The 107,696-nt window shown below is 37.2% G+C and carries 89 protein-coding genes, 1 pseudogene and 2 CRISPR repeat arrays (1 of these 92 only partly in view); of the genes and pseudogenes, 16 read left to right on the top strand and 74 right to left on the bottom strand.

The features are described from left to right. The 9 genes and pseudogenes from ACFQ19_RS06390 to cyoE all read right to left on the bottom strand — a co-directional run. Positions 1-184 carry the start of a FadR/GntR family transcriptional regulator gene (locus ACFQ19_RS06390; RefSeq protein ID WP_379591241.1) on the bottom strand. The gene continues 512 nt to the left of window position 1, outside the view, so 184 of the gene's 696 nt are visible here — the first part of the coding sequence; it begins with the start codon at positions 182-184; the stop codon falls past the left edge of the window. A gap of 306 nt (positions 185-490) precedes the next feature. Then, positions 491-2,017, bottom strand: a complete 1,527-nt coding sequence (gene garD / locus ACFQ19_RS06395) for a galactarate dehydratase (protein WP_379591242.1) — start codon at positions 2,015-2,017, stop codon at positions 491-493. A gap of 76 nt (positions 2,018-2,093) precedes the next feature. Then, the gene (locus ACFQ19_RS06400; protein ID WP_379591243.1) at positions 2,094-3,107 is read right to left on the bottom strand and encodes a mannonate dehydratase; all 1,014 of its coding nucleotides are present in this window, start codon (positions 3,105-3,107) and stop codon (positions 2,094-2,096) included. A gap of 18 nt (positions 3,108-3,125) precedes the next feature. Further along, entirely contained in the window at positions 3,126-4,106 is a 981-nt protein-coding gene (locus ACFQ19_RS06405) for a tripartite tricarboxylate transporter substrate binding protein (protein WP_379591244.1), read from the bottom strand. Between the two features lie 19 nt (positions 4,107-4,125). Further along, positions 4,126-5,619, bottom strand: a complete 1,494-nt coding sequence (locus ACFQ19_RS06410; RefSeq protein WP_379591245.1) for a tripartite tricarboxylate transporter permease — start codon at positions 5,617-5,619, stop codon at positions 4,126-4,128. 11 nt (positions 5,620-5,630) lie between these two features. Then, complete coding sequence (locus tag ACFQ19_RS06415) at positions 5,631-6,128, bottom strand: tripartite tricarboxylate transporter TctB family protein (RefSeq protein ID WP_379591246.1); 498 nt, start codon at positions 6,126-6,128, stop codon at positions 5,631-5,633. Positions 6,129-6,395: 267 nt separating this feature from the next. Beyond that, complete coding sequence (locus ACFQ19_RS06420) at positions 6,396-7,343, bottom strand: ribose-phosphate diphosphokinase (protein WP_379591247.1); 948 nt, start codon at positions 7,341-7,343, stop codon at positions 6,396-6,398. 434 nt (positions 7,344-7,777) lie between these two features. Next, positions 7,778-8,945 (bottom strand): annotated as a pseudogene (gene tnpB, locus ACFQ19_RS06425) (IS200/IS605 family element RNA-guided endonuclease TnpB). Between the two features lie 208 nt (positions 8,946-9,153). Beyond that, the gene (gene cyoE / locus ACFQ19_RS06430) at positions 9,154-10,035 is read right to left on the bottom strand and encodes a heme o synthase (protein WP_379591248.1); all 882 of its coding nucleotides are present in this window, start codon (positions 10,033-10,035) and stop codon (positions 9,154-9,156) included. A 128-nt stretch (positions 10,036-10,163) separates the two neighbouring features. Here cyoE and moaC point away from each other — a divergent pair, with 128 nt between their 5' ends. Further along, complete coding sequence (gene moaC, locus ACFQ19_RS06435) at positions 10,164-10,646, top strand: cyclic pyranopterin monophosphate synthase MoaC (protein ID WP_379591249.1); 483 nt, start codon at positions 10,164-10,166, stop codon at positions 10,644-10,646. A 105-nt stretch (positions 10,647-10,751) separates the two neighbouring features. On the opposite strand, the gene modB is transcribed toward moaC, so the two are convergent. The 4 genes from modB to mobA are packed head-to-tail and all read right to left on the bottom strand — an operon-like array spanning position 10,752 to position 13,337. Beyond that, positions 10,752-11,411, bottom strand: a complete 660-nt coding sequence (gene modB / locus ACFQ19_RS06440; RefSeq protein ID WP_379591250.1) for a molybdate ABC transporter permease subunit — start codon at positions 11,409-11,411, stop codon at positions 10,752-10,754. Between the two features lie 9 nt (positions 11,412-11,420). Next, on the bottom strand, positions 11,421-12,191 hold the full coding sequence (gene modA / locus ACFQ19_RS06445) for a molybdate ABC transporter substrate-binding protein (protein WP_379591251.1): 771 nt from the start codon (positions 12,189-12,191) through the stop codon (positions 11,421-11,423). Between the two features lie 14 nt (positions 12,192-12,205). Next, on the bottom strand, positions 12,206-12,724 hold the full coding sequence (locus ACFQ19_RS06450; RefSeq protein ID WP_379591252.1) for a MogA/MoaB family molybdenum cofactor biosynthesis protein: 519 nt from the start codon (positions 12,722-12,724) through the stop codon (positions 12,206-12,208). Positions 12,725-12,737: 13 nt separating this feature from the next. Continuing rightward, a complete protein-coding gene (gene mobA, locus ACFQ19_RS06455) occupies positions 12,738-13,337 on the bottom strand; it encodes a molybdenum cofactor guanylyltransferase (RefSeq protein WP_379591253.1) in 600 nt (199 codons plus the stop codon). A gap of 114 nt (positions 13,338-13,451) precedes the next feature. On the opposite strand from mobA, the gene ACFQ19_RS06460 reads away from it, so the two are divergent. Further along, positions 13,452-14,174 carry a Crp/Fnr family transcriptional regulator gene (locus ACFQ19_RS06460; RefSeq protein ID WP_379591254.1) on the top strand — a complete coding sequence of 241 codons (723 nt, stop codon included), beginning with the start codon at positions 13,452-13,454 and terminating at the stop codon, positions 14,172-14,174. A 19-nt stretch (positions 14,175-14,193) separates the two neighbouring features. Here the strand turns inward: ACFQ19_RS06460 and mobB are convergent, their stop codons facing one another. From mobB to ACFQ19_RS06515, 11 genes are all read right to left on the bottom strand, one after another. Next, positions 14,194-14,685 (bottom strand): molybdopterin-guanine dinucleotide biosynthesis protein B, encoded by a 492-nt coding sequence (gene mobB, locus ACFQ19_RS06465; RefSeq protein WP_379591255.1) that lies wholly within the window; start codon positions 14,683-14,685, stop codon positions 14,194-14,196. Then, positions 14,686-14,919 carry a molybdopterin converting factor subunit 1 gene (gene moaD / locus ACFQ19_RS06470; protein ID WP_379591256.1) on the bottom strand — a complete coding sequence of 78 codons (234 nt, stop codon included), beginning with the start codon at positions 14,917-14,919 and terminating at the stop codon, positions 14,686-14,688. Continuing rightward, on the bottom strand, positions 14,916-15,389 hold the full coding sequence (locus ACFQ19_RS06475; RefSeq protein WP_379591257.1) for a molybdenum cofactor biosynthesis protein MoaE: 474 nt from the start codon (positions 15,387-15,389) through the stop codon (positions 14,916-14,918). Before ACFQ19_RS06475 ends, moaD begins: the two co-directional genes overlap by 4 nt. A 251-nt stretch (positions 15,390-15,640) precedes the next feature. Next, complete coding sequence (locus tag ACFQ19_RS06480) at positions 15,641-16,927, bottom strand: molybdopterin molybdotransferase MoeA (RefSeq protein WP_379591258.1); 1,287 nt, start codon at positions 16,925-16,927, stop codon at positions 15,641-15,643. A gap of 12 nt (positions 16,928-16,939) precedes the next feature. Next, the gene (locus tag ACFQ19_RS06485; protein ID WP_379591259.1) at positions 16,940-17,947 is read right to left on the bottom strand and encodes a MoeB/ThiF family adenylyltransferase; all 1,008 of its coding nucleotides are present in this window, start codon (positions 17,945-17,947) and stop codon (positions 16,940-16,942) included. Between the two features lie 15 nt (positions 17,948-17,962). Further along, positions 17,963-18,973 (bottom strand): GTP 3',8-cyclase MoaA, encoded by a 1,011-nt coding sequence (gene moaA / locus ACFQ19_RS06490; protein ID WP_379591260.1) that lies wholly within the window; start codon positions 18,971-18,973, stop codon positions 17,963-17,965. Between the two features lie 116 nt (positions 18,974-19,089). After that, entirely contained in the window at positions 19,090-20,577 is a 1,488-nt protein-coding gene (locus tag ACFQ19_RS06495) for a tetratricopeptide repeat protein (protein ID WP_379591261.1), read from the bottom strand. A 63-nt stretch (positions 20,578-20,640) separates the two neighbouring features. Further along, complete coding sequence (gene narI, locus ACFQ19_RS06500) at positions 20,641-21,339, bottom strand: respiratory nitrate reductase subunit gamma (RefSeq protein ID WP_379591325.1); 699 nt, start codon at positions 21,337-21,339, stop codon at positions 20,641-20,643. 8 nt (positions 21,340-21,347) lie between these two features. After that, a complete protein-coding gene (gene narJ / locus ACFQ19_RS06505) occupies positions 21,348-21,884 on the bottom strand; it encodes a nitrate reductase molybdenum cofactor assembly chaperone (protein WP_379591262.1) in 537 nt (178 codons plus the stop codon). 60 nt (positions 21,885-21,944) lie between these two features. Next, entirely contained in the window at positions 21,945-23,417 is a 1,473-nt protein-coding gene (gene narH, locus ACFQ19_RS06510; protein WP_379591263.1) for a nitrate reductase subunit beta, read from the bottom strand. Then, positions 23,407-27,090, bottom strand: a complete 3,684-nt coding sequence (locus ACFQ19_RS06515) for a nitrate reductase subunit alpha (RefSeq protein ID WP_379591264.1) — start codon at positions 27,088-27,090, stop codon at positions 23,407-23,409. The genes narH and ACFQ19_RS06515 overlap by 11 nt, the downstream gene beginning before the upstream one ends. A 497-nt stretch (positions 27,091-27,587) precedes the next feature. Between ACFQ19_RS06515 and ACFQ19_RS06520 the strand changes: the two genes are divergently transcribed. Further along, the gene (locus ACFQ19_RS06520) at positions 27,588-29,093 is read left to right on the top strand and encodes a nitrate/nitrite transporter (protein WP_379591265.1); all 1,506 of its coding nucleotides are present in this window, start codon (positions 27,588-27,590) and stop codon (positions 29,091-29,093) included. A 74-nt stretch (positions 29,094-29,167) separates the two neighbouring features. Here the strand turns inward: ACFQ19_RS06520 and ACFQ19_RS06525 are convergent, their stop codons facing one another. From ACFQ19_RS06525 to ACFQ19_RS06545, 5 genes are all read right to left on the bottom strand, one after another. Further along, positions 29,168-30,256 carry an RES family NAD+ phosphorylase gene (locus tag ACFQ19_RS06525; RefSeq protein ID WP_379591266.1) on the bottom strand — a complete coding sequence of 363 codons (1,089 nt, stop codon included), beginning with the start codon at positions 30,254-30,256 and terminating at the stop codon, positions 29,168-29,170. Next, a complete protein-coding gene (locus tag ACFQ19_RS06530) occupies positions 30,253-31,185 on the bottom strand; it encodes a sce7725 family protein (RefSeq protein WP_379591267.1) in 933 nt (310 codons plus the stop codon). Before ACFQ19_RS06530 ends, ACFQ19_RS06525 begins: the two co-directional genes overlap by 4 nt. A 9-nt stretch (positions 31,186-31,194) precedes the next feature. Next, positions 31,195-32,043 (bottom strand): sce7726 family protein, encoded by an 849-nt coding sequence (locus ACFQ19_RS06535; protein WP_379591268.1) that lies wholly within the window; start codon positions 32,041-32,043, stop codon positions 31,195-31,197. Positions 32,044-32,293: 250 nt separating this feature from the next. Continuing rightward, positions 32,294-32,908, bottom strand: a complete 615-nt coding sequence (locus ACFQ19_RS06540; RefSeq protein ID WP_379591269.1) for a hypothetical protein — start codon at positions 32,906-32,908, stop codon at positions 32,294-32,296. A gap of 261 nt (positions 32,909-33,169) precedes the next feature. Beyond that, the gene (locus ACFQ19_RS06545) at positions 33,170-33,412 is read right to left on the bottom strand and encodes a CsbD family protein (protein ID WP_379591270.1); all 243 of its coding nucleotides are present in this window, start codon (positions 33,410-33,412) and stop codon (positions 33,170-33,172) included. Between the two features lie 274 nt (positions 33,413-33,686). On the opposite strand from ACFQ19_RS06545, the gene ACFQ19_RS06550 reads away from it, so the two are divergent. From ACFQ19_RS06550 to ACFQ19_RS06560, 3 genes are all read left to right on the top strand, one after another. Next, positions 33,687-34,214, top strand: coding sequence for an excalibur calcium-binding domain-containing protein (locus tag ACFQ19_RS06550; protein ID WP_379591271.1), 528 nt, complete (start codon positions 33,687-33,689; stop codon positions 34,212-34,214). A gap of 57 nt (positions 34,215-34,271) precedes the next feature. Continuing rightward, a complete protein-coding gene (locus tag ACFQ19_RS06555; RefSeq protein ID WP_379591272.1) occupies positions 34,272-34,901 on the top strand; it encodes a class D sortase in 630 nt (209 codons plus the stop codon). A gap of 392 nt (positions 34,902-35,293) precedes the next feature. Next, on the top strand, positions 35,294-36,817 hold the full coding sequence (locus ACFQ19_RS06560; RefSeq protein WP_379591273.1) for an AbgT family transporter: 1,524 nt from the start codon (positions 35,294-35,296) through the stop codon (positions 36,815-36,817). A 182-nt stretch (positions 36,818-36,999) separates the two neighbouring features. On the opposite strand, the gene ACFQ19_RS06565 is transcribed toward ACFQ19_RS06560, so the two are convergent. The 4 genes from ACFQ19_RS06565 to ACFQ19_RS06580 all read right to left on the bottom strand — a co-directional run bounded on the left by ACFQ19_RS06565 (position 37,000) and on the right by ACFQ19_RS06580 (position 41,103). Next, a complete protein-coding gene (locus ACFQ19_RS06565; protein ID WP_379591274.1) occupies positions 37,000-37,776 on the bottom strand; it encodes an excalibur calcium-binding domain-containing protein in 777 nt (258 codons plus the stop codon). A 333-nt stretch (positions 37,777-38,109) separates the two neighbouring features. Continuing rightward, positions 38,110-39,459: a tripartite tricarboxylate transporter permease gene (locus tag ACFQ19_RS06570; protein ID WP_379591275.1), complete on the bottom strand. Its 1,350-nt coding sequence runs from the start codon at positions 39,457-39,459 to the stop codon at positions 38,110-38,112. Next, positions 39,459-39,704 carry a hypothetical protein gene (locus ACFQ19_RS06575; RefSeq protein ID WP_379591276.1) on the bottom strand — a complete coding sequence of 82 codons (246 nt, stop codon included), beginning with the start codon at positions 39,702-39,704 and terminating at the stop codon, positions 39,459-39,461. Before ACFQ19_RS06575 ends, ACFQ19_RS06570 begins: the two co-directional genes overlap by 1 nt. Before the next feature lie 130 nt (positions 39,705-39,834). Then, positions 39,835-41,103, bottom strand: coding sequence for a hydroxymethylglutaryl-CoA reductase, degradative (locus ACFQ19_RS06580; RefSeq protein ID WP_379591277.1), 1,269 nt, complete (start codon positions 41,101-41,103; stop codon positions 39,835-39,837). 582 nt (positions 41,104-41,685) lie between these two features. On the opposite strand from ACFQ19_RS06580, the gene ACFQ19_RS06585 reads away from it, so the two are divergent. Further along, a complete protein-coding gene (locus ACFQ19_RS06585; protein ID WP_379591278.1) occupies positions 41,686-43,047 on the top strand; it encodes an SGNH/GDSL hydrolase family protein in 1,362 nt (453 codons plus the stop codon). Between the two features lie 287 nt (positions 43,048-43,334). Here ACFQ19_RS06585 and ACFQ19_RS06590 read toward each other — a convergent pair whose 3' ends face one another. The 3 genes from ACFQ19_RS06590 to ACFQ19_RS06600 form a co-directional block, all read right to left on the bottom strand. Continuing rightward, positions 43,335-44,696 (bottom strand): GntP family permease, encoded by a 1,362-nt coding sequence (locus ACFQ19_RS06590; RefSeq protein WP_379591326.1) that lies wholly within the window; start codon positions 44,694-44,696, stop codon positions 43,335-43,337. 242 nt (positions 44,697-44,938) lie between these two features. Beyond that, positions 44,939-46,405 (bottom strand): CoA-acylating methylmalonate-semialdehyde dehydrogenase, encoded by a 1,467-nt coding sequence (locus tag ACFQ19_RS06595; RefSeq protein WP_379591279.1) that lies wholly within the window; start codon positions 46,403-46,405, stop codon positions 44,939-44,941. Between the two features lie 87 nt (positions 46,406-46,492). After that, positions 46,493-47,857, bottom strand: a complete 1,365-nt coding sequence (locus tag ACFQ19_RS06600; protein ID WP_379591280.1) for an aspartate aminotransferase family protein — start codon at positions 47,855-47,857, stop codon at positions 46,493-46,495. Between the two features lie 375 nt (positions 47,858-48,232). Here ACFQ19_RS06600 and ACFQ19_RS06605 point away from each other — a divergent pair, with 375 nt between their 5' ends. Further along, positions 48,233-49,858 carry a PucR family transcriptional regulator gene (locus ACFQ19_RS06605; RefSeq protein ID WP_379591281.1) on the top strand — a complete coding sequence of 542 codons (1,626 nt, stop codon included), beginning with the start codon at positions 48,233-48,235 and terminating at the stop codon, positions 49,856-49,858. A 50-nt stretch (positions 49,859-49,908) separates the two neighbouring features. On the opposite strand, the gene ACFQ19_RS06610 is transcribed toward ACFQ19_RS06605, so the two are convergent. From ACFQ19_RS06610 to ACFQ19_RS06700, 19 genes are all read right to left on the bottom strand, one after another. Beyond that, positions 49,909-51,150 carry a Zn-dependent hydrolase gene (locus ACFQ19_RS06610; protein ID WP_379591327.1) on the bottom strand — a complete coding sequence of 414 codons (1,242 nt, stop codon included), beginning with the start codon at positions 51,148-51,150 and terminating at the stop codon, positions 49,909-49,911. 29 nt (positions 51,151-51,179) lie between these two features. Continuing rightward, on the bottom strand, positions 51,180-51,401 hold the full coding sequence (locus ACFQ19_RS06615; protein WP_379591282.1) for a hypothetical protein: 222 nt from the start codon (positions 51,399-51,401) through the stop codon (positions 51,180-51,182). A 26-nt stretch (positions 51,402-51,427) separates the two neighbouring features. Further along, on the bottom strand, positions 51,428-52,891 hold the full coding sequence (locus ACFQ19_RS06620) for an NCS1 family transporter (RefSeq protein ID WP_379591283.1): 1,464 nt from the start codon (positions 52,889-52,891) through the stop codon (positions 51,428-51,430). A 139-nt stretch (positions 52,892-53,030) separates the two neighbouring features. Further along, positions 53,031-54,302 (bottom strand): NAD-dependent dihydropyrimidine dehydrogenase subunit PreA, encoded by a 1,272-nt coding sequence (gene preA / locus ACFQ19_RS06625; protein ID WP_379591284.1) that lies wholly within the window; start codon positions 54,300-54,302, stop codon positions 53,031-53,033. Positions 54,303-54,320: 18 nt separating this feature from the next. After that, positions 54,321-55,670: an NAD(P)-dependent oxidoreductase gene (locus tag ACFQ19_RS06630; protein WP_379591328.1), complete on the bottom strand. Its 1,350-nt coding sequence runs from the start codon at positions 55,668-55,670 to the stop codon at positions 54,321-54,323. Between the two features lie 625 nt (positions 55,671-56,295). Next, positions 56,296-57,717, bottom strand: coding sequence for a dihydropyrimidinase (hydA, locus tag ACFQ19_RS06635; protein ID WP_379591285.1), 1,422 nt, complete (start codon positions 57,715-57,717; stop codon positions 56,296-56,298). 329 nt (positions 57,718-58,046) lie between these two features. Next, complete coding sequence (locus tag ACFQ19_RS06640; protein ID WP_379591286.1) at positions 58,047-59,243, bottom strand: M20/M25/M40 family metallo-hydrolase; 1,197 nt, start codon at positions 59,241-59,243, stop codon at positions 58,047-58,049. Positions 59,244-59,289: 46 nt separating this feature from the next. Next, positions 59,290-60,348, bottom strand: coding sequence for a C45 family autoproteolytic acyltransferase/hydolase (locus tag ACFQ19_RS06645; RefSeq protein ID WP_379591287.1), 1,059 nt, complete (start codon positions 60,346-60,348; stop codon positions 59,290-59,292). Between the two features lie 81 nt (positions 60,349-60,429). After that, complete coding sequence (locus ACFQ19_RS06650; protein WP_379591288.1) at positions 60,430-61,929, bottom strand: sodium:solute symporter family protein; 1,500 nt, start codon at positions 61,927-61,929, stop codon at positions 60,430-60,432. After that, entirely contained in the window at positions 61,929-62,147 is a 219-nt protein-coding gene (locus tag ACFQ19_RS06655; RefSeq protein WP_379591289.1) for a hypothetical protein, read from the bottom strand. The genes ACFQ19_RS06650 and ACFQ19_RS06655 overlap by 1 nt, the downstream gene beginning before the upstream one ends. Positions 62,148-62,176: 29 nt before the next feature. Next, positions 62,177-62,668, bottom strand: a complete 492-nt coding sequence (locus tag ACFQ19_RS06660; RefSeq protein WP_379591290.1) for a hypothetical protein — start codon at positions 62,666-62,668, stop codon at positions 62,177-62,179. 3 nt (positions 62,669-62,671) lie between these two features. Next, positions 62,672-64,306, bottom strand: a complete 1,635-nt coding sequence (locus ACFQ19_RS06665) for a sodium/proline symporter (RefSeq protein ID WP_379591291.1) — start codon at positions 64,304-64,306, stop codon at positions 62,672-62,674. Positions 64,307-64,334: 28 nt separating this feature from the next. Continuing rightward, complete coding sequence (locus ACFQ19_RS06670) at positions 64,335-64,460, bottom strand: hypothetical protein (RefSeq protein ID WP_379591292.1); 126 nt, start codon at positions 64,458-64,460, stop codon at positions 64,335-64,337. A 488-nt stretch (positions 64,461-64,948) separates the two neighbouring features. Beyond that, positions 64,949-66,391, bottom strand: a complete 1,443-nt coding sequence (locus tag ACFQ19_RS06675) for an aldehyde dehydrogenase family protein (protein WP_379591293.1) — start codon at positions 66,389-66,391, stop codon at positions 64,949-64,951. Positions 66,392-66,453: 62 nt separating this feature from the next. After that, positions 66,454-67,203: an SDR family NAD(P)-dependent oxidoreductase gene (locus ACFQ19_RS06680; RefSeq protein WP_379591294.1), complete on the bottom strand. Its 750-nt coding sequence runs from the start codon at positions 67,201-67,203 to the stop codon at positions 66,454-66,456. 5 nt (positions 67,204-67,208) lie between these two features. Next, a complete protein-coding gene (locus tag ACFQ19_RS06685; protein ID WP_379591295.1) occupies positions 67,209-68,276 on the bottom strand; it encodes a tartrate dehydrogenase in 1,068 nt (355 codons plus the stop codon). A 103-nt stretch (positions 68,277-68,379) separates the two neighbouring features. Beyond that, positions 68,380-69,855 carry an amidase gene (locus ACFQ19_RS06690; RefSeq protein ID WP_379591296.1) on the bottom strand — a complete coding sequence of 492 codons (1,476 nt, stop codon included), beginning with the start codon at positions 69,853-69,855 and terminating at the stop codon, positions 68,380-68,382. Between the two features lie 118 nt (positions 69,856-69,973). Continuing rightward, the gene (gene panF / locus ACFQ19_RS06695; protein ID WP_379591297.1) at positions 69,974-71,443 is read right to left on the bottom strand and encodes a sodium/pantothenate symporter; all 1,470 of its coding nucleotides are present in this window, start codon (positions 71,441-71,443) and stop codon (positions 69,974-69,976) included. Continuing rightward, complete coding sequence (locus ACFQ19_RS06700; RefSeq protein ID WP_379591298.1) at positions 71,440-71,745, bottom strand: YhdT family protein; 306 nt, start codon at positions 71,743-71,745, stop codon at positions 71,440-71,442. The genes panF and ACFQ19_RS06700 overlap by 4 nt, the downstream gene beginning before the upstream one ends. Positions 71,746-72,182: 437 nt before the next feature. Here ACFQ19_RS06700 and ACFQ19_RS06705 point away from each other — a divergent pair, with 437 nt between their 5' ends. Then, positions 72,183-72,875: a FadR/GntR family transcriptional regulator gene (locus ACFQ19_RS06705; RefSeq protein ID WP_379591299.1), complete on the top strand. Its 693-nt coding sequence runs from the start codon at positions 72,183-72,185 to the stop codon at positions 72,873-72,875. A 142-nt stretch (positions 72,876-73,017) separates the two neighbouring features. Here ACFQ19_RS06705 and ACFQ19_RS06710 read toward each other — a convergent pair whose 3' ends face one another. Next, a complete protein-coding gene (locus ACFQ19_RS06710) occupies positions 73,018-74,211 on the bottom strand; it encodes an ROK family protein (protein ID WP_379591300.1) in 1,194 nt (397 codons plus the stop codon). A 295-nt stretch (positions 74,212-74,506) separates the two neighbouring features. Between ACFQ19_RS06710 and xylA the strand changes: the two genes are divergently transcribed. From xylA to ACFQ19_RS06735, 5 genes are all read left to right on the top strand, one after another. Beyond that, positions 74,507-75,832 (top strand): xylose isomerase, encoded by a 1,326-nt coding sequence (xylA, locus tag ACFQ19_RS06715; RefSeq protein ID WP_379591301.1) that lies wholly within the window; start codon positions 74,507-74,509, stop codon positions 75,830-75,832. Between the two features lie 26 nt (positions 75,833-75,858). Then, positions 75,859-77,358 carry a xylulokinase gene (gene xylB / locus ACFQ19_RS06720; protein ID WP_379591302.1) on the top strand — a complete coding sequence of 500 codons (1,500 nt, stop codon included), beginning with the start codon at positions 75,859-75,861 and terminating at the stop codon, positions 77,356-77,358. A gap of 149 nt (positions 77,359-77,507) precedes the next feature. Then, complete coding sequence (locus ACFQ19_RS06725) at positions 77,508-78,932, top strand: MFS transporter (RefSeq protein WP_379591303.1); 1,425 nt, start codon at positions 77,508-77,510, stop codon at positions 78,930-78,932. Between the two features lie 21 nt (positions 78,933-78,953). Next, positions 78,954-80,876, top strand: coding sequence for a right-handed parallel beta-helix repeat-containing protein (locus ACFQ19_RS06730; RefSeq protein ID WP_379591304.1), 1,923 nt, complete (start codon positions 78,954-78,956; stop codon positions 80,874-80,876). Positions 80,877-80,953: 77 nt separating this feature from the next. Then, entirely contained in the window at positions 80,954-81,991 is a 1,038-nt protein-coding gene (locus tag ACFQ19_RS06735) for an aldose epimerase family protein (RefSeq protein ID WP_379591305.1), read from the top strand. 274 nt (positions 81,992-82,265) lie between these two features. Here ACFQ19_RS06735 and ACFQ19_RS06740 read toward each other — a convergent pair whose 3' ends face one another. From ACFQ19_RS06740 to ACFQ19_RS06750, 3 genes are all read right to left on the bottom strand, one after another. Further along, positions 82,266-82,469, bottom strand: coding sequence for a hypothetical protein (locus tag ACFQ19_RS06740; RefSeq protein ID WP_379591306.1), 204 nt, complete (start codon positions 82,467-82,469; stop codon positions 82,266-82,268). 228 nt (positions 82,470-82,697) lie between these two features. Then, positions 82,698-82,922, bottom strand: a complete 225-nt coding sequence (locus ACFQ19_RS06745; RefSeq protein ID WP_379591307.1) for a hypothetical protein — start codon at positions 82,920-82,922, stop codon at positions 82,698-82,700. A gap of 286 nt (positions 82,923-83,208) precedes the next feature. Next, on the bottom strand, positions 83,209-83,364 hold the full coding sequence (locus ACFQ19_RS06750) for a hypothetical protein (protein WP_379591330.1): 156 nt from the start codon (positions 83,362-83,364) through the stop codon (positions 83,209-83,211). On the opposite strand from ACFQ19_RS06750, the gene ACFQ19_RS06755 reads away from it, so the two are divergent. Further along, on the top strand, positions 83,299-84,633 hold the full coding sequence (locus ACFQ19_RS06755; protein ID WP_379591329.1) for a transposase: 1,335 nt from the start codon (positions 83,299-83,301) through the stop codon (positions 84,631-84,633). The two genes, ACFQ19_RS06750 and ACFQ19_RS06755, sit on opposite strands and share 66 nt — an antisense overlap. A gap of 130 nt (positions 84,634-84,763) precedes the next feature. On the opposite strand, the gene ACFQ19_RS06760 is transcribed toward ACFQ19_RS06755, so the two are convergent. The 13 genes from ACFQ19_RS06760 to ACFQ19_RS06820 form a co-directional block, all read right to left on the bottom strand. Continuing rightward, a complete protein-coding gene (locus ACFQ19_RS06760) occupies positions 84,764-86,353 on the bottom strand; it encodes a solute:sodium symporter family transporter (RefSeq protein ID WP_379591308.1) in 1,590 nt (529 codons plus the stop codon). A gap of 264 nt (positions 86,354-86,617) precedes the next feature. After that, entirely contained in the window at positions 86,618-87,505 is an 888-nt protein-coding gene (locus ACFQ19_RS06765) for a fumarylacetoacetate hydrolase family protein (protein ID WP_379591309.1), read from the bottom strand. A 38-nt stretch (positions 87,506-87,543) separates the two neighbouring features. Further along, complete coding sequence (locus tag ACFQ19_RS06770) at positions 87,544-88,386, bottom strand: amidohydrolase family protein (RefSeq protein WP_379591310.1); 843 nt, start codon at positions 88,384-88,386, stop codon at positions 87,544-87,546. A 60-nt stretch (positions 88,387-88,446) separates the two neighbouring features. Continuing rightward, a complete protein-coding gene (locus ACFQ19_RS06775) occupies positions 88,447-90,162 on the bottom strand; it encodes an IlvD/Edd family dehydratase (protein ID WP_379591311.1) in 1,716 nt (571 codons plus the stop codon). A 12-nt stretch (positions 90,163-90,174) separates the two neighbouring features. Next, a complete protein-coding gene (locus tag ACFQ19_RS06780) occupies positions 90,175-91,056 on the bottom strand; it encodes an SMP-30/gluconolactonase/LRE family protein (RefSeq protein ID WP_379591312.1) in 882 nt (293 codons plus the stop codon). A gap of 41 nt (positions 91,057-91,097) precedes the next feature. Further along, on the bottom strand, positions 91,098-91,850 hold the full coding sequence (locus ACFQ19_RS06785) for an SDR family NAD(P)-dependent oxidoreductase (RefSeq protein ID WP_379591313.1): 753 nt from the start codon (positions 91,848-91,850) through the stop codon (positions 91,098-91,100). A gap of 34 nt (positions 91,851-91,884) precedes the next feature. After that, the gene (locus tag ACFQ19_RS06790) at positions 91,885-92,982 is read right to left on the bottom strand and encodes a Gfo/Idh/MocA family protein (protein WP_379591314.1); all 1,098 of its coding nucleotides are present in this window, start codon (positions 92,980-92,982) and stop codon (positions 91,885-91,887) included. Positions 92,983-93,187: 205 nt separating this feature from the next. After that, positions 93,188-94,477, bottom strand: a complete 1,290-nt coding sequence (locus ACFQ19_RS06795; protein ID WP_379591315.1) for an aspartate aminotransferase family protein — start codon at positions 94,475-94,477, stop codon at positions 93,188-93,190. Positions 94,478-94,890: 413 nt separating this feature from the next. After that, complete coding sequence (locus tag ACFQ19_RS06800; protein WP_379591316.1) at positions 94,891-95,640, bottom strand: IclR family transcriptional regulator; 750 nt, start codon at positions 95,638-95,640, stop codon at positions 94,891-94,893. A 637-nt stretch (positions 95,641-96,277) separates the two neighbouring features. After that, positions 96,278-98,266, bottom strand: coding sequence for a transketolase (gene tkt / locus ACFQ19_RS06805; protein ID WP_379591317.1), 1,989 nt, complete (start codon positions 98,264-98,266; stop codon positions 96,278-96,280). Between the two features lie 61 nt (positions 98,267-98,327). After that, on the bottom strand, positions 98,328-99,677 hold the full coding sequence (locus tag ACFQ19_RS06810) for a PTS ascorbate transporter subunit IIC (protein ID WP_379591318.1): 1,350 nt from the start codon (positions 99,675-99,677) through the stop codon (positions 98,328-98,330). A gap of 24 nt (positions 99,678-99,701) precedes the next feature. Then, the gene (locus ACFQ19_RS06815) at positions 99,702-99,983 is read right to left on the bottom strand and encodes a PTS sugar transporter subunit IIB (RefSeq protein ID WP_379591319.1); all 282 of its coding nucleotides are present in this window, start codon (positions 99,981-99,983) and stop codon (positions 99,702-99,704) included. Next, on the bottom strand, positions 99,980-102,022 hold the full coding sequence (locus ACFQ19_RS06820) for a BglG family transcription antiterminator (protein ID WP_379591320.1): 2,043 nt from the start codon (positions 102,020-102,022) through the stop codon (positions 99,980-99,982). Before ACFQ19_RS06820 ends, ACFQ19_RS06815 begins: the two co-directional genes overlap by 4 nt. A 792-nt stretch (positions 102,023-102,814) precedes the next feature. Beyond that, a CRISPR array of direct repeats spans positions 102,815-103,387; the repeat unit is 33 nt; unit sequence GTCGCTCCCTTGATTGGGAGCGTGGATTGAAAT. Between the two features lie 443 nt (positions 103,388-103,830). On the opposite strand from ACFQ19_RS06820, the gene ACFQ19_RS06825 reads away from it, so the two are divergent. Further along, positions 103,831-105,063, top strand: coding sequence for a Fic family protein (locus tag ACFQ19_RS06825; protein ID WP_379591321.1), 1,233 nt, complete (start codon positions 103,831-103,833; stop codon positions 105,061-105,063). Positions 105,064-105,335: 272 nt separating this feature from the next. Further along, a CRISPR array of direct repeats spans positions 105,336-105,706; the repeat unit is 33 nt; unit sequence GTCGCTCCTTGTATTAGGAGCGTGGATTGAAAT. A 294-nt stretch (positions 105,707-106,000) separates the two neighbouring features. Here ACFQ19_RS06825 and ACFQ19_RS06830 read toward each other — a convergent pair. Together ACFQ19_RS06830 and ACFQ19_RS06835 are read right to left on the bottom strand one after the other, a co-directional pair. Next, positions 106,001-106,696 carry a poly-gamma-glutamate hydrolase family protein gene (locus ACFQ19_RS06830; RefSeq protein ID WP_379591322.1) on the bottom strand — a complete coding sequence of 232 codons (696 nt, stop codon included), beginning with the start codon at positions 106,694-106,696 and terminating at the stop codon, positions 106,001-106,003. A gap of 515 nt (positions 106,697-107,211) precedes the next feature. Then, the gene (locus tag ACFQ19_RS06835; protein WP_379591323.1) at positions 107,212-107,376 is read right to left on the bottom strand and encodes a hypothetical protein; all 165 of its coding nucleotides are present in this window, start codon (positions 107,374-107,376) and stop codon (positions 107,212-107,214) included. Positions 107,377-107,696: the final 320 nt, after the last annotated feature.

Genomic DNA, 107,696 nt, shown 5'->3' on the forward strand with positions numbered 1-107,696 from the left:
TAAGTGCTTCTCTTAGTACAGGACGACTTACATCAAAGTCATTCATTAACTTTGTCTCAGGCGGAAGCTTATCTCCCGGATGAAGCCGCCCCTCCATTAACATAGTAATGATATGGTTCAGTACTTGTTGTGATAATGTATTTCTTTGTATTGTTTCTATTTTAAACCCTTCCAATACGCACATTCTCCTTATCTCCAATAAGTAATATGTGAAAATTAATATTACATTCACGTTTGTAATTGTATGACAATTAAATATGATTGTCAATAATGGAAAATTTAAAATAATATAGCATAATATTAATCTTTCTATTATAACTGCTTAATAAAAGATTTTTGTTATCAACTTTATTTAATAGAGTTCCAACTATCTGCAGATATCTTAACTAATTAAATGAGGAGACCTTAATCATAATTATTATAAAAAGAAGGAGTAGAGATGAGACTCTCTCCTTCTTTTTACTGAAAAATATCATGAAATATTCATTACTCACGTAACTGGTGCAGGATTAAATAAGGCTAAATCATTTTGAATACCGCATTTATCTGCACAAGTTGTTTTCGTACCACTAGCCGTAGCAATAATATCATGGAAAATTTCCCATCCTACATCTTCAATGGTTGCTTTTCCTGTAGCGATGGTTCCTGCGTTAATATCGATTAAATCGCTCCATTGTTTTTTTAATTCATTTCTCGTCGAAACCTTTAATACAGGAGCCATTGATAGATTATAAGGTGTTCCTCTTCCAGTTGTAAAAACCTGCAAATGCATACCAGCAGCTAGCTGTAAAGTGCCACAGACAAAATCACTTGCAGGAGTGGCAGCAAAATTCAATCCTTTTTTTCGGACTCTCTCCCCAGGGGACAATACATCTGTAATTGGAGATGTTCCAGATTTAATTACAGAACCGAGAGACTTTTCAACAACATTTGATAATCCACCTTTTTTATTTCCTGGTGAGGGATTTGCTGATCGATCAACATCACCTTTATTTAAATATTTATCATACCAATCCATCTCTCTGACAAGAGTGTCTGTTACTTCACGACTTTCCGCTCTTTGAGTTAACAAATGGACTGCGTCTCTTACCTCAGTTACTTCTGAAAACAAGACCGTTGCACCAGCCTTCACTAGTAAATCTGTAGCGTATCCAACAGCTGGATTTGCCGTAACTCCTGAAAAAGCATCACTTCCTCCACATTGCATGCCAACAACTAATTCAGACAAAGGAAATTCTTCTCTTTCTCTTTGATTTAGCTTTTCTAATCTTTCTTCAGCCATACTCATAATAGATTGAATCATATTTGTAAACCCATTTTGATCTTGAAGCATTACAATATTATCATTATCCTCTCTATTATTTAACCGAGATGGCTGCAACTTTTCACACCCTAAACCGACAACCATAATTTCGCCGCCAAAACTAGGATGTTTCGCCAAATTTTGAATGGTGCGAATAGGAATATTCGCATCTCCAGCATTTATCGCAACACCACAACCATAATTATGATTGATAGCAATAACATCCTCCACATTCGGATATTTTGAGAGCAGTTCTTCTTTAATTTTTTGTACAGCATAGTCCAAAACTCCAACAACACATTGTACACTGGTTGTTATCCCAAGTATATTCTTTATTCCAACTGAACCATCTGCGTTTCTATACCCCAAAAAAGTGTATTCTTCTTCTAAGGGTCCATTCGGTTTTGCTGTCCCATATTCCTTTAGTGTACTCAATTCTGGAGGTATGGGTAAATTCATTACAGCATCTCTTATCCAAGATCCTTTTTCAATTCGATTTTTAGCGTAGCCAATAACTTCTCCATAACGAATAATTTCTCCATCTTTTTCTATATCTTCTAATGCTACTTTATGACCTTGAGGAACCTTATTTTTCAATTCAAGACCACACTTAAAAACAGTACCTTCCTTTAAACCTCCATCATTAACAATAATTGCAGTGTTATCCATTTCTTTTACTTTTATATAAAGTGGTTCCAAATTATTGTCTTGCATTTTCTTACTCCTCTCAGTTCATCTTCATTAAATGGATGATGTAAAATAAACATGTCATCACATTTCATGAAATATTTCATTGACCTGAAAACTCGTTTAATGCCGTAAGTAAAGCTTTAATATATCCAATTGAATAAGCAAAGCCTAGATTCGATGCTTTCCAACCGATATTGGAATTAGCCCATTTTTTATCCTTGTCTGCAACATCACCTGCAAGAATAGGTACATGATCAGGGTTTAAACATCCGTCAAAACCCACCTTCTTTAATTCCAGCAATACTTTAAACATATTTAAATCTCCATCATCCAATAAAGCCTCTTCAAATGCTCCTGCTGTCGGTAAACTGCCCCGTACATTTCTAAAATGCACTAAAAAAATACGGTCTTTCCTGCCAAAATGATTTATTTCATCAATGACTAAAGGAGACCCGCCTTCTTCTGCACGGGTGCCGATACAGTAGACAAAACCTACGTTTTCATTCGGGAAGTCATCAATTATTCTGTGTAAACCTAATCCACCGAATGGAGATTCCGGGTGTGGCGTATCAGATGGATGCATTGCTATATTTACATTACTTTCTTGGGCTGTTGGCACTAATTCACTATACGCCCGTTGAAAAGAACTCCACCATTTTTCCAATTCCTCTAAAGATGGACTTTCTGTTTTGTCTTTCAATAAACCAACGCTCTCTCCTCTAGAGATTGCTCCCCCTCTTTGAATAGCTTGATAAGTCTGTGAACGACCATAAAATACATCACCCTCAAATCGTTGTCTGACGATTTTTATATTCGCCTCTCCAAACACTTTAACGGCGTTAACGGAATTTTCTAATTGTGTTTCACTGCCTTCTTGATTATGCATAAATTCTTCCGTTATATTCGGTAAAGTAACCCTATTAATGTCCATTCCCCATGAACGAATTCTTTTTTGAAGTTTTAATAAACTGTCCAAATCTGGAAAACCTTTCTCCTTCACCCCTGCAAAAGAATTCCCATTTCCAAAATCGATTCTGTCTACCCCTAACTGAGACATTTGCTGTAAATCTAAATCTGTTAACTCTGTAGTATTCACTGTTACTGATATTTTCATAATTACTGCCCCTCTTTTCTATTGATCAGATGCATCATAAACTTCTTGATTATGTTCAGTAATTTCTTGTAACTTTTCAGCTGTTTCTTCAGGATTCAGATAAGCTGGAGTTAACCAATTGTTCTCTACTTCTTCTTGGTAAGATTCATCTTCAACAACATTTTTCAAAGCTTCTGAAAATGTTTCCACAACTTCATCTGGTGTTTCCGGATCAAAAGCCCAATAGAAAACTTTATCTACTGACATATCCACTCCTTGCTCTGCAAACGTTTCTACATCTGGGGCCCCTTCCAAGCGTTCATCAGCAATGATACCTAGGGAAACAAAATCTCCGGACTCTATATATTCTTGTACTAACCCAAGGGACGTTGGCACAATGTCTACCCTTCCTCCCAATAAAGCTGTAATTTTATCGGAAGCACCACCTGCGTCAACTACATTAAATTCGACGCCTGTTTTTTGTTCAAACTCTAGCACTTGCAAATGCGTCATCGCACCAACTTCTGTAGCTACATTCACTTCACCGGGGTTTGCTTCGGCATATTCAATTAGAGACTCTATATCATCAAACGGAGCATCTTTAGAAGCGAGAAATGTATTCGATTGATCGAGAATCCCCACCCCTGCATATTTAAAATCTTCTGAAGTATAATCTGCTAACCCGTAAATATTATTAACTAACATTGCATTATGGTAGGCCAATACAGAATATCCATCAGATTCCTTAGATAATACTTCATTGATACCTGTCGAACCTCCAGAACCTTCTACGTTACTAACAACAATTGACTGATCTAATTCTTGTTCTAAATATTTTGCAGTAATACGCGTATTCAAGTCAGTATCCCCACCTGCTCCAACCGGTACAGTTACCTCAATCGGCTGTGATGGATATTCATCTGCTGCACTTGAACTTTCCCCATCTGAACACGCACTCATAATAACAATAAGAAATACTACAGCCAGACCTTTAATAAAAAAATTCACAGTATCTTTCAAAATAATTCCTCCCTTTTATTTAATTTACTTTCTGATGCTTTTTACTCTTTCTATTACTATATATTTTTGTAGCAACAGAAAAGACAGTTAGAAGTAAAAATCCTGCTGCTATCGGCTGTGTTAAAAAAGGCATAAAATCCCCTTCAGATAACATTAAACCTCTACGTAAATTAGTTTCCAAAATTGGTCCTAAAATAAATCCTAAAACTAGCGGCGTTAACGGCATTTTAGCTTTAATCATAAAGTAACCAATAACCCCAAAGAAAAATAATGCACCTACATCAAATAAACGATTGTTCACACCAAATGCTCCTACAACACACAATGCGAGAATAATAGGTAGTAGAATGGCTTGCGGAATGCTAAGCAACCGAACAAAACCTTTCATACCTAAGAATAAAAATAGAGCCATCAGAATGTTTGCAATAATTAAAGCAGCAAATATTCCATATACGATATCGCCATTATTCTGAATTAACATTGGTCCTGGTTGTACCCCATGTAGGACAAGGCCGCCGAGTAACATAGCTGTAACTGTATCACCCGGAATTCCTAAAGAAATAAGCGGCACTAATGCACCACCAATAGCAGCATTATTTGATGATTCAGAGGCTACAACACCACTAGAAGTTCCTTTACCATATTTTTCAGGATTTTTAGAAAGGTTTTTTGTCGTTGCATATGCAATAATATTCGCTGTACCGCCTCCAATACCAGGTAATATTCCAATTCCCAACCCTATGAATGTCGACCGGAGAAAGTTCCATTTTTGAGCAAAATAATCTTTCATCTTCACTCGATAACTAATTTTATCCAAACGCGTCGATTTATTATCTTTTACTCTCTTTTCAGCATTAATTAATATTTCAGATACTGCAAATAATCCAATTAGTACTGGCAACAAATCGAAACCAGCGTCTAACGAACTAAATCCAAATGTGAATCTTGGAAACGCATCAATTGGTGCTGAACCAACCATTGCAAACGATAAACCGAGTGCCCCTGATAAAACACCTTTAATGATTGAATCGCCGGATAGACTTGAAATGAGTGTCAATGAAAATACAACGATAGCGAAAAATTCAAATGGACCAAATTCTAAAGCAACCCTTCCTAGAGGAGGTGAAATTATAATTAATGCGATAATACTTATTAACCCGCTCAAGCAGGAAGCGACAATTGCAAAGGAAAAAGCTTTTCCTGCTTCTCCTTTTTGAGCCATTGGATATCCATCAAATGTTGTTGCGATGGATGATGGTGTGCCTGGCAATTTCAATAAAATTGCTGGAATTAAACCTCCTGAGACCCCTCCAATGTACAACCCCATCAACAGTGACATTCCTGCTACAGGTTCCATGCCATATGTAATCGGTAAACAAATTGCAATCGCCATCGTAGCTGTGAGTCCCGGTATGGATCCAAATATAAGACCCAAGATTACTCCAACAACAATTAAAAGTATTATTTGAAAAGTAAAAACCGAATTAAAGCCCTCTAATATCATATCAAACATTTTTTAACCCCCTACCCGAAAATTCCCGCTGGAAGCATGACATAGAACACATTACGAAACACGAAATAAATAATGGACGAGGTAATAATAGAAATAACTCCATATAATAGAAGGTTTCTGGTTGTCCATTTTGAGAAAAGCAGCATTTGTATAATAAGATAGGCAGCCGTAGTAATTAAAAAACCTAAAATGGGAATTAGAAATAAATAAACAAATAATAATATTACCGTTAGTATCAAATAAAAATACCCTTTTTTATTATCTGTTTCTTCTTCATCCTTCATAACGGGTGTTTCTTCATCGGTTTCACTTTTCCCTTTGCTAATGAAACCGCTAATAATAACGAAAATACTCATTATTGCAATTAATATCGAAACAATTTTTGGCATAAAATCAGGTCCGACTACGTCATCTGTTAGCGCTTCCATATTTAAGGAACCCATAAACATTGTAATTGAAAGTACCAATAAAATACTTCCTGTAATTAGGTCACCATAGTTTCTTTCCATTCGATGCCCTCCAATCTTTGAATTTCGATTACTTTTCGTAATTGTATGACAAATATATTTATATGTCAATAAAAATTAAAAATTTTTAAAAGATTATTTTTAGATTTTTTTTACCAATTTAATTAAGTAGATAGCATTATTTTTATAAAGTAACTCCCGCTATTAGCAAATATATCCATAAAGAAAGAGCTGTCGTCAAATGCATATCATGCATTTGACGACAGCTCTTTTACCGATACTAATCTAAACCCGCTTCCCCATCAAAAATTAATCAAACAACACACTAACAGAAGCATTATTATGCACTCTTAAAACAGTGTCCGCTAATAACGGTGCAATGGTCAGCGAAGTAATTTTATTTATCTTTTTTTCCTCAGGCAGATAAATGGAATTGGTGATCACTAATTCCTTTATGACAGAGGATTCAATTCTTTCAATTGCCTGTCCAGATAACACAGGATGTGTACAACAAGCATAAATTTCTTCCGCTCCTCTATCAATTAAAGCTTCAGCCGCTGAGGTTAATGTTCCGGCTGTATCAATTAAATCATCAATAATGATGACCTTCTTCCCTGAAACATCACCAATGATATTCATAACTTGTGCGACATTAGGTTCGGGACGCCGCTTATCTATTAGAGCAATAGGCGTATCTAATATGGTCGCCATCTTTCTAGCACGGCCTACCCCACCATTATCCGGTGCAACAACAACAACTTCTTCCGTTGGTAATTTCTTTTTGAAATGCTCCGCTAATACTGGCACTCCCACAAGCTGGTCAACTGGTATATCAAAGAAGCCTTGTATCTGTCGTGCATGGAGATCTAATGTGATTAACCTTGTGGCTCCAGCTCTTTCAATTAAATCAGCAACTAATTTCGCAGTAATCGGCTCCCGGGCACGCGCCTTTCTATCTTGCCGCGCATAACCGTAGTATGGCACGATGACATTAATTGATTTCGCCGAAGCCCTTTTCAAGGTATCAATCATAATTAATAATTCCATTAAATGCTCATTTGCCGGTTCGGAGGTAGATTGGATAACATATACTTCACAGCCTCGAACACTTTCTTCAATATTGATTTGAATTTCACCATCACTAAAGCGCTTTACAGATCTTTCTCCTAAAGGGACATTTAAAATCTCGGATATCTCTTTTGCTAAAGAATAATGCGAATTCAGTGAAAATAACTTTAACTTCGGACCACATTTCATTTCTCTGCCTCCTGAATAACATTTAACCGTTCCATGTTGTCATTATTTTTCTAAAACATACAACCTAGCTGTCCAAATATCTTGATTTTTTAAAAGATACATTAACACATTTTCCTGCAATTCACGCGAACGATTATAATAATAAGATAAATCTATATTAAATCGTTTTCCTTGTACTATCAAGGCTTTTTTAATACGTCTCATACTAATGATTTTAAAACTCGCTATATTTATCGAAGTGTAAATGCACTAGCAAAATCTTCTACAACTATCCTAAATCAATCGTTCTTATATCACTGATCTGCTCCTCAAACGATGCAAGACACATCGTAAAGTATCTGTTCCCCCTACTTGAACAACCCCTACTTATCAACCTTATTGGTTGCTTGAAGTCGGGGATTCCTAAGAACACCAACCCATTGGTCAGTTATGGATTAGGCTAGCCCCGCAGTCCCTGCGGTTAATCGCAATGCTTCTTTGCGGAGATTCCTACTTGCGTTAACATCTCTTTGAAGATGGCATTGACAGGTGTCACAAGTCCACGCTCGCAAAGCAAGATTTTTAACGTTTTGGTGTCCACAATTAGAGCACAACTGACTGGATGGATAGTTTTTAGCAACCGTAACCACCCGTTTTCCATACCATTCCGCTTTATATTCCAACATCGTCCGGAGCGCAGACCAGGACACATCGCTAATTGATTTCGCAAGTTTTTGATTTTTTAACATGTTTTTTTACAGACAAATCTTCTATCCCGATAATATCGTGGTTATTGACTATCTCGGTGGAGATCTTAGTTAACATGTCTTTTCTTTTGTTAGCAATTTTTTCGTGCAGCCGGGCTACTTTTCGTTTTTGTGTCTGCCAATTTGCTGAGCCTGCTTGTCGTCTGGACAAAATTACTTGCGCTTTTTCCAGTTTCTCTTCTAATGTCCGGAAAAATCTTGGATTTTCATACACGGTGCCATCGGAAAGCGTTGCAAAATCTGTTAACCCGACATCGATGCCAACGGAGGAACCAGTCTTTTCATGATGCTCCATTTCGGCTTCAGCTAATATCGAAACAAAGTATTTACCGGCAGGGTTGCGTCTGACTGTCACGTTCATAATACGACCTTCCACTTCCCGACTTTTAGCCATACGAACAAGCCCAAGCTTAGGTAGTTTGATATGTTTATCGAATACGGCAATATTTCCATTGACGTATTTCGTTGTATACGATTGAATAGGATTCTTCTTTGTTTTAAAATGAGATGCACCGTTCTGTTTTTTATAATAACGTGTATAGGAATCGTTCACGTTTTCAACCGCTTTTTGAAGAGCAATGCGATCGACTTCTTTTAGGAAGGGATAGTTTTTCTTTAATTCTCGAACTGCTTTAATCGCCTTATTTTTATTGAAAAATTCGCCCTTCCAATTATTTTGAAGAAGCTGCCCGTTTTGTACCATTTCATTCACCATATACCAGTAACGGTCTTGGTCTTTTTGTTTTCCTGTAAAATAATTGTAGACAAAGCGGGCACAACCCATTGTCTTATGGATGAACAGGATTTGATTTTTGTTCGGATAGATACGAAAACGAAACGTTTTTTTAACATTCATGGCTTCTTAACTCCTTCTGTCCATTATATCAGAAAAAGGACTATTTTGGAGCGTTTGTTCGTTTTGTTATTGAATAATTGAGATGCCAAAAACTTCTTGGCGATAGACGATTCACCTCCCCCTTATCGCTAAGAATATACCTTTCACGCGCTTGAAGAGGGGGGTTCTCGCTTGTTTTGATAAAAAGGAACACCCTTCCCCTCTAAAATCAAACCATCCCCACAAAAATCAGCAACATAAACACAATAACCAAATAATTCACCGAATAAAGGAAATTCCATTGCGCCCATTTCCGCTGATTCTTCATCCAAAATCCAGCCAGCGCTAATACAATCCATCCAACATGAAGAATGGTAGAAATTACAACAAAGAGAGTTCCTAATTGTGCGATTAAAAAGGGCAAAGGAAACAGACAGATAATATACACGAGCATCTGTCTTCTCGTTATATCAAAACCATATACGACAGGAAGCATAGGAACTCCCGCAGCACGATACTCTTCACGTCTTTTTATGGCGATAGCAAATGTATGTGGCACTTGCCAAATAAACAAGAGTAAGGACACTGTCAAAGGAACAATATGAATCGCTGAATTCACAACTGCCCAGCCGATCATCGGGGTGACAGCTCCAGAGATACTTCCGATAAGCGTATTTATCGTATATTTTCTTTTCGACCACATTGTGTATAGAACAACATATGTAAACCAGCCGATGAATGCATAGAAGATAACTTCCAGATTAACAACAAGAAGCAAGATAAAGCCTGACACCGTCGCTCCAAGTCCCGTGATGAATACTTGCCTTTTTGTAAACTTTCCTGTTACTGTCGGACGTTTTTTTGTTCGTTCCATTTTGGAATCAATATCGGTATCATACCAATTATTGATAATTAATGCGCCTGCCATCACGAGGGCAGCTCCAATACAAGCAAGCAGGAATTGAAGCCAATAATCCTGAAATGCAGCATTCGTACTAGCAATAGCCAAGACAAAACCCGTCATTACTGGAAGCACATTGGCGATGAGTACATTCCATTTCATAAGTTGTTTCATATCATCTAAGATATGGGATTGTTTTTTTCTTTGCATGATGAATCATCCTTTTTTGACACGTATTCCGTTATTTCCTTTCCAAATTCTCATAACGATCATATTGAATTTCATCATAGCTTCAGCTAAACTTATTATGAACTCTTAAGAAAAGTCAGGTGACGAACATGACAAATTTCACCCATTTTAACGACGATGGACGGGCAAAAATGGTCGATATTTCAAACAAAAGCGAAACCGCTCGTAAAGCCATTGCAAGATCCAGTGTGCAGATGAACCGGATTGTCTATGAAAATATTACACAGCAAAAGATTAAAAAAGGGGACGTATTATCTGTCGCACAGGTGGCAGGAGTTATGGCTGCCAAACAGACTTCTTCTTTTATACCGATGTGCCACCCGATTCCGATAAGTGGGGTTGATTTATCTTTTGAATGGGTGTATACAGAAAAAGACATGTATGAACTTCTTATCGATGCCGAGGTGAAAACAGTTGGAAATACCGGTGTGGAGATGGAGGCATTAACTGCCGCTTCCGCAACCGCATTAACCGTTTATGATATGTGCAAAGCAGTGGACAAAGGCATGGTTATCGGACAGACATACTTACTTGAAAAAAGCGGCGGTAAAAGCGGTGATTATAAAAGGTAATTCAGGCGGGTATTTTCCCTGTCTGATTCTCTCCTCTCCTATATACGTAGATCAAGAAAACACCCATAGAGCCTGTATGCACAACTCGCAGGCTCTATCCACGTTTTACGTATCTGATTTCATTCGATTAATAAGAAATAGAAGCAGAAAAGAAAAGCCGATGCTGATTAACACGTAATACCAGGCGATTGTCGTTTCTCCTGTTTCGATAGCCAGATAAATTGCTGTTGGAATCGTTTGTGTTTTTCCGGGTATATTGCCGGCAAACATTAAGGTAGCACCAAATTCTCCAAATCCTCTTGTAAATCCAAGCACCGCACTTGTCGTAAGCGAACGATATGACAACGGAAGGATCACTTTTAGAAGTACAGCCCAATCATTCGCACCGTCTACTTTTGCAGCTCCAATAATATTTTTATCCACCGATAAGAATCCGGTTTTGATGGATTGGTAGATAAGCGGGAACGCAACAATCGTCGCTGCAATGATGGCGGCAGTTGATGTGAATAATATGCTTTCACCGGCTATTTCCTCTATCATTTGGCCAATCCAGCTATTGGTACCGAACGTTATAATAAGAAAAAAACCTACGACTGTCGGCGGTAATACCAAGGGCAGGAAAAAGATTGTCTCTATGATTGCTTTCCCCTTTCTATCTTTTCGAATGATCCAAAAAGCAGAAAGGATAGCTAGTAGAAAGGCAATAACAGTTGCGATTGTTGCTACATAAAAAGATAACTGAACGGGGTGCCATGACCACTGCATGTCACTCACCTACTCCACCGGTTGGAAGTCGTATTTTTCAAATACGTCTTCAGCCGTTTTGCTGGATATAAATTGATAAAAAGCATCTTTTGCTTGCAAGACATCTGCGTCCTGCTCTTCATGAGGAATGGAAGCAGCATAATAATGAATCGAAGAATGCAGGTCAGAATCGACGTTTTCAATAACCATTACATCCTTTTCATCGATGACATCACTGGCATATACCATTCCTACATCAGCAGCACCTTCTTTGACGAGCATAAGTACTTGTGTCACATCTTTTGTATATACCAATCGCCCTTGGTCTTCCAGCTCATTCCATAATCCCAATGTTTGCAGTGCTTCTTTGGCATAAGACCCTGCAGGAACAGCTTCTGGCGTACCAACTGCCATCACTTTATCTCCGGTCATAAAATCCTCCATGGATGCAACTTCTCCTTCATTTTTCTGAATAAAAACAAGCTGATTTGCAAGAATTTCCTTCCCTTCATCCACTTTGTCTTTCGCAACTAATTTTTCATAGTCTATGCTGGATGCAGAAAGAAAAATATCAATCGGAGCTCCTTGTTCAATTTGTTTTCGCAATGAACCGGAACCGCCATAATTATAAGAAATATCAATGTGAGGATGCTCCTCTTCAAACATTTCCGTCAACTCTGTTAAACTATCTGTCATACTCGCTGCGGCAGAAATGTTTAATTCTACTTCCTTTGTATTATCTTGAGAACATCCTGCAGCCAGGACAATAAATATAAAAATAAGCATATAATACTTTCTCATATGAAACATCCTTCTTACTTCTGTTTACAGTCTTTATGCATTTCTTGAACCATATGTCCAACTTCCGGCAAAATGATTTTTTCCATTGCTAATGTGACTGCACCTGTTGACCCCGGAATGGAAAAAATAATGCAATGCTTTCGAACGCCGCAAATTGCTCTCGATAAAATACTGGCTGTACCAATATCATACTGAAAACTCAAATGCCGAAATAATTCACCAAAACCAGGAAGCTGTTTTTCAAATAAAGGTTCCATTGCTTCTATCGTGACATCCCGATTAGATATTCCTGTTCCGCCATTGACAATAACGGCGTCTATTTTTCCGCTGTCCGTTGCTTTTTCCACCGTCGTTCGAATGTGTTCTCTCTCGTCTGGAATGATGTCATAAAAAGACAGGTAATGTCCCTGCTCGGTTAATAAACTGATTATTTTCTTCCCGCTTTTATCCGTTTCTTTTGTTCGTGTATCACTAACCGTGATAACCGCACACGCAAGTTGTTTCGCAGCACCTTTTCGATGATCTGTAAGCATCTAAAAATCCCCTTTATTCTTTTTCATTTTCTCCATCAACAATCCACCGCTGATAATCCGCCTGCCGGTTGATATTATAAAAATATCTTTCCTCTTCCATCGGGATATAGACCACATTGATACGTTCCAGTAATTGATGAGCAGACAATACGGTTTGTTGAAGTTGATCAAAGATGACTTCTTTTACGCGGCAATGATAAATAGAAAGGAGCAGTTGAATGTTTCCGGAAACGATAGGTACAATAGCATCGATTCCCTCTTTTTTATAGGTTAATAAGGTTTGGAAAACTGCCGAGTCTATAAATGGCACATCAATGGGCACTGTCACATACCAATCAGCTGAAGCATGCTCCATTCCCGTATATATCCCTGCTAACGGACCCAACCCTTTCACGTCCATGTGATCTGTTATAATAGCAACATTCTCCTCTTCATCACGGAAAGATACTTCCAGTTCTTCATTGGTTACCAGAACAATAGAATCTGCAAAGCTCTTTATAGAGTCCATGGAATAGTGGTAAAAGTATTTCCCTTCCCTTTGCAAAAAAGCTTTAGGACTGCCGAATCTTCTTGATCGTCCCCCTGCCAGCAGGATACCTGCTATGGTTTCCATACGATGCGCCTCCTTTCTTAAACTTCACAAATTCGTAACGGAAAGAAAACCAACATATATATACGAGTGTTAAAATAGAATATAGGATATTTCATCCAAAAGGAGTTGACTGCTATGCAAACGAGCGCATTATTACAATCAAAATCAGGGAGGGAAAATATTTCCCAAGAGCTTCGAGCAGTTTTACATTCCATCGGTACTGTAAAAAGAATGGAAAAACACATGTACCTTTTCCATGAAGGAACAGAGTCGGAACAAATATTTATTATTCAATCAGGTCTGGTCCAAGTTTCTAAATTAACAGCTGACGGGAAAGAAATGATTCTACGTATTTGTAAACACCAAGATATCATTGGCGAACTAACGATTTTCAGTGATGATTCCAGATACATGCTCAGTGCAAAAGCGATTGACAGCGGCGACGTATTAGTTATCCAAAAAGACCAATTAGAAAAAGCATTAATGTCCAATCCGCACCTTACATTCGAATACTTAAAATGGGCAAGCAGCCATATGCGAAAATTTCAATCCAAAATGCGAGACCTATTACTAAATGGAAAGAAAGGTGCATTATATTCCACCATTATCCGTCTTTCTAACAGCTACGGCATCCCTAAAGAGGATGGTATATTAATTGATTTAGTCCTGACCAATCAAGAATTAGCAAAGTTCTGTGCTGCAACCCGTGAAAGTGTGAACCGGATGCTGGTTGATTTAAGAAAACATGATATCATTATCATGGACAAATCCGGCCGAATCTTCATTAAAGATATGGCATACTTGCGGGAACAGATAGGCTGTGAAGACTGCCCAATTGACATATGCAATATCAATTAGAACATACCAGCCGTATGTTTTAATTTTGTAACTGTTCCTCCAGCCACTTATAAATCCGGTTTATCTCAGAAACATGAAAAACTGGAAATGGATAGGAATGTTTTTCAAGGGCTACCTGCGTAATGATAGCTTGCACGTTTTCAACTTGATCTAATAACTCGAGCTCCTCTTCCCTGCTAACAAGCAGCACCTTTGGAAAGGAACAGGATTTGAAACCTTCCATAACGAGCAGATCGATGTGCATCATGCTGTAAATGTAAATCATTTCCTCCACTGTCCAGTTTTCTTTGGACAGCTGGAACACATTTCCTCCCTCAACGCCCGAAATGACAGCTCCTGCCTGACTATGTTTTTCACTATCTGTATCCTTGATTCCCTCTGGCTTACCGCCATGACCATGATGTTTTAAAGACGCTGTACGAATCCCTTTGTTGATTGCATATTCAATGAATTGAGCTGCGATCGTTGTTTTGCCGCTATTTTTATAGCCGACAATTTGAATAATATCCATTTAACCACCACTGACTGGCGGGATAAATGCGACTGTATCGCCAGCTTTCACCATGTCCTCTTCCATTGCATATTCCTCATTTACCGCTGTCATGACGTGATCTATTTCAAATAGTCCATACGCTGTTTTAAGTTGTTCTTTTAACTCTCTGATAGTGACAGAATCACAATCATAAGCCAATTGACTTTTCCCCATCTTTTCCTGTATGTCTGCAAAAAATAATAGACGAATCATTTTTTCACATCCTTTATATCTGGAATTCCAGCCGGATATGGAACCTTTTCTAATTGATCTCCTATCCAGGTCGCGCCATCTTCCCAATGTTCTTTCTTCCAAATAGGCACTATTTGTTTGATTCTTTCTATCGCATATTCATTTGCTTCATATGCCGCTTTTCGATGCGGCGAGGAAACACAGATAACAACAGCGATATCTGAAATATCCAGCCGCCCAATACGATGGGTAATGGCCGCTTTCGTGTCCGGCCATTTTTCTTCCATTTCCAACCCAATTTTTTCAAGCATGCTGACAGCCATCGGTTGATAAGCTTGATACGTTAAATACATGGTCCGTTTCCCAGAGGTCCACTCGCGTACCGTTCCAATAAACGTATTAATCGCTCCCGCTTCTCTGCGTTCCACTTTTTGAATGACTTCCTCTACATTAATCGGCTCGTCTACAATCTCATATAACGAATAACTCATCGCTCCTCGACCCTTTCTGACATTTTCATATCGCTATCTATAAAACGAAACTTCATTCAGTGGGAGTTTGCGACGCACAACTCTTTTCGATGGGGCGTAAGCGCAGCCCCAGCCCCAGTCCCAGGACGTTGCGAACTTAGTCTGCTGCTTTTCACCCACTGAATGATTAGCCTTAGTGATTCAGGGAGTTAGCGTCCGTTATCTCCCGCCTAAATACATTTATTTTCTCTCTTTATTTGGAGGCGGGAGTTTTACGGGCGGTTCTCCGTGATAAACTGCTCCATTGTCATTCCTTCCTGATCTTCTAATAGCATGACAGAGACGTTCCTGCCTGCTTCATATCCGCTTGTCCCTCCTGGAAGCTGAATAAGAATATTGGCTTCCGCTAAGGACGAAACAACATTTGATTTATCCAATCCAACCGGGGTGGCAACGAGCTGTCCATGTTGATACCGAATATGTCCTCTTACAAAACGATCAAATGGATTAGGCTTTAGAAGGTCGGCACCCAGTTTTGCTGTTGCTTTCTGTAAAAATGGCGTACCGCTATGCAAAAATGTACGTATAGCAGGCCGCGTATATAGTTCAAAACCTACAAAACAGGCGGATGGATTCCCGGATAAACCGTATAATAACTTGCCGTCCTTTTCAGCTGCCGTTGTCACACTGCCAGGCCGCATTTTGATTTTATTGAATAAAACATCACATCCTAGTTTGGCATAAATGTCTGGTAAATAGTCATAATCACCGACGGAGACGCCGCCGGTAGTAATCAGCATATCCACCTTATCCAGCGCATTTTTTACCTGGTTATAGCATAGTTCCAAATCATCACTAAACTGCCCAAAGTAAAGCGGTTCCCCGCCTGCGCGAATAATTTGCGATTGAATCATAGAAGCATTGCTATTGCGAATTTTCCCCGGCTCTAAGGGGGCATCTATCTCTAACAATTCACTTCCCGTGGCAATAACGCCAATTTTAGGTTTTTTAGCTACGGGGACGTTTTTATAGCCGAATGTTGCCAGCAATGCTACAATCCCGGGTGTGATATAGTTTCCCTTCCTGGTAAGGAGGCTGCCTTTTTTCGTATCCTCTCCAGTGAAAGAAATATTGTTTCCCACTTGGATATTCCGTTTTACCTGGATATAGTTGCTTCCGTTTTTTTCTATTTCGTTTACCTCTTCCAGCATGACAACAGCGTCACAGCCTTCAGGAATCTGTGCTCCTGTCATAATTCGGACCGCTTCCCCTGCTGCTGCCGGGCGCTCAAACACATTCCCGGCACCAATTTCTCCTGCTACTTCTAATTCTGCCGGGCTGTTACGGGACGCATGACCCGTGTCCACCGCACGTATCGCAAATCCATCATATGGCGAGCGGTCAAATGGCGGAACATGATGGTCAGCGATTAAATTTTCTCCCAGGAAGCGGCCATAACTCGCCTCAATCGGTACGTATTCCACACTTCCTGCTTTAGCAAAGTTCATTACACGCCTGATAGCTTCTGTTACTTTAATCGGTTGTCTTCTTTCTACCACAGTTACTCACCTTCATCCTGCTAACTGATAATATATACTTTTTGCTTTTTCAATAGAATTGGTTCCATGAACCAACGTTCTTCCATCTGGAAAGAAAACCAGACGGTAGGCCTTATATTCAACAGATACTAAAAAATCATTTGCCTTTACCGCCCCAATTCTTTTTAACCGTTCCTTTAATACATGTACATTTTGTTGTTGCGAGGTTCTAATCTGTACTGTATTTCTGCCGCAGAGCACCTCAGATTTGGTGCTGGACGAATCTTGTAATGATGGATAGCTTGGATGCTCCCCGCATGTCGGGCAAGTCCTTTTTTTCGCCCGATCCACTTTCATCGTGTAATAATGATTATTCCATAAATCAAACGTCAAAAGAGATGTACGGAGTGCCTCTTTGTCTTCTACCAGTATTTTCAAGGCTTCGGTCGTTTGATGAGCAACTACCATCTGCACAGCTGGCGAAATGATGCCTGCAGAATCACAGGTTGCACCGTTGATAGGAAGGCTATCAAGTAAACATCTCAGACATGGGGATTCATTTGGAAAAATCGTATAACTCATTCCCGTACTTCCAACACACGATCCAAATATCCATGGTACCGGATTTTTCTGTAATAAATCATTCAGCAGAAAACGGGTATCAAAATTATCCGTCGCATCAATCACCAAATCAATGCCATCTAACAACGGCTTTAAAGAAGTTGCATCAGCATCCATCACTCGGGCTTCTATCTCCACCTCAGAGTTGACTGCTTGCAATCTTGCTTTTGCTGCAACAGCTTTTGGCATTTGCTTGTCTACATCTTCTTCCGTATACAGTTGTTGCCTTTGAAGATTGCTTTCCTCCACGTAGTCTCGATCAACAAGTACTAACCCGCCGATACCTGCACGAGTCAAATTTTCAGCATTTGCTGATCCAAGCGCTCCACATCCAATCATAAGCACACGCTTTTTGGAAAGTTTGCGTTGTCCCTCTTCCCCTATAGGGGTAAATAATGTTTGGCGAGCATATCGATCCATCTTCATCACTTTCCTTTAACCGCCCATATAAGACATTTCCATTTTATTTCTGTTTTTGGCTGATTCTTCCGTTCGCTCATCGGAATAGCGATCGGTTCGCTGGTTCCAGATGTTCACAATGTGCGCTTTTATATCTTCATTCCGCATACCAGAGCGTAACATGTCTCTAAAGTCAAATCCGTTTTCAGCAAATAAGCAGGTATACATTTTTCCGTCTGCCGCTATTCTTGCTCTTGTACACGTGGAACAGAAGGATTCTGATACAGAGGTAATAAATCCGACTTCTGTGTTTGTCCCGCGATACCGGTACCGTTTGGCAACTTCACCAAGATATGCTGGTTCCACAGGCTCCAAATCAAAATACTTGTTCAATTCCTGGAAGATGTGTTTTTTCGTGATAACCTTGCTGAAATCCCAGCCGTTGGATTGACCCACATCCATAAACTCAATATATCGTAATGCTATTCCCTGTTCTTTAAAGTAGGCTGCCATCGGAATGATTTCTTTATCGTTCATTCCTTTTTTCACAACCATATTCACCTTTACTTCCAGACCTGCTTCTTTTGCTTTTGTTATCCCTTTTAATACGCGTTCCGGTTTGACATTACTATCATTTATCGATTGAAATAACGTCTCATCCAATGCATCTAAACTCACGTTGACACGTTGAAGACCGGCTTTTTTTAATTTCTCTGCCATATGACCCAGTAAAGAACCATTTGTCGTTAAACCGATATCTTCTATTCCATCAATTTCTATTAATTTTTGTATTAAATTGGGCAAATCTCTTCTTAAAAGAGGCTCTCCCCCAGTTATTCTTATTTTTCGAACGCCCAAATCTGCAAAAATACGAGCTAAGCGTTCGATTTCTTCAAAGTCTAGTAATTGATCTTTTGGCATAAAGACAAAATCTTTTCCAAAAATTTCTTTCGGCATACAATAGGTACATCGAAAATTACAACGATCAATGACAGAAATACGAAGATCCTTTAACGGGCGGCACAATTTATCAGTTATAACGGACATTTTGGATCCCTCCTTTTATCTATCATAGGCACAGTTTACATGTTTCAATCTGCGCAGGCTGTGAAAAATGTCACTAATCCAAGCTGATTCTATGATTTTTTATAACTTGGGTCTCGTTATGATTTCTTATTTACGAGCTTCACAAATTTATCTTCATAGTGTTGCTTTTTCTTCGGCTGATTATTTCGGTTGTAGAACTCAATCATGCCGGCCAGTGCTTCCTCCAACAGTTCTTGATTACGGGTTTTTTCGAGTTGTTTAAAGCCTTTTTCGTAACATTGATCCGCTTTTGAGATATCCTTTTTTTCTCGGTTTTCGTAACAGTATCCCAGCCGGATGAGGGTCAGACCCTTTTCTTCTTTAACATTTGGTATTTTTTCATAGATGGCCAGTGCTTCCTTGTAAAATTCAAAAGCCTGCTCGATTTGGTCTTGTTCAATATAGTTAAAGGCCATCGCTTGAAGTGTATTTCCATATGCAACGGATTTTTTCCGGTCTTCCTTCTCCAGTCCTTCTAAAAACGCTGTAAAAACCTTTTGTGCTTGGTCATAGCTTTTTTCATCGGAATATATCTTCCCTAATGCATATAGAAATTGCATCCGAATTTTAGGAAATGGATGCGATAAGGTTAATCCTTTTTCTAAATACGTTTTCGCTTGATCTTTTTTCAACGTACGAATTGAGAGTGTTCCAATTTTGGAATAAATATATACAATCATAAAATGATCTTTTTCATAGACTTTCGTTAGCTGGTCCAATGCCTGTTTATAATAATTGATTGCTCTTGGAAAGCTTCCCATATTCTCATCGATTTCAGCGAGCATCAATACAGCTTTGGACATGTCTAATGGAAATGCTTCTGACAGTGCTGTCATTTCTTTAATTGCTTTCGTAATGATTTTTCGTGCTTCTTTTAAATCGATATAAAAGTGTATTTCTCCAATTTTTAATAATTCTCTAGCTTCGGAAAGCTTATCTTTCTCTTTCTTATAAGCACTCCCAAGTCGCTGATGCAGCTCGACGGCATCGCTGTAATTTTCAATCTGAATCAATACATCCGATAATTCATATATGGCAGAAATAGTCACGGGGTGTGTTTCAGACAGAGCCTCTCTATAATAGGTCAGAGCTTTCTCATACTGTTTCACACTATTTTCTATATCACCCTCTTTGAAGGATACTTTTGCTAAATCCCTAAAAATAATCCCATATGTGTACATATTCGGATAATGATTTGCATCTAACATAGCTAATAATTTCGCAAGCTCTATCCTGCCATTGGCTTCTTGTCCGTACTCTATTTCCAAATGTGCATACTCCAAATACGTATCAATAACCTTTTCTACATGCTCTTTCTCCACATGTTTGGAAAGCCGTATAGCCTCGCGAAAATAATTTCCAGCTTTATCATAATTTTTTACTTTACGATAATACTTCCCTAAAATACTTCGAACATAGAATGCTTCTGTTGCGGAACATGCATGCTCCTCCAACTGTTGTTCTAATTCTTGAACCCTTTCTGTCACATCATCGATATTTCCAGCTTTAATCTCTTCCCTTAATGCTTGATAAAAAGAGAAAGCATCATCTATATTCACCATCATTAACACGCACCACCTTTTTTTTTATCTATCAACCTTTAAACCATAGTCAAAAAGAGAGCATACTTATAAGCTCTCTTTGGTTGAATGCGTTGGTACACGCTTTTTATAAATCACATAGCTTCTGCGTAAATAACGAACAGGAAAACTAAAAGCATGGACCAATCTTGTAAATGGCCAAACAACATATAAAGCAAAGGTGCAATAAATGTGTATCTTAAACCAAATAGGAACAGACTGCATCAGCTCCGGTTGTACGTTAAAAATAAATAAGCCTCGTAACCACGGCGCAATCGTTGTCCGATAATCAAAACCTTGGGCATCCACATTGAAAGAAGTAGCGATAAGCCCGGAGAGAAGTGCGATTATAACAAAAATTAAAGCGACCCAGTCACTCGCAGAAGTCGTTGCTTTGATTCGTTTCACGCTGATCCTGCGATAGGTTAATAGAATAATCCCTGCAAATGCTGCAATTCCGGCAGGCACCCCAAAACCGATCGCAATCACATGATACATATGTTCTGTAACTCCCAAGGCATTATAGAAACCGACAGGAACAATCAGCCCGAGCACATGCCCTCCAAACACGAAGAGAAGTCCCCAGTGAAATAACAGCGAACCTATGCGGAGCCGCTTCTTCTCCAAAAACTCACTTGATTTCGTTGTCCAGCCGAATTGATCTTTCTGATAACGGTAAACATGTCCTAAAATAAAAATGGTGATTACAATATAAGGAAATACGCCCCATAATAATAGGTCCATCAGTTTCCCTCCTAAACGGCATCTTCTGCTGCAATGTGCAGTCCATGAGCTTCCATCTGATTGAATAGAGCATCGAATAATAAATAATAAAAATTATGTTGCTCCCTTAATTTCTTCTGGATTTCCGCAATGGTTTTTCCATGCATCTCCAGTAACTCATTGCTTGTTTCTATCGGTACTTGAGCACAAAACTCTAATAAGAGCGGCAAGTAATCCGGTAATTCCCTATCGGTTACTTCAAATCCATGTGCCTCATAATATTTTTTTAGTTTTAATAACTCCAGCCCTCTTTCCCGCTGTTCGCCTAATTTCAAATACGTCACATAAAGATTGGTTACTCTGCCGAAATCAAAGTTGTCAATATAATACGTCACCCACTCATCCAGGGACATGCTTTCCACCTTTTGAATAAAACTCCGCAGATTTTCTGTTACTTCCTCATTGGAAAGACCTTCTATTTCTTCTTTTATTTCTGGTACCATTTCTTTCATTTGCTGATTGGGATAAGCAAAAAGAAAAGAAATCAACTGGTAGATTGAGGGATTCATTGTCTTCACTCCTTATTGAAAGCCGGGATTGGTAACACCGTGTTTACCAATCCCGCTTCTTTATTGCAATACGCCGCAGCTTCCCGGTCCGCCTGCAAAATCCAAACCACATGCACCTTGCTCTGCGTACAGATCTGCGACTTCTTCTTTATGACTTTTAGGGATGACAAAGCGATCATCATATTTCGCAATAGCTAATAAACGATACATTTCTTTGATAGCTTTTTCCGTTAAGCCAAGTTCCGTAATGACATCGCGGTCAAAATCCTTTCCAGTTTGCTCAGCCCGCATATAACTGCGCATCACGGCCATTTTCTTCAGCACTTCTCGTATATGACCGGTATCTCCCGCAGTCAATAAATTAGCCAAATACTCGATTGGAATACGCATATCATCGATTGCCGGGAAAATATCAGCTGTATCTGCTGTGCTCCCTTTTCCTTCAATCATATTCATCACCGGACTAAGCGGCGGTACATACCAAACCATCGGCATCGTTCTATATTCCGGGTGTAATGGTAAGGCAATTTTCCAATCAATAATCATTTTATAAAGCGGTGATTGTTGTGCCGCTTCAATCCAATCCATTGGAATACCATCTTTTTTCGCTTGTTCGATGACTTCCGGATCATTTGGGTCGAGAAAAATATCAAGTTGCGCATGATACAAATCCTTCTCATCTTCCACAGAAGCTGCCTCTAATACACGGTCCACGTCATACAACATGATCCCGATATAACGGATACGTCCCACACAAGTTTCGGAACAAATCGTCGGCTCTCCATTTTCAATTCTTGGATAACACATCGTACACTTTTCTGCTTTATTGGTTTGCCAGTTAAAATACACTTTCTTATACGGGCAAGAAGTCGTACAATGTCTCCAAGCACGGCATGCATTTTGGTCAACCAGCACAATGCCGTCTTCGTCCCGTTTGTACATCGCACCTGATGGGCAAGAAGAGACACACGGCGCATTAATGCAATGTTCACAAATACGCGGCAAATACATCATAAATACTTCTTCAAATTCTGTTTTAATTGATTCTTCCATTTGCACAACGTTTGGGTCGCGCAGACCGGTAATATGGCCTCCTGCCAGGTCATCTTCCCAGTTCGGTCCCCATTCTATATCCATGAATTCACCGGTGATTGCTGATTTCGCCCGGGCAACCGGCTGATGATTTTTTTCCGGACTGTTGGTTAATGTTTCATAATCATAGTTCCACGGTTCATAATAATCATCCATTTCTGGCTGATGCGGGTTATGAAACAGGTTCATCAAACGGTTTGTTTTAGAACCTGATTTTAATCGCAATTCTCCCTTATGCAGTTCCCAGCCACCTTTATATTTTTCCTGGTCTTCCCATTGTTTCGGATAGCCAATACCAGGTTTGGTCTCTACGTTATTAAAGTACATATATTCTGCACCTGGCCGGTTTGTCCATGTATTTTTACAGGTTACACTGCAGGTATGGCATCCAATACATTTATCCAGATTCATCACCATTCCTACTTGCGCTTTAATCCTCAAGCCAGTCCACCTCCTTCATTTTTCGGATGACGACATTTAAGTCCCGCTGGTTTCCAGTTGGTCCGTAATAATTGAATCCGTAGCTTAATTGACCATATCCGCCAATCATATGCGTCGGTTTGACGTGAATGCGTGTCGGACTATTATGCGTCCCGCCGCGATTCTTTGTTAAATTGGTTCCCGGTGTATGAATATGACGATCCTGCGCATGATGCATAAACGCCATGGTTCTTGGAATCCGGTGGGAAACAACGGCTCTCCCTACTACCACACCATTCCGGTTAAAGCATTCAATCCAATCATTATCTTCCACATCCACTTCAGCTGCATCTTCTTTGTTCAGCCAAATCGTCGGCCCTCCGCGGAACAGAGTTAACATTGGCTGCGCGTCAAAGTACATGCTGTGGATAGACCATTTATTATGCGGTGTTAAGAAGTTTAATGTGATTTCTTTGCCTTCGATTTCCGGACGTTTCGACCGGAAAGGCTTTTGATTCAAAATAGGTTTAAATACCGCAAAGGATTCGCCAAATTCCTTCATTGTTTCATGATCCACAAAGTAAGATTGCCGACCCGTAATCGTTCTGAATGGAATCATCCGTTCAATATTCGTTGTAAACGGAGAATACCTTCTTCCACCCTTTTCCGAACCGCTAAATGCCGAGGATGTAATCACCGTCTTTGGCTGTGCATTGATTTGTTCCATCGTAAATAATTCTTCTTCCCGCTCTTCCGCCAAATCTTTCAGTTCAAGACTGGTTTGTTCTTCTAACGCTTCCCATGCTTTGACAGCAATCTTCCCATTTGTCGTGGAAGAAAGCATGAGAATAGCTTCAGCAGCATCCTTGGCATTTGTAATGTCCGGATGACCATCTGCAATCGAATCATTATCCACCGTTCCCAACGTGCGTTTAGCATGTTCATATTCTTCTTCCATAGACCAATTTATCCCTTTTCCGCCATAAGGCTCTTTAGCGATATTTGGTCCGAGCGACGTCATTTTGTGATAAATGTTTTTATAATCCCGTTCGACCACATGAATCTGCGGCATGGTTTTGCCGGGAATCGGTTCACATTCCCCTTTTGACCAATCCTTTATTTCTCCGAATGGTTGGGCCATTTCCGCTTTGGTATCATGATTCAACGGTGTAGCAACAATTTCATTCATCGTATCCATATCGACTTCTTCTGCTAAATTGGATACGCCTTTTGCCAATGCTTTAAAAATATCCCAATCCGATTTTGCTTCCCATGGAGTGGAAATTGCCGGATTAAACGGGTGAACAAATGGATGCATATCAGTGCTGGATAAATCGTATTTTTCGTACCAAGTGGAAGCTGGTAAAATCACGTCTGAATACAATGCCGTTCCTGCCATGCGGAAATCCAGGTTGATCAGAAGGTCTACTTTTCCTTCAGGAGCCTCTTCCCGCCATTTTATTTCTTCCGGACGAAGACTGTCTTCATCTGTATTTAACACTCCATGAGACGCACCAAGTAAATGCTTCAAGAAATATTCATGACCTTTTCCGGAACTGGAGATTAAGTTCGCCCTCCAGACAAATAAATTTCTTGGAAAGTTTATTGGGTTATCTGGATCTTCAATCGCAAATTCCAATTTCCTCTCTTTTAATTGTTCCGCTACATACTTCCCGATTTGTTCCGTTGTTTCATTTCCTGCTTCCAATGCTTCGTTATATAAATCAATACCATTCTTATTAAAAGTCGGGTACGATGGTAACCAGCCTAAGCGCGCTGCCAAAACATTGTAATCCGCCGGATGATCATATCTTGCTTTATCCACCGTTGGACTCGCCAATTCATTGATCGACGTCTCTTCATAACGCCATTGATCCGTTGCAAAATAGAAGAATGAAGTACCATTTTGCAATCTTGCCGGACCGCCCCAGTCTTTTCCTGACTGCATCGTCGTCCATCCCTCTACTGGACGTAATTTTTCCTGGCCGACATAGTGAGCCCAGCCGCCACCATTGACTCCCTGCGCGCCAACCATAAGAACGAGATTGACAACCGCTCTGTAAATCGTATCGGAATGGTACCAATGATTGATTCCCGCTCCCATAATGATCATGGAACGGCCGTTGGTATCAATCGCATTTTGAGCAAACTCACGGGCAACTTTAATTACTAAGTTACGGTCAACACCGGTAATCTGTTCTTGCCAAGCAGGTGAAAACGGCGCAATATCATCATAAGACGCAGCAACTTCTCCGCCCAGTCCGCGATCAATGCCATAGTTAGCAAGCATTAAATCATAAACCGTTGCGATATATTCTGTCTCGCCGTCTATTTCGATTTGCTTCACAGGTACTGTACGAGAGAGCACCTTCTTGGTCTCTGCGTCAAAGTACGGCATATCCACCGTCACAACGTCATCTTCCTTGCCGAGAAAACTTAATACCGGCTCAATTTTTTCATTTGTTCTTTCATCAAATAATTTTAAATTCCATTTACCTTGCTCATCCCAGCGCGATCCCATCGTGCCATGCGGAATAGAGAAATCACCCGTACGGTTGTTATACATCGCCGGTTTCCATTCATTATTCTCCAGTTCCATTCCAAGATCTTTCGCATGTAAAAAGCGATCCGCTGTAAACTTTCCATTTTCCTTTTTCAAACGGACAGAAAACGGAAAATCAGTATATTGTTTCGCATAGTCTTCAAAATAGGGTGTCATGTTTTGAGCATAAAACTCATTCAAAATAACATGTCCCATCGCCATAGCCACGGCACCGTCTGTCCCTTGTTTGACAGATAACCAGTCATCCGAAAACTTCGTAGACTCTGCATAGTCTGGACTGATGGAAATCACCTTTGTCCCCTTATATCTAGCTTCGACTAAAAAGTGTGCGTCTGGCGTACGTGTTAACGGAACATTCGAACCCCAGGTAATAATGTAGCTCGAATTAAACCAGTCCGAACTTTCTGGTACGTCCGTCTGATCCCCCCAAATCTGCGGAGATGCTGGCGGTAAGTCTGCATACCAGTCATAAAAACTCAACATCTGACCGCCAAGAAGGTGCATAAAGCGGCTGCCTGATGCATAACTGACCATGGACATGGCAGGAATAGGAGAAAATCCAACATTTCGATCCGGACCATATTTCATCGCAGTATACAAACAGGATGCAGCAACCAGTTTCGTTACCTCTTCCCAGTCTGCACGAGCCAGTCCGCCTTTCCCTCTTGCTTGTTTATAAGACGTTGACTTTTCTTTATCTTCTACAATACTTTTCCAAGCTTCTAATGGATTATCATGTGTTTGTAATGCTTCTCTCCATAAATCAAGCAACCTTTTTCTGACGTAAGGGTATTTCACACGTAAAGGGCTGTATAGATACCAGGAGAAACTTGCGCCTCTGGGACAACCACGCGGTTCAAATTCCGGCATATCCGGACCCGTAGTCGGATAGTCCAGCGCCTGCCCTTCCCAAGTTACAATGCCGTCTTTAACATAGATGTTCCAGCTGCAAGATCCAGTGCAGTTGACACCATGGGTAGAACGAATAACCTTATCATGCTGCCATCTTTTTCTATAAACATTTTCCCAATCACGATTTCCTTCTTGTAATTGGCTATGATTATTGGAATATTTCTCCTTTGGCTTTAAGTAATTCAATCTTTGCCAAAGTGGAGATGGTTTCTTCGCCATCTAAATCCCTCCTAATGGAATTGCTAATCAATCTGGTGCCTATTAAATCATTTCTCATATCACCTCGTTGTGAAAAAAATCACACGGACGGCAGAAGTCAAAATTTAGTCAAATTTAGATGGTTTGTTATTAGAAATTGAAAAAATACTGGTACGGTTAATGGAAAAAAATCTTAAGATTTAAAAACAAACCTGCATGATGTGATTCCTCTCTTAACCAACGCTTGTTTTCAAAAAGATGACACAAATTATGTGATTTATTTCACTACGTATAGGTTAAAGAAAGATTAAAATTTTCATCGTAATCGCATCAATAAACCAACGCACACTTTATGAAGAACATAAGCACCGCCTCTTTCATCAGAAAAAGGGGATGCTGGATTCGACGTTCCTAAATGATGCAAAAAAAGCTTCGTCGAACGTTCTTACAATGATTGCTTTCTTACACTTGTTACCGTGTAAGCGAAAGAATGACTTCATATTGGAAGGAGATCAAACATGAAAAAACCTGGATTACAATTAACCTTACAAACTTCAAATCTCGTGATCGGCTTTATGGTGTGGGTATTGATTTCATCCCTCATGCCATACATTACAATGGATATTCCATTAACAGGCGGGCAAGCGTCTATCGTTACAGCGATTCCTGTTATTTTAGGATCGTTGCTGCGTATTCCAATCGGTTTTTATGCAGACCGCTTTGGCGCAAGAATGATTTTTCTGATCAGCTTTCTGATTTTACTATTTCCTGTTTTCTACTTGAGCATTGCAGACTCTTTTATGGATTTAGTCATCGGCGGGTTCCTTTTGGGGTTAGGCGGAGCCGTATTCTCTATCGGTGTTACATCGCTTCCGAAATATTATCCGAAAGAAAAACACGGATTTATTAATGGTGTCTACGGTGTTGGTAACGCTGGTACAGCTATTACAACCTTTGGTGCTCCAGTTATCGCACAAGCAATTGGATGGCAAGGAACGATACGCATCTTCCTGATTATCTTACTTTTATTTGCCGCATTTGTATTTATCTTGGGTGACCGTAAAGAAGAAAAAGCGAAGAAATCGATGGCAGAACAAATCAAAGGCGTCTATAAAAATACTACCTTATGGTTTTTAAGCTTATTCTATTTCATTACATTCGGAGCTTTTGTTGCGTTTACCATGTTCCTCCCAAGTTTTTTAGTAGATAACTTTGGATTAGAACCGGTAGATTCCGGCATTCGAACAGCTATCTTTATTGTGCTTGCGACAGGATTAAGACCAATTGGCGGTTTATTGGCGGATAAATTCAATGCCTTTATCATCTTAATGTTTGTATTTATCGGCGTAGCATTCTCAGGTATCTTATTATCCTTTTCACCAGGGATCGAATGGTATACAGTCGGCGCATTAGCCGTTGCCGTAACAGTAGGAATTGGAAATGGTACTGTCTTTAAATTAGTTCCATTATATTTTTCCAACCAAGCAGGTATTGTAAATGGTATTGTTTCTGCCATGGGCGGACTGGGCGGATTCTTCCCGCCATTACTATTAACAGGAGTTGCGAATATCACCGGCCACCATGCGATTGCATTTATGTTAATGTCTGAGTTCGCTATAGTCAGCTTTGTTATTGTGATATTTATGTACTATCAAGACCGTGTAAATACAGAAGGGAAAATTATTGAAGGCGTTGCTGAAGGGATGATGATAACCAATAAAAATAAAGTCATCCAACACGTTAACCCTGCTTTCACAAGAATTACCGGCTATTCCCAAGAAGAAATCGTTGGGCATACACCTAAAAAGATTAGCTCCGGAGAACATAATCAAGGATTTTATGAAGATATGTGGAATTCCATTAACAATAAAGGCTTCTGGCAAGGAGAAATTCGAAACAAGCGAAAAAATGGGGAAATATATAAAGAACTCCTGTCCATTAGTCCAGTTAGAAATAATGTTGGTGACATTATCCAGTATGTTGGGGTGTTTAATGATATCTCGCATATGAAAAACCGGGAATAGGCTTCAAAAGAGGCTGTTACACAATCAGGTAACTGATTATGTAACAGTCTCTTATCTTGTTCACAGTCTCTATTCTATTCATCTAAAGGTTGATATCTATAATCTACTTTATCTACTTCATAAACCAGTGCATTGGTGCATTTAAACAATTTTTCATCAAAGAAAGCTATATTAAATCCTTCCATATGAAGCGTACTCTTATACTTAATCCCTGCATAACGCTGTCCATTTTTGGACTGTAAACTCTTAATAAAATCAGCAATATATTGTGTTGGCAGATATTCTAATGGACTGTCATTTCTTCTAAGAGGCTTCGCTATTTCAATATTAATCTTATTTAAATGTTCTATATTAATAGCCAACTGTAAAACATCAATACCAGAAAATGGACTTATCTTATCTATTTCTGTGAAATCAACTACAGTCACGTCCTCTTCTAAAATAAATTCTCCTACAGTTACATAATCATAAGCAGCTGCCCTAACCTCACTGATAGCTGTTTTATTTTCAGCAGCTAAATACAGATAGTTGATTCCTTCTGGGTTCACCCTCCCAGAAGAAGATTTTCCAGCTGGAGGTGCACCCATCTCAGCTATTGGATAGCCATTTTGATTGGATATACGTGCTCGATATAATTTCTGACCTTTTTCAATATTTATTTCCATATAAGAAAACAACGCTTCTAATGCACTGGTATTAATATATGATTTATGAAAACGATTATTGGTTTTGATTTCTTCCTTGAAAACATCCCAATTATGATCTATTAAAATAGAATAAGCTTTTAATTCGGCACTTTCATTCATTTCTAAAATACCGACAGGAGAATCAAAAAGTTCTGGATCTTCCTCATATTTTTCTTTACATATATCCCGTATCAACAGATAAATCCATTCACTACCGATATTAAAAATATTCCACTTATCTTTTAGGGTATCTTTTAGAAGGCTTAGTTTTTCTTTGGGAAATTCTTTCGGGAGGCTACTTACAGAGGTGTATATGCCCAATAGATGATTAAAATTATCAGTTAGTTCATTATTTTCATTCGTATCATATATAAATGCATTTTTACTTCTACATGTTTCGCAGTCCCCTTTTCTTTTTAAACTTCTGATAATCCCTTTAATTTCAGCATCCTTAAAACACTTCTCACAACAAATCATCGAGTATACTCCTCAAAATATTGATTTACTATTTCAAGATGATGCATAATTGATAGTTTTTTTACCGTCCCTAGTCCAGGATATGTTTCGTTTTCATAGAATTTTTTAAATTCTCGCATTGCAAAAGTATCTACTTCCACTTCTTTTTGCCAAGCCATTAGCTTCTGCAAAGCCTCATAAAATTTTCCGGCGGGATCATTAATATCATCATTGGAATCAGATACAAAATGTTTAATCCGCAATTTTTCTTCTTCATCAAGATAAACGATATGGATGACCACAGCAAACGGCGCAAAACCAGAATCAAAATAATCAGATCCTACAATGGAATAATCGGAAAAACCAATATAACCATCTGATTTATAGTACAAATGGTCCTCTGAATAAAATTCATCTGTAACTTCAGCATAATCTGCATTTCTTTTTTGCTTTTTAAATCTGTCTTCTAATAAAATTTTATCTTCTCTTATATTCCTTCTGAACGCGCTTTCATCAGGAACAAGCGTAAATCTCGGAAGTTCATCGTGAAAAATATCCTTATATTCCTCAATAAAGTCTACTTCATTCACAATCACTAACATATCTTCGTTTCGAATTGTTTCAAAACCAATTAGTTCGTCTTCACTTTTATCGTTTAAAATATGTGAAAAAATAATATTTTCTTGTTCATAAATGTTTTCTAATTCGCTTTTTAGCAAGCCCTCTTCTAGAGATGCCAAAGCTTTTAAATAACTAGCTACTTGAGGATTATGAACCACAGCAAGCTTATGTTCATTTTTTATAAAAACATCAATTGTTTTCTTAAAGGTAGAAGACGGTTTTACCGGTTCAATAATTGGTATAATCTTTGGCCCAATTAAATCATTTTCAACCAGTTCCCTTATCGCAATTAATTCATATTGACGGCCTCTCAAATACGGAAAATACATAACCTAACATCACCCCTGTGTAGTATTTAAAAACTGAAATAGTTTCAAATAGTCGTTCTTCTTGTATTCAGAAATATAAATCAAGAATCTCAACTCATAAGGAACTTTTTTAAATTCTTCTTTTTCAATATTAACCCTTCTTTTCAATTGTTCCAGAAAATATTTATATGCAAGATCAATATTAATCTCCGAAAATAAATGAAAGCATTCCCTATAGTATTTAACTTGGGAAGTTTGCGGCAATTCACCATAATAATTTAACAAAATATGTTCAAATTCTTTCTTTCTTAGGATTTTAAATAATGCGGAATGATCTAAGTTGGCATTATCCTCAATAGGTTCTTTTCTCGTACTTATTGTATTGCGACTTGTTAAAACACAAATCCCTACATTGGAACCTTTTAGTATTTCTTGTAACTTATCATAATTCGATTCACATGTTACAACGCAAACATGATTGAACGCTTTATAATAATCGTTTATTTGACTATTTAGCCTATCAAAAGTATCCAATTCTGTTTTTACTTCATAGACAATAGCTTTTCCATTAATTAAAATAAAATCTGCTTTTGATTTATTAATGGGCAACTCTGATAATACAGTAGTGGTATTTAAACTATGTCTTCCGAGTAACAACTTATTAAGAAGTGTATTTTTATAAAAATATTCATTTCTATACTTCTGCTCCATGTATTTATACAATTTAGATATCAGCTGTCCATTGTCCACCTCATTTACATTGTATAAATATCGATGTACACAAGTATCAAATACTGAAACCTCTTGATTATTAATCAAATCCATAAAAATACTTTGAGTAAACATTCGACTTAAAATACTGTTATTACTCTTATTCATAGTACACACCTTACCTTACTTATTTCTATTTATCATACCATAATATATAGTAATAATTAACTTTAACAACCTTTGGGCATTTAATTTCATAGCACACTTTTAACCCTCCACTTCCAAGACCTTATATTCTTACCTTCTCACCATAATTCAACTCTCTTCCCCTTCCAATTAACAATATCTTCGTTTTAGATTAAGTAGTCTAGTCATTAAGAATATCTATTATTTTTATTTGATTTATGAAAAAATAAAATTAACTGAAAATATACCGATAAAGCGCATCCTTTGTAAATGATCCTTCAATTCCAGGCTTGTTTAAAAAATAAGCCACAATCTCCTCTTGAGAAAGACCGATTTCTTTTAACCCGCTGGAAATCATCGATAAATAGGAACGAGGCGGGGTAGTATACGCATGCGTTCCCATTGTATCAGGAGCTGTAAATGTAAACATCGGTGCTCCTTCCTCTTTTCCCAAGTAAATAACCCTTCCATACCAGCCTTCTGTTAAGTCAGCATAGCCTTTATCTATTATTTCCTGTACATCGACGTTTAAAGAATCCACATTATTTTCCTGCTCCACGACTTCTCCGAATTGCTCATCCGTAATCAGATATTTTCTTGCATATGTCTTTGCATCTTTATGTGGTGAATGTCCAATAAAGGCAACGCCCCCTTTGCCCCATTTGCTTTTCTCCTTCGTAAAATAGAGTGGATAAGGGAGCAGAACTTTCTTTATTTCCTTCGGCGGCGTGGTATCTTTACAGCCTCTTTCCTTTTTCTCCGAACCTTCAGGGATGCCGCCCTCGATATAACAAGAAAAGCGTTTTTTGCTAATATTGGAACCGTAGCTTACATACCATACGTCCATTGGGAAGCCCTCCTTTTACTAACCAGTAAATATTTCTCCTCTTGCTCCTTTTAGCATAATATGAAGTAGCGAATCTTTACAACAACAACGAGCTTCCTAAACTTTCAAATCACAGTAACCCTTTTCTAAAAAGATATAAAATATAAATGAAGGGCAAACTTAAACAAGCCCTTCCCTAAAAACAGGGAAAGGCTTGTTCATTATACTTAGGAATTTTAACTTTATATATTTTACTCGAACTCCATGAAGAGATACATAACCTTATCTATCTCTTTCCTCTCTTTCATTTCGTTCTGTTTGCTCGGTTTGTTCCGTTTGTTCACCAGAATTACTCAGCGTGTCTTTTACTTCGCCTTTTGCATCTTTTGCTGTACCTTTGGCTTTATCCGCTTTTCCTTCTGCTTGTTTTTTCTTGTCGTCTGCTATTTTGCCATAAGCCTCTTTCGCTTCGCCTTTTATTTTATCTCCTGCACCTTTTATTTTATCTTTAAAACCGTCACTCATGTTGTTAACCTCCTAGTGATTTTAAAAATTTATCTTTATATTAATAGATTACCGCTGTGTTATAGATATAAACATCAAATTTTGATACGCTCTTTATATGAATGCCTCTATACTTATTGACGGTACTTTTGTTTCAATACATTAAGATTATTTTACAATAATATTACTATTATGTTATATTCAAAATAACAGTTGCTTTTGGTAAAATATACTATTTATTTAAAAACCTATTGTAACTGTTAAATTATTAAATACATATTGGAGGAGTGAGAAAATGAAAAGAACACGTTTAACGCTCGTTGCTTTTCTTTCAGTTCTGTTAATGTTCGGTACAGCTCAATCTGTTTTTGCTGCGGACAAGAACTGCAGTGATTTTGAGACACAACAAGAGGCTCAGGAACATTACGATGCTGATCCAAGTGATCCGGACGGATTAGATAGAGATAACGACGGAATCGCTTGTGAAAGCCTTCCTGGCGGTGACTCTGCTTCCAGCGACAGCGAAGCATCTGAGCCTGCAGACGAACCAGCAGAATCTGAAGACAACAACACATCAGCAGATGAATCCAGCTCTTCTGAAGATGCTGCAACATCTAATGAAGACACTGCTTCCTCTGATGATGCTGCAACCACAGAAGAAGAAACGACATCTTCTGAGGACACTGCAACTTCCGAAGAAACTACAGCTACTGAGGAAGACGGCGGTGATCTACCAGATACCGCAACAGCACTGCCGCTTGGTATCCTAGGTGGATTAGGCGCTATGATTCTTGGCGGACTTGGCTTACGCAAGCGTCAATAATATACAAGGCAGACGTTTCATTCGTCTGCCTTTCTCTTAAGTAAGGAGGATGGACGAATGATTCGTAAATTATCATTGCTCTTATTTATTGCCGGTTTCCTTCTTGTTGCGTACAATGGCTGGAATTACTTCCAAGCTACCCAATCGGTTCAGGATATACCGGAAACAGAAAATAAGACAGAAGCCGCACCCGTTGACACATCAAAACCGGAAACCTCGGAAAAAGAGACACCGCAAAAAACAGAAGAAACCATTGATCCATCAACGCTCCATCATGATATAGAAGCAGGTTCAGAGGTGGCAACCCTGGATATCCCAGATATGGGGAAACGTTTTACAACCTATTGGGGAGCAGATGAGAGCACGCTGGAGCAAGGTGTCGGCATGTATGTAAGCGAATGGACAACCGTCCCAAACCGTGAAGGGGGCCATACAGTCCTCTCCGGTCATCGTGACACAGTTTTTACCGGACTGGGTGAATTAGGCGAAGGAGATACACTGGAAGTACATTACGACGGAGAAACCTTTGAATATGAAATCACGAAGACATGGATTACCGATCCAGATGATCGATCTGTTATTGTCGAAAAAGACGAGCCTACATTAACGCTGACAACATGCTATCCATTTGATTTTATCGGGGCTGCACCTGAGCGTTACATTGTAGAGGCTACGCTGGTTGAGTAAATGGGCGGGGGTAAAGCCGCCCTTATCTTGTTGCTTCGGATTTGAATTTGCTTATTTCCCACTTTGATAGCACCTGTAAATAAAATAACCATTCCTGCCGAATATAAAAATACCTCTTAATCGTTAATAGCTTTATCAATCATGCATTTTTTAAAGATATTGTACCCTCTTCAATAACGCCTTATCCTTCTATCCTTTTCAACGTGCATACGTATACCTCTTAAAATTCTAAACACTTCACTTTCGCTATTTCCGAATAAAATACTTTAATAAAATTCCCGCTAACCTCCTATTACATAACGTTCTATTCACCTGCCAATTCTCGTTTCTTGCTCAATTCTTATCATTCTGATAGGATTAATTGAAACATACAACTAGAAGGTGATATCGTCATGTCTACGCAAACCGATACCGCAAAAAATACAAGGTTTACGAAGTTTTTAAACGGCATAGAAAAGTTTGGAAATAAACTGCCGGATCCATTCATGCTTTTCGTTGCTTTAGCTGTTATCGTTATTATTGTATCTTGGATTATATCCTTGTTTGATGTTTCTTTTATTCAGCCAGGAGAAAATGAAGAAGTTGCCGTCAAAAGCCTTATTTCTGTAGAAGGCTTTCAATATATGCTCACGTCGATGATCGATAATTTTATTGGATTTGCCCCGCTCGGAATTGTACTGACCATGATGCTCGGGATAGGTCTTGCCAATAAAGTCGGTTTACTGGAAACGTTTATCAAAAATACCATTTTGCAAGCACCGAAAAAGCTGATAACTTATGCTGTCTTTTTCACAGGTATTTTAGGAAACCTTGCTGCTGATGCCGCTTATATTATTGTTCCGCCACTGGCAGCAATGGTGTTTTATAATGTTGGGCGTCATCCATTAGCGGGGCTTGCTGCAGGTTTTGCAGGGGTCGGTTCAGGATTTACAGCGAATATCATTGTAAGCAATACAGATGCTGTACTATCCGGTATCTCCGCAGAAGTAATGGATACAGTAAACACAAATGTGACCGTTACACCGGTGGATAACTGGTTTTTCATGATAGCTTCTGTCATTTTACTCACTGTAACAGGTGTATTCATAACTGAGAAAATTGTAGAACCGCGTCTCGGATCATATCAAGGGGATATGGATAGAACATTTGAACCAACCACACCGCTTGAAAAACGCGCATTACGAAATGCAATAATTGCAGCTGTTACTTACATCGGTCTATTGTTACTTGTGCTCTTTTTACCCAATTCACCGCTGCGAAATGAAAATGGCGAAATGATTCCTTCTCCATTTCTAGACGGTATCGTCCCAATCATTATGTTGTTTTTCATGACAATCGCTGTTGCATTTGGAGTCACAACAGGGAAAATTGAAAATTCCCGTTCTATTGGTACGTTGATGGGCGAGGCAATAAAAGATATGTCCGGTTTCATTGTATTGGTCTTTGCTGCGGCGCAATTTATTTCCTACTTTGAATGGACAAACATCGGAGCATGGCTTGCGGTAAGCGGCGCTTCGTTTTTAGAATCTGTGGGGATAACAGGCATCATCATTGTGATTGCTTTCGTGTTGTTGACAGCACTATTGAATTTGCTTATTTCCAGCGGGGCTGCACAATGGACGATCGAAGCTCCGATTTTCTTAAGAATGTTCTATTTTCTGGATTATCATCCGGCATTTATTCAAGCAGCTTACCGGATTGCCGATTCATCCACGAACATTATCTCCCCGATGAATCCACACTTTGTTATCGTGTTAACCTTTATGAAAGAATACGACCGTAAAGCTGGCATCGGAACACTCATGGCTTTAATGCTGCCATACAGCCTCTTATTCCTTGCCGTATGGATTTTGTTACTATTAGCATTTGTACTGCTTGGAATCCCATTTGGGCCAGGAATTAACGTATATTTGTAAGTATTGTTGAAAAAATTCATAGCTAAACAGCAGTCCCTAACGTTAGGAACTGCTGTTTTTGGGTTAATATGGAGGTATTTTCTCTCACCCAATTCAAATCTCTTTTATATTATCTGTAAACACTAGGATCATCAAAACAACAATATATTTATCACTTCAAGTTGGTTAATGATTATGCCTACTTATGTTTCACACCCAATGCCATCTCCATCACGGTCTAAATGAGACGCATATCCAGGATCTCCTTCATGTACTGGTGCTGCACCAGCTTCTTTTGCTTCGGTACAATTCTTATAATACACACTGGAATCAGATGACGATTCACTTGAACTCGAATCAGACTCTGACCCGTTACTGGTACTCGATTCAGAACCGGAGTCATTTTCGGAGCTTGATTCAGAACTAGATCCAGAACTCGAATCAGAGGAGCTGTTGCTACTTGCAGTGGCAGCATTAGATTCTGCACTCGCAAGATCTGATTCCAAATCACTTATTGTATCATTTAAAGAATCATTCTCTGCAGATAACTCATCCACTTCATCACTCAACGAATCAATTTGCTCATTTTCCTCTTCCAATTCGGCTATCTGCTCTTCATATTCTTCGATGTTACCAGAAGATTTTTCTATTTCTGCTGTTAAATCAGCTACCTCTTCCTCATACTGCTGTTCTAATTCGGCAATTGCTTTTTCATGGTCAGAGTGAGTACTTTCTAATTCATCATGGAGTTCTTCATTTTCTTCCGTTAATGTTTCAACCTTCTCTGCGTTCTCATCTTCCGTTAAAAAGCCTCCTCCTAAAGATGTCAGCACAAGTCCCGTTATCAAAGAACCATAGAAAACCTTTTTATTTAGCACTTTGTCACGTTTCGAACGTCGTTTTTGAACAAAATAAATAATGATATAAACAATGGCAAACAACAAGGCTAAAGACCCCAGGTTCATTATTGCAGTAACCAATATTCTTCTCTCCCCTTTTATACATTGCTGCACCTCACATACATAAGGTACGCTGCTTTGCACTTATGCCCTAATACAATCCCTAAAAAAACCATTCTTTTCATTATGTATCTAAAATATGAGAACGTTCTGTATTTAAGTTAGTTACAAGACAATATATGGCAATTTCTACTAGGATATAAGATTACAATATCATTATCATAGTTAATTATTCCTTAAAAAACAAGGGGAAATTGAAATTTGTTTCTACTATTCCTATATTTTATCTCTTTTATTTCACTTTTAATACATACGAAAAAGAGCAGAGAGAAATTATATCTCTCCACCCTTATTTTAAAACAGCCCCAGAAGCCAGGGCGCAGCATACAAAGCCATAAACATGACACCATAGTTGACGCCGTTTCTAAAAAGCAAACCAGAAACAAGGGCAACCAAAATAGTTCCAAAAATATTTAAAATACTAGCATCCATATATGCAAGCATGACAACAAGGCCCGCAAACAACCCGATCAATGCTTCATGCGGAATGTATTTAAAGACAATCGCACAAATTTGTGTAGAAAATTTGATTGTAACAAAAAAAGTAATGATTAAAGCAATGGCTGCACCAATAATCGTTGCTGTCATAATTTCTCCCATGGAAAGCATGTGATGTATATTATTTTCCGGGGTAAAAACAGGCGGTGCGTTAAAAAGACCTGCTGCTGGTCCAATTGCCATTGGGGATAACGGCAATCCAATGGCAATCAATGGAATCAACGTTCCCGAAATATACGATGCATTCGTGAGGGCGTCCATCGTTGATATTGCCCGGGATGCTCGTTGCACAGGGTCTTTAATATGTCTTGTGATTGCCTCTCCCCAGAAAACCGTCATACCAACAGGCGTAAGAAAAAAAGTGACAGATCCAAGGAAGCTGCCAATTGCTGATGTAACTGATTCACGTCCGGTTAATATTTTAAATGGATTAGGAAATCCTCTTTCCTTTTTTGCTTTTTTCATTTCAATTTGCTTATCACCGAAACGCGGCATTTTTTTGCGGACTTGCTTATTCAATAATTCGAAAAGCGTAAACGCAATCGGACCTATCGTAATTCCTAAAAAGAAAGAAACGAAAACATCTGTCTCCTCCGGAATAATGCCAAGACCCCAATATAAATGACGAAGACCCATAATCAGCATGGCAAATGGTAAAATCATGACAAGTGATAACACTTTATTTCGTGTTAACAATGCAAGAAAAATTGCTCCCAGCGTAAAAATAAGACCGGAATATTCAGCTAACGTGTCTGCAATCGGTAAAATCAAATAGGCAATCAGAAAGCTGACCGGAATGGATATAAGTGTTCCAATCACGGACCCCGATGCCATTTTTCGAATACTCACATCCGGAAGCCCATGCTTTTTTAATACCATAGCATGCTCTACCATCGGAGCAGCCATAACTCCTCCAGGTATACCCGCTACTGCAATAGGAATAGAATCCGTCAGTTTTTTAGCTACGATTGCAGATATGAAAAAGGCCAGAATCACATAAGGAGAAAGTCCAATAAGAGCTAGAGCAATAGTAACAGGCGCCAGTACAGCCGTTTCATCAGTCCCAGGTGCAATCCCAATCAATGTATATAATGCCGCCCCTCCGACACTGGCAAGGACCATCTGCAAAATGATAACTGCATCCATCACTCTTCACCTTCTTCCATCATCGTCAACTGTCTTTTCGGTTTAATGATAATACTAGAGATAATAAAGCCAATCACTCCGCCAGCAAGACCAAAAATAAGCGGTGGAATGTCCCCAAATGCTAGTAAATATCCTCCTAACGCAAAGCCAATACAGAGTGTCATGGAAATAAGCAGATCCTTTATGTTGACATTGTCTTCCCAAATCTCAACATATTTTTCATTTTGCATCTCTTCTTCATTCATTCTTCACCCACCCTCTCCTTTTAAAAATAAGTAACAACCATGTACCATGTTACAAATAATGTGCACTGGCCCAAGCATTTCATAAGCCGTTATCTCTCAATAAGAATAGGAGATTCATAGTTTCAACAGACTATGTCCTTCCTTTATCTTTTTGCAATGATAAGACGATTTGCTTTATTTTATCATAACTGAATTCACCCCGCCTATTAGCTAGTTCCACAACGTTATCCATTTCATCATCCTCTGCACCGGCCATCATGGCCATATTCCTGGCATGTAACTTCATATGTCCTTTTTGTATACCTTCCCCGGCCAGCGCTTTCAGACCAGCAAAGTTCTGAGCAAGCCCTGTTGATGCAACAATTCCTGCCAGTTCTTCTGCCGTTTCAACATCCAGAATTTTTGTAGCCAATTTGGCAACTGGGTTCGATTGTGTTGCACCGCCAACTAATCCCACAGGCATCGGCAATGCAATGGTACCAGTAATTGAATTATCCTCATTCACTTCCCAGTGTGTCAATGATTTATATCTTCCTGTTATTGAAGCATATGCATGTGCGCCAGCTTCTACAGCCCTTGTATCGTTTCCTGTTGCTAATACTACTGCCGAAATCCCATTCATAATACCTTTATTGTGAGTAGCAGCACGATAAGGATCAGCCTGAGCTAATTCATATGCCCGAATGAATTTATTCATTGCCTCCTTATCTCCCGAAAATGGATTTTCAAATACACCTCGCGCACGAACGATGCGTTGATCAGCCAAATTAGACAATATTCGCAGAACGACCTTGCCACCTGTTATATCTTCAATGAGAGGTGCAACAGCTTCAGCCATCGAATTTACAGCATTTGCCCCCATAGCATCTTTTGTATCTACAATTAGATGGGTCACAACCATTTTTTCCGTTGCCCCTTCGATAACATGTACATCCAAATCTTTTGCCCCTCCACCAAGAGAAACAAGCGTAGGATCTTGTTCATTACATTGTTCCAGAATCAATGCCTTGTTTTCATAAATACGTGAAAGAGCCCCATACGGGTCAGTCACCTCAATCGCTTGAATCTGCGCCCGCATCATTGATCCAGAATAAGAAGTAAAAAAACCGTCAAAGCAAAATTTTGCAGCATGGCTGGCAGCCGCGATAACCGAGGCTTCTTCCGTAGCCATCGGAATAAAAACTTCCTTTTCATTCACCTTAAAGTTAACGGCCACACCCAGTGGTACAGGTAAAACCCCAATCACATTTTCCACCATTTGGTTTGCCTGATTTACCGAATAGCCTACCTCCCCTAATAATAACCTTTCTTCTTCATTAGAAAGGTTTAGATGTTTTGAAATAATATCAAGCCTTTCTTTAGGAGACTTTTTATAAAAGCCTGAAATACGGGATGTCATTCAATCTCCTCCTTGCTCAAATTTTTGTTATCGCTTACAAACCAATGGAAAATAACCCGTTTCTTCATGTTTAGTATAGAGAAACGAATCATTCAATTATGTTTCTTTGTGTTCAACTTTGTTGAATACAGTATATAATGAAAATTCAGTTAAGGTCAATATACTTTTTTTTGATTTTGCTCTTTTGTTCGGAAATCCACATTTACTTGTTCTGTTTAAATAGCTGAACAATTATCTAATAAAAAGCGTCCACTTCGTTTAATACAGCATTTTTATTCCGAACCTTTAATAGAGAGTATACCTGTGAATCATTCATATTTTTAGCGAAATCAACGATATTCTTTATAAAATCTATAAAATTTTCACTGCGCAACATTTAAATTCATTTATCTCTATATATCTTATAATATATTAAAAAACCTTAATTATACTCATTTCTGAGTCTCTCGTTATCTGTGATACACTAACAGACAGGTGTTCGATGTATCGGAATGTATTTATATTTGAGAGGGAATCACAAAATCTGATAACAAAATAATAATTAGATGCACTTACGCTTAAAAATACAAGGGAGGAGAGAAAATGAAAAATAAGCTTTTATGGACCTTTATACTTACACTTCTATTCGGTATAATCATATCTCCAAAAACAATGAAAGCACAGCCTGTTGAAGGATTTGATCCCGCTGACGAAATGTATATAAAAGCAGATACAGAACACTACTGGAAAGGACGCTATTCAAATGGCCGGGTCTTTGCTGAATATATCGCAAAAGAATTAGCCGGTGATTATGATAATTTAACCAATTATGCAGTTGGCGGGGCCTTTTCTGGTGATATGTCAAGTACAGAAGAGGAGCATTCTAACTGGTCCTCGTGGTTAAAAGGCTGGGGCGGTGTAGAGCAAACAGAGACTTTTCTTAATGAGATGAATGGAGAGGCTGACCCTGAAGCACTTTATATTATCAGTATCGGCGGAAATGATACATATGCCATTGAAGACTTGGGAATAGAACGCACAGCAGACCTTGCCAGTGATTATTCCCTTGAAATGGTACAAAACCTTGTAGAAGGAGGTGCAAAATATATCTTGTTGCCAAACCGCTTTGAGGATCAACGTAACGATTTAACAGATTTCGATAATTTAAGAAATCAACAGGTCGTCCAAAAAGTGGAAGATTATCTTGCTCTAGACAGCACTCCTGATGATGTAGAGGTCATCTATGGACATAATCAGCAGTTACGTGAAAATATTAATGAGCAGGGTTTTGAAAACTTCGGGTATAAAAGCATGGGCTTCTATCTCGTTTCCGATTGGGTTCCAGCTTATGGTTACGGTTTAGCCTCTGAAGATAACAGTGATATCTTTCCTACCAGTGAAGCAGAAGATATCTACGGAGCCTATGGACAATACTCAACGAACAGTGAATATTATAATCCTGAGGCTGCTGGCTGGGAACCTGATGATTTCTATACTTACGACGAATATCATTTATCCAACAGAAGTCAAAAACACTTAGCAACATACCTTTTAAATTCTGATATCCATACAGATGACGGCGATGGCACCTTCGAACAAGTTTATAATGGAGAAGTCAGCGGTTTTGCTGAAGCAATTGCTGATGGGACAATTCCTTCCGATTATACGACCGTTTATACTTTTGGCGATAGTAGTATTGATACTGGGCGAGGCTTAGAAGTTACTACCGAGTTAGTAGAAAATCGTGGTAAACCAAAAGTATCTTCCTATGTCGTGAAAAATGGTGACAATCTCTGGAATATCGCAAAGGAAAATTATCATGGGGAACAAACCAATGTGCAAATTCTAAAAGAAGTTCAAGCTATGTATCAAGCGAACCAAGAGCAGATCCAAAACCCAGATTTAATATTTCCGGACCAAAAAATTATGTTACCCAAAATGAACAATTCTAAAATACCTAAATGATATTCCAAAAACTTAAGCTTTCGTAAAATTATTTTTGCGAAAGCTTAAGTTTTTCTAATAAACCAAATGCTTGTTCATAATCTAAATATATATTTCTCCATTCATTATTTAGCATTGCATTTTTCTGCTATTACTTTCCTTTTCTCACCTAAAATATTAAAACACTTCTTACTTCAATAGATTCTTTCCATTTTCCCATTTCTCATTTATAAATTTCTCAGATTTATCAGTATTTCCGTAATACAGAAAATATCTTCAAATATATTGCTCTTGCCTTCCACCTACCATCATACAAAAATAACCCATAATAAAAATGTGAAAACAAATGAGACAATGCCCTGCAATAAAGTCCCCATCGATTGTGCTTTGTAAGCTTGAGTCACCGTCATACCACTAAATTCCTTCACAACCCAGAAATAACTATCGTTCACATGAGAAAAGACCATTGCTCCAGAACCAATTGCCATGACAACCAATGCTAGCGGCATAGCGCCTTCAATACCTAATTCCGGTAACAGTGGCGCTACTAAAGTAGATGTAATAACCAAAGCCGCTGTTGATGATCCTTGCGCAGATTTCAAAGCTGCTGCAATGAAGAATGGAATAAATAGGAACATTACTCCCGTAATCAAAGCATTATCACCGAATCCTTGAATATAATCAGCGATTGGAGTAGCACTTATCACGCTGCCGAAAGCCCCACCTGCTCCGGTAATTAATAATATAGGAGCTGATTCTTTCAACCCTATTCCTATCCATTCTGACAATGTCTCTTCATCATATTTCGGTAAAAGTAAAAATGCAAAAAGAACTCCAATCAATAGCGCTACTACTGGAGACCCAAGAAACTGAAAAACGTCAAAAAAAGCTCCACTCCATCCAGCAAATGCAATGACAGAGCTGAACCCTATTAATAATATCGGAACGACAATTGGTGCAAAAGATTTCACAGCTGAAGGCATTTCACCAAATTCTTTTAGAATAGCATCATAATCATAGGCCACTTCTTCATCGTCTTCTCCTTCCACTTTCATCTTCGTACCAACTTTCATTGCCCAAATATAACCGACAATAATTGCTGGAATAGCAATCAACGCTCCAACTAAAATGATCGTACCTAAATACATTTCTGCACCAATGTTCCCTGCTGCAGCAATAGGTCCTGGAGTAGGCGGAACTAACGTATGTGTCGCAAATAACCCCGTTGCTAAAGCAATTGCCATGGATGCAACTGCTACCTTTGCCTTTTTAGCTAAAGCTTTTTTTAATGAAGCTAAAATAACGTAGCCCGAATCGCAAAAAACCGGAATACTTACAATAGCGCCAATTAAACTCATTGCCATCTGTGGACGTTTTTCTCCGATCACTCGCAAAACAATCTCTGCCATCCGCAGAGCAGCTCCGGATTTTTCTAAAATAACACCAATAATCGTACCGAAAACAATAACCAATCCGATACTGCTCATTAATCCACCAAACCCGCCATTTACCGCTTCGACCACTTCAGTTAACGGCAGTCCAGAAATAATTCCAATTCCAAAAGCTGCAATTAAAAGAGAAAGAAACGGATGAAGCTTCAACTTTGCTGTAGCAAAAACAATAAAAATAACACCAGCAACAATTAATAAAATGAGTGCAAGACCTTCCATCATCATTCACCCCATTATTTTGGATTTTTATAGATTTAATTCATACTATGTTTTGTCTTGTTGTTTCATACAGGAATTGCTTTGTTTTTCAATATACTTTTGGGATTGACTGTTGGTACCTTTTAGGCTTTTTTATTTCATCCTTTCTTAGTTACTGTACATAAAGAACGCTTACTGTAACATGAAAACAGCAAGCGTTCTTTATTAAAGCTTATGATTTTAGACTAAACACAAACCCAGTCTTAAACCCACCGTGTCGTAATAACTTTTTTGCGTGTATAAAATTCAACTCCATCTTTTCCATTGGCATGTAAATCACCATAGAAGGAATTTTTCCAGCCGGAAAATGGAAAGAAAGCCATTGGTGCTGGAACTCCAATATTAACTCCCAGCATACCTGCATCAATTGTTTCGCGAAATTGACGTACACTTCCCCCATCTCTAGTGAATAGGCATGAACCGTTTGCAAAAGGAGACTTATTCGTTACATCTATTGCTTCCTCCAGATTTTTGATACGAATAATAGATAATACAGGTGCAAAGATTTCATCCTCCCAAATCTTCATATCTGTTGTAACACTATCAAAAATAGTTGGTCCAACAAAATAACCTTGCTCCTGGGCGTTAACATCCTCACGTCCATCACGCACTAACTTGGCCCCTTCTTTTTCTCCTGTTTCAATATAATCAAGCGTTCGTTCTTTATGCTGCTCACGGATAACAGGGCCAAGGAAGACACCTTCATCAAGACCGTTACCAATTTTAATTTCATTCGCTTTTTGAACAAGTTGATCAATAAATTCGTCAGCTACAGACTCCTCTACAGCTACTACAGATGCTGCCATACAACGTTCACCAGCAGATCCGAATGCTGCGTTTAGAATTTGCGTCGAGGCATTATCTATATTCGCGTCATTTAGTACAATCGAATGGTTTTTAGCACCTGCCAATGCTTGCACACGTTTGAGATTATCTGTACCACGTTTATATACATGTTCTGCAACTGGCTGAGAGCCAACAAAGGAAATCGCCGAAACCTGTTGATGATCGAGTAAACTATTTACCACTTCATGTGATCCGTGTACAATGTTAAATACACCTTTAGGCAGTCCTGCTTCCATCAACAATTCAGCAAGTCGATTAGCTAAAAGCGGCGTGCGCTCAGATGGTTTTAATACAAATGTATTTCCAGTTGCTATTGCCATCGGAAACATCCAACAAGGAACCATCATCGGAAAATTAAATGGTGTAATGCCGCCAACTACCCCAATAGGATAACGATACACACCCGACTCCAATCCCGATGCAATAGAAGAAAGTTGATCTCCCATCATTAAATTAGGTGCACCTGTTGCAAATTCCACATTTTCAATACCTCGCTGTACTTCTCCTTTAGCTTCCTGCAAATTTTTTCCGTTTTCAATTGTAATAAGTTCAGCCAGTTCATCCGAGTGTTCAACTAGTAATTGTTGATATTTAAATAAAATACGCGCACGTTTTGGAACAGCTAATTCTTTCCATTCTTGAAATGCCTCATGTGCCGCTTGTACTGCATAATCTACATCCTCGCTAGATGAAATTGGAACATCTGCGATAATTTCTCCTGTTGCTGGATTATAAACAGACTCTGTCACCTCACTTTTAGGTTCAATCCATTGTCCTCCTACAAAATTTTGAATTTTTTTAAGTTCTACTTTTGATTGTGTCATATTGATTCCTCCTTACAATTTATTCTTAGAGTGATATTTTCATAATAACTCAATATTATTCAATAATTTTACAAATTGAATATAATTTTAAGTTTCATTCTCCTTGAAAACTTTTTTTATTACGGACAGAATGAAATCTAAATCTGCATCTGTACTAGACAATGGCGGACATAGTGTTAATATATTATTATAACCAGCTACGGTATCACCGTTTCTTCCAATAATTAAACCATTGGCCTTACAATCACTTATTATTTTCTTGACCCGTCCGTCGTGTGCTGGTTCTTTTGTCTCTTTATCTTCTACCATTTCTATACCCATTACAAAACCTTGATTCCGGATATCTCCCACATATGGATGCGCTTCCAATTCTTTCAATTCATTTCTCAATCTATCACCTAAAACAGCTGCTCTATTTGTTAAATTATCTCTTTCTATTATTTCAATATTTTTTAATGCTAAAGCACAAGCTGCCGGATTTCCTCCAAACGTATTCACATGACGGAAGTGGCTATTTTCATCATCCGACGAATTAAATGTTTCATATATATCTTTTCGAACAGCCGTAACGGATAAAGGTAAATAAGCACTTGTTAATCCTTTTGCCATCGTAATAATATCAGGCTTTATATCATAATGCATATGCCCAAATGTTCTTCCTGTCCTTCCAAATCCACAAATTACTTCATCAATAATCAGTAAAACACCGTATCGATTGCAAATTTCCTGCACTTTTTCCACATACACCGGTTCAGGTATTAACACTCCTCCCCCGGTAATCAATGGCTCCATAATAACTGCGGCAATGGTTTCTTTTTGTTCCCATATAATTTTTTCCTCAATTTCTTCAGCTTTTTGTAAATTATATTCCTCAACAGATTGCCCTTTAGGTCTCCGGTAATTGTCAGGAGGAGCAACATGTAAAAAACCAGAAGTAAGTGGTTCATATTTATATTTACGAAGTGATTGACCTGTCGCAGCTAACGCGCCTAGCGATCCACCGTGGTAAGCTCGATAACGTGATATAAATTTGTATCGTGAAGATTCCCCATTTTGCTGGTGATATTGACGAGCTATTTTAAAAGCGACCTCATTGGCATCCGAACCACTATTTGAGTAAAAAATCATATAGTCGTCATCGAGCATTTCATTTAGTTTCTCAGCAAGTTTTATACCTGGTAAATGGCTTTGTGACATGGAGATGTATGACATATCCTTCAATTGTTCATACGCTACTTGGGCTAATTCCTCACGTCCATAACCAACATTTACACACCATAGACCAGACATACCATCGAGATATTTATTTCCATTATGATCCGTAATCCATGAGCCTTTTGCTTCTTTAGCTATCATTGGATGCGTATTTTCGTCATATTTGGAAATATGATGCCATACATTTTTTTGATCCTTTTCAAGCAATGATTGCGCTTCTTCTTTTACATTATGCATTTCAATTCTCCTCTCTATAGAAAATTAAATAAATACAATAGCATCGCAAATAAAATTAACTGAATGTCTAATTATTGTCTTTATATACTTTCAAAAACAAACCACTCCTTATGCAATTAATCCACATTGACAGCGGTTACAATTTCTATCATACTGATTATATGAATTATTTTGATTATTTTCATTTTACAATATGTTAAGTTGTATAAATTCTTTTTTTACAAATTAGAATAAAGAAACCACGGAATCATCCTGTTGTCTATATTTTACACCTTGTAAACTTCTTACTAGCATAATTTACAAATAATTATTCTTATCTCAGCTTCATCCTAATATATATAAATACATCGTTTTCTTTTTATGGGGGTATAGAACTTGATTGCTAAATTTGAATTAACTATTAACGAAATCCTGCAAAGGGATATATTTAAAAAAGCTAAAGTAATTGCAGGAGATCAGGGGTTAAATAATCACGTTAAATGGACACATATATTGGAAACAAACCAATTTGATTCTTTAATCAACGGTGATGAGTTAATCCTTACAACTGGTGCAGGTCTTCAACTTGACTCTTCTACTGAATTAAACCATATTATGAACTTGATTAACAGAAACGTAGCTGGTATTTGTGTAGAAATAGGTACACACGTCAATTATATTTCTGATGAAATCATTCAATTGGCAGACGACCATCAATTCCCCATTATTATATTTGATCAAGTTGTAAAGTTTGTTGATATCACCCAAGACCTTCATTCCTTAATTATTAACCAGCACCATCAAATGCTTCATCAGTTAAACGAATTATCAACCAAATTTAATGAACTCTCATTATTACCAAATGGGATTTTGAAAATACTACAAGAAATGTATACTCATTTAAAAAAAGATGCACTTTATATCACAAATGAAGCACAATCATATTACTATCCACCAGAAACAAAACATATAGAAAAGAAAATCCGATCACATTTTCCTTATTTAAACGAATATAATAAAAAGCAGCAATTAATTTCACTGGATGAAGGAAATTTTGCTTTAGTACCTGTAAAAGGTTTAGGACAAATTTTGGGTTATCTGTGTCTAAAGATACAAGATAATACTTTAGATAAATTTCTTTTCTCAGTTATGGACCGTGCAGCGTTGGCAATTGCGCAAATCATGTTAAGAAATAAAACTATTGAAGAAAGAAAGCAGAATATCGAAAATAATATTGTACGAAATTTATTACACGGAAAAGATTATGATTCCGATGAATTACAAACATTTTTACCTTTTTCCGCTTCAAATTTTCGATATAGACTTTTTCTCATCCAAATCGATCAAACCAATATGGAAGAGAGCGACTGGAATGAAATAAAACTGCAGCGTTCTGCGATGTTTCGTTCCCTATTTAAACAACATGGTTTCTACCCTGCCGTATCCGTTGGAAAAAATGATATTGCTATCGTAGCATCCTTTAAAATGAAAGATGATACTGATCAGGATATAGACAGGTTTTCTCCAATTTTGCATATGATTAAGAAAATCTACGCTAAAAATATATTTGATAGCAGCAACTGTACTTTGGGTATTAGTAAAGTCAATAAAGATATATCAGCTTTATCAACGAGTTATCAAGAGGCTAAAAAAGTTCTTTTTTTACAGCAAATGAATATCACATCAGCCGTCTTTTATGAGAACATTGGTGTGTATAGGTTGCTGCTAGATCAACGAAATGAACATTTAAAATCATACGTTTATGATTGTTTAGAACCAGTAATTCAATATGATAAGGATACCAATAGTGAACTTTTTCGAACCTTGGAAGTATATTTGAATAGATGTGGTTCCAAAAAAGAAGCTGCTGACCAATTATATATTGTTCGGCAGACATTGTATCATCGTCTTAAAAAGATTGAAGAATTACTTGGAAGTGACTTCATGGAACCAAATAACCGCTTAGCTTTAGAGCTCGCTATCAAGGCATATTATATGTCGCATGCGAATAGAAATGGTTGAAAGAAACGGACCTTTTAGATTTCTTTCAACCATTCGCTAAATAAGACTGGTTAAGCTTCATTTATTACTAGATCCAAAACGGTTTGTAACATGATATTAACTCCGTTTTCACAATCCTCCCAAGGTGTCAGTTCATCCTCCGAATGACTTTTTCCGTTTATACTTGGCACAAAAATCATAGCTGTAGGAATATAAGTAGCAATAAACTGTGCATCATGTCCAGCGCCACTTACCATGCGCTTGTAAGAATAGCCGCTATTTTTAGCGGATTTTTCCACTCTATTAACAAGGTTTTCATTAAACCATACGGTATCCCGGTCCCATTGTTTAGTTATTTGTACTTCACATTTTTCTTTACCAGGAGAAGTCGTAAGTTCCTGAATGATTTCCTCCACCTGTCTGATGGTTTCAGAATCTTGATGTCTTGCTTCAATGGTAAACAAAACTTTATTTGGTATAACCGTATGAATGTTTGGACTGATATTAATTCTGCCAATTGTATAAACTAATTCATCATCTAATTTATTCATTTTCTCTCGTATTTCTGCAATTAAATTATTTGCAGCAAACAATGCATCTCTTCGCATTGCCATGGGTGTTGTACCAGCATGATTGGACTCTCCGGTAATCTCGACTTCATAATTGACCATACCAACCACGCCTTCTACAACACCAATCTGCAAAGATTCACTTTCTAATACTGGTCCCTGTTCAATGTGTAACTCTAAAAAGGCTGCAGCGTCTTTTAAACGATTTTTTGCTTCCCCTTCAAAGCCACTATTTTTGAGTGCCTCCCTAAATGTCATTCCTTCTGTATCCGTTTTCTGTAACATCGTTGCTTTATCAAACTTTCCTGAGATCACACCGGAACTCATCATAGCGGGCTCAAATCTTGCCCCCTCTTCATTGGTAATATTGGCAACCACAACAGGTACCTGCGGTTTAATGTCGTTATGAACAATCGTTCGAACTATTTCCAATCCAGTAAGTACGCCAAGTACACCGTCAAACCTTCCCCCTTTTTTCACAGAATCCAAATGAGACCCTACAACAACTGGAAGCTGATTATTGTCTACTCCTGGTAATGTTGCATACATATTCCCCATATCATCATAGACAACCGTCATTCCAAGCTTTTCACATTCAGATTGGAAATGCCTTCTTCCTTTAATGTCTGTATCCGATAATGCTAAACGGGTAACTCCATTGTTTTCAGTCCTGCCAAAATCGGCGAACGCTTCGATTGTTTTCTTGAGTCTTTCTCCATTAATTTGCATTTTTTGTTTCTCCATCATTCCCTACCTCCTGTTCAACCTACTTATTATTTACGTCGTTGTTTTTGCTGTTTGATGTACAATGTTGCAAAATACTTTCGACTATCTGGATTGGTTAAACGTATTGATTTTTTATCGGATGTTTTTTTATGCTCAAAATCTACCACATCTCCATCGAGTGTTCCTTTTGAACCGGTTATGATATATCCTTCTTTTACTAGATCATCCACTTGACGTTTTTCCGATTGATAAGCATCGTAGCTGGTCAATGCGACATCTCTCCTTTACCTCTGCCTTATTTCCGTCCAACGATTCTTTTATCTTCATCAATTACCCAATCACGCCCAACCGTTATGCCCAAATATTTTTCGTCATTCGGATCTTCCATTTCTTCCTGTGGAAACTTTTTAAAGTACCAATACTTAGCCAGCACATAGTAAATGAACCCCGCTACAACAAACCCCACAATAAATGAATAATCCATAAGAAGAATAGCTGCGAAACCACCAAGCACCCAGGCAATGAAACCCACAATGTTTACACCGCCGTGATACGTAAACTGCCCTTTATGCTGGTAAAGTTCTTGTACATTTACTCTTCTTTTACGCAACAAATAATAATCTACAACAAGAATCCCACTGATTGCTGATAAAACCGCCCCGAAAAAGAGCAATGCTTGTGTCAATATTTCATAAACACTCCATGGTTGAATAATTGTTCCTACAATCCCAACAACAAATACCGCTATCGTATTGGTTACCTTAGGTCCAAGTACATTTGAAAAAATAGCAGCAGCCGGGACAATATTTGCAGCCGTATTCGTCGACCATTGTGTCAGGACAATCATGAGAAGTAATATGGCCAACATCCAACCAGATGCAGTCTCTTGCAGAGCAATAACTGGATTAGAGCTGCCGGCAATCATAAATGCTGCCGCTCCAATCATAATCATAAATGTCTCCGTAAGCGGCATGGCAATCAGACTGCCTATCAAATTTGTTTTGTTTCGTTTAAACCAGTTTCTTTCATATTTTGGAGCTTTAAAAAAACGTGATATCGTTGGGATATCACACCCTAACGTTGCCCAAAAACCCATATTTGCAAAAATGACGACCATAAATGCTGTAATGGCCGCTCCTCCCGTGACCGGGCTTTCTGCCCAAGCCCAGACGCTGCTTCCACTCTCTGCAATATTTGATGTCAACGTGTGATAAATAATTAAAGAAAGAATAATAATAATTGGAGCAGCAAAATCAGCAAAGCGTTCCACCCATTTAATACCGGAAGCAGTATTAATCAGTTGCACAAGTGCAAATATGATATAACATAACAGCCAGTTATCAAAACCTGCATTGATCGTATGGATAATGGAATTTATGGCTGTTGAACCAAAATACGTATTTAGCCCAAACCAAAATGAAGCTGTAACTGCTCGGGCTAACGATGGAATATGAGTGCCTAAGATACCAAAGGGAGCCCGCATGTAAACTGGAAAAGATAAACCATGTTCAACTCCGATATCTCCAACAATTGAAATAAAAATACCAACTGCAATACAACCGAGCAACGTTGCAAGTACTACCCAAGGTAAGGAAATACTTTGAACTCCGGAAGCTCCTATATCAAAGGTTGCTAAAAGTATGGCCATCCCAACCCACATTGCAAAAAATCCCCTGACTCCAATCTTCCGTTCGCGATGATTAATTGGAAGTAAATCCGGCGATTTTAGATACGAATTATTTCCAATATTCTTTCCCATCATTTATCCCCTTTTTATTCATTGAGCAGGCTGTTTAACTTATTAGCAGCCTGCTCTTTGATTACTCATTTACATTCACTAACCCTCCACCTTTTACGGATTATTTTGCAAGAAGTCGTATTCATGGTAAATCTAAAAATTAGTTGCTGCTATTCATCTGTCGTAAGGCCGCTTCTCGATCATTCCATGACATTGGCGGTTCGGTTGGCTTAAGGTCAATCATGTCAATCGCTCCTTCAACCGGGCAAACGATGGAACATAGATTGCAGCCCACGCAATCGTCCTCTCTCACCTTTAAATAATCATTACCATGTTCATCTACCAGCATATCGATACACTGGTGAGAAGTATCTTCACAAGCAATATGACACTTATTGCAATTAATACAAACATCATTATTAATACGAGCAACCACCCGATGATTTAGGTCCAAATCGCTCCAGTCTGTATATTTTTCGACTGATTTGCCAATAAGTTCACTGACAGAAGCAATCCCTTTATCATCCAAATAATTACTTAAACCTTCTGTTAAATCATCAATAATACTAAATCCGTGATGCATGGCAGCTGTACATACCTGTACACCACCAGATCCCATCAGCATAAACTCTACCGTATCTTGCCATGTCGAGATACCACCAATACCTGAAATTGGAATATTAAAATCGGATTGTCGTGCGCATTCACCAATCATATTCAGCGCAATCGGTTTCACAGCGGGACCGCAATAGCCGCCATGAGCAGCTTTTCCATTTACATTTGGAGTTGGGTTCCAAGTGTCCAAATCAACGCCTACTAAACTGTTGATCGTATTGATCATACTAACAGCATCAGCGCCGCCACGTTGTGCAGCTCTAGCTGTGGCAGTTATGTCCGTAATATTCGGCGTTAATTTCGTGATGACCGGTACTTCTGCAACTTCCTTGGCATATAGCGTTGATTTTTCAACTAAATCCGGATGTTGCCCCACCGCTGCTCCCATCCCCCGTTCAGACATCCCATGTGGACAACCAAGATTTAACTCAAATCCGTCTACACCTACATCCTGAACTCGTTTTACAATTTCATGCCATTTATCCCGATCGGGTTCCACCATTAATGATGCAATAATAACGCGATCCGGAAAAAGTTTCTTTGTTTCATAGATTTCTTTTAAATTTTCCTCAATAGGTCTGTCAGAAACTAATTCAATATTATTAAAACCTGCTACTCGTTGACCATTAAAGTGATGCGCTCCAAAACGTGAGGTTACATTCAATACCGGTTCACAAAGTGTCTTCCATACGGCACCTCCCCATCCTGCTTCGAATGCACGCTGAACTTGGTATCCTGTATTTGTTGGCGGTGCAGATGCAAGCCAGTATGGATTAGGCGATTTAATTCCTGCAAAATTAATGCTAATATCAGCCATATTCATCCTCCCATCTTTTTACGTTAAATTGTCTTTCGTCCCTTTTAACTGTTGATGCACCGCATACGCTGTTTCTTTTCCCTGTTGTGATGCCGATACAGCCATCGCTTCACCGACGCCCTTTGCAAAAACTACGTCACCTGCAGCATAAACATTTGGTTGAGAAGTTTTAAATGATTCTGGGTTTACGTTGACAACACCATTCTGATGTTCTAAATCAAATGCTTCAATTAACGGAAGATGTCTTTCTTGCCCAATCGCTTTGATAACGTTATCTACATCTATTAGAAATTCAGATCCCTTGATTGCTACTGGGCGCTTACGTCCATCGGATTCTGCTTCTTTTAATTCCATACGAACGCATTCCATCTGTTTAACACGGCCATGCTCATCTCCAATTAAGCGTTTTGGAGCAGTTAACCATCTAAACTCAACCCCATCCTGCTTAGCAAATTCATATTCAAAGTCATACGCAGACATTTCCGCCTCTGTTCGCCTGTAAAGGATTTTAACATTATCTGCGCCGAGTCTTACTGCTGTGGTTGCACCATCAATTGCCGTATTTCCAGCTCCAATCACCGCAACACGCTTCCCAGCGAATTCCGTTGGATAATTTTCATTCTTTGTTTCTTCAACTAAGTCAATAGCATCATAAATACCCGCTAATTCCTCTCCCTCGATTCCGAGCTTTGGAACCTTTGCCATCCCTGCCGCAACAATAACCGCATCATAATCATCCATAAGATCTGCCGCCTCAATATCTTTACCAACAGTAGTATTTGTTTGAATTTCTACACCTAAATGTTCAACCTGTTCTACTTCCCATAAAGCAATATCCTTTGGAAGTCGAAACGGAACAATACCGTGTGTATCTAAACCGCCAGCTTCATGTTTAGCTTCAAAAATAGTTACCTTATAGCCTAGTCTTCCCAGTTCTCGCGCAGCCGATAAACCAGCTGGACCGCTGCCAACAATAGCAATATGCTTGCCATTTTTCTTTCCAGACTTAAATAATACTTGTTCATTCTTAATTGCCCAGTCCGTTGCATAACGCTGCAGATCACCAATCATAATCGGTTTTGTGGAATGATTAAGTACACAAGCCCCCTCACACAATTCCTCTGTAGGACAAACACGTGCACAACTTGCTCCAATAGGATTTGCTTCCATAATTGTTTTTGCTGAGCCTTTTATATTCCCAGATGCAATCTTTTTAATAAAACCCGGAATATTAATACCCGTTGGACAAGCAGTAATGCAAGGTGCATCATAACAATATAGACAACGATTTGCCTCATCTAACGCTTCTTGGGCATTATAACTGGGCTTAGATTCATCAAAATTTGTTGCTAAGTCTTTCGTCGACATTAGATTTTGCAATAAATGTTCCAATGAAAAGCCTCCTTTTTGAGGTTGCCTTACTATAACTTTGACAAAACTCCTTTATTCACAGCATACATACTTATAATCTGAAAGCTCCTTGTATACCAATTATGAATTAGGAGTACTAACGCTTTAAAGTAAGCGATTACATAATATATCTAGTATTATATTATTATAATTTTTAAATATATTTTACATTGTGTAACAATTAAAAAGTGATTATTAGTAGCTTTGTAATAAAGGAGTTACATCGGCAGTTTCACTTCAACTTAATAAAAAAAGAAGAATTGTTCTTCCGCCGTCGAGTTAAGTCGTGGAGTATTTGTTTGGATAAGTTTAATAAGGTTAGTAAATATTTATCACAGTGTAACTGGCTGGGACAAGGACTGAGACTGCGATTACTCATCCCAGTCCCAATCCAAAGGGTGTCGCGAACTCAACCTTTATTCCTTTAAGATTCAGTGAGAGGAGGGAAGCAAGTTAAGTTTGCGACGTCGTGTCTCAAGCGTCTGCACTAGTATATCCATATCCGTCGAAAACCCCACTAAAGGAAATTTTACTTTAGTGGAAGAGATAGACGGTATTCAACTCTGCTGTTTTTTAATTTCATTTATATACGTTTTAGCTCTTTCTTTTCCTTTACATCATCAAAACAAAGCGCAAATGGCTTGCCAGGAATAAATTTCCCATCGCCTTTTTCACCAATAAACGCCCCTTCATCAACAACAAGTTTGCCTCTGAGGAATACTTTAGCCACTTTTCCATCCTGTTTATACCCTTCAAATGTGCTATAGTCAACACCATGTAAACTGTTTTCATTTGAAATAACAGAAGAACCATTAGGATCATATATAACAATATCTGCATCCATACCAACGCCAATATGTCCTTTGCAATGATCTAATCCCATGTTCTTAGCCGGCGTAGTAGCAAATAAATCAACAAATCGCTGTTTGGAAAGCTTTCCTGTGTTCACACCATATGTCCAAAGAATACCCAAACGATTTTCGACACCCGGTGCACCATTCGGTATATTCGTAAAGTCATTGACTCCCATATGTTTTTGTGATTTCCAGTCGAATCCACAATGATCTGTACTTATAGCATTGAGCCAACCATTATCAACCGCTTGCCATAAGGCTTCCTGATCAGATTTTGTACGTAATGCTGGTGACATCACGTATTTAGCCCCTTCAAAATTTGGTTTGGCTAAATCATCTTCATCAAGCATGAGATACTGAACACACGTCTCTCCATAAACTGGAAGTCCTTCATTTTTAGCAGATCGAATGGATTCCATAACACTTTCTGCTGTAACATGAACAATATAGACAGGTGCTCCTACCATAGCCGCCAGATTAATCACGCGTTGTGTAGCTTCCAATTCTACTCTTTCGGGTCTGGATACTGCATGGTAATATGGGTCCGTCTTTCCTTCCGAAATCATTTTCTTTTGAAGAAGATCGATAACATCAGCATTTTCACAATGAACCATAACCGTTACGCCAGCTTCTTTAGCTGATTTTAGCGCTTTATACAGAGCCTCATCATCACTATGAAACGGCATCCCTTTATAAGCCATAAATAATTTAACCGTAGAAATCCCTTTACTAGGTAAATCATTAATTTCCTCAAAAGTTGCATCTACTGGATCGCATACGACAGCATGATATGAGTAATCTGCCATGGCTTGATTAGATACTTCTTTTTTATCCATATCAAAAATCGTATCTGCCATACCCTTGCCCTGCTCTTGATTGACAAATTCAACAACCGTGGTAGTTCCGCCTGCAACAGCAGCATTCGAAGTTTCAAATCCTCTTACTCGTTCTCCTTTAAATTCAAAGGAATAATGAACATGTTGATCAACACCGCCTGGAAGAACGTATTTCCCCTTAGCGTCGACGATTTCATCAGCAATCGCGTCTAATTTTGTACCCACAGCAACTATTTTTTCTCCTTCAATTAATACATCCCCAACAAATTCATCAATAGCAGTTATTATCGTTCCATTTTTAATTAATGTACGCATGCATATCCTCCTCTTAGAAATTCGTAAGCGATTACAATAATGATTCATATGCTTCCTGGCTTTTGGCAGCTAAGTTATGAACTACATGAAGTAATAAATCACCTCCCAATTTAATATCTTCCTCTTAACGTATATTCGTCAGGCGGGTCGCTTTTTCCTTCCATACTTGGAATAAAAATCATCCTCACATCAGCTACATCCGTCATCATTGCAGCATCGTGAACGGCACCACTATTCATTTTTATATAGTTATACCCATGTTCGCTTGCTGTTTCTACGATTTTATGAATAATGCTTGGTAATAATTTGATAGGCTCAGATGCTCCGATTCATTCAATTTCACTTTGAAGTTCTTCCTCCATTCTTAAAACCTCAAGAACCGTACGAGCTACAAAAGCACCTCTAACAGCAATATCTTCCGTATTAATATATTCCTTGCCAGGTTGGTGCGCGAAATCCCCGCTCATTCCCATACCATCAAGTGTTGGACAGCCAACAGATGCAGTGAAATTACCGTCAGTACCTGCTCTGCCAACATATCCTTTCATATTCATATCGAACCTTTTTCCGACCTCTTTAGCAAGCTCATAAAGTTTTTTATGCGCAGGATCCTTTTCATCGAAAGTCGGTTTTTCGATTCCGCCATTCGTTGTAATTTTGACTCCAGCATTAAATGGTTCCAGGTTTTGAAAGAGCGAATCGTACTTTTCAGCAATTTTCTCTGAAGAAAATCTGGCATCAATGGTAAGTTCTCCCTTTCCAGGAACAGTTGGCCAGCCGGCATTACCGCTATTCAAACAAGTACAGGCAATTGTCACACCCTTTTCTAGGTCTGTAAGGCTTTCAAGATAGATAGCCTGCTCTGCCAGTTCTTTTAAACCGCTTTTAGCTTTTTCTGGCTCTTGACCAGAGTGTGCTGGACTCCCTTCCGCAACAAAAGTATAGTTTCCTCGAGAATAGCGCCCAGTTGTCAAACCAGCAGTACAATCTCCAAAAGTGGGCTCCATTACAAAAGAAGCTTTACTCTTTTTGGCTAATTCCTGATAATGTTTATGTGACGTAGGACTGCCCGCCTCTTCATCAGAGCTTAGAAAGAATACAATTTTTTTGTTTTCAGGTAAAAGTTCAAGTTCTTTCAGTGCTTTTATAACCATATAGACCTGAACATCGCCACCCTTCATATCAAAAGCACCTGGTCCCGATATTTTTGTACCTTCTTGTTCCCATAAGCTCCCAAATGTACCTTTTTCATACACAGTATCATAGTGGCCTACGAAAAGTATCTGTTCATCTCCCTCACCAAATTCCATTAGAAGATGATCTCCATAACGGCTGTCATTACTTGGGACAACATGACAATTAAATCCTATACTTGAGAATATTCTTTCAAAATAATCTCTGCATTTCTCTAAATCTGTTTTACTTCCCTCAGTTGGCGATTCTAATTTCACAGCTTCTTTTAACATATCTAAAAAAGCTTCATTATGTTTTTCCATATATTCTAATAGCATTTTTTCTTCTGACATGATAATCTCTCCTCTTTTCTAAGATAAGTTACAAATATTCACCAAATTACTGCTTTATCATTTCACACGGTTTTCCTTTAATCCAAGTCAAATTCTTAGCAGTTAAATCCATAACAACGCTGAAAACTGTTTCCATCTCTGATAATGTTGAAGTATTCTTTTCAAAATCATGACGACATATGGAGACTGGGTAATTCTCATGATCTGAAAGTAGTAAAAATAAATCTTTTTCTTCTATATCTTCATTTGTTAAATTTTTTGTTAATTCATCAATTTTACTAAGGCGATCATAGGAATCAAGAAAAACTTCCTCTCTCACTTTTTGCTGCATTTCTTCTGCACAAATATGATTTGTATGAATTATTGTCCCACTTTTTGCATTTATTTTTTCTGTGTGGACAGGAGAAACCTCCATATTTACTGATTGGCCAGTATATGAAGCTATTAAAAAATTTGCTGGAGATGCCATTTGATTATCATCCACCCTAGAAATAGCTTTTTCAATGGAAACAGACTCAAGTATGGCTCTTAACCCTAAATGTATAGGAACTTTAGGTTGCCAAGTATTAGTAACTAATGCATTAAGACACACACCAACTCCTTCACTATTACAACCAATTTTTCCGATAATGCCAGCTTCAGTTACCATTTGTATTGTTGGAAGATTTGCTTGTTGAATTTCTAAAGATATTAATGAATCAATTTGTTCCCCCTTCCAATCCCAATTTTGTGCTGCCCAGGTTCTAAGCGTTTTAGGGTTCGTTAAGGCAAATGAAGTGCAACCATCTGGTGAATTTGCTAAAGCAATTTCACTTCTAGTATTCAGAGCGAGGATGTCTTCAAATTCTACATTGGCACCATTAGCAACTCCTTCCATTTCTTTCATATAATTTTGATTATATTTTTCGATTGCTGTTAAATGTAACAAAGCTTTTTCACATGCCTCTTTCCATGAATATCCTGAAGTCTCTCTAAACATTTTTTCATATGTTGCTAAGCTGTTGTGAACTTTTTCTTTTAATGTTCTGCCATGTTGGTATCCAATTTGATAAGGCGTACCGGATAATTTTAGTGTTATATCCTCATTCGATGAAAATTCTGTCATTTTATGACCATCCTCCTTTTTATTCTTATTTACAGAAATGGTATTTCAATCAATAAACAGATATAGCTATCCAACTGTGTTTTATTTAATATGAGCTGAAACTTCACCTTCATCTTCATAAAGCTCATCGATCATTTCAGGGAAGAACCGATCGATAGTACCTTTCGAAACCGGCTGCGTAATTAATGAAATAGAAAAAAACACGATAGAGTTAGCTAATAATCCCCAAATTCCAGCATGTATATCAAGTGGATGTACAATGACGAAAGAAAAGATTACTGTAACAATAAAACCTGCCACTATTCCCCATACAGCTCCTTGTTTAGTTCCCCTTGGCCACAGGAAAACACCTATTATCGCCGGAAATGCTTGTGCAATAAATCCGTATCCAATTAACAATATATATACTAGACTCGCAGGCTCCATAATAGAAACTGGCGCAACAATAAATAGCATAATTGGAAATATCAATCGTCTTGTCCATCTACCCGCAACTTCTTCATTCCATTTAAGAAGCGGCTTTAATATATCATTACTGTAACTTAAAGCAGTTGCATGAATACATGGTTCACTTGATGACATGGAAGCCGCAAGAGTCCCGGCACCTAACAAACCAGCTATAACAACCGGCATATTATCTACAGCTAATTGAATAGCAATATGATCGGGGTTGCCTAATTCAGGATACATAAATATTCCAATAAAACCTACAATAATCATTGGTATGAGAACTATATAATAGATCGGTAATAATCTTGCAGATTTTCTAATAGCTTGTTCAGATTTTGCCCCCATCCATTGAATCCAATGATATTGCCATATTGAGAAAAATGATATCAGTATAGACGTTGTCCAAAAGGTAGCATTCATATCACCGAGAGCTCCAGGAAGTGTAAAAAACTCTGGAACATCCTGTCTTACTCTTTCAAATATGGGTGTGAATGAAAAACCACCAGTGAAATAATTAGTAGCCCAAAGACCGACAAAAAAGGAGACGAATAACATCAAGCCCCCTTGGAGAGCATTTGTTAAACCAATAGCTTTTAAACCGCTTTTATAAAGATAAATGGAAACTGCGCCTAATGCTATGAATACTCCCGCCCAGGTTGGAATTAACCCGTAACTCATTACATTTAAAATATAGGCCGCCCCAGTAGTCTGAACTACTGCATAAGATAAAACGCCAATTGAAGTAACAATGGAAGTTAATCCTCCTAAAGCTTTGCTTTCATAACGGTCAGCAATAGCACCTGGTTGAGTGAGGTGTTTATTTTCTTTCCCAAGTTTCCATACTTTTGGACCAAAATACCACGCAATAATTGCCATATAGGTTAAATAAACAACAACATATAAAGCAGGAACTCCTTTGGAAAAAGCCCATCCTGGGGAACCCATAAATGTATATGCACTTACTCCACTGGCACCCATTAAAAGAAAAGCTATAAAAGGATTAAAACTTCTGCTCCCAACGCCCCAATTTTCTGTACTATTCATGTTCTGTCCTCTGCCAGCAAGAGATCCCACTACTACAGCAATGACCACATATGAAAGAGTTATAATCAAGGGTAAATACGCATACATCAATCCCTTCCCCCAATCTTATCTATTATTATCATGACTAATGTTGTTAATAAGATAATTACGATGGACCATATCATCAATAAAGGCATCCCAAATAAAATGACTTCTTTATTAAATAGATGTATAATCGGCCAAGACCCTAAAGAAATAACAAATATAATTAAACCAACACTAATCCAACCTCTTTTCGTTTTTGGCAGTTTAAAAGTAGCTTTCACGAGCATTCTCCTCTCTATAAATTTAATTCTCACAATGGATGATATTGACCTGTAACCCCATCAACAATAAAATTTTGCTCATTTTGTTTTTCATTGTTTTGAAATACAACCCAATAGGGTCTATAAAAAAGCTCTTGTTTTTCTAATTTAATATTAGAAAAGGAAATCATCCTCATTTTTAAAGATAAAGATCGATGGATAAAAGATTCTGATATCGACAAACAATCATCAAGGGACTGCGTTTTCTCCAACAGCTGATTTATAGGTATATCAATTAATTCCAATTTTGGATTAGCATCTATTAATGAACCTCTGCAACTAACAGCATCAACTACACATCCCATTTTTTCTTTCAATGGCATAAAAATTCGTTTCGCATTCACACTGTAAATGAAATAATAGTAAGGATAGTAAATGATACGTTCAGCCAAAAACGTTGAACCGGAATATAGTTTATTGAAACTTGATTCAATCTTTTCTTTTTCATAATGAATAGCTTGTGCTAATATTTTTTCTCCCATTGGTTAACCCTCAAAATTTAAGTCTCGTTTTGGATGAAGTTGACTTACATTGGTCTCTTCCTGTTCTTTAGACGGCGTATTATTTGAGATTCCATTTAATTCTATAAATTCGGAAATATTCCTAGCCTCTACTGCAAGATCTTCATATATTCCTTTCTCCAAGTTCTTTGGAATCCTTTCATTTGATTTAGCAAGGTCAAAAGCTTCTAAAACTTTATTTGAAGGAGGAGTTCCAAATGGATTGCCAATTAGCATAGCAACAACAGATAAAATCAAACCAGCTAAGAAAGGATGTAATCCGGATACACCTTGCAAAGAAAATGTTTCCCAGATTATGTTGGTAACGGAGCCAGCCACCATGGCACATAAAACGCCAACTTTGTTTGCCTTTCTAGAGTATACAGAAGCTATAAAAGGAACGAGAAATGTATTTCCCAATACACCGAAGGCAAAGACAACCAGTGCAAATACTGTTGGAGGCTCATACACAGCAACAACAATACCAATGACTCCTCCAATTAAAATACACATTCTGGATACTAATAATTGCTTTTTGTGACTAGCCTTCTTATTAATGAACCGGCTATAAACATCACGTGAAAGTGTTGTACCAGCTTGCATAAGCAAAGAATCGCATGTAGACATAATTGCAGCCATAATAGCTGATAATAAGACAGCGGCTATTACCCCTGGAAATACATAATAAATCATTTCTGGAATAACCATTTCAGGGTCCGATATGCTAGGCATAATAACAATAGCGGATAAACCTAACAGATAAGGCGTAAATGTAAATAACTGATTAAAACCTGCTGACCAAAGAACAGCATTTTTTGTCGTTTTCGTATCTGTCATAGACATATGTCTCACAGTAACATGAGGCAACCCCATATAACCAATAGCATAGATAAGTACAGCGCCTAAGATAACTCCCCATTGTCCATAATAAATTAAGTCCTTGCCCCAAATACTAAGATACGTAGAATCTATTGCAGCAATTTGTTCATTTAATCCTGACAAGCCACCTACCTGAGGAAGTACCATAATGGCGATAGCACTGACACCGATTAGCATTATAATACCTTGTATAAAACCACTAACTGCAACCGCAAGATATCCTCCAGCCACCGTATAAAGAACAATGACCCCTACACCAATAATAAGCGCCCACTCATAAGAAAAACTTGACATAGACTCTAAAGCTTTACCTGCTGCAATAAACTGCGCAAAGGCATAAGCAAATAAAAATATAATTCCAATAGCTGCTCCATATACGCGAATACTGACACCTTCGAATCTCTTTTCTAAGTATTCTATTGGTGAAAGAGCAGCTAAAAGTTGCGACATTTTCCTCATCCTTTTTCCTAAGACGGATAAATTCACAATCGAACCACCTGCATCACCGATTGCATACCATAATGCTGTCCACCCTTCTTGGAATGCTTGGGAAGGTCCGCCCATAAACATAAACCCGCTCATAGATGTACTTTGCATACTTATTGCAGTAATTGGAGCACCTATTTTTCGATCTCCAAGTAAGTAATGATCAGCAGATGTGGATGCTTTCCTAGTGAAATACAGTCCTATACCTAACATGGATAATAAATAGATGAAAAAAATAAGAATATCTAAATTCATAGACAATTACCCCCTTATATATTTCATATTAATTTTCTTTCTCCCCGAGTTTCTCATCTCGACGTAATTTAAAGTACATGAATAAAGCTAATGCCACCCAAATTATAGGCCAAGGCAACATCAACAAAGCTGTTTCCATAGGTAAATTAAACACTATTCCACCTCCTTATCATCATGAATGCAATATTTTCGTACTTATTGCTATATTTATCAGAGTTACTAATAATACAATTACTGTGTTTTTATTTAGATAAAATATGAAACAAATCAAAATTTATTTTTAGAACTGGAATCTAGACATCATATTGATATAGCACAAGCAGTTTATAAAGCGCTTTCATATTAATTAAGTTGATAGCTATTATATTTTTTTAAATATTAAAATACATTAGACGCAATGTTAATTATATTTTGTTTTTTATATAACATTCTGTGAAGAGAAGTGATGGTAACAAAGGAAGCAGCAATTTCTCCATATCTTTATAAGGTATTAGGAAAATAAATTAAGATATAGTTTCATGACAATCGGTTTTAGATGTATATTAACCTATTAAAATTCCGCTCAAAAAAAGGGCCAATTATCTTAATCGATAATCAGACCCATCTCTTAATGACTTTTAGTGAAACATACATGTCCCAGACTCAATTATATTTCACTGCAACATTCTTTATCTGTGTATAATTATAAAGCGCAATCCAACCTTTTTCTCGACCAATACCGCTCTTTTTATAACCACCAAATGGCATTTGCACACCGCCCCCGGCACCATAATTATTGATAAAAACTTGCCCAGAGTCTATTCTGCTCGCCAAGTAATGCGCTCGACTGATATCTTGCGTCCAAATACCAGTCACTAACCCATAATCTGTACTGTTGGCTAAATCAAGCGCTTCGGATTCTCCAACAAATGTAAACACCGTCAATACTGGTCCAAAAATTTCCTCTTGAGCTAATTTGCTGTCCCTGCTAACTTCATCAATAATCGTTGGCTGCACATATAAACCGTCTTCACACCCTTTTACAGTTATTGGATTCCCTCCTGCCACAACAGAAGCTTCTTTTTTGGCTTGCTCAATTAAGCTTAGTACATGATTATATTGTTTTTCATTCAATATAGGCCCAAGATCTTTATCATCTAGTCCAGCCCCAACGGTTAAACCTTCAAACTTCTCTATCACTTTCTGCAGGAATACATTTTTAAATGATTCTTCAATCAAGAGCCTCGCACCTGCCGAACAGGTTTGCCCAGCATTTTGAACAATAGCCCGAACGACTCCTTCTACAGTTTTTTCAAGATCACAATCAGAAAATACAATATTTGGCGATTTACCGCCAAGTTCTAAAGTAGATGGAACCACATTTTCCATTGCTGCCTTTCCTACCTCTATCCCCGTCCCTACTGATCCGGTGAATGTCACATGATTAATCAACGGATGAGCAGATAAAGCTGCTCCTGCTTCATACCCAAATCCTGTAATATGGTTAAACACACCTGCAGGTAAATCCAGTGCATCAAAAAATTCTGTCAGGCGCATGGCCGTCATTGGTGTATCCTCCGCACTTTTCACTACAACAGTATTGCCCATTGCAATAGCTGCAGCAACACTCCTTGAAATAATCTGCAACGGATAATTCCACGGCACAATATGCGCAGTCACCCCTAACGGTTCACGTACAACATAATCCAACAGTCCATCTTCAATTGGGATTGTATCTCCCATCACTTTATCTGCTGCTCCACCATAAAATCGAAAATATCGAATGGCCGCATCCACATCAGCATATGCCTGAGAAAGTGGTTTCCCGACATCCATAGATTCTAGTCTTGCCAACTCATCTCTGTCAGCTTTTATTTTATCTGCAATGGCAAATAAAATGTCTCCTCGTTCATGTGGTTTAATACTTCTCCACTTCTCGCTCCGAAAAGCAGTACGGGCTGCATTCACTGCATCCTCTACATCCTCCTGTGTTGCTCTGGGAATACTGGCAAATACACTTCCATTAGATGGATTTTTTACATCAATATGCTCTTTCTTTTTACTTTCCACCCAATTTCCATTTATATACATCTTAAAATGTTGCATTACATTTCTCCTTTATCCTATATTCAAATTTTGCTTTTTACTGTCTTATTTATATAGTACAATTAAATATTCCGACCACCATCGACATGTAAAACGGCACCTGTAACCATTTTTGCTTCATCAGAAAGTAGATATTTAATGGAATGAGCAATATTTTCCGGCTTCAACAGACTTCCAAGAGGAACACTTTTTTCAAAAATTTCCTTCTTGGTTTGGTCCACGCTTGCACTTTCCGCGGAAAATTGGCCAAGCATCGTCGTATCTGACGGACCAGGGTGAAGTATATTTACATTAATTTGATAAGGTGCTAGTTCCAGTGCCAATGCTTTAGAGAAAGCCTCTACTGCACCTTTCGACGCAACATAAGATTGTAAACCTGGCCTCGGCCTGGTTGCAGATACGGATCCAATATTTATAATACTCCCTTGTTTCTTTTCTTTCATATATACAGAAGCTTCACGACAAGTTAGAAACATCATTGTCGTATTAATATCCATAATACGTTGCCATTCATCCAGACTAACTTCATCAATAGATGTGGCACTTTGTGCAATCCCCGCAATATTGACCAGCCCATCAATATTTCCAAATTGATTAGCTGTTTCTTTAAAAATGTCTTTTACAATATCTTCATCCAATAAATCCCCTTTGAATGCTATAAATTTATTCGTATTCTTATATTTTGAAAGATTGTCGGTATGAAGGTCACAGCCAGCTACGTTTGCTCCGTTATCTAGTAAAAGCTTCACTGTCTCCTCGCCCATACCTCCACCTGCACCGGTAACAATGAATGTTTTATTTTCAAATGTCATACAAATCACATCCTTTTTTGAAGTTTACGTACAATGGCATCGCCTACTTGCTCCGTTGTTGCTTTCCCTCCAATATCTGGTGTCAATGTTCTTTTTTCTTCCAGTACATCTTCTATGGAAAAAAGAACTTTATCATGTAAATCCGAGCGCCCAAAATTCTGTAACATCAAGGCTAAAGACCAAATTTGTGCTACCGGGTTGGCAATACCTTTCCCAGCTATATCAGGAGCAGATCCATGTACTGGTTCAAACATGGAAGGGTACTCTCCATTAGGGTTGATATTGGCAGATGGTGCGACACCTAGTCCTCCAGCAATGGCTGATCCCAAATCTGACAATATATCTCCAAATAAATTAGAAGCAAGAACCAACTGTAAATCTTTAGGACGTTCTACAAACAAAGCAGCAATCGCGTCCACATAATATTTTTCATAGGAAATTTCTTTAAAATCATTTGCCACCTCTTCAACAACCGAATCCCATAATGTCATCGTATGTATGATGGCATTTGACTTCGTAGCATTGGTTACTTTACGTAATTTATGATCCCTTGCATACTGAAATGCATAGGTTGCAACCTTGGAAATGCCTTCTCTAGTCATAATCGTGTTCTGCACAGCAAGTTCCCGGGATTCCCCTTGGTACATCTTTCCACCTGAAGTAGAATATTCTCCTTCCGCGTTTTCCCGGATAATGACAAAATCTATATCTTCTTTTTGTTGTAATGGCGTTTCCAAACCCCTCAGCAATTTTATCGGCCTAAAATTAATATACTGTTGAAAGTTTTTGCGGATAGGCATAATCAGCTCCCATATCGGGATATGCTCCGATACTCTTGAATCACCAGCAGCACCGAACAGAATGCTATCAAATGACTTTAGTTGCTTAAGACCATTTTCAGGCATCATTAATCCGTGTTCCATATAATAATCTGTATTCCAATTAAATTCTGTTATTTCATAGTCAAATGTTGAATCCATATCAGACAGCGTTTTCAATACTTTCAAAGCTTCGTTCATCACTTCAGGACCAATTCCGTCTCCAGGCAATACCGCAATCTTATATACTTTCATATAAAATCATCCTTTTTCTAAATGACATATTTATAAATTATTTATCTTGGTGTGTGATAAATATATATTTCTTATTTCTTAACACAAAGCAGTTCCCAGCCCATTAAATAGTAGTTACATGATTAGCTGGTTTCCGTCCATGGTTCCAGTTCCCATTTAATTCACGCTCAATCTGGGCACCCAACTGCAGCAATAAACCATCTTTTCCTTGTGGAGCAAGCATATGCATTCCTAATGGCAAACCATTCTCTAATTCAGCCATCGGTAATGAAATTCCAGGTAGTCCGCAAATATTGGCAATCGGCGTATAAGAAAAAATACTCCACAGATTTTCAAACCAATCAAAAACAGAAGGATTATCACTAATAGTCAGATACTCTCTAGTTCCAATCAATGGTGTAGGTTTAGCCATAGTAGGCGTAAGGACCAGATCCCAATCCTCAAAGAATGTCGCCATATGTCGTGAAATTTCATTAAACATGGTCTCCATTTTGACACGATCCGCATAGGAGGCAAATCGACCTTCTTCCCAAACTCTTATACACATCGGTTCAATGAGATCTGCTGGTGGATACGCCATATTCTTTTGTTCAAGTATATCCGAAATGGTTTGTGCAAACTTCATAATGTAGGCCGAAGTCTGCGCCTCATACGTAGCACGGAGGTCAAGATTCGGGACTGCCCATTCAACGTGATGGCCAAGCCCTTCAAGATAGTCAGCCGTCTTTTTCAATTCAGATACAATATGCGAGGTGGCTTTATAATCACCCCATTCGTGCGAAACAGCAATACGAAGCTTTTTCGGATTTCGCTTTATCAACTCGGAATAGGACTCCTGCTGCGTCCAATAAGGCATAAACTCCCCTGGAGCTCCTCCCCTGCAATGATCGACAAAGGCAGCAGTATCACGTATCGTTCGAGTATGGCATCCTTGTGCGGAAACAACGTTCATGAGGTCTGAACTATCAGGTGCTCCTGAAAAAACACCTCGCGATGGTTTTAAACCTATGTTGCCATTTACACCGGCAGGAATTCGAATGGACCCTCCTCCGTCCGTAGCATGAGCGATGGGAATAATTCCTGCTGCAACGGAAGCTGCAGTTCCTGCTGACGAACCGCAAGTTGTATAATCAAGATTCCAAGGGTTCCTTGTAATATAGACTTCCGGGTTCTCAGCAGAACTGCAGAGCCCAAACTCCGGCGTTGTTGTTCGTCCCATAATATTGAGTCCAGCCTGTCGGAATTTTTTTGTCAGAAAACTATCATATTGAGAGCGATTTCCTTGCATGAGCAGGGACCCTCTTTCCTGTAATCTTCCTTTAACAGCAGGCCCTAAATCCTTCATAAAAAAAGGTACTCCAGCAAAAATGCCGTTAGAATTCATTCCATCACTTAAAGGATCATTAACTACGTCATCGAAAACCTCAATAACAGCGTTAATTTGAGGATTTAATTCCTGAACTCCTTTTGTAACCTGGTTTGCTACTTCCTGTGGAGTAACTTCACCTTTTTGTACTAACTTGGCAACCCCCATAGCATCAAGATTGGCCCATTCATTCCAGTTTATTGCTACATTCACAAAACTTCACTCCTTCATCATTGACGTGGTTTTGATATTAACTAGATTTATTATCCTTTATTTCCCTTGCAGAACCTTTTGCCATTCTTATTAAACTTTTTCTATAAATCTATGATATTTAGGCTTCTTTCTTTATATTTTGCGTTGGAAACTCATATGCTTCCTGCTTAAATAACAAACTAAATACTACAAAAATAATCAACGAAAAGAAAACTGGAACCGTAACCGCATGTACACCGAATAAATCCCCATATGCCTCATTATATAAATGAATGGCAATATAAGAACCAATGCCTGTAATCATGGATGCAATCGCACCGTTTTTATTCGCATATCTCCAATATAATCCCATGATAAACGGCCACATAAATGCTGCTTGCAAACCGCCAAATGCAAATAAGTTTAAGAATATCAATAAATCTGGTGGACTGATAGCTAGTAGGAAAGCAACAATCCCTATTACTGCAGTCACACTTATGCTTACATTTTTCACTTGATTTACTGTTGCTTTCGGCTTGATATAATTTATATAAACGTCCTTAACTACAGAAGAGCTAACGAGCAACAATAAAGAGTCAACAGTGGACATAATGGCCGCTAAAGGTGCTGCAAGTATAATACCAGCAATCCATGGAGGTAAAACTTCCAAAGCAACAAGTGGGATAACTTGATCTGCTACTTCAATTCCCGGCATTATTGGTCTTGCAAATACTCCAATCAAATGCATACCAAGGATAATAGTTCCTACTACTACTGTTCCAATCATGATTGCCTTGTGCATCGATTTAGAATCTTTATAAGACATTGCTCTTACCGCAATTTGTGGCAGGGCGACTACACCCACACCTACAAGAATCCAATAAGAGGATACATAAGCAGCAGTTAATGAACCATCATTTCCAAAGGGTGTAATCAAATTGGGATTAATAGATACTAAATCAGAAAATATATTAGATAATCCTCCCCCTGCGACAATGACAGCAATAAGCAATATTAATGTGCCAAAAAACATAACAATACCTTGGATTGTATCTGTTATTACTACAGCACGAAATCCGCCTATAATGACATATATCAAAACAGATAAAGTGAAAATAAATAAAGCACCTATATAACTAAAACCTGTTAAGGATTGGATAAGATAAGCTCCGCCTACCCATTGGGCTGCCATTGCAGAAAACATAAATATGATAATACTAAGAGCCGATAACAATACAACTGTTTTACTTTTATATCTTTCCTTCAAAAAATCGATAAACGTAACAGCATTATATCTTCTAGATACAATAGCAAACTTTTTCCCCAACACGAGTAATACGAAATACCCCGTCGCTACCTGAGACATAGCAAGCAAAACCCAGCCGAATCCGATAGAATAAGCAGCTCCAGGTCCACCCAAAAAACTGGAGGCACTTCCATAGGTTGCAACCATGGTCATAGCAAGTACTAATCCTCCAAATTCTCGGCTTCCTAGAAAGTAGTCGCTAAGAAAACCATCTGTTTTATTTAATTTTCGATTGGACCATATACCGACCATAAAAATAATCATCAAAAATAGTAGTAATGGTATTACCACACTCCAATTCATATATTACTCACCTCATCTTCCTCACCTTCTTCTTCACTCTCATCTTCTAACGATATTTCGGTCAGCATAAATTTCACAACAAAAAACACTAGTGCAAACATTAAAAGTGTTCCCAAAATTAAACTGAAAAAAATCCACGCCGGGAAACCCAATATATACGTATATTCTTCAGGAGGTTTCGAACCCAACCCATATGCAAATCCATACCACCATATAAAATTAATGATAGCTAGCACACAACCAATTCGCGCTTCCCGATTAGCTATGACAAAGCGCCATTCCTGTTTTCTTTTCTTTTTCATATTCATACCCCTTTCGTAAATGAAAATGATTAACATAAGAATTCAAATATAAATTTCCTATGAAAGATCCCAAACTTTCACATTTTGAATTCGGATATTACATTTAAATATTATATTTACCTAAAATTCCAACAACTAAATGGATATAGACTTATCACTCCTTCATTCATACAATATTTTCAGCAATAACCCATCTCATTGATAGCGATTTCATTTCCCTAAATCAGTTATTACATTAAATACCAATAATTTTCGCATAAAAGTTGCTTTATATAAGACGTTTACATATTACGTACGATGTAGTATGTTGTACATAGACTAGCAAAAGAATAAATAATTGTAAACAGTTAATGACAGAAAAGTTTTATTTAACAAAACATTTCAAATGCATTATATAATTAAGATCATAGTAGTTGTATCTTTAAGGAGTTGAGAAAATGGCTTTATCTTTTGAAAAAATCAACTTAAACCGCACTATATCCTCAGAAATTGTATTAATTATAAAAGATAATCTTCTTAACGGTTCATTAAAACCAGGTGATAAATTACCTACTGAAAAGGAATTAATGGAGCAGTTAGGAGTGAGCAGAACCCCTGTTAGGGAATCAATAAAGATTCTAGAAGCTATAGGTGTCATACAAATAAAACGTGGTGAAGGTATGTTTATAACAAATAATCTTTCTCAGTTCTCATTAAACCCCCTAATATTCAGTTTAATTATGCACAGCAATAACATAGAAAAACTTATAGAATTTCGCCAGCACTTTGAAGTACTATTAATGAACATGATTATCGCAGAGGAAAATGATATTAAAAATATTGAAGATGTTTATCACTCCCAGGTAAAAAGAATGAATCCAGATTTAAGTCCTGAGGAACTCGCGAATATTGATTTAGAATTCCATTATGCTGTGTTAGAAGCAACGAATAATCCATTTATTATAGAAATCGGAAAAACCATTTATGAAATTATCAAGCCAAATATGGTTCATTTCAAACATTCAAGTAATATTGAGCGAACATTAAAAACCCATCATTATTATTTAGAATTGCTGCGTGGCAACGTCGATTTTAATCCTACCCTGTTAGTTCAACAGATGATTAAAAACAATGAGGAAATGATTGAATAGGTAACATTATCACAAAAAAAGATTAGTTTGGTGTAAATAACAATGATAAAAGAGCCTGCTCTTAATTTAAAAAGCAGTCTCTTTTTTACTTCAATTAAATTATTCAATTAATATATATCATTCATTCCGATCACGTAAAAAATTATAATGCCATTTTCTCTAATTTTTGCTCAGATAAAAAATGAGAAATTGCTATTGAAGTAGCGCCAAGTGCACTTGAATATCGACCTAGAGCAGAGAATTCAACATTAGTATTTTTATTATGATAATAAGAAAGCCTATCTTGAAGAACGTGGTTAACAGGGTTTTTTAACCATCGACTAAAGTAAGATATTCTGTTCCCAATAATAACCATTTCTGGATTAAATGTATTAATAACTGTTGTTAACCCAATCCCTATATTTTCACCTAATGTGTTTAAAATATGCAGAACTTCTTTATTTCCCGTTGTTGCTTCTTTTTCAAGTTTTTCTAAACTCACATCACCCGTATTGTTTAATACTTTTTGTTTTCTCGCTTGTTTCAAAAGAGCTTGTTCAGATGCATACAATTCCCAGCAACCATGGTTTCCACAACGACATTTAGGGCCGCTTGCATTGAGGGTAACATGACCCATTTCTCCAGAAATCCCAGATGTCCCAGTATAAAGATTATTTTGTATAATAATACCTGTTCCTACACCAACTCCAACGCTAATATAAATTAAATCAGATACGTTCTTTCCCACTCCGTAAAGATGCTCACCATGAGCGCCACAATTCGCTTCATTTTGAATTTTGACTGGAATGCTAAGTTCATTTTGTAATTCTGCTTTTAAATTAATATTTTCCCATTTAAGGTTTGGAGCAAATAAAATATTTTCATTAAGGTCGACATTACCCGGGACACCAATACCAATCCCTATTATGCCATAAGTACTCTCGGGAGCCTTTTTTATTAAGTTTTTTATAATATTCACTAGAATCTTCTTAACATCTTCATATTCAATACTAGCCAATGTTTGGCTATCTTCCTCTATAATATGACCATTTAAATCTGTTAAGACAGCTAAAATATAATTAACTCCCAAATCAATTCCAATAGAATAACCTGCATGATTATTAAAATATAACAATACAGGTTTTCTTCCACCGCTGGATTGATTAGATTCTATTTCGTATACAAATGATTCATCAAGCATTTCGGAAACCATCGTAGAAACAGTAGCTTTGTTAAGCCCGGTTCTTTTAGAAATTTGCGCGCGGGATAACGGTTCATTTTTTTTAATGGAACGAAAAACAATTGACTTATTCATTTGTTTAACAAAGTTTTGATCTCCGGTTTGAATTTTTTTCATCATTTTTCTCCTTTCTCTATTCTTTTGTATACCCACAAGAATTAGTATTTAATAACTCTATATCATTATTCTATCATAGAAATCAAACGGATATAACTTAAACTTAGTTTATTCGTTATACTAATTAATAGTTTTTTAATCATAATAGCAAAACTTAAAACCAATATTAAATTCTATTTCTTATTTTGTTTTTGCTATTGACAACGGTTTCATTAAATAATAGACTTAGTTTAAAAGTTAAATAAAGTTATATTAACTTACTTCAATTCACTTAACAAAATAGGAGGTATTATAAATGAATTATTTTCCAAGCGTAAATCAGGTAATTTATGAAGGCCCAAAGTCAACGAATCCCTATGCATTTAAGTTTTATAATCCCAAGGAAACCATTGGTGGAAAAAATATGGAGGATTATTTACGTTTTGCAGTTGCATACTGGCATACATTTACGGAAGATTTATCAGATCCGTTCGGTTCTGGAACAGCTATTCGTCCTTGGGATAAATTCACAGGAATGGATCTAGCGAAAGCTCGTGTTGAAGCAGCTTTTGAATTCTTCGAGAAACTAAATGTTCCCTACTTCTGTTTTCATGATGTGGACATCGCACCAGAAGGTGAAACTTTAAGAGAAACCAATCAAAACTTAGATATAATCGTCTCAATGATCAAAGATTACATGAAAGACAGTAAAACGAAACTGCTCTGGAATACTGCTAATAATTTTACTCATCCAAGGTTTATTCATGGCGCCGCTTCTTCTAACAATGCAGATGTATTCGCATACGCTGCAGCAAAAGTTAAAAAAGGACTGGAAATCGGAAAAGAACTCGGCGGGGAAAACTACGTATTTTGGGGAGGACGAGAAGGTTATGAAACCCTCCTTAACACAGATATGAAACTTGAATTAGATAATCTCGGACGTTTCTTCCATATGGCTGTAGATTATGCTAAAGAAATTGGTTTTGATGGTCAATTCCTAATTGAGCCAAAACCCAAAGAACCAACGACTCATCAATATGATTTCGATGTTGCAAGCGGTTATGCCTTTTTACAACATTATGATTTGGAAGATTACTTCAAATTTAATATTGAAGCCAATCATGCTACGCTTGCAGGCCATACATTTGAACATGAACTACATTATGCACGAGTCAATAATATTTTAGGATCAGTAGATGCCAATCAAGGCCATCCTCTTTTAGGCTGGGATACAGATGAATTCCCAACTGACTTATACTCTACCACGCTTGCTATGTATGAAATAATCAAAAACGGCGGACTAGGGCGAGGAGGATTAAATTTTGATGCAAAAGTAAGAAGAGGTTCATTTGAGCCAGAAGATCTTTTCCATGCACATATAGCTGGGATGGATAGTTTCGCAATCGGTTTGAAAGTGGCTCAAAAATTATTAGATGATCAGATTATTGAAAATGTTGTAAATAACAGATATAGCAGTTACACGCATGGTATTGGTTTGAATATTGTGAAAGAAAAAATGGATTTTTGTAAATTAGAAGAACACGCCCTTGATTTAAAGGAAATAAACCAACAATCTGGACAATTGGAAAGAATCAAGGCTGCTATCAACCAGTATCTGCTTACAATTTATTCAGATCATTAAAAATTGAATGGAAAGGAGGCTGAGTAATGAAATACGTTATTGGTGTTGATTTAGGGACAAGTGCTGTGAAGCTTTTATTGGTTAATCAGCAAGGAACGGTTGTAAAAAATGTTTCTAAAAACTATCCCCTATTATCAGAAAAAGCAGGCTATAGCGAACAGAATCCCAAAGATTGGGTAGACCAAACTGTCGCTGGGCTGTACGAATTGATGCAGCAATTCGAAGGTAAACCAGATGAGATTGAAGGTATCAGCTTTTCTGGACAAATGCATGGACTCGTTCTACTCGATGAAGACCAAAATGTCCTTCGCAATGCAATTTTATGGAATGACACACGAACTACTAAGGAGTGCCAAGAGATTTATGAGAAAGTTGGAAAAGAAAGATTGCTTCACTTCACAAAAAATCTAGCTTTAGAGGGATTTACATTACCTAAATTATTATGGGTGAAAAATAATGAGCCCGAGCTTTATAGTAAAGTAAAAAATTTTTTGTTACCAAAAGACTATGTCCGTTTGAAGCTTACTAATAGTTTGCATACAGAATACTCCGATGCAGCTGGTACCCTGTTGCTTAATATAGCAGAAAAAGAATGGAGCCAAAGTATTTGTGATTTATTAGATATAAATTCAGATATATGTCCACCCTTAGTAGAATCTTCTGAAGAGGTTGGTACATTAATCCCTGAAATTATTGAAAAAACCGGACTACCCAAATCAACTCACATCTTTGCTGGCGGCGCTGATAATGCATGTGGTGCAATTGGATCAGGTGTCTTAACGGAAGACAAAACAATGGTTAGCACGGGGACATCTGGGGTTGTTCTTGCTCATGAAGAGCGTGGAGATCGGAACTTTCAGGGAAAAGTTCACTATTTTAATCACGGGATATCAAATGCTTATTATACTATGGGGGTTACACTAGCAGCTGGCCAAAGCCTTACATGGTTTAAAGATGCTTTCGCAAAAGACAAAACCTTCGATCAATTACTTAACGATGTTGATAAAGTTTCACCAGGTGCAAATGGTTTATTATTCACTCCATATATCGATGGAGAACGAACACCATATTTTGATTCGACAATTCGAGGAAGTTTCATTGGAATAGATAGTTCGCATGAAATGAAACATTTTGTACGGTCCATTATGGAAGGAGTTACATTTTCATTAAATGAATCTGTCCAATTATTCCGGGAGCAAGGAAAGAAAATCAATCAAATTATTTCCATTGGTGGTGGTACAAAAAATGATACTTGGCTGCAAATGCAAGCAGATATCTTTAATGCAAAAGTTGTCAAATTATCCAATGAGCAAGGTCCAGGAATAGGAGCAGCAATGTTAGCAGCTTATGGTTGTAAGTGGTTTAAAACGCTTAAAGATTGCGCAGAAATTTTTTTACAGAAAGAAAAAACATATAAACCCATTGAAGAAAACGCAGAAGTTTATCAAGATTTATTTAAACTCTACCAACAAGTCTACACGTCAACACACTCAGTGAATAAAAAATTGATGCGGTATCGGGAATAATTAATTGATTTGCTTGATTAATAACTTGAATAGTAACTGCTTCCAATTATGAATATTAGAAAATAGAGCGAAAATAATATTCGTTTATGTAAGGGCTTTCCACACTACGATCTGATGTTATCTTTTCATTTAAAATGGGGGGGATGAAAATGCAAGCGGCACAATCAGAACAAAATAAAACACAAATTGCTAAAACGCAAAAATTAAAAATGAACGAAAAACTTACATTTGGTTTGGGAGATTTCGGAGCAAATTATAGTTGGACATTTATTGCTTCCTTTCTCACGATATATATGACAGATACAGTAGGCATTTCCGCTGGAATAATCGGAACAATTATTTTAATTTCGCGTGTTACTGATGGATTCACTGATTTATTTATGGGAACATTAATCGATAACACGAATACTAAGATGGGGAAAGCAAAACCGTGGGTTTTTTGGACAGCTCCTATTCTTGGCTTATTAACATTTTTGTTATTTAATGTTCCTGGTGCATTAGGACAAACAGGAAAAATTATATACATTTTCTTAATCTATTTGCTGATTTCTGCAGTTTTTTATACTGCCAATAACGTCGCTTATTCTTCCTTGACTTCCCTTATGACAAATGACAAGAATGATCGTGTCTCGTTAGGAAGTATCCGCTTTATTTTTTCACAGCTAGCTGTTTTATCTATTACTACTTTTACAACATTTTTGGTAAGTGGTTTTGGTGGCGGTCAGCAAGGATGGACAATTACTACAATAATTTATGCTTTGTTATGCGCAGTTCCTTTAATGATTACTGGATGGTTCGTAAAAGAAAGAAATATCGCCAAAAGAAAAACCGAAGAAAATACAACACAAAGAGTCCCCTTTTTTCTCATAATGAAAGTACTATTAACTAATAAATACTTTATTATAACAATTATCTTATACTTGCTTTGGTATTTAAGACAGACAGATAATGGTATTAGGGTTTATTATGCTACTTATGTTTTCAACAATGCAGATGTAATGGCTATATTGAGTCTAGCAACTACTGTCCCAACAATTATAGGATTAATGTATGCACCTAAATTCGTAAAAATGTTCGGAATCCGAAAAAGTATAACCATAGGGTTAATTATTTCAATTATATCTTATTTAATCATGACCGTATTTTCTGAGAATTTAACCTTGTTAACTGTCGGACTTATTGTAAACGCTATAGGAGTTGTCCCTTTTACAGGAGCACTAAGTGCAATCGTAGCAGATGTTGGAGATTTAATCTATTGGAAATCAGGAGTTCCTGTACAAGGATCAGTTTTTAGCTTAACTAGTGCAGGTATGAAAATTGGATCTGGACTACAAGGAGCTATCGTCGGATGGGCTCTTACTGTTGGAGGATATATTGCTGGTTCGTCTATTCAACCGGACAGTTCTATTTTGGCGATGAAATCAATGCAAATTTATTTCCCATTCGCATGCATCATAATTATTATGCTTGTCACATTCACATTAAACTATGAAAAATTTCTTCCGTCTGTTAAGAGAGAAATTGAAGAAGGTAAGGTTGGAGAAAATCGTACTAAAGATTTAGCGAAAATATAATTTATATGAGGAGGATAAAAAATGAATGTTTATTATCATGTAGCAAAAAATGGGTCTGATATCGCCGAGGGAACAAAACAAAATCCTTTTTTAACAATTAACAAAGCAGCTTCTATCGCGACGGCAGGTGATAAAGTTATTGTCCATGAAGGAGAGTATAGGGAATGTGTAGACCCTAAAAATTCCGGATTAAGTAATCTCAGAAGAATCACTTATGAAGCAGCAAAGGGTGAAAAGGTAGTTATTAAAGGTTCTGAACATATTAAAAATTGGGAAGAAATAGAAAATAATGTATGGAAAGTTCAATTACCTAATACATTTTTCGGGGAGTATAATCCCTTTGCCGTAGAAATTTTTGGGGATTGGGTCGTTTATAACCCTGGAAGACATTTAGGTGATGTCTATTTAAATGGTATGTCCTTTTATGAGACTGAAAGCTATGAACAACTACTAAATCCCGAGATACAAACAGAAGTATTAGATCATTGGACTAATGAAGTTGTTCCTGTTCATAATCAAGAGCAAACAAAATTTACTTGGTTTGCAGAGGTAGATGAATACAACACAACAATCTACGCTAATTTTCATGAGTTTGATCCGAATAAAGAATTAGTAGAAATAAATACTAGAAAGTCTGTTTTTTATCCAGTAAATACAGGTATTGATTATATTACAGTTAAAGGATTTGAATTGGCACAAGCTGCTACTCCTTGGGCGCCGCCTACCGCTGATCAACCTGGGCTTATTGGTCCTCATTGGAGTAAAGGCTGGATAATCGAGGATAATAGCATTCATGATGCAAAATGCAGTGCTATCAGTATTGGAAAAGAAACCAGCACTGGAAATAACTTTAGTAGTAAACGAAAAGATAAGCCAGGATATCAATATCAAATAGAATCTGTATTTCACGCTCGACAAGTTGGTTGGAGTAAAGAAAAAGTCGGCTCCCATATTATCCGAAATAACACAATCTATGATTGCGGTCAGAATGGCATAGTAGGTCATCTTGGTTGTGTATTTAGCGAAATCTATAATAATCACATTTATAACATTGCATTAAAGAGAGAATTTTTCGGTCATGAGATAGCAGGTATTAAATTACATGCCGCAATCGATACGCAAATTCACAATAACCGTTTCCATGATTGTTCTCTGGGAATATGGTCAGACTGGCAAACACAAGGTACGAGAATAAGCAAAAATCTATTTTATAGAAATAATCGCGACTTGTTTGTTGAGGTTAGCAGTGGCCCATATTTAGTTGATCATAATATACTAACTGCAGACTATGCTTTAGATAATCATGCACAAGGCGGAGCTTACGTAAATAATATTATTCGCGGCAAAATGATTCATCGGGAAATGTTGGATCGTCCAACCCCTTATCATTATCCGCACAGCACAAAAGTAGCTGGTTTTGCAGCAACTTATGGCGGTGATGACCGTTTTTATAACAATATATTCATCGGCGATACGGACTTAGAAGGAGTCGGTACAGCTCATTACAACGGCTACACAGCATCATTAGAGGAATATATCGAAACCGTAAAACAAGAACCTGGCGACCATCAGGCTTACCATAAGGTGAATCAGCCTGTCTATATCAATCGTAATGCATATTTCAACGGCGCAACTTCGTTTGAAAGAGAAAATGATAAGATAGAAAAAAATCGTTTTGACCCTGAACTACGTATTATTGAAGAAGGAAATGAAGTATATCTTTCTTGTGAACTTCCTGATGATTTCGAAAGCTTACTTGGAGAGATTCAATCTACCGAAACGCTGCCGCCAGTACGAATCGTTGATGCAGATTTTGAAGATCCAAATGGAAATGAAGTAACTTTAGATACAGATTATTTGGGCAACCAAAAATCAGAAAAAAGTGTATTAGGACCAATTGCAGATTTAAAAAAAGGAAAAAATCATGTGAAAATCTGGGGATAATTATTAGTTCAAACACTAAACAAAAAGGGCTTGGATTATCAAGCCCTTTTTCACTTACTCATATTGGAGTTGTTCTTATGAAGGTAAACACAAAATACTTAAATGAAACGTGGAAGCTTTTCATCTTAAAAAATGATCTTGGTATGGAGATAAATATATTAAATTTCGGCGGAATTATCACGAAGATTAGTACCCCCGGTAAAAATGGAAAAGTTGAAAATGTTGTTTTGGGGTATGATAACTACAAAGATTATAAGACAGACCCTTATTTTTTTGGTGCTATTATTGGTCGAGTAGCCGGACGAATCGAAAATGCGCATTTTTCCTTAAATGGCAAACAATACGAACTAGAAACAAACGATGGAGTAAATCATTTGCATGGCGGCTCCAATGGATTTCACCAAGTCCTTTGGGAAGGAGAAACATTTGAATCAGATGCGTACGCAGGTGTCACCTTACATTATATTAGCAGTGATGGTGAAAATGGTTTCCCCGGAAATGTGAAAACAGCCGTTACATACACATTAACCAATGACAATGAATTGATACTGGACTATTGGGCACAAACGGATGAAACAACACCGTTTACTTTAACAAATCATTCCTATTTTAATTTAACAGGTAATTTACGTGATACGATACATAATCATCATGTTACGATAGCCAGCCATCAATTTGCCGAGCTGGATGATGCCTTGATACCAACTGGAAAATTACTTGATGTAAAGAACACCCCCTTTGACTTTACTCAAGGTCAAAAGCTTAGGGAAGGTATCGTATCAAATACGGAGCAAAATCAAATTGTAGGAAATGGGTTTGATCATTATTTTATATTTGATTATGGTAAAAAGGAAAACGTATTTGTCAGAGAAGAAACAAGTGGGCGTACACTTACAATTGAAACAAATCAGCCAGGGATGGTGATGTACACATCAAATAATTTAGATGATGGAATAACGTTGTCGGAAGGAACAACCAAAAAATATTTGGGTGTTTGCTTTGAAACACAAGGATTTGCTGGCTCATTGCACGGATCTAATTTTCCAAGCATTATTTTAAAAGCCGGAGATAAATATCAAAAACGTACCGCATTTCGATTTGGAATAGATTATTAAATTATAGTGAAAAGCTTAGCTTTCTATTATTTCAAACAAGAATAAATAGGGGAATGACATTCTAACAAGTAAATCACCATAAATATCATAATAAAGAGAGGACTTCGAAATATATCTGCAGCCCTCTCTTGAAGTTGAAAATTGATGAAATTATCCTTCATTGAATTACTTCCTTAACGGTATTCCAAGCATTTACTTGGTATTCGATACCCACTAGATATTTTTTAACAAAAAAGGCACCTACCTAAAAAGTAAGTGCCTACGCCTACTCTATTTATTCGCCTATTTCTTCTATGTCCCCATCTGGATATACAATATAACTTCCTAATACAATTCCATTTCCTAAAACACTTGCGTCATGCTCTTCCCCATCCTGATACTCTTTTATATCAACAAACAAAAGCTCATCTATATAATTTAATGTGGTAGTTGTATCATAAGCAAAATTTAATATGAAATGAACGTCTCCAACTTCCATATAATCCTTTCTATAGGAAGAAACATAATCCAGTACGTCTATAAATTCAGATGTCGTGCTCTTTTTCCATTTGCCTGTATGGTCATTTCTTAGATCACTCGGATCACTTGTCTTTATTTCTGAAAAAGCTTTCTCGCTCTTACCTATTATGTTTTCCTTCAGATTGTCCCAGCCAGATGATTCATCTTCTATATCTTCTTCAACATTATCTTCGTCATCTTCCTCTGTCTAAGTCAAAGGTTCATCGGCCTGTTGTTCTTCATCCTGTTGCTCTGTTTCTTCTGCTTCTGCAGTGTCTGCTACTGTTTCTTTTGATTTAGATTCTACATCTTGGTTTTCTTCTTCACTTTTATCGGATGTCGAAACTTCCCTTTCTGATTCAGCATCATCATTCGTATTGTTACACCCAATTAATACCAGTGATAACAATAGTAAAAATAAAATCTTTTTCAAACTGACCCCAATCTTTTATGCATAATGGATTATAATTTTACTATAATTAGTTAAAAATCATATATAATTTCCTTTTAAAATTATACATCACTCAAATATATAATCTTTATATATTTACTGGACAGTCAAAAGTTTTAGCAGGAAAAATAACCCTTTCTGGCGAATGATATAGATGACGACTATATCTCTGAAAGGAGTTCAGATTCGCTGAAAGGGTTATATAATGAAAGTATACATGACTTTCATGCGAATCGCCACTGCTATGTTAAAATTTATCAATACCATTTTACTCGAATTTCGTTCCTGCTTTTCCCGGTAAAAAACGTACCATTGGTTTGTTACCATTATCATTGGTTTGATGCTGCGTTCGGATCAGTTGGGTATAACGTCGATTATGCGGGACCTTGGCCTGCCCGGTCATCGTTACGAGACGCTGGTGCATTTCTTTCGTTCTTCTGCCTGGTCGCTTGAATCCCTGCGAAAGAAATGGCTTCAGATAGTCAAGCGTTTCGCCCCGCTTTTTTACCTTAATGGTCGGGTAGTGCTCGTTGGAGATGGGATGAAACAGGCAAAAGAAGCCCGACATATGCCTGGTGTCAAAAAGCTCCATCAGGAGTCCGAGAACACCTCCAAAGCCGCATACATTTTCGGGCATTTGTTTGGTGCTATCGGTGTGTTGATGGGTACACCGAAGAAATGGTTCTGTTTGCCCTTATTCATCAATCTCCAGGACGGTGTCAAAGCTATTTTTGATTGGAGCCATTCATCCAAGCAATGGGAGTCCCACGTGATTCAAGTAATAGACCAGGGCTTTAACGCGGCAAAAGGGTTAAAGGAGAATGGTCTCCTGCTTCTTGATCGTTACTTCCTAACTGCCCCTGCCTTAAAACGATGGACCCAATTGAATCAGTCAGGAGGCGCCCAGCTGCACCTTGTAACCAGGGCCAAGATGAATGCCGTTGCTTATGAGCTCCCACCCAAGAAAAAGAAGGGTCGGGGACGCCCGCGCAAAAAAGGAAACATGATCAAGCTGAATACATTGTTTCAAAGCCGTGCGGACGAATTTCAAACAGCCACGGTGACGATGTACGAAAAACAAGAAACCGTACAATACCTGTGCCTGGATTTACTATGGGGTCAAGGCCATTACCAGAAGCTGCGTTTTGTGCTGGTGAAGTATAACGGCGGCATCTCTATTTTGGTAAGCACTGATTTGACATTGGAGCCAGTCGATATTATTCAATTGTATGGGCATCGTTTCAAAATCGAATGCACCTTTCGGGAGATGAAGCAGGCGATTGGCGGATTTAGCTATCAATTCTGGAGTAAATCCGTGCCCAAGCTGAAAAAGTATCTCCAAAAAGGGGAAACACATCCGTTGGAACAAGTCACCGATCCAAAAGACAGGCGGAACATTCGGCAAACCGTCAAGGCCATTGAAGGGTTTGTAATGTGCAGCTGCATCGCCATGGGGCTGTTGCAATTAATTGCCGTCAAATTTTCGCATAAGAGTTCAGTACGCTACTTTCGTTATTTGAGAACACCATCCAAGTCTATCGTCTCGGAGGCTACAGTTATGGCTTATTTACGCCGATTTATTTTTCTTATGTTTGCTCGCAACCCGCGTTTGACCATAACCCAAATAATTCAAAACAAGCGAAAAAACCCGGAAAAAATGCCTGATTCCAATGATGACCGTATGGTGTCGTAATGCTTAAAACTTTTTACTGTCCAGTATATTTATAACAAAACACTTATTTCATCATATTTAAAAGAGATAATACTGAACATAGTTGTTTGCACAATTTAACTTCTTCTCACATGATATTTGACTTTTTAAGCTAACCAGCAATACCTAGCTTCGAGAAAAATATATAAATTAGAAAAATACTTGCAATTATAGCCAAAGAAAACGGATATAAATATTTCCAATTTGTAATATCTACTGAGTTATTTTCTTTTAGAATAAATTCAGTTTCTCTAGGTTTGATTTTTCCGATAATTAGCATTAGACCTACACAAATAACAAACAATATCCCTAAAATATGAATATAGTTTAGTCCAAAATCCCAGATTAATTGTGTAAAAGCATAAGCAAAAATAAATACTGCTAAAGATATTTTCGCAGCTATTGTAGGTACACGTTTAGTTAGATATCCAACAACTATAATCGTTAAGATTGGCACATTATATAAGCCATTTACTGTTTGTAAATAGACAAAAAATCCTTCAGGAACAAGCTCAATTAGGGGCGCAACAATGATAGCAAAAATTGCAATACCTGTCCCAATATATTTTCCCTTTTTTACAAGAGTCGCTTGTGTGGCATTTGGATTGATGTAAGGTTTATAAACATTTAACATAAATAAGGTAACAGATGAATTTAGTGCTGAATTAAATGTTGATAAGATTGCCCCTGCTAAAGCAGCAGCAAAAAAACCAAGTAACGGACTCGGTAACACATGTTCCACAAGTCTAGGGTACGCATCCTCAGGGATTAAGTCAGGACCAAATATGTTAAACGCAATAATTCCAGGCAAGATGATAATCAGTGGTGTGAATAACTTAAATGCTGCTGCCAATAACAATCCTTTCTGCCCTTCTTTTAAACTTTTAGCCGCAAGAGCACGTTGCATTACAAGTTGGTTTGTCCCCCAATAGAATAGTCCTATTAAAAGTAAACCAGTAAATAAAGCGCTAAAAGGAACAGGTTCAGATGATGATCCAATAGCATTTAGTTTCTCGGGTGTATCGTTAATAATGATACTTACCCCTTCTACTAATGAACCATCTCCCAAAACCGTTAACCCTAATATCGGGATTAATAATCCCCCTAAGAATAATCCTACTGCATTCACTGTATCGCTAATAACTACAGCCTTTAAGCCACCAAAAATAGCATAAATTGCACCAATACCTCCAACTGTGGCAGAGATAATCCAAAATGCTGATAATCTGCTCACACCCAAAATTTCATCAATATTAAAAATCCCATTAAATGCAATAGCACCTGTATATAGAACTGGAGGCATTAAATTAGTTATATAGCCAAGTAAAAAAAGAATTGTTACTATTTGTTTCGTTTGTTCGTCATAGCGATCTGCTAGAAAATCAGGTATCGTTATAATATTGCCTTTTAAATATCGAGGCAGAAAAAATATCGCTACAATAATAAGTGCAATTGCAGCTATTACTTCAAAAGCCATGGAAGATAAACTAAATAAATATCCTTCTGCATTTAATCCAATAAGTTGCTCAGTAGAAAGATTTGTTAACAGCAAGGACCCAGCAATCACCCATGCAGAAAGTCCTCTACCTGCTAAATAATAACCTTCCGTTGTATGAAGTTTTTCACCTCGGGTATAAATATAAGAAATTACAGCAACCAATCCCATAAAAAACAAAAACGATATGATTGTTATAAATGACATTGAAGGCCTCCTAAGATAATAGTTTTAAACAAAATAATTTTTTTGAACACTGTAAAACACCTTATATATCATTTTTCTAATTTCGTTTTTGACCCATTAATCTCATTCATTGAATTTGTTAAGAAGGATAAAAGAGTTAAACGTTCTTTTTTTCCTCACCTGTTTTCCTACGTAAGCTGCTTTTTGAACTCTAATCAATCTCTTACCTTACTAATATGAAACTCAAATCAATTGGTAATCGCCAATTCTGAAGCGCTTTCAAATTCATTCATATACAAATTTATTTGTTAAACTTCCTAGTTTTTCTATCTCCACAGTTACTTCATCTCCAGGTTTTAAAAATACTTGTTTATCTTCTGGTTCCCCCATAATCACTCCCTCTGGTGTGCCTGTTAAAATAAGATCGCCTGGAGTTAATGTCATATACTTAGAAATATAACTAACAATTTCATCGCAATTAAAAATCATATCTGATGTATTTGAGTTTTGTTTTTCCTCTCCATTTACAATTGTTTTCAGTTGTAAATTATTTGGATCTTTTACTTCGTCACTAGTTACTAAATAGGGGCCGATTGGACTGAAATCATCACAGTTCTTGCCAAGCAACCATTGACTGGATACAAATTGTAAATCTCGAGCAGACAAATCATTTCCTGTAACATAGCCAAATACATGATTTATTGCTTCGTTCACAGGAACATTTTTAGCTGTTTTTCCAATTACAATTCCTAATTCTACCTCGTAATCTAGCTTGTTTGTGTTTTTAGGAATTTTAATATCTTGTTTATGCCCTGTTAATGTGTTATTAAATTTGTTAAAAAGAATGGGAGTTTCAGGATAAGGAGCCCCTGTTTCATCTGCATGTTTTCGATAGTTTAACCCGACACAAATTATTTTACTTGGTAAGGTTACAGCGGGTCCCCAATTAACATCTTCATCTTTCAAGTAATGAAAAGATTCAGTTTTCAAATTTGCTATATAATTTTCTATTTCTTCAACCATATCTTTTCCTCCATGAATAACTTCCATCATATCTGTTGGGATATCTGCATTCCTATTATTTTTAAGCAACTCATCTAAATTAATGATTCCTTTATCTGTTTTCACTCCTAAAACTTCTTTTTCTTCCTTCCAAATAGTTAAAAATTTCATTATTATTCTCCTCTCTATTCAATTTCATCATGTTATTTTTATTTGCGCAGACTTAAAATTTCAGGTATATTCCGGTGTATAATATCCTCTATAATATGATTGGGAATCTTTGGCATCTTGGTTCCTTCTACAACATCGTTAATTTTCCATAATGTATCTATGGTTTGTGTTATGGTAAAGAACGGGAAATCTGAACCCAAAAAGATTTTATGTGTTACACCATATTCCATGGCTAATACCATTGCATTGTAATATTGCCATGGTCTTCCCCCTAAAGCGGATAAATCCATATACATATTCGGATTTTTACGAACTACTGAAATGCATTCACCAACCCAGGGATGCCCCATATGAGCAATAATTATTTTTAAATCTGGGAAAGCCCTTGCAATGGGATCTAAAGCGGCTGGTCTTGATGCATCTAAAAATCCTTCAGGAACAAACGATGTTCCTTGATGAAATAGTATGGGAATATCTAATTCGTTCGCTTTTGCATATAAGGCAAAATGTTTCTTGTCATCCGGATAGAAATTTTGATACATTGGCCCTAATTTTAATCCGCTTAAATGTAAATTCTTAACTGCATCTTCTAATATACTAGGCGCTAAATCATTGTTCGGATCTACACTCGCAAATCCAAATAATCTATCCGCGTGTTTGGAAACATGCTCAGAAACATATTCATTCGGAACCCTCGTACCTGTTGCCGGTGCATCAAACGCTAAAACGATCGCTCCGTCTACATCCTTTATACTTTCTTGATGGTCTTCCGGTAATGCAATTAATTCATGTTCTTCTCCCCAGGCTCTTTGACAGGCTTCTCTCATTGCTCCCGTTACATGACCAGGTCCAAATAAATGGGTGTGACTATCAAATATCATGACAAGCATCCCTCCTCGTTTATTCTGATTCTTCCTATTTGTTGATAAAACTTCTTCTATTTAAATGCTGCTTTTTAATTCATCCCTCAATTCCTTGGGGAGTAAAAAATCAAAATCGCATCCTAACTCCGACTGCAAAACTGTATTTTCAAATAGCAGCCCATAGCCACGATCATAAAATGGCTCTGTCTGTACCCATTTTGACTTCCTCTTCTCTAATTCTTCTTCATCAACAAGTAATTGAAGAAGCCGATCATGGATATCCAATTTAATTTCATCTCCATTTTCAATTAATCCGAACGGTCCTCCGACAGCAGATTCTGGAGATATATGAACTACCAGCGTTCCATAAGAAGTTCCGCTTATTCTTCCATCAGATATACGCACCATATCACGTACACCTTTTTCTAATAGCTTCTGTGGAATAGGTATTTGCCCTTCTTCCGGCATACCTGGAGCACCTTTTGGCCCGAGATTTTTCAAAACTAATACACTATTCTCATCGACATCAAGATTTGGATCATCAATCCGCTTCTTCATATCTTCAAAAGAATCAAATACCACCGCTTTTCCTTTATGTTGAAAGAATTTCTTGGAAACAGCTGTTTTCTTAATGAGTGAACCTCCTGGGGAAAGGTTTCCTTTTAAAACAGCAATGCCCCCGTCTGGTTCCATTGGCTCAGCCAATGGAAAGATAACTTTTCTATTCAAAACATGGACATCCATCAAATTTTCTTCCGACGTTTTACCTGTCACCGTCATACATCCCCCATGTAAAAGAGGTTCCAATTCTTTCATTAGAGAAGGTACACCACCAGCTTCAAAATACTCTTCCATTTGATATTGTCCAGATGGCCGCAAATTCAATAAAAATGGCGTTCTTTTACTGATCTCATCGAACGTCTCTAACGGAAGCTTCATACCGAGACGTTGGGCAATAGCAACCATATGAATGATGCTATTTGTCGAACCACCACTCGCCATCGTTACGGTGATCGCATTTTCGATAGCTTCTTTTGTCATAATATCTTTTGGCTTTAAGTTTTCTTTTACTAATTGAACGATTCGGTTCCCTGTCATCTGTGACATATGACGCCTTCTTGAATCGACAGCAGGTATTGCAGCACACCCTGGTAAAGCCATACCTAATCCTTCTGCAATCGATGCCATCGTACTAGCTGTCCCCATTACCATACAATGACCATCACTCCGGCAAATAGCATTTTCTGCTTCTGCAAGCTGAGCGTCATTCAAATTCCCTGCTTTATGTTCTAACGTAAAACGATAACAATCTGTACAAGCACCGAGGCTTTCCCCACCTAGTCTGCCATTCAACATTGGCCCTCCTGTTAGAATGATAGATGGTATATTCGCACTGGCAGCGGCCATTAACTGAGCGGGTACCGTTTTATCACAACCTCCCAATAAAACAACTCCGTCAATAGGATGGGCTTTCATCATTTCCTCTGTATCCATGGCCATTAAATTTCGTAACAGCATAGATGTTGGTTTTATATATGGCTCCCCCAGAGAGATCGTGGGAAATTCCATGGGTGTTCCGCCCGCTTGCCAGACGCCTCTTTTGACATGTTCAACGAGTTCGTTAAAATGCGAATGACACTTGTTTAATTCACTAAACGTATTGCATATACCAATGATTGGCTTCTTGATATCATCTTCCGTATATCCCATTGATTTTGTAAAAGAGCGATGTACAAATCCCCACATGGTTTGATCAGCAAAATAGGTCTCACTTTTTCTCGTTTCATTACTCAAAGACAGTACCTCCTATCGATTGTTAAATGAAAATGTTGGTAACCCTTGTACATCCATGTTGATACGGAATAATCCTCCAGAATAAGGATGCGCTGCTAACTCCTTTTCTGTTAACCCTGCACGAGCACTCGTAATGTATAATTCATTCCGTTTCTCTCCGCCAAAGACACAAGAAGTCACACGAGGCACAGGCAGTTTGATCGTTTCTAATAAATTTCCGTTATTAGGATCCCAACAACAAATGACCCCTGCATCCCAATGTGCCACCCATAAATTCCCTTCCATGTCACCTGACATGCCATCAGGTAATTTAAATTTCTCTGGTATGATTACAACCGTTCTCTTATTGTTAATGTCACCTGTATCCAAGTTATAATCGAAAGCTACTATCTTATATGCTAACGTATCAATATAATACATGGTTTGATAATCCGGAGACCAGGTTATGCCATTGGAACATCCAACAGATTGAATCTTCGTTGTTATCGAATAATCCAGTTGGAGACAAAATAACTCCCCAGTAAACTTTTCAGCATCTACTCCATTAACGGCTCCTACCCAAAAACGTCTGAATGGATCACATTTGCCATCATTAAATATATTTTCGGAATGCTTATTGGGATTCGTGATAAATGTCTTTTTTTCCGTTTCAATATGGAATAAATAAATGCCGCTTTCTGTGGCCATAATCACTTCCTGTTCATTCTTAGGAGCAACACTTCCAATATGCTCGCCTATTTCCATTTTTCGATTTCGCTCATTTTTCGGATCATATATATATAAATTCCCTCTAACACTGTCGATCCAATAGAGTACCTGCTTTTCGCTATCCCAGGAAGGACTTTCTCCTAAATCCGCCTTTTCATCTTGGACTAGTTCCCAAGTTTTATCCAACTATCCCACCTCACCACACTACTAAATTAAAAACATTCGTTTTACAACTCGCTCGCATTGGCTAAATGACCACCGTCAATGACTAGAACAGTTCCTGTAATATAAGTGGCTTGGTCAGAAGATAAAAAGTAGACTCCATCTGCTACTTCTTCCACTGTTCCCAATCTTTTCATAGGTGTCTTATCTGTTAAATTCAAAGTCTCATCTTCTTTTTTTAATTTTTTATCCAATGGTGTATCAATAAAGCCAGGTGCTACTGCATTTACTCTAATATTGCACGGTGCCAACTCTACAGCTAACGATTGAGTCAATAAATTAATTCCCCCTTTTGAAGCATTGTAATGGGCTAAGTACGAACTGCCAGCCAAGCCATTTTTAGATGAGATATTTACAATACAGCCAGGAATTTGATCTTGTATCATTCGCTTTCCTATCCATTGGCTGAGAATAAAATTTGCCCTGAGATTCACCTGCATAATCTGATCCCAATTTTCTAATGGAATTTCAATCATTGGTTCTCTAACAGCTAATCCAGCATTATTGACTAAAATATCTATCCCTTCCCAATAGGCATAGGCCTTCTCCGCTTTTTCTTTTATGTCCTTAACATTTTGCAAGTCACAGACAATGGGTAGAATTCGATTATGATAGGTACTACATTCCGCAGCTAAAATGGATAAGTGCTCTTCATCATTATCCAATACAGCAACACGACAATTGTTTTTTAGATACTTTTGAACAATCCCCTTTCCTATGCCCTTAGCTCCCCCAGTAACTAACACTCTTTTATGCACATGAACACCCTCTCTCTTTTCAAGATTGAAACATTTACCATTTACTTATATCTGGCATTGTGACTTGTTTTCCATCTGAAGTGATCGACTCCTCAGATAAAATTCCAGGCAATGTCAGTTGTAAAGCCTTATAGATATCAATATTTAGAGGCTTGTCATGCATAATGCAATCTAGGAAATCTTTAATCATATAATAGTCTGCTCCCCAATGGTTAGCGTTTTTTGGTTCAACCGGCATTTTCAAATAATCTTCCGGTAAAAATTCAGGATAAAATGCTTCTAGATCCATCCATTCTTCACTAGATGAATTATAATCTTTTAACCATACGCGATGCTTCTCTCCAGGAACGCTTGGTGCTTCATAACAACCCTTGGTTCCTTGTAAGGAATAATACCGCATATTATGTGGTCGATTGGAAGTTAAATCTAATCTTATTTTTATTAGCGCACCACTTTCTGTCCTGCATAACATAATCGTTGTGTCATCAATTTCATTATCTGGAGATGTATGTGACCCAGAGCCTAAACAATTTACATATTGAACACTTTCGTTAAACCAATTTAATATCGGCCCAAGACTATGTGTCCCATAAATACAACCACGTTTTCCCATGGTGTCTGTTTTACGCCACGTTGGATCACCATTTTCATCGTATTGTAAATGTTTCACATTATGTATATACGCTCCCTCCGAATAATAAATCTCGCCAAATAAACCTTTCTTAACCATATTGTTTATAGCAACATTCTCTCGTATATAACAATAATTTTCCGCCATCATGTATTTCGCCTTACTACGTTTGACTGCATCCAATAATAATTTACATTCTTCCAAAGTTGTTGCCGCGGTTACTTCTGACAGTACATGGATATCCTTATTCAAAGCTGAAATTGCTTGACGCGCGTGCATATGAATAGGAGATGTTAACACAACGACATCAATATCATCGTTAAGGAGTTCCTCATAGCTAGAAAAGGTTCTTTTCATACCATACTTTTCTGAAAACTTCATCAGAGCTTCTTCATCCGTATCCATAATGGCTTTCACTTCTACATTATTAAATAAGTTAAAATCTTCATAAAAATCAGCTCCTCGTGTTGTACCAACTATTCCAATCTTCAGTTTATTCATATAAGATCTCTCCTAAATAAATTTATGAAACTCACAAATTAAACGAGCTAATATAACATCTTTTGTTTAACTTTTTTATTCATGATATTTGGCTACCATCCTCAAACCCATTTTCAGCATTTGAGGATGGTTATTATTCATATATTAAATGATTCCGCTCTACGAAGCCGCTTTAAAACTTTTGAATGAATGAGTGAAAAAGATACTAAATGAGCTCTTTTAAAACATCCTCTATTGCTTGCAATGTATTATCAATATCTTCTTTCGTGTGGCTATAACTAATATGATTCCGTTTAATATTCATCGGCATTTTGAAAAAGCCTCGTTCAATCAGTTTCTTTCGATAACTGACATACATTTCAGCATCGTTCTTCATTAAATCTGTATAATTTTTCGGTTCAAAATCCATAAAATATGTTGTCCAAACAGAGCCAAATCCAGCTACATATGCTTTAATACCTAGCCTTTCATGTATTTCGCGAATGCCATTTCTCATTCTATCACCAAGTTCAAAAATATGTTTATGGACCGGTTCTGTTTCCATAATTTCCATGGTAGCAATCGTTGCTGAAGTACCAACGGCATGCCCATTGTATGTACCAGCAAACCAAACATCTCCACCAGGGTTGGTATTGTACCGCTCCATATATTCTTTCTTGCCGGCGACTGCAGCCATCGGATAACCGTTCGCCATTGCTTTTCCCATTGTTGTCAAATCAGGTGTTACACCAGCAACCTTTTGAAAACCGCCTAAGTCATGACGAAACCCTGTAATCACCTCATCAAAAATCAAAACCGCATTATGTTCATCACACAATTCACGCAATCCCTGCAAGAATCCTTCTTCTGGCATCACACAGCCTATATTATGTGGAATCGGCTCTACAATGATTGCCGCAACTTCATTCTTGTTTTTATGAAAAGTTGCTGCAACATCGTCTAAATCATTGAATGTACAAATCAGTGTATTATCAATTGCTTCATCCATCATTCCAGCAGAACCCGGATCACGTTTGCCGATCATATCAGGGGCACTTAACATGTTTCTTGCCACATAATCATGCCATCCATGATAACAGCCTTGAAATTTAATTAATTTGGTTCGATTTGTTATAGCTCTTGAAAGTCTTATAGCATGGTACGTAGCTTCTGAACCCGAATTGCAAAACAATACCTGCTCCGCCGAAGGAACATGCTTTGTTATTTTATTTGCACATTCAATCTCTAAATCAGTAGTACCTACTCCATATAAGTCAGTTGTTGAAAGAGCTTCGATTACTCGCTCATTTACTCCTTTATAATTATGACCTAATATATATGGTCCGAATGCAGATTGATAATCAACATATTTGTTTCCATCCGCATCATAAATGTAAGCGCCTTCAGATTTAGTGAAAATTAAATGGGGATCCACATTCCTTATAGAAGTGTGTACGCCACCAGGGGTATATTTTATTGCCTCTTCATATAATTCTTTACTTTTCGTATTTAACATGTTTAAATATCCTCCTTATTTTAATTTTGCAAAAATGTAATAGCATTGAGCAATAATGAAATCGCTTTCTTGATTATATAAAAAATCATCTCCTTTAGTTTTTAAATTTGACTAAAAAAATAGATAAACTTGAAGTATTCTCTATACAAATCTACGAAATATATAATACTGAACTGAGTTTTCCTTGTTGAACAAGTATAATGTGTCAACAATAATTTTGTCAACATTTAATTTTATATTTTATCTGTTAGATAGTTGAAAATAGCTATTTCATTAAAAAATGGACCCATTGAAATTCAAGTGAATGTTAGAATTTCAATGGGTCCAGAATGCTCCGTTATACCAGATACGATTTTCTTAAGATGACATACAAATTATTAAAAAATAAATATATGAAATCAACTATTATCTATTTATATACTCTTTGCTATATCTTGTGCTGTTTGACGAACTAACTCTCCAATTTTTGAAAATTGCTCTTTAGGCAATTGAGAGGTATGGCCGGTTACACTAATTGCCGTTGGTGTAGTATGGCGGGCATTAATTATTGGAGCAGCAATACACCTGACACCAATCTCTCCTTCCTCATCTTCAATAGCATAACCGTTCTGGTGAACAGCATTCAAGGATTCCTTAAAAGTCTTCATATCTGTAATCGTATTCGGTGTTACTTTATCCAAATCTTCAAATGTTATTATTTGATGAAGTTCCGATTCACTCAAATAAGCTGCTATGGCCTTACCTAATCCTGTTAAATGTATTTCAGTTTTCAAGCCTGGATATGTGGAGAATTTTATAAAACTATCCGGCTCTTCTTTTGCTATATACATAATCTGATTTTCATGAAGGATGCCTAAATGTACAGTAAAACCCGATTCTCCCATCAAGCGTTTCATATATGGTTTTGCCAATTCTATCATATTACTATCAGATACATACGTCATTCCAATTTGAAACATTTTAGGGCCAATTTGAAAACGACCATTGAGATCTTTTTGAACCATATTATAGTATTCAAGCGTCTTCATAATTGCAAAAACTGTTGCTTTGGGCATATCAAGTTTTTTACATATTTCAGTAACCGTGTACTGACTTTCCGACTCACTAATAAGCTTTAATATTTTAATTGTTCTTTCTAAAGCTGGCACATGATATTTTTCCAATTATCTTCCTCCTAGCTATGTTAACTAATTTTAAAGAGACTATATATTTTTGTTTTAAAACATAGCCATTTTTCTCACGAATTGGTTTTGTATATAAAACTCTGTTTATAATATATTACTATTGTATAAATTTATTTTTCCTTTTGTCAAGCTATCTATTTTGGTCCACCTCCATGATGTTACTTTTTTAATCTGATTTTGAGGTGAATGGATTTACTTTCACTATACTATTAGTTAATTACAATGGTATTAATCAAAGATAATCTATGTACATTGAATAACAACAAATAAATTAGCACCAATAAGTTATTTCCCCAAACTAATTATTAATAAAGCCTAAAGCGGTATAGAAATAGAAATAATAGGTGTTGAAGGTGAATTATTTATATATGCCGGTCCAACCATTCCTAATAATTATACCTAAACAACATTTAAAAATTCACAATCAATACAAAAAGAAGGAACTGTTCCCAAAATGCACATCAGGCATTTAGTAACAGCTCCTTCTTTTCTTTAATGACAAAAGTACATGCCACCCTTTATTTGAATCATCTATAATGAAACTAAAATACGTAGCATCACTGCATCAAACACTCCATTACTAAAACTTAATAACTTTACTCATTATCATATATTATTAAAGTAACGCTTTAAAATGTTTAACAACGTTCTCAACAGTAAATCCAAATTCTTTAACTACTTGCTCTCCAGATCCAGATGCTCCAAATGTATCTATACTCATAATAGAACCAGCACTTCCAGCGTACTCTCTCCAACCAACTTTAGAACCCATTTCTATCGTTAAACGCTTTTCCAAATTACTTGGCAGCACTGTTTCTCGATATTCCAGTGACTGTTCTTCAAATAAATCCCACGATGGCATACTAACGACGTTAACAAATATATTATCCTTAGCTAACTCTTCTTGTGCTTCAAGGGCTAAATGTACCTCAGATCCAGCAGCGATTAGAATACCTTCAGGGCTTTCTTCTGCTTCTGAAATAATATAAGCTCCTTTTCGGACACCTTCTGCCGCCAAAGCATCTGTAACCTGCAATGTTGGTACCCCTTGTCTACCAAGGACGAGCATTGTCGGGTTTTCTGATTGCGTTAGCGCTACTTTCCAAGCTTCTTTTGTTTCATTTGCATCTGCTGGACGGATAATAGAAATCCCCGGCATTGCTCTAAGTGAAGCTAATTGTTCAATTGGTTGGTGAGTAGGACCATCCTGACCTACAGCTATACTGTCATGTGTAAATAAGTACGTTACTGGTACCTCCATAAGAGATGCTAATCTTATTGCAGGTCTCAAGTAATCTGAAAATACAAAGAAAGTACTTACAAATGGCCTCAAATGATGTAACGCTAACCCATTTGCTATCGCGCCCATGGCAAATTCACGTACACCAAACCATATATTTCTTCCAGCATAGTTCTCCTTGTTTAGATCCTCAAATTGTTTTAACTTAGTTTTCGTTGAAGAATCCAAATCTGCCGATCCACCAACTAATTCTGGCACATTATTAGCTAATGCATTTAATACTTCACTTGCTGAAGCTCTTGTAGCAAGTTTATCCTTTTCTGTATAAAAAGGAAGATTTATATCCCAATCTTCAGGAAGATCTCCTTTTATAATTCGTTTCAATTCATCTGCTAATTCGGGATGTTTCTCTTGATATTGATTAAATAATTGATTCCATTCATTTTCTTTCTTTTCTCCGTTGTCTATAATACTGCGGAAATCATTATAGACTTCTTGAGGCACATAAAATTCTTCTTTATAATTCCAATTATAGAATTGCTTTGCCTTATTGACCTCTTCTTCTCCCATCGGATCACTATGAGCATCACTAGTACCCTGAATAGAAGGGGCCCCATAACCGATAGTGGTTTTTATTTCTATAATTGTTGGACGGTTTTTTTCAGATTTTGCTTCTTTAATTGCATTTTCAACAGCTTCTATATTGTTCCCATCTTTTACAAATAGATATTGCCATTGATAAGATTCAAATCGTTGTTTAATATCTTCAGAAAATGAACGATTTAATTCTCCATCTAGACTAGTATCATTTGAATCATATAATACAATTAAACGTCCAAGGTTCATATGACCAGCAAATGATGCAGCTTCATAGGAAATCCCCTCCATTAAATCACCATCGCCACAGATAGTATAAGTGTAATGGTCAACAATTGGAAAATTGTCACGGTTATACGTTTCTGCCAAGTGCCTTTCGGCTAGTGCTAATCCTACACTTACAGGGATACCTTGTCCAAGTGGTCCCGTAGTAGCTTCTACTCCAGGTGTTATCCCAAATTCAGGATGTCCGGGTGTTTTACTTCCCCATTGTCTAAATCGTTTTAATTCTTCCAAGGGTAAGTCATATCCAGCAAGGTGAAGTAAACTGTACTGTAACATTGAACCATGTCCTGCCGACAATACAAACCTATCTCTATTAAACCAATTTGGGTTTTGGGGATTCATATTCATGATATTCTTCCAAAGGCTGTAAGCCATTGGCGCTGCGCCCATAGGCATTCCAGGATGACCATGTTGTGCTTTTTCTACACTGTCAATTGTAAGTGTACGTATTGTATTAATAGATAATTCAGAAACCGTTGTCATAAATGAGCCCTCCATATGAATGAATTATTATTCTCTCTAAAAATCTACTATTTAATTTATCTTATGCATCTTCTTTTTTCTTTTTAAAAGGTATAACCATTATGGCCAGAATAACAATGAGACTAATAACTATTGCAATTGGACCAGCATAGTTAGCTAATGAACCAAAGAATATACCAGAAACTCCGAAATCAGCATCAGAGAACGTTGTGTTTGCAAATCCAAGATCGCCTAATACCGGAAGTAAGAATATTGGTAAGAAAGAAACGATAATACCGTTGACAAAAGAACCAGCTATAGCTCCTCTTATACCGCCTGTACCATTACCTAAAACACCAGCTGCCGCACCTGTAAAGAAATGAGGTACCACTCCTGGTAAAATAATAGTTGTTCCAGAAATAACCATAATCGCCATACTAAATATGCCGCCTAAGAAACTAGAAAAGAAACCAATCAATACCGCATTAGGCGCGTAGGTGAAAATAATCGGCACATCAAGAGCTGGTTTAGCATTAGGAACTAATTTAGTAGAAATACCTTTGAATGCAGGGACAATTTCTGCCAACACCAATCTAACCCCTGCTAGAATAATGAAAACACCTGCAGCAAAACTACCTGCTTGTATAAATGAGAAGACTAGATAGTTAGTACCTTCACTTAATTCTCCTTCTATAAATTGTGGCCCTGCAAATAATGCCACAATGACATACATAACCACCATGGTTAAAGCAATACTGACTGTACTATCACGTAAAAAACCGAGGCCTTTTGGAAAGTTGATTTTCTCTGTAGACGTAGCATTTTTTCCTTTCACTGCTCTACCAATCAGTCCACTTATTGCATAGCCAACAGCACTGAAGTGACCTAATGCTACATTGTCATTTCCGGTCAACTGACGCATAAAAGGCTGCAGGATAGCTGGTGATAACGTCATGATGATACCTAAAGCTACGGAACCAGCAATGATTAATGGAATGGTATTAAAGCCTGCCACTGCCATGATTACTGCCAGCATACACGCCATATATAAGGTGTGGTGACCTGTTAAGAATATATATTTGTACCTGGTAAATCGGGCAATCAATATGTTGGCAATCATTCCAAAAAACATAATAAGCGCTGTATTTGTTCCATATTCAGATAAAGCTAAAGCAACAATTGCTTCATTATTAGGAACAACTCCTGATACATTAAATGCTTCTTGGAACATAGCACCAAAGGGAGCTAACGCAGTTTCCAAAATACCTGCACCAGCTGCAATAACCAGGAAGCCAACAAACGTTTTCGTTGTACCTTTTACTGTATCTGATAAGTTTTTTCGCTGTGCTATTAAACCAACTAATGCTATTAAAGCAACTAAAATGGCTGGCTCACTTAAAATATCAACTAATAAATTTAAAAACGTATCCATAGATATTTCCTCCCCGAATACAAATTAAAGCTTGCCTTTTCTCTCCATTAACTCTTTTACTTTTGTTTTCAATTCATCCATATCAATGATATTCTCCATAACAACAACTTCCCCTAAATGTTCGCCGCCTTCAGCTATATCTTTAGCTAAGAAAAACACATCAGCGTCTGCAGGAGTTGCCGAGCTTAAATCTGAATGGGATACTTCTACACCTGTAACCCCCAACTCATTTAAGACTTGGTTTATATTCATCTCCACCATAAAACTTGTTCCTAAACCCGAACCACATACTGCTAAAATTTTCATTTGTCTTCTTCTCCTTTTTTTATAATTTCAATTATTTTCTCTGATGTGTCAGCTTCTTTGATAGATTGAAGCAAGGTATCATCAGATAAAAACCTAGTTAATTGTGCTAATGCTTTAAGATGCGCTTCACTGTCAATGGCAGCTAAACATATAAATATATCTATCTTATGCTCCTCTTTCCCTAGCAATAACACTGGATTCTTTGTTCGCAGAAATGACATTCCTAAATTATTCACACCTGCTTCCGGTCTTGCATGAGGTATTGCTATCCCTTTACCTATATGGATATATGTCCCTGTCTCCTCTACGTTCTTTATCATTGCATCAATATATTCTTTTTGAATCTTATCTTCTTCCAGCAAAGGTTGTGAAGCTTTTGTTATCGCTTCTTTCCAATCCAATGCATCATCTGTGAAATGAATCATATCCTCTGTTAATAATTCTGAAAGCATTGGCGAATATCTCCCTTTCTCTGTGTTTTGTAAATACATAAATTCAACAAGTTCGGAATATAACTTTTTATCATTTTTTATATCAGCATATTTGTTTATGATGGACATAATTGAATCAACTGAAATATTTTTATATTGATATCTTGGAAAGTCGGAGGCAACTTGTTGAAGCAGATAGTTTTTTTCCACCTGAGATAATAATGGCTTCACAATATATACCGGTTTAACTGATAATATATCAACCGTTGAAAAAATTAAGTCATAACCTGTTGTAGCAATATCAGCTATCTGTTTACTTGTATACACTTTGGAAAAAGTAATATCTGAAAACATTTCATTCAATTGAGCTCGGAGCATAATAGATGAGCTAACACCATTAGAGCAAACAACTAATGCGCGTAATTTTCTTGTAGATGATCTTTTATCTTTTTCAAGATAACCTCCAAAGTGCAGTGTGAAATAACCGATTTCTTCCTCACTTATATCCTTCCCTGTCAACTTCGAGAGTGGTGCTAACGATCTTTTCACGAATTGAAATAAATCCGAGTATTCTTCTTTTATTCTGGTTGTTAATGAATTGACTAATGGGATTCGAAAAGTAATTCTGAAAAAAGCTGGGACCAGATGATTATATAAACTTTGCTTTAAATTATCTTTGTTTTCAATCGGTAACAAAGTTAGCTTCTCAAATTGATCAATAATTTGTCTCGATAATTCTTCCAGAGAAGGGTTTTCTGCTGAAATCTCCTCCAAAGCCGTAAGCAATTGAATTGTGATATAATAACTTTCATTCTCATTTTCTTCATTTATTAATTTCCGGGATAAATTTTCACCTTGTTCAAATAACTGTTGACTCTTCACTAATTCTTTTTCATACTCATTAAAGAATAGATTCTCACTAGCACCCCGAACCTTGACAAATGTAAGAAGAATAATTAATTCTTTTTTTCTGCTCTTCACTAAATTGATTTCATTGGCAGTTAAAAATTCGTCAACCACTTGCTGCGTTATAATTAAATTTGCGTCTTGTTCCCATGTTTTAAGTGCTAATATGATTATTTCTTTTCCCAGCGGTTTAGCAAGTAAGGAGCCTATACAATAAGAAGCTAATCGTCTTTTATCTAATTCACTTCCTTTAAGATGATACCCTTCCATTCTTGTATAAACTAAGGAAATCCCCCATTCTGAACAAAGCTTCTTTATTTTTTTAACATCGGCTAATGCTGTATTCTTACTGACATCTAACAGTAATTGATAATGATAATTGGAAATTTGTTCTTCTCGAATAAACGTGTATAAATAAATCAAAAAAATTCTATCTTGTTCAGAAATAATAAAGCTATATGGATCTTTTTTCACGAGAATGTCAAACCCAATATCCTCTTTTAATTTGCTATCAATAACAAAAGAATCATTAATCACCTCTATTCTCGGCATATCCAAGCTAATTAAAGCATTATTCATTTTTTCAAAATCATAATTAAATTGACGCTCCGACAAGCTTAACTTCCTCATTACTTCTGACTTGGTCATATCATCATATCTAGTTAATTCCTCATAGAGTGCATATGATCTCTGATCAAACAATGAGAGCCCTCCTTTATTCCTTAATTTAATTATAATAGCGTTTACAAAGCATAAACAATCACGTTTGAACCCAATCTTTGTGGTAAGTTATTCTAATAATTGTGCTAAGTATACTATTGGTATAACCATTGAGTAGAATTGGACACTTTTTATGATTTTTTGCTGAATAAGATTAAACAGTTATTTTCCAAGAAGACTGCTCACTTTAATTCAAAGGACAGCTATAGCAGTCTATACAAGCACACCCGAATTACTTATGATAATTGATTTAACCACTTTTATCCATGCCTATAATAGTTCCAAGTAAAGTGATTGGGTTCCTTAATTTCAAAAAAATGATTACACTGAAATTTATGAAAAGTGTTCTTTTATTTAGCAATAACTGTCTACTTTAGATTAGCATTCGCAAACGTTTAACTTTCGTGAAATACAAAATTAAAAGTACGAAGTAATTCTAACAATCAAGGATTATATACATAAAAATAAGGAACTTAATTATAAAAAGGAGAAAATATTTGCTGGAAATGCTTATATGTCATTATATTGTTTTAAATAACGCTATTATTTTCAAATAAGAGAAGCCTTAAACCATGGGGGAGTGATAAATGAACAATGGGGAATTACTTATTTTTAAGTTGCGAACCCTAAGCAGACATAAAATTGCCGGTAGGTTCGCGTGAAATTCTGGTAATTTATGCTCTCGATGAGTTAATATTGATATGTAACCAACATATTATAGCAATTATAAATCAAGATATAGTGATTAAAAAATCATAATAACAATATGTTGCGGTCGCTCCCTTGATTGGGAGCGTGGATTGAAATTAACACGCTATCAAGTGGATTTGACACGTCGGTCACGTCGCTCCCTTGATTGGGAGCGTGGATTGAAATAAAAGCCTTTGCCGGTACTGCTTGTCACAAGCGAGTCGCTCCCTTGATTGGGAGCGTGGATTGAAATCATCAATAACTTTAATCATTTTATCATCTCCTTTTGTCGCTCCCTTGATTGGGAGCGTGGATTGAAATCATGAAATTTGACCCAGAGGAAGACCCGCGAACACGTCGCTCCCTTGATTGGGAGCGTGGATTGAAATGCCGGTTGGATTGGCAATTTAATTGGATTGTTAGGGTCGCTCCCTTGATTGGGAGCGTGGATTGAAATAGTTCTGACGCCTTTCTTGATTTCTAATATCCCGTCGCTCCCTTAATTGGGAGCGTGGATTGAAATCGGTTGCAACTAATCCGTTTGAGGATTCTTCCCAGTCGCTCCCTTAATTGGGAGCGTGGATTGAAATCGGAAACTGGGAAAGAAGCCGATTGAACTGGAATGTCGCTCCCTTAATTGGGAGCGTGGATTGAAATCGTTTAGAATCCGAAGAATAAAAACCTGCCACCCTGTCACTCCCTGTATCGAGAGTGACAATTTGCATAAAAACGAAAATCCACCGATTGCATAATATTATTGTTGGCTTTTCTTCTTTTTAAAATAAGCTGCTATTAATTAAAATGGCAACACTAGAATACAATATGCACGAATATGAAACTTATAAGTGATTGCCCATAAAATGCTGTTCAATTATACTCAAAAAGGTATCAATTTAGTAAACAGTTCACTTCTGTTTCTATTTTCCAACAACATGTGGAAAGTAAAATTAAAATTACGAAATAATCTTAACAATCAAGGGTTATATACATAAAATAATGACCATAATTGTAAAAAACAAACAATATTTATTGAAAATGCTCATAATTCATTATATAATTTTAAAAAATACCGATATTTTTAAACAAGGTAGGTTAAAAGCATGGAATATAATAAATTAACAAAGTTTTTTTATAAATATGGTCCTGAACCTTACCATGATGAAATATATAAAAGAAAAAATAGCTACGGAAGCTACCTTACACCTTTATTTATTAGAGGTTTTAGAAAAGGACAAAAATTAACGGATACATTTCAATTATTTTATGTCCATACGCATAAATTATTTTCATTAAATAACAAAGTATTAATAAATAGTTCTAAGATTTCTGCTTTAATTAGCAAACTTCCTAAATTCATCATCGAGCCGTATTTTCATAAGTTAATTATTAATGAAGCCCAAAGCAATAATGAAATAGAAGGAGTACGCAGTACGAAAAAAGAACTAAAAGAAGTACTAGAGGATATATTACGCTCTGACAAAACAAAAAAACGTTTTGACGGATTAATGAAGACTTATTTATTTATTGATGATATTGAACCGTTTAAGGAAATAGCTGACTTCCGAAGCCTTTATGATCAATTGGTTTCAGATGAAATAGATAAGGAAAATGTTCCTGATGGTGAACTATTCCGAAAAAGTTATGTTGAAGTAAATGACGGAACGCAAACCACACATATAGGTATTCAATCGGAAATTCAGATAATTGAAGCGCTAAACACTTTGATTCATTACCTTGATGATCAAAATCATTCGGAATTATACCGTTATATGGTGGCTCATTATTATTATGAGTATATACATCCTTTTTATGATGGAAATGGAAGAACAGGTCGCTTACTCATATGCAGTTATATATCCAGATATTTAGAAAGGTATTCCGCTATTTCACTGTCTTATGCCATTAATAAGAATAAATCAAAGTATTATAAGGCATTGGAAGAAATACCAACTCCATTAAACAACGGGGAAATGACATTTTACTTGATAGATATGCTAGAATTGCTCGCTGCGGGTCAAGAAGGTATTATTGATGACTTAGAAATAAACTTATCTAAAATGGAAAGAATTGAAGGTTTTTTCAAAAGTACGGATTGGGATCAGCTGGAAGAAGAAGCTGACATGTTAGAGATAATGACTAACTTAAGTGTTTTCGTAAATGATGAGGCAAGTCTTTCTGTTACAGATTTGATGGAAATATCCAAAAAATCACGATACAAAGTAAATAAAATAATGGAGGTGCTGGAAGAGGGTGGTTATGTTAGACTCGTTAGAAAAAGGCCAAAATCGTATCAAGTAACGGATAAGCTGCTGAATGACTTGTTGATTATGTAATGCATGTTTTGGATTGTTTAGGAGGAGATTTGTGTACAGTTTAGAATAAAATTTGTCTATTAAGCATAATAGTGCCAAATCGATACTATAAAATGGATAATCTATTGTTTTTAATTTGCGAACCATAAGCACACATAAAATTACCGGGAAGTTCGCATGAATTTCTGGCAAATTGGGCCCTAAATGAGTTAAAATTGATATATAAATTCATTATTATTTTGTTCTTATGTCGGTATGTAGTGTTTGAAAAAATACAAATACTACATGTTGCAGTCGCTCCTTGTATTAGGAGCGTGGATTGAAATAAACTTGGTGGGGGAGCCAATATTGAATTTGATGTCGCTCCTTGTATTAGGAGCGTGGATTGAAATCGAAATACAATAATGCAATAAAACCACCTATCTAATGTCGCTCCTTGTATTAGGAGCGTGGATTGAAATATGTGCTAGTGATATATAATGAAAAAAAGACAAAAGTCGCTCCTTGTATTAGGAGCGTGGATTGAAATTCCATACGTTGAATCGCCCGTTTTTCTATCCCATGTCGCTCCTTGTATTAGGAGCGTGGATTGAAATAAGGGAAAGAGTTAGCAGCTACGTTTAAAGATATTGTCGCTCCATGTATTAGGAGCGTGGATTGAAATCCTGTTCTTCTGTTTGGTCGATTTCTAGCATCACACTCCATATATTTGGAGGATGGGTGAAGTGGCCAGTCGGGCGATTGCCTTGGTTACTCCCTATATTGGGAGTATGGACTAAAATGTTGCCCCTTTACTAAAAGCACCAATCACCACATTATAAATAGAAACAACTAAACTAACAGGTCACTATATCAAGAGTAGGAGTTTTTATATAAAGCGACCGAATTCCTCCTCCCTTTTATTTTCCTTTTGCCATTCCTTGCATCAATCTAAAATCACTAACTTTATGAACAAACACTAATCACCACTCAAAGCTCTCCCAATAGCCTCAACATAATCATAAAACTCCTCCGTACGATTATCCCGATTCACAGACGAAAAATCCCCGTCCTCAAAAAAAGCCTTTCGTTGAGCAGTACTTATTTCTAATTGAACCCCCTTATTCTGTTTATTTTGATTAACAATATTCCCTTTCTCTTCTCCATTAAATTCGTTCGGTGCATCACTTACGGAAAAACCGGCATTTTTTAACTCTTTCTCTATTGATTTAGTTAACGTTTCATCCAGTCCTCCTAAATACGTGTGTTTCTCCAATTCATCCTCATATCCATGAAAAGATATAGTATAGAAACTATCTGATACAAGGGCTAATCCTTCTGGTTCATCGAAATTAGTTGAATCAATATGCAGTACTGTATTGTTTGCTGATTTAATCCCTTGAAAAGAATAGAAGGTATATTCGCCTGCAAGAGCCAATTGTTGCGCTAAATCCGTTGTGCCTGGCTCTATCCCCCCACCATGTATTGCTATGATTGCCACATCCGAATTCCCTTTTTCAGAACGGATCTTATAATCTACTTCTTGCCTCTCATTCTGGCTAAGTTCATTAAAAGTTTTGTATGTATCATTCCCATTGGACCCATTGGCTAGCAGCATTGCTATCATGACAACTACTAACGCTAGTCCCACAATTATAAAATTATTCCTTTTCATCATTACAACCTCTATTTCATTTATGCTTCTCTTTATCATACTATAAATCTTTATAAGCAAAAATATACGAAGCACTATTAATAGATTAAAAAACATCCGAAAATAATAACACCAAATAAGCACTTTTCATTTCGTTAACACTCTTACAAAACATACACTTTTCCTGTCACCGCATCAATTACATATTGTTTATTCCACCAGAATAGTTACAACTTAGATTTGTCTGAATTCTATATAACAACATCTAGTAATGTTTAGAAATCAATGATTTTGGATGACACATTTAAAATTGAGAAAGAAACTATCATTGATCATAAAAAAAGTTTTCGTTATTCTTTGTGAAAAAATTGGGAATTACTATTCATATATGAAACTGCGATGATTTCATGGTACTAAAAAAAGATATGATTCCTATAATTCATGCAGGAACCATATCTTTTTACTTTTCTAGTGTTTCTACTTCAAATTCTCTCAGTGTGATTGAAGCTGTATAATATCCATAATCTAGTTATCTCTTAACCTGAGCCTAATTCCATTTGACGCTTATCCTGAATATCAACCACGACTTGCCCATGTTCATTATACTCTACTTCATTTGGCATAACACCAAGTTCCTCGAACAATTTATCTTGTTCATCCATGATTTTCTGTAATCTTTCAATTTCTTTTTCTACATCCATGAAAATCACTCATTTCAACGTATCATAAGCAATAACTTTTATGAATTTAATATATCATATTAGAAAAACAGTGTTTAGTCATATTTTTTGAATTTTCACTATAATAATTATTAATTTGTTTGACAAATACATAACTAATTTCTTGATTTTCTCAAACACAACTAATTTTTAATTCTGCCTCGGTTGACTTTACGTAAGCGTCAAATAATCCCCACCTACAAGTTATAAACCACGCATGAGATAATCTCCATAGAAAATCATACGGAGGTTATGCGATGACAAATGCAGAAAAAAGAACAGAATGGAAAGCAAGATATGAT

The organism is Oceanobacillus locisalsi, assembly GCF_042675985.1.
Taxonomy (GTDB): domain Bacteria; phylum Bacillota; class Bacilli; order Bacillales; family Amphibacillaceae; genus Oceanobacillus; species Oceanobacillus locisalsi.

Coding starts and splice junctions, on each gene's coding strand:
- garD (WP_379591242.1), bottom strand. CDS start 2,017: ATGCAAGACAATAATTTGGAACCACTTTATATAAAAGTAAAAGAAATG.
- ACFQ19_RS06400 (WP_379591243.1), bottom strand. CDS start 3,107: ATGAAAATATCAGTAACAGTGAATACTACAGAGTTAACAGATTTAGAT.
- ACFQ19_RS06410 (WP_379591245.1), bottom strand. CDS start 5,619: ATGTTTGATATGATATTAGAGGGCTTTAATTCGGTTTTTACTTTTCAA.
- ACFQ19_RS06415 (WP_379591246.1), bottom strand. CDS start 6,128: ATGGAAAGAAACTATGGTGACCTAATTACAGGAAGTATTTTATTGGTA.
- ACFQ19_RS06420 (WP_379591247.1), bottom strand. CDS start 7,343: ATGAAATGTGGTCCGAAGTTAAAGTTATTTTCACTGAATTCGCATTAT.
- cyoE (WP_379591248.1), bottom strand. CDS start 10,035: ATGCAAAGAAAAAAACAATCCCATATCTTAGATGATATGAAACAACTT.
- moaC (WP_379591249.1), top strand. CDS start 10,164: ATGACAAATTTCACCCATTTTAACGACGATGGACGGGCAAAAATGGTC.
- modB (WP_379591250.1), bottom strand. CDS start 11,411: ATGCAGTGGTCATGGCACCCCGTTCAGTTATCTTTTTATGTAGCAACA.
- modA (WP_379591251.1), bottom strand. CDS start 12,191: ATGAGAAAGTATTATATGCTTATTTTTATATTTATTGTCCTGGCTGCA.
- ACFQ19_RS06450 (WP_379591252.1), bottom strand. CDS start 12,724: ATGCTTACAGATCATCGAAAAGGTGCTGCGAAACAACTTGCGTGTGCG.
- mobA (WP_379591253.1), bottom strand. CDS start 13,337: ATGGAAACCATAGCAGGTATCCTGCTGGCAGGGGGACGATCAAGAAGA.
- ACFQ19_RS06460 (WP_379591254.1), top strand. CDS start 13,452: ATGCAAACGAGCGCATTATTACAATCAAAATCAGGGAGGGAAAATATT.
- mobB (WP_379591255.1), bottom strand. CDS start 14,685: ATGGATATTATTCAAATTGTCGGCTATAAAAATAGCGGCAAAACAACG.
- moaD (WP_379591256.1), bottom strand. CDS start 14,919: ATGATTCGTCTATTATTTTTTGCAGACATACAGGAAAAGATGGGGAAA.
- ACFQ19_RS06475 (WP_379591257.1), bottom strand. CDS start 15,389: ATGAGTTATTCGTTATATGAGATTGTAGACGAGCCGATTAATGTAGAG.
- ACFQ19_RS06485 (WP_379591259.1), bottom strand. CDS start 17,947: ATGGATCGATATGCTCGCCAAACATTATTTACCCCTATAGGGGAAGAG.
- moaA (WP_379591260.1), bottom strand. CDS start 18,973: ATGTCCGTTATAACTGATAAATTGTGCCGCCCGTTAAAGGATCTTCGT.
- ACFQ19_RS06495 (WP_379591261.1), bottom strand. CDS start 20,577: ATGATGGTGAATATAGATGATGCTTTCTCTTTTTATCAAGCATTAAGG.
- narJ (WP_379591262.1), bottom strand. CDS start 21,884: ATGAATCCCTCAATCTACCAGTTGATTTCTTTTCTTTTTGCTTATCCC.
- ACFQ19_RS06515 (WP_379591264.1), bottom strand. CDS start 27,090: ATGGCGAAGAAACCATCTCCACTTTGGCAAAGATTGAATTACTTAAAG.
- ACFQ19_RS06520 (WP_379591265.1), top strand. CDS start 27,588: ATGAAAAAACCTGGATTACAATTAACCTTACAAACTTCAAATCTCGTG.
- ACFQ19_RS06525 (WP_379591266.1), bottom strand. CDS start 30,256: ATGATTTGTTGTGAGAAGTGTTTTAAGGATGCTGAAATTAAAGGGATT.
- ACFQ19_RS06530 (WP_379591267.1), bottom strand. CDS start 31,185: ATGTATTTTCCGTATTTGAGAGGCCGTCAATATGAATTAATTGCGATA.
- ACFQ19_RS06535 (WP_379591268.1), bottom strand. CDS start 32,043: ATGAATAAGAGTAATAACAGTATTTTAAGTCGAATGTTTACTCAAAGT.
- ACFQ19_RS06540 (WP_379591269.1), bottom strand. CDS start 32,908: ATGGACGTATGGTATGTAAGCTACGGTTCCAATATTAGCAAAAAACGC.
- ACFQ19_RS06545 (WP_379591270.1), bottom strand. CDS start 33,412: ATGAGTGACGGTTTTAAAGATAAAATAAAAGGTGCAGGAGATAAAATA.
- ACFQ19_RS06550 (WP_379591271.1), top strand. CDS start 33,687: ATGAAAAGAACACGTTTAACGCTCGTTGCTTTTCTTTCAGTTCTGTTA.
- ACFQ19_RS06555 (WP_379591272.1), top strand. CDS start 34,272: ATGATTCGTAAATTATCATTGCTCTTATTTATTGCCGGTTTCCTTCTT.
- ACFQ19_RS06560 (WP_379591273.1), top strand. CDS start 35,294: ATGTCTACGCAAACCGATACCGCAAAAAATACAAGGTTTACGAAGTTT.
- ACFQ19_RS06570 (WP_379591275.1), bottom strand. CDS start 39,459: ATGGATGCAGTTATCATTTTGCAGATGGTCCTTGCCAGTGTCGGAGGG.
- ACFQ19_RS06575 (WP_379591276.1), bottom strand. CDS start 39,704: ATGAATGAAGAAGAGATGCAAAATGAAAAATATGTTGAGATTTGGGAA.
- ACFQ19_RS06580 (WP_379591277.1), bottom strand. CDS start 41,103: ATGACATCCCGTATTTCAGGCTTTTATAAAAAGTCTCCTAAAGAAAGG.
- ACFQ19_RS06585 (WP_379591278.1), top strand. CDS start 41,686: ATGAAAAATAAGCTTTTATGGACCTTTATACTTACACTTCTATTCGGT.
- ACFQ19_RS06590 (WP_379591326.1), bottom strand. CDS start 44,696: ATGGAAGGTCTTGCACTCATTTTATTAATTGTTGCTGGTGTTATTTTT.
- ACFQ19_RS06595 (WP_379591279.1), bottom strand. CDS start 46,405: ATGACACAATCAAAAGTAGAACTTAAAAAAATTCAAAATTTTGTAGGA.
- ACFQ19_RS06600 (WP_379591280.1), bottom strand. CDS start 47,857: ATGCATAATGTAAAAGAAGAAGCGCAATCATTGCTTGAAAAGGATCAA.
- ACFQ19_RS06610 (WP_379591327.1), bottom strand. CDS start 51,150: ATGGAGAAACAAAAAATGCAAATTAATGGAGAAAGACTCAAGAAAACA.
- ACFQ19_RS06620 (WP_379591283.1), bottom strand. CDS start 52,891: ATGGGAAAGAATATTGGAAATAATTCGTATCTAAAATCGCCGGATTTA.
- preA (WP_379591284.1), bottom strand. CDS start 54,302: ATGGCTGATATTAGCATTAATTTTGCAGGAATTAAATCGCCTAATCCA.
- ACFQ19_RS06630 (WP_379591328.1), bottom strand. CDS start 55,670: ATGTCGACGAAAGACTTAGCAACAAATTTTGATGAATCTAAGCCCAGT.
- hydA (WP_379591285.1), bottom strand. CDS start 57,717: ATGCGTACATTAATTAAAAATGGAACGATAATAACTGCTATTGATGAA.
- ACFQ19_RS06640 (WP_379591286.1), bottom strand. CDS start 59,243: ATGTCAGAAGAAAAAATGCTATTAGAATATATGGAAAAACATAATGAA.
- ACFQ19_RS06645 (WP_379591287.1), bottom strand. CDS start 60,348: ATGACAGAATTTTCATCGAATGAGGATATAACACTAAAATTATCCGGT.
- ACFQ19_RS06650 (WP_379591288.1), bottom strand. CDS start 61,929: ATGTATGCGTATTTACCCTTGATTATAACTCTTTCATATGTGGTCATT.
- ACFQ19_RS06660 (WP_379591290.1), bottom strand. CDS start 62,668: ATGGGAGAAAAAATATTAGCACAAGCTATTCATTATGAAAAAGAAAAG.
- ACFQ19_RS06665 (WP_379591291.1), bottom strand. CDS start 64,306: ATGAATTTAGATATTCTTATTTTTTTCATCTATTTATTATCCATGTTA.
- ACFQ19_RS06675 (WP_379591293.1), bottom strand. CDS start 66,391: ATGCAACATTTTAAGATGTATATAAATGGAAATTGGGTGGAAAGTAAA.
- ACFQ19_RS06680 (WP_379591294.1), bottom strand. CDS start 67,203: ATGACATTTGAAAATAAAACATTCATTGTTACCGGTGCAGGTGGAGGT.
- ACFQ19_RS06685 (WP_379591295.1), bottom strand. CDS start 68,276: ATGAAAGTATATAAGATTGCGGTATTGCCTGGAGACGGAATTGGTCCT.
- panF (WP_379591297.1), bottom strand. CDS start 71,443: ATGAATTGGAGTGTGGTAATACCATTACTACTATTTTTGATGATTATT.
- ACFQ19_RS06700 (WP_379591298.1), bottom strand. CDS start 71,745: ATGAAAAAGAAAAGAAAACAGGAATGGCGCTTTGTCATAGCTAATCGG.
- ACFQ19_RS06705 (WP_379591299.1), top strand. CDS start 72,183: ATGGCTTTATCTTTTGAAAAAATCAACTTAAACCGCACTATATCCTCA.
- ACFQ19_RS06710 (WP_379591300.1), bottom strand. CDS start 74,211: ATGAAAAAAATTCAAACCGGAGATCAAAACTTTGTTAAACAAATGAAT.
- xylA (WP_379591301.1), top strand. CDS start 74,507: ATGAATTATTTTCCAAGCGTAAATCAGGTAATTTATGAAGGCCCAAAG.
- xylB (WP_379591302.1), top strand. CDS start 75,859: ATGAAATACGTTATTGGTGTTGATTTAGGGACAAGTGCTGTGAAGCTT.
- ACFQ19_RS06725 (WP_379591303.1), top strand. CDS start 77,508: ATGCAAGCGGCACAATCAGAACAAAATAAAACACAAATTGCTAAAACG.
- ACFQ19_RS06730 (WP_379591304.1), top strand. CDS start 78,954: ATGAATGTTTATTATCATGTAGCAAAAAATGGGTCTGATATCGCCGAG.
- ACFQ19_RS06735 (WP_379591305.1), top strand. CDS start 80,954: ATGAAGGTAAACACAAAATACTTAAATGAAACGTGGAAGCTTTTCATC.
- ACFQ19_RS06740 (WP_379591306.1), bottom strand. CDS start 82,469: ATGGAAGTTGGAGACGTTCATTTCATATTAAATTTTGCTTATGATACA.
- ACFQ19_RS06750 (WP_379591330.1), bottom strand. CDS start 83,364: ATGCACCAGCGTCTCGTAACGATGACCGGGCAGGCCAAGGTCCCGCAT.
- ACFQ19_RS06760 (WP_379591308.1), bottom strand. CDS start 86,353: ATGTCATTTATAACAATCATATCGTTTTTGTTTTTTATGGGATTGGTT.
- ACFQ19_RS06765 (WP_379591309.1), bottom strand. CDS start 87,505: ATGAAATTTTTAACTATTTGGAAGGAAGAAAAAGAAGTTTTAGGAGTG.
- ACFQ19_RS06770 (WP_379591310.1), bottom strand. CDS start 88,386: ATGATATTTGATAGTCACACCCATTTATTTGGACCTGGTCATGTAACG.
- ACFQ19_RS06790 (WP_379591314.1), bottom strand. CDS start 92,982: ATGAATAAACTGAAGATTGGAATAGTTGGTACAACACGAGGAGCTGAT.
- ACFQ19_RS06795 (WP_379591315.1), bottom strand. CDS start 94,477: ATGTTAAATACGAAAAGTAAAGAATTATATGAAGAGGCAATAAAATAT.
- tkt (WP_379591317.1), bottom strand. CDS start 98,266: ATGACAACGGTTTCTGAATTATCTATTAATACAATACGTACACTTACA.
- ACFQ19_RS06810 (WP_379591318.1), bottom strand. CDS start 99,677: ATGGATACGTTTTTAAATTTATTAGTTGATATTTTAAGTGAGCCAGCC.
- ACFQ19_RS06815 (WP_379591319.1), bottom strand. CDS start 99,983: ATGAAAATTTTAGCAGTATGTGGTTCGGGTTTAGGAACAAGTTTTATG.
- ACFQ19_RS06825 (WP_379591321.1), top strand. CDS start 103,831: ATGGAATATAATAAATTAACAAAGTTTTTTTATAAATATGGTCCTGAA.
- ACFQ19_RS06830 (WP_379591322.1), bottom strand. CDS start 106,696: ATGAAAAGGAATAATTTTATAATTGTGGGACTAGCGTTAGTAGTTGTC.
- ACFQ19_RS06835 (WP_379591323.1), bottom strand. CDS start 107,376: ATGGATGTAGAAAAAGAAATTGAAAGATTACAGAAAATCATGGATGAA.